At 41.7% G+C, this 92975-nt stretch carries 90 protein-coding genes; 13 read left to right on the top strand and 77 right to left on the bottom strand.

The annotated features are described in order from the left end of the window. Positions 1-53 precede the first annotated feature (53 nt). Both NE671_RS10435 and NE671_RS10430 read right to left on the bottom strand, forming a co-directional pair. Positions 54-647: a YdcF family protein gene (locus NE671_RS10435; protein ID WP_021650371.1), complete on the bottom strand. Its 594-nt coding sequence runs from the start codon at positions 645-647 to the stop codon at positions 54-56. Positions 648-791: 144 nt separating this feature from the next. Next, a complete protein-coding gene (locus NE671_RS10430) occupies positions 792-1556 on the bottom strand; it encodes an N-acetylmuramoyl-L-alanine amidase (RefSeq protein WP_110102449.1) in 765 nt (254 codons plus the stop codon). A 226-nt stretch (positions 1557-1782) separates the two neighbouring features. On the opposite strand from NE671_RS10430, the gene NE671_RS10425 reads away from it, so the two are divergent. The 3 genes from NE671_RS10425 to NE671_RS10415 all read left to right on the top strand — a co-directional run bounded on the left by NE671_RS10425 (position 1783) and on the right by NE671_RS10415 (position 4561). Then, a complete protein-coding gene (locus NE671_RS10425) occupies positions 1783-2760 on the top strand; it encodes an ABC transporter substrate-binding protein (protein WP_044960660.1) in 978 nt (325 codons plus the stop codon). Positions 2761-2849: 89 nt separating this feature from the next. Next, positions 2850-3764 carry an ABC transporter permease gene (locus tag NE671_RS10420; protein WP_022427133.1) on the top strand — a complete coding sequence of 305 codons (915 nt, stop codon included), beginning with the start codon at positions 2850-2852 and terminating at the stop codon, positions 3762-3764. A gap of 2 nt (positions 3765-3766) precedes the next feature. Continuing rightward, positions 3767-4561, top strand: coding sequence for an ABC transporter ATP-binding protein (locus NE671_RS10415; RefSeq protein ID WP_021977269.1), 795 nt, complete (start codon positions 3767-3769; stop codon positions 4559-4561). Between the two features lie 163 nt (positions 4562-4724). Here NE671_RS10415 and NE671_RS10410 read toward each other — a convergent pair whose 3' ends face one another. From NE671_RS10410 to NE671_RS10385, 6 genes are all read right to left on the bottom strand, one after another. Then, on the bottom strand, positions 4725-5657 hold the full coding sequence (locus NE671_RS10410; protein WP_129975279.1) for a DUF5688 family protein: 933 nt from the start codon (positions 5655-5657) through the stop codon (positions 4725-4727). Between the two features lie 306 nt (positions 5658-5963). Continuing rightward, positions 5964-6434 (bottom strand): low molecular weight protein-tyrosine-phosphatase, encoded by a 471-nt coding sequence (locus NE671_RS10405; protein ID WP_015524623.1) that lies wholly within the window; start codon positions 6432-6434, stop codon positions 5964-5966. A 215-nt stretch (positions 6435-6649) separates the two neighbouring features. Continuing rightward, positions 6650-7864, bottom strand: coding sequence for a site-specific integrase (locus NE671_RS10400; protein ID WP_173740458.1), 1215 nt, complete (start codon positions 7862-7864; stop codon positions 6650-6652). Positions 7865-7968: 104 nt separating this feature from the next. Further along, positions 7969-8190, bottom strand: a complete 222-nt coding sequence (locus tag NE671_RS10395; protein WP_021650362.1) for an excisionase — start codon at positions 8188-8190, stop codon at positions 7969-7971. 425 nt (positions 8191-8615) lie between these two features. Beyond that, the gene (locus NE671_RS10390; RefSeq protein ID WP_015541278.1) at positions 8616-8888 is read right to left on the bottom strand and encodes a helix-turn-helix domain-containing protein; all 273 of its coding nucleotides are present in this window, start codon (positions 8886-8888) and stop codon (positions 8616-8618) included. Then, positions 8875-9312, bottom strand: coding sequence for an RNA polymerase sigma factor (locus NE671_RS10385; protein WP_005426505.1), 438 nt, complete (start codon positions 9310-9312; stop codon positions 8875-8877). Before NE671_RS10385 ends, NE671_RS10390 begins: the two co-directional genes overlap by 14 nt. A gap of 504 nt (positions 9313-9816) precedes the next feature. Here NE671_RS10385 and NE671_RS10380 point away from each other — a divergent pair. Beyond that, a complete protein-coding gene (locus tag NE671_RS10380; RefSeq protein WP_015524620.1) occupies positions 9817-10176 on the top strand; it encodes a helix-turn-helix domain-containing protein in 360 nt (119 codons plus the stop codon). Positions 10177-10239: 63 nt separating this feature from the next. On the opposite strand, the gene NE671_RS10375 is transcribed toward NE671_RS10380, so the two are convergent. Further along, positions 10240-10575: a hypothetical protein gene (locus NE671_RS10375; protein WP_005426510.1), complete on the bottom strand. Its 336-nt coding sequence runs from the start codon at positions 10573-10575 to the stop codon at positions 10240-10242. Positions 10576-10745: 170 nt separating this feature from the next. On the opposite strand from NE671_RS10375, the gene NE671_RS10370 reads away from it, so the two are divergent. The 3 genes from NE671_RS10370 to NE671_RS10360 all read left to right on the top strand — a co-directional run bounded on the left by NE671_RS10370 (position 10746) and on the right by NE671_RS10360 (position 11602). Continuing rightward, entirely contained in the window at positions 10746-11009 is a 264-nt protein-coding gene (locus tag NE671_RS10370) for a helix-turn-helix domain-containing protein (protein ID WP_015541275.1), read from the top strand. A gap of 94 nt (positions 11010-11103) precedes the next feature. Next, entirely contained in the window at positions 11104-11277 is a 174-nt protein-coding gene (locus NE671_RS10365) for a hypothetical protein (protein ID WP_005426514.1), read from the top strand. Further along, positions 11264-11602: a type II toxin-antitoxin system RelE/ParE family toxin gene (locus NE671_RS10360; RefSeq protein ID WP_015524619.1), complete on the top strand. Its 339-nt coding sequence runs from the start codon at positions 11264-11266 to the stop codon at positions 11600-11602. The genes NE671_RS10365 and NE671_RS10360 overlap by 14 nt, the downstream gene beginning before the upstream one ends. Before the next feature lie 53 nt (positions 11603-11655). On the opposite strand, the gene NE671_RS10355 is transcribed toward NE671_RS10360, so the two are convergent. After that, positions 11656-12015: an MmcQ/YjbR family DNA-binding protein gene (locus NE671_RS10355; protein WP_173683077.1), complete on the bottom strand. Its 360-nt coding sequence runs from the start codon at positions 12013-12015 to the stop codon at positions 11656-11658. A 400-nt stretch (positions 12016-12415) separates the two neighbouring features. On the opposite strand from NE671_RS10355, the gene NE671_RS10350 reads away from it, so the two are divergent. Then, entirely contained in the window at positions 12416-12757 is a 342-nt protein-coding gene (locus tag NE671_RS10350; RefSeq protein WP_118063470.1) for a MobC family plasmid mobilization relaxosome protein, read from the top strand. Beyond that, positions 12706-14085, top strand: coding sequence for a relaxase/mobilization nuclease domain-containing protein (locus NE671_RS10345; RefSeq protein WP_256163959.1), 1380 nt, complete (start codon positions 12706-12708; stop codon positions 14083-14085). The genes NE671_RS10350 and NE671_RS10345 overlap by 52 nt, the downstream gene beginning before the upstream one ends. A gap of 23 nt (positions 14086-14108) precedes the next feature. Here the strand turns inward: NE671_RS10345 and NE671_RS10340 are convergent, their stop codons facing one another. From NE671_RS10340 to NE671_RS10245, 18 genes are all read right to left on the bottom strand, one after another. Further along, positions 14109-14528 (bottom strand): winged helix-turn-helix domain-containing protein, encoded by a 420-nt coding sequence (locus NE671_RS10340; RefSeq protein WP_256163957.1) that lies wholly within the window; start codon positions 14526-14528, stop codon positions 14109-14111. Between the two features lie 102 nt (positions 14529-14630). Beyond that, positions 14631-15092, bottom strand: coding sequence for a hypothetical protein (locus NE671_RS10335; RefSeq protein WP_110102444.1), 462 nt, complete (start codon positions 15090-15092; stop codon positions 14631-14633). Positions 15093-15099: 7 nt separating this feature from the next. Further along, the gene (locus NE671_RS10330) at positions 15100-15879 is read right to left on the bottom strand and encodes an ABC transporter permease (protein ID WP_110102443.1); all 780 of its coding nucleotides are present in this window, start codon (positions 15877-15879) and stop codon (positions 15100-15102) included. Positions 15880-15881: 2 nt separating this feature from the next. Further along, positions 15882-16667: an ABC transporter permease gene (locus NE671_RS10325; protein WP_024738632.1), complete on the bottom strand. Its 786-nt coding sequence runs from the start codon at positions 16665-16667 to the stop codon at positions 15882-15884. Beyond that, positions 16660-17586, bottom strand: a complete 927-nt coding sequence (locus tag NE671_RS10320) for an ABC transporter ATP-binding protein (RefSeq protein ID WP_015524607.1) — start codon at positions 17584-17586, stop codon at positions 16660-16662. The genes NE671_RS10325 and NE671_RS10320 overlap by 8 nt, the downstream gene beginning before the upstream one ends. 135 nt (positions 17587-17721) lie before the next feature. After that, positions 17722-18639 (bottom strand): sensor histidine kinase, encoded by a 918-nt coding sequence (locus tag NE671_RS10315; RefSeq protein WP_110102442.1) that lies wholly within the window; start codon positions 18637-18639, stop codon positions 17722-17724. 5 nt (positions 18640-18644) lie between these two features. Further along, on the bottom strand, positions 18645-19337 hold the full coding sequence (locus NE671_RS10310) for a response regulator transcription factor (protein ID WP_110102441.1): 693 nt from the start codon (positions 19335-19337) through the stop codon (positions 18645-18647). 43 nt (positions 19338-19380) lie between these two features. Further along, complete coding sequence (locus tag NE671_RS10305; protein WP_080633534.1) at positions 19381-19518, bottom strand: DNA-binding protein; 138 nt, start codon at positions 19516-19518, stop codon at positions 19381-19383. A 333-nt stretch (positions 19519-19851) separates the two neighbouring features. After that, entirely contained in the window at positions 19852-20121 is a 270-nt protein-coding gene (locus NE671_RS10300; RefSeq protein ID WP_330410728.1) for a winged helix-turn-helix domain-containing protein, read from the bottom strand. Between the two features lie 202 nt (positions 20122-20323). Further along, positions 20324-25663, bottom strand: a complete 5340-nt coding sequence (locus tag NE671_RS10295; RefSeq protein ID WP_256163956.1) for a DUF3849 domain-containing protein — start codon at positions 25661-25663, stop codon at positions 20324-20326. 54 nt (positions 25664-25717) lie between these two features. Next, positions 25718-33886 (bottom strand): DEAD/DEAH box helicase family protein, encoded by an 8169-nt coding sequence (locus NE671_RS16180; RefSeq protein ID WP_330641820.1) that lies wholly within the window; start codon positions 33884-33886, stop codon positions 25718-25720. A gap of 199 nt (positions 33887-34085) precedes the next feature. Next, positions 34086-34187, bottom strand: a complete 102-nt coding sequence (locus tag NE671_RS10275) for a putative holin-like toxin (RefSeq protein WP_015524590.1) — start codon at positions 34185-34187, stop codon at positions 34086-34088. Positions 34188-34317: 130 nt separating this feature from the next. Beyond that, the gene (locus NE671_RS10270) at positions 34318-34788 is read right to left on the bottom strand and encodes a helix-turn-helix domain-containing protein (protein WP_118511759.1); all 471 of its coding nucleotides are present in this window, start codon (positions 34786-34788) and stop codon (positions 34318-34320) included. 63 nt (positions 34789-34851) lie between these two features. Further along, entirely contained in the window at positions 34852-41583 is a 6732-nt protein-coding gene (locus NE671_RS10265; RefSeq protein WP_256163953.1) for a SpaA isopeptide-forming pilin-related protein, read from the bottom strand. After that, positions 41573-42238 (bottom strand): DNA topoisomerase, encoded by a 666-nt coding sequence (locus NE671_RS10260; RefSeq protein WP_242997065.1) that lies wholly within the window; start codon positions 42236-42238, stop codon positions 41573-41575. The genes NE671_RS10265 and NE671_RS10260 overlap by 11 nt, the downstream gene beginning before the upstream one ends. Before the next feature lie 65 nt (positions 42239-42303). After that, positions 42304-42501 carry a hypothetical protein gene (locus NE671_RS10255; protein ID WP_005335835.1) on the bottom strand — a complete coding sequence of 66 codons (198 nt, stop codon included), beginning with the start codon at positions 42499-42501 and terminating at the stop codon, positions 42304-42306. 247 nt (positions 42502-42748) lie between these two features. Beyond that, positions 42749-44125: a virulence-associated E family protein gene (locus NE671_RS10250; RefSeq protein WP_256163952.1), complete on the bottom strand. Its 1377-nt coding sequence runs from the start codon at positions 44123-44125 to the stop codon at positions 42749-42751. After that, positions 44037-44675 carry a CHC2 zinc finger domain-containing protein gene (locus NE671_RS10245; RefSeq protein WP_117961801.1) on the bottom strand — a complete coding sequence of 213 codons (639 nt, stop codon included), beginning with the start codon at positions 44673-44675 and terminating at the stop codon, positions 44037-44039. The genes NE671_RS10250 and NE671_RS10245 overlap by 89 nt, the downstream gene beginning before the upstream one ends. Before the next feature lie 273 nt (positions 44676-44948). Between NE671_RS10245 and tnpA the strand changes: the two genes are divergently transcribed. The 3 genes from tnpA (at position 44949) to tnpC (ending at position 47658) form a co-directional block, all read left to right on the top strand. Then, complete coding sequence (tnpA, locus tag NE671_RS10240; protein WP_055056074.1) at positions 44949-45332, top strand: IS66 family insertion sequence element accessory protein TnpA; 384 nt, start codon at positions 44949-44951, stop codon at positions 45330-45332. Then, complete coding sequence (tnpB, locus tag NE671_RS10235) at positions 45326-45685, top strand: IS66 family insertion sequence element accessory protein TnpB (RefSeq protein WP_081019426.1); 360 nt, start codon at positions 45326-45328, stop codon at positions 45683-45685. The genes tnpA and tnpB overlap by 7 nt, the downstream gene beginning before the upstream one ends. A 311-nt stretch (positions 45686-45996) precedes the next feature. Beyond that, positions 45997-47658 (top strand): IS66 family transposase, encoded by a 1662-nt coding sequence (gene tnpC, locus NE671_RS10230; protein ID WP_055056075.1) that lies wholly within the window; start codon positions 45997-45999, stop codon positions 47656-47658. 146 nt (positions 47659-47804) lie between these two features. Here the strand turns inward: tnpC and NE671_RS10225 are convergent, their stop codons facing one another. The 48 genes from NE671_RS10225 to NE671_RS09990 all read right to left on the bottom strand — a co-directional run bounded on the left by NE671_RS10225 (position 47805) and on the right by NE671_RS09990 (position 91031). Beyond that, the gene (locus tag NE671_RS10225; RefSeq protein ID WP_256163951.1) at positions 47805-47942 is read right to left on the bottom strand and encodes a hypothetical protein; all 138 of its coding nucleotides are present in this window, start codon (positions 47940-47942) and stop codon (positions 47805-47807) included. A gap of 16 nt (positions 47943-47958) precedes the next feature. Continuing rightward, positions 47959-48357 (bottom strand): hypothetical protein, encoded by a 399-nt coding sequence (locus NE671_RS10220; RefSeq protein WP_256163950.1) that lies wholly within the window; start codon positions 48355-48357, stop codon positions 47959-47961. A gap of 152 nt (positions 48358-48509) precedes the next feature. Further along, complete coding sequence (locus NE671_RS10215; RefSeq protein ID WP_117962072.1) at positions 48510-49499, bottom strand: DUF6560 family protein; 990 nt, start codon at positions 49497-49499, stop codon at positions 48510-48512. A 356-nt stretch (positions 49500-49855) separates the two neighbouring features. Next, the gene (locus NE671_RS10210) at positions 49856-51391 is read right to left on the bottom strand and encodes a plasmid recombination protein (RefSeq protein ID WP_215651041.1); all 1536 of its coding nucleotides are present in this window, start codon (positions 51389-51391) and stop codon (positions 49856-49858) included. Positions 51392-51475: 84 nt separating this feature from the next. Next, positions 51476-52225 (bottom strand): hypothetical protein, encoded by a 750-nt coding sequence (locus tag NE671_RS10205; protein ID WP_050006303.1) that lies wholly within the window; start codon positions 52223-52225, stop codon positions 51476-51478. 216 nt (positions 52226-52441) lie between these two features. Beyond that, the gene (locus tag NE671_RS10200; protein ID WP_007488503.1) at positions 52442-52732 is read right to left on the bottom strand and encodes a hypothetical protein; all 291 of its coding nucleotides are present in this window, start codon (positions 52730-52732) and stop codon (positions 52442-52444) included. Beyond that, positions 52710-52958, bottom strand: coding sequence for a hypothetical protein (locus NE671_RS10195; RefSeq protein ID WP_007488504.1), 249 nt, complete (start codon positions 52956-52958; stop codon positions 52710-52712). The genes NE671_RS10200 and NE671_RS10195 overlap by 23 nt, the downstream gene beginning before the upstream one ends. A 109-nt stretch (positions 52959-53067) precedes the next feature. After that, positions 53068-53451 (bottom strand): TnpV protein, encoded by a 384-nt coding sequence (locus NE671_RS10190; protein ID WP_007488505.1) that lies wholly within the window; start codon positions 53449-53451, stop codon positions 53068-53070. Next, positions 53448-55370 carry a recombinase family protein gene (locus NE671_RS10185; RefSeq protein ID WP_256163949.1) on the bottom strand — a complete coding sequence of 641 codons (1923 nt, stop codon included), beginning with the start codon at positions 55368-55370 and terminating at the stop codon, positions 53448-53450. Before NE671_RS10185 ends, NE671_RS10190 begins: the two co-directional genes overlap by 4 nt. Further along, a complete protein-coding gene (locus NE671_RS10180; protein WP_256163948.1) occupies positions 55367-56842 on the bottom strand; it encodes a DNA topoisomerase in 1476 nt (491 codons plus the stop codon). Before NE671_RS10180 ends, NE671_RS10185 begins: the two co-directional genes overlap by 4 nt. 48 nt (positions 56843-56890) lie before the next feature. After that, positions 56891-58387 carry a CD1107 family mobile element protein gene (locus tag NE671_RS10175; RefSeq protein ID WP_173740454.1) on the bottom strand — a complete coding sequence of 499 codons (1497 nt, stop codon included), beginning with the start codon at positions 58385-58387 and terminating at the stop codon, positions 56891-56893. After that, positions 58371-58619 (bottom strand): DUF4315 family protein, encoded by a 249-nt coding sequence (locus NE671_RS10170; protein ID WP_021652602.1) that lies wholly within the window; start codon positions 58617-58619, stop codon positions 58371-58373. Before NE671_RS10170 ends, NE671_RS10175 begins: the two co-directional genes overlap by 17 nt. 12 nt (positions 58620-58631) lie before the next feature. After that, on the bottom strand, positions 58632-61472 hold the full coding sequence (locus NE671_RS10165; RefSeq protein ID WP_244095953.1) for a CD1108 family mobile element protein: 2841 nt from the start codon (positions 61470-61472) through the stop codon (positions 58632-58634). Positions 61473-61499: 27 nt separating this feature from the next. Then, entirely contained in the window at positions 61500-63881 is a 2382-nt protein-coding gene (locus tag NE671_RS10160) for a VirB4-like conjugal transfer ATPase, CD1110 family (protein WP_117640066.1), read from the bottom strand. Between the two features lie 55 nt (positions 63882-63936). After that, positions 63937-64365 (bottom strand): PrgI family protein, encoded by a 429-nt coding sequence (locus tag NE671_RS10155; RefSeq protein ID WP_005426563.1) that lies wholly within the window; start codon positions 64363-64365, stop codon positions 63937-63939. 14 nt (positions 64366-64379) lie between these two features. Further along, positions 64380-65252, bottom strand: coding sequence for a VirB6/TrbL-like conjugal transfer protein, CD1112 family (locus tag NE671_RS10150; protein WP_005426566.1), 873 nt, complete (start codon positions 65250-65252; stop codon positions 64380-64382). A gap of 4 nt (positions 65253-65256) precedes the next feature. Then, positions 65257-65388 carry a Maff2 family mobile element protein gene (locus NE671_RS10145; protein WP_373153066.1) on the bottom strand — a complete coding sequence of 44 codons (132 nt, stop codon included), beginning with the start codon at positions 65386-65388 and terminating at the stop codon, positions 65257-65259. Between the two features lie 24 nt (positions 65389-65412). Continuing rightward, positions 65413-67110 carry a recombinase family protein gene (locus NE671_RS10140; protein WP_015521926.1) on the bottom strand — a complete coding sequence of 566 codons (1698 nt, stop codon included), beginning with the start codon at positions 67108-67110 and terminating at the stop codon, positions 65413-65415. A 26-nt stretch (positions 67111-67136) separates the two neighbouring features. Continuing rightward, positions 67137-67319 carry a hypothetical protein gene (locus NE671_RS10135; protein ID WP_015521925.1) on the bottom strand — a complete coding sequence of 61 codons (183 nt, stop codon included), beginning with the start codon at positions 67317-67319 and terminating at the stop codon, positions 67137-67139. A 303-nt stretch (positions 67320-67622) separates the two neighbouring features. Next, positions 67623-67739: a putative holin-like toxin gene (locus NE671_RS10130; RefSeq protein WP_015543458.1), complete on the bottom strand. Its 117-nt coding sequence runs from the start codon at positions 67737-67739 to the stop codon at positions 67623-67625. Positions 67740-68003: 264 nt separating this feature from the next. Continuing rightward, positions 68004-69911 (bottom strand): AAA family ATPase, encoded by a 1908-nt coding sequence (locus NE671_RS10125; protein ID WP_023843669.1) that lies wholly within the window; start codon positions 69909-69911, stop codon positions 68004-68006. 38 nt (positions 69912-69949) lie between these two features. After that, on the bottom strand, positions 69950-71677 hold the full coding sequence (mobQ, locus tag NE671_RS10120) for a MobQ family relaxase (protein WP_003864580.1): 1728 nt from the start codon (positions 71675-71677) through the stop codon (positions 69950-69952). Continuing rightward, positions 71677-72042: a DUF3847 domain-containing protein gene (locus NE671_RS10115; RefSeq protein WP_015543456.1), complete on the bottom strand. Its 366-nt coding sequence runs from the start codon at positions 72040-72042 to the stop codon at positions 71677-71679. Before NE671_RS10115 ends, mobQ (NE671_RS10120) begins: the two co-directional genes overlap by 1 nt. A 200-nt stretch (positions 72043-72242) precedes the next feature. Continuing rightward, the gene (locus NE671_RS10110; RefSeq protein WP_003864582.1) at positions 72243-72473 is read right to left on the bottom strand and encodes a hypothetical protein; all 231 of its coding nucleotides are present in this window, start codon (positions 72471-72473) and stop codon (positions 72243-72245) included. Further along, positions 72461-73027: a DUF3990 domain-containing protein gene (locus tag NE671_RS10105; protein WP_173740453.1), complete on the bottom strand. Its 567-nt coding sequence runs from the start codon at positions 73025-73027 to the stop codon at positions 72461-72463. The genes NE671_RS10110 and NE671_RS10105 overlap by 13 nt, the downstream gene beginning before the upstream one ends. Beyond that, entirely contained in the window at positions 73020-73244 is a 225-nt protein-coding gene (locus tag NE671_RS10100; protein ID WP_003864584.1) for a DUF3791 domain-containing protein, read from the bottom strand. Before NE671_RS10100 ends, NE671_RS10105 begins: the two co-directional genes overlap by 8 nt. A gap of 322 nt (positions 73245-73566) precedes the next feature. Next, entirely contained in the window at positions 73567-75078 is a 1512-nt protein-coding gene (locus tag NE671_RS10095; RefSeq protein WP_003864585.1) for a hypothetical protein, read from the bottom strand. A gap of 112 nt (positions 75079-75190) precedes the next feature. Beyond that, on the bottom strand, positions 75191-75373 hold the full coding sequence (locus tag NE671_RS10090; protein ID WP_003864586.1) for a DUF6440 family protein: 183 nt from the start codon (positions 75371-75373) through the stop codon (positions 75191-75193). Positions 75374-75406: 33 nt separating this feature from the next. Beyond that, positions 75407-75721 (bottom strand): L-2-amino-thiazoline-4-carboxylic acid hydrolase, encoded by a 315-nt coding sequence (locus NE671_RS10085; RefSeq protein WP_040466130.1) that lies wholly within the window; start codon positions 75719-75721, stop codon positions 75407-75409. A gap of 94 nt (positions 75722-75815) precedes the next feature. Further along, complete coding sequence (locus tag NE671_RS10080) at positions 75816-76241, bottom strand: N-acetyltransferase (RefSeq protein ID WP_003864588.1); 426 nt, start codon at positions 76239-76241, stop codon at positions 75816-75818. A 57-nt stretch (positions 76242-76298) separates the two neighbouring features. Beyond that, positions 76299-76820: a GNAT family N-acetyltransferase gene (locus NE671_RS10075; protein ID WP_003864592.1), complete on the bottom strand. Its 522-nt coding sequence runs from the start codon at positions 76818-76820 to the stop codon at positions 76299-76301. A gap of 346 nt (positions 76821-77166) precedes the next feature. Next, positions 77167-77373 (bottom strand): helix-turn-helix domain-containing protein, encoded by a 207-nt coding sequence (locus tag NE671_RS10070; protein ID WP_003864593.1) that lies wholly within the window; start codon positions 77371-77373, stop codon positions 77167-77169. 146 nt (positions 77374-77519) lie between these two features. Next, complete coding sequence (locus NE671_RS10065; protein WP_003864594.1) at positions 77520-77930, bottom strand: single-stranded DNA-binding protein; 411 nt, start codon at positions 77928-77930, stop codon at positions 77520-77522. Between the two features lie 23 nt (positions 77931-77953). Continuing rightward, positions 77954-78253, bottom strand: a complete 300-nt coding sequence (locus NE671_RS10060) for a hypothetical protein (RefSeq protein WP_015543455.1) — start codon at positions 78251-78253, stop codon at positions 77954-77956. A gap of 696 nt (positions 78254-78949) precedes the next feature. Further along, positions 78950-79804: a substrate-binding domain-containing protein gene (locus NE671_RS10055; RefSeq protein ID WP_015543454.1), complete on the bottom strand. Its 855-nt coding sequence runs from the start codon at positions 79802-79804 to the stop codon at positions 78950-78952. 1 nt (position 79805) lies between these two features. Next, on the bottom strand, positions 79806-81524 hold the full coding sequence (locus NE671_RS10050; RefSeq protein ID WP_003864599.1) for a Na/Pi cotransporter family protein: 1719 nt from the start codon (positions 81522-81524) through the stop codon (positions 79806-79808). A 172-nt stretch (positions 81525-81696) separates the two neighbouring features. Continuing rightward, the gene (locus NE671_RS10045) at positions 81697-82479 is read right to left on the bottom strand and encodes an EAL domain-containing protein (RefSeq protein WP_003864600.1); all 783 of its coding nucleotides are present in this window, start codon (positions 82477-82479) and stop codon (positions 81697-81699) included. Positions 82480-82737: 258 nt separating this feature from the next. Continuing rightward, on the bottom strand, positions 82738-83019 hold the full coding sequence (locus NE671_RS10040; protein ID WP_003864601.1) for a hypothetical protein: 282 nt from the start codon (positions 83017-83019) through the stop codon (positions 82738-82740). A gap of 14 nt (positions 83020-83033) precedes the next feature. Continuing rightward, entirely contained in the window at positions 83034-83381 is a 348-nt protein-coding gene (locus NE671_RS10035) for a TnpV protein (protein WP_015543451.1), read from the bottom strand. 193 nt (positions 83382-83574) lie between these two features. After that, entirely contained in the window at positions 83575-85245 is a 1671-nt protein-coding gene (locus NE671_RS10030) for a recombinase family protein (RefSeq protein WP_256163946.1), read from the bottom strand. Further along, a complete protein-coding gene (locus NE671_RS10025) occupies positions 85246-85443 on the bottom strand; it encodes a hypothetical protein (RefSeq protein ID WP_054328110.1) in 198 nt (65 codons plus the stop codon). It abuts the gene before it with no gap. Positions 85444-85684: 241 nt separating this feature from the next. Next, positions 85685-87022: a virulence-associated E family protein gene (locus NE671_RS10020; RefSeq protein ID WP_256163961.1), complete on the bottom strand. Its 1338-nt coding sequence runs from the start codon at positions 87020-87022 to the stop codon at positions 85685-85687. Then, positions 86991-87635, bottom strand: coding sequence for a CHC2 zinc finger domain-containing protein (locus tag NE671_RS10015; protein WP_256163945.1), 645 nt, complete (start codon positions 87633-87635; stop codon positions 86991-86993). The genes NE671_RS10020 and NE671_RS10015 overlap by 32 nt, the downstream gene beginning before the upstream one ends. Positions 87636-87700: 65 nt before the next feature. Then, positions 87701-89281 (bottom strand): MobQ family relaxase, encoded by a 1581-nt coding sequence (mobQ, locus tag NE671_RS10010; protein WP_256163944.1) that lies wholly within the window; start codon positions 89279-89281, stop codon positions 87701-87703. 255 nt (positions 89282-89536) lie between these two features. Continuing rightward, entirely contained in the window at positions 89537-89920 is a 384-nt protein-coding gene (locus tag NE671_RS10005) for a VOC family protein (RefSeq protein ID WP_256163943.1), read from the bottom strand. A 295-nt stretch (positions 89921-90215) separates the two neighbouring features. After that, on the bottom strand, positions 90216-90512 hold the full coding sequence (locus NE671_RS10000; protein WP_002594808.1) for a DUF3847 domain-containing protein: 297 nt from the start codon (positions 90510-90512) through the stop codon (positions 90216-90218). Beyond that, entirely contained in the window at positions 90505-90846 is a 342-nt protein-coding gene (locus tag NE671_RS09995; RefSeq protein ID WP_008981871.1) for a DeoR family transcriptional regulator, read from the bottom strand. Before NE671_RS09995 ends, NE671_RS10000 begins: the two co-directional genes overlap by 8 nt. After that, positions 90843-91031, bottom strand: coding sequence for a hypothetical protein (locus NE671_RS09990; RefSeq protein WP_020989947.1), 189 nt, complete (start codon positions 91029-91031; stop codon positions 90843-90845). Before NE671_RS09990 ends, NE671_RS09995 begins: the two co-directional genes overlap by 4 nt. A 483-nt stretch (positions 91032-91514) precedes the next feature. Here NE671_RS09990 and NE671_RS09985 point away from each other — a divergent pair, with 483 nt between their 5' ends. After that, positions 91515-92321, top strand: a complete 807-nt coding sequence (locus tag NE671_RS09985; RefSeq protein WP_256163942.1) for a helix-turn-helix domain-containing protein — start codon at positions 91515-91517, stop codon at positions 92319-92321. Positions 92322-92419: 98 nt separating this feature from the next. On the opposite strand, the gene NE671_RS09980 is transcribed toward NE671_RS09985, so the two are convergent. Further along, on the bottom strand, positions 92420-92896 hold the full coding sequence (locus NE671_RS09980; RefSeq protein WP_256163941.1) for a pyridoxamine 5'-phosphate oxidase family protein: 477 nt from the start codon (positions 92894-92896) through the stop codon (positions 92420-92422). Positions 92897-92975: the final 79 nt, after the last annotated feature.

Below are 92975 nucleotides of genomic sequence, written 5' to 3'. Positions count from 1 at the left end.
GAAAATCGCTATGCCATAGCCTTGGTAGGCCATCGCGCAGCGATTTTGTTCAATTAATTTTTTTTGAGCATCAATGAAAATTGTTTAATTATTCTAGTTATTTCCCCCATTACCTCATCAATTCCATCATTTGTCATAATCCACGTATTTTTATCTATAGAATCCACACAACACGAACTCACAAAGAATTCCGTATCCGGATAAAGCAACTTGTAATACATCAACGCACGTCTTGCATGACAGGTTTTACAGCAGAGAATCGCCTTTTTGATATCCAGGTATTCTCTGTCTGTTACCTGCCGGGAATAAATTGCGTTCTCATAAGTGTAGGTTGCCTGATCTTCTTTCAGAATCGCTTCTTCCGGTACACCATTCTGCATCAGAACATCTTTCAAAAAATCCCATTCCGTTTTGTATGTCCCACAATAACATTCTTTCTTGTCAAGAACTCCTGTAAATCTCCCTGCTGTGATACTGTATCTTCCACTGGGCAGGATCTTTGGTGCAAACCCATTCCTGTAAAGCTCCGCTGCTTTTTCCGCCATTTGAGGATATCCGTTTCCCGGAACAAAGATCACATCCGCTTTTTCCGGCTTATCTTCTATAAACATGAAATCTTCTATCTGTTTCAGAAACTCTTCGTACATTATTTTCTATGTCCTTTCTTTACCATCTGCAGCTAAATCCCGGATCAAAAGATATTTATCTGACAGGTATCCCTTATCCAGCTTTCTGTATTGCCTAATCATATCACTCTTTCGTGGCAGATGCACTAACAGATCATCTGTTTTCTATTTTGTAACGATCACTGTGCTATATCCACTGTCCCTCAGCCTTTGTTCCATATTGACCGCATTTCCTAGCTGCATATATGCTCCTACCTGAACTTTGTAAAGATCATTCTCTCTCAGGATAAACGCCGGAAATCCCTGATCTGTCAGCTGATACAACATCCTGTCTGCATTTTCCCGATTTCGAAATGCTCCTGTCTGTACCCGATAATACAATGGCTCTTCCACCGTTTCCTCATTCAATGTTCCCAGAATGGCATCTGCGATGCTTCTGGCAATCTCTTCGAATTTTTTTTCAAAAAGCTGATTATCCTTTTCCGAGTTTATAAATCCGGTCTCGATCAAAAGTGCCGGCATTTTTGTGCGCCGGAGCACTACCAGCCCCGGACGTTCTTTTACGCCCAGTTCCCGAAACCCCAGTTCTCCCAATGCTCCCAGGATATTCTGTGCCATCTGATATTTAATGCCTTTCTTATCATAGACCAGTACTTCAACTCCATTGTATTGTTCCGGCTTGGAACTGCTGTTGCGATGAAAAGAAATAAAAAAATCTGCTCCAGCTTCATTTGCAGCTTTCGCTTTTTCAAAAGGAGTCTGATAAACATCTGTAGTCCTGGTATAAACCACATCTACGCCATTCTCTTCCAGGATCTTTCCTACTGCAAGGGTCAGTTTCAAATTGTCATCCTTTTCCTTGCGATCTTTATAAACAGCACCCGGATCTTCTCCACCATGTCCGGCATCCAGAACGATTTTATATGCCATGTTCTTTCTCCTTAAGAATTTCATTCACAATATGATATGACTGTATGTTTTTTCCTGTGCCTGCATTTCATTTCATGCTTTATTTTGTTTTCCGGATCTGTTTACTCAACATATTTTCACGTTAATTCTTCTTGACTTTTAAGCGTTAAAGTGTTATATTAACACAATCAGTGTTGTATTTTTAAATAATCCAAAAATATAGCAACATCGTGAGGAGGAAAACAATATGAAAAAGCGTATTTTAACAGCTGTACTCGCAGCAGCTCTTGTAACAGGAACCTGTGCTGCCACAGTAAGCGCCAAAGAAGAAAAGACTTACACAATAGGTATCTGCCAGCTGGTCCAGCATGACGCACTGGATGCCGCAACCAAGGGTTTTGAGGATGCCATCACTGAAAAGATGGGTGATTCCGTAAAATTTGACGAGCAAAATGCACAGGGTGATTCTAATACCTGTTCTACCATTATCAACAGCTTTGTTTCAGAAGGGGCAGACCTGATCCTTGCAAACGCAACCGCATCTCTTCAGGCTGCAGCTGCCGGAACTTCCGATATCCCAATCCTTGGAACAGCCGTTACCGAATATGGTGTCGCTCTTGGAATCGATGACTTTGACGGAACAGTAGGCGGGAACATTTCCGGTACTTCTGATCTTGCTCCTCTTGATGAGCAGGCCGATATGCTCCATGAGCTTTTCCCGGATGCAAAAAATGTCGGACTTCTCTACTGCTCAGCAGAGCCAAACTCCCAGTATCAGGTAGATACAGTAAAAGATGCTCTTGAGAAGCTTGGTTATACCTGTGAAGATTATGCATTCTCTGATTCCAACGATCTTTCATCCGTTGTTACCACAGCTGCCAATGACAGTGATGTGATCTATGCACCTACAGATAATACTGTAGCATCCAATACTGAGATCATCAACAACATCTGTCTTCCGGCAAAGGTTCCGGTAATCGCTGGTGAAGAAGGTATCTGCCAGGCATGTGGTGTTGCAACACTTTCCATCAGCTACTATGATCTTGGATACAAAACCGGCGAAATGGCAGTCAGCATCCTTCAGGATGGTAAAGATATCTCCAAAATGCCGATTGAATATGCACCAAAATTCACAAAAGAATACAACAAAGACATCTGTGACGAGCTTGGTATTAAAATTCCGGATGGATATGAAGCAATCGAAACAGATAAAACAGCTGAATAATCGGTAAAAAACCTATTATACACTGATACAGCGAGAAGGGAGTTCCCCTTCTCGCTGTTCGTGCATAAAAAAGAGGAGGATAATTTAACATGCAGATTATGAGTTTAATAACCGCACTTCCAGGAGCTGCCGCACAGGGGCTTATCTGGGGAATCATGGCGATCGGTGTGTACATTACATTCCGCATTCTTGATATTGCGGATCTTACCGTTGACGGAACTTTATGTACAGGCGGCGCTGTTTGTATCATGATGATGCTCAGCGGACACAATGTATGGGTGTCCATGCTGGTTGCAACAGGAGCCGGACTTCTGGCCGGTCTTGCCACTGGTATTTTTCATACCTTTATGGGCATCCCGGCTATCCTTGCCGGAATCCTGACACAGCTTTCCCTTTATTCTATCAACCTAAAGATCATGGGAAAAGCAAACCAGGCGATCAATGTTGATAAATTTAATCTTCTGGTATCCCTTCGACGTGTCAAGGGTGTTGCTCTGACACAGAATACGCTTTTTATCGTAGCAATTATGATCATCATTCTGATTGCAGTCCTTTACTGGTTCTTCGGAACTGAACTCGGATGTTCCCTGCGTGCGACCGGATGTAATCCAAGCATGTCCCGTGCACAGGGTATCAACACAGACCGCAATAAGGTTCTGGGACTGATGCTTTCCAACGGACTTGTTGCTCTTTCCGGCGCTCTTCTCACACAGTACCAGGGATTTGCAGATATCAACATGGGACGTGGTTCTATCGTTATCGGTCTTGCTGCAGTAATTATCGGTGAAGCGATCTTCAGCCGTATTTTCCGCAACTTTGCACTGAAGCTGTTAAGCGTTGTATTTGGTTCTATTCTTTATTATCTGGTACTTCAAATTGTTATCTGGATGGGAATTGATACAGACCTTCTGAAAATGCTTTCCGCACTCGTCGTCGCATTGTTCCTTGCTTTCCCATACTGGAAGGGCAAATACTTTACAAAAGCCAAACAGGGAGGTAAATGATCATGCTGAAACTGATCGATATACATAAAACATTTAATCCGGGCACCATCAATGAAAAGGTTGCTTTAAACGGCGTGGATCTTCATCTGAACGAAGGTGATTTTGTTACAGTCATCGGAGGAAACGGCGCCGGAAAATCCACTATGCTGAATGCAGTTGCAGGTGCCTGGCCTGTAGATTCCGGAAAAATCATTATCGGTGGAACCGATGTCACAAAACTTTCCGAATATAAAAGAGCCGCGTATCTTGGCCGTGTATTCCAGGATCCTATGACCGGAACTGCTGCAACTATGGGAATTGAAGAAAATCTCGCTCTTGCCAAACGCCGCGGAAAATCCCGCCTTCTCCGTCCGGGCATTACCCGCCAGGAACGGGAAGAATACCACGAACTCCTGAAGATTCTCGGTCTTGGTCTTGAGGACCGGCTCACTTCCAAAGTCGGACTCCTCTCCGGTGGCCAGCGTCAGGCATTGACACTTCTGATGGCAACTTTAAAGAAGCCTCAGCTTCTTCTTCTGGATGAGCACACTGCTGCTCTTGATCCGAAGACTGCAGCCAAGGTTCTCGAGATCACAGACATGATCGTAAACCGCGATCATCTGACAACCATGATGATCACCCATAACATGCGTGATGCAATCACTCACGGCAATCGTCTGATCATGATGTGGGAGGGAAAGATCATTCTGGATATCCAGGGCGAAGAAAAGAAAAAGCTTACAGTCAAAGATCTCCTGGACAAATTCGAAGAAGCCAGCGGTGAAGAATTTTCCAACGATTCCGCACTTCTCAGCTAAACCACAAAAAAAGAACTCTTATAATAGTTAGACAAACAGCATAACACATGGAAAGAACCTGGCCGGAATTTCATTCTTTATGATGGATTCCGGCCTTAATTTCTGTTCTAATGCCCAAATAACGATAAACTCAAAGCACTTCCATATGTCACCTCTCTTTAGCTCATTTCAATTCCACAGAGAATTCACCACTCCTTCTGCTGTATCGATAAATGGAAGATGTCAGATAGTCCTCTTCCGGAGTTGCTTTCTCGAGCGTATCACTTAAAACTTCTTTCAAATCTTCCGGATAAACCACATCCGCATTATGGACCATTACTTCATGAACACTGGTAAAAACCAGATACAGGTCTGACCCCAGAAGTTCAGAAAGACGTCTGGCTACCCCGGGCAAAAAGATTGCTGCCGCTCCATTAGTACGCTTTTCTGTACTCAGGCAATTCCCGGCAATCCCTTTATTTGGATGGTATGTTCCAAGGATATCCATGAAATTATCTCCTTCATATGTCTTATCAAACAGCATTTTTTCCCAATGATAGATTCTTGGTGGACTGATAAAATATGTATTTATTAGAGCAGCTTCGAAAACAGTATCCGCATCTTTTCCCCATTTCTCCACAAAGCTTTTCTTGATCTTTGCACTCAGAACATATCCCTCTTTTTCTCCTGCAAGATAATAAACCACTAAAGCAATATCTCCGATTTTGTGATGAACCAACTCCTTCAGTATAGTCCTGTTTTTATCTGCATTCAGAAGTCGAATAAAAAGTCTGCTTTTTACCTTCTCATAATCTTTCAGATCGTCCAAATCACATAGCACACAATTTTCACTGACTTTTTTTATCTCCCTAACACAATCATGAACGATATTTTCAAAAGAATGTTCCTGACAGTACCTTTTATAAAGCTCTTCTGTATGCAACCCGCAGACTGTTTTTGCCTTTTCCATATGACCACTCTCTACAAATAGCCTATCTCCCAAACAGCCATATTTTTCTCCATCGTTTGAAAAATAAATTTCTTCTTCCTTCAGGTCCATAGCCGCAAGAAGAAGCTTTCTCAAGTCCGTGACAAAAGTTTCATAACTTTTTTCCATATTTAATTTCCTTTCTGTGAAACAAAGCGGACGAATGTCCCGACAAAATCCTGTGCGTTCTCACAACGACGCACAAAATGATTCTGATCTGATAACATGATTAGATATTTCTGTGGAAAGAACTTCCACTGTAGAATTGCAGAGAGCAGATTTCTCTGCTGAATCTGAGTTGCCTGCTGTATGGACAAGTATAATAGAAGTTTTCAGATTTGTAAAGAAGTTTTCATCGACAGAAAAAGCAGCTTCCGCTGCCTTTTGCTGTCATACCTTTTGTATTGTTTCAGATTTGTGTCTCATTCCGAAATATCAGTAATGGATTTCTCCATGTTTCTCCAGATAATCCAGAAATCCCTCACAACCTTCCTGTATATCTTCATAAGTTTCGTCAAAATTTCCTGTATACCAAGGATCCGCAATATCCCGTCCTGATCCGGCAAAAGTCAGAAACTTATAAAGCTTCTCTTCCGGGTCATTCTTCAGCATCCTGTTAAGATTACGCATATTAGCAGAATCCATACCAATAATATAATCGGATTTTTCATAATCCGCCCACGTAATCTGCTTCGCTCTGTGCGGAACCAGTGGTATTCCCACTTCTCTCAGCTTGTTCACTGTTCCTCTGTGAGGTGGATTCCCAATCTCCTCTGTACTTGTTGCAAAACTGTCGATCAAAAACTGATCTGAAAGGCCGAGCGTTTTTACTTTGTGCGTAAAAACACTCTCGGCCATGGTTGATCTGCAGATATTGCCGTGGCAGACAAATAACACACTTATCATTGCTTAAAACTCCTTGAAATGCTGTATTTACGCTGTTTACAGGCATTTTCCGATAATCTTCAATCCTGTCATTTTCCTGTATATCACAGCATAAATTCGTATATTTTCTTATCCAAATTTAGTAACTTCTTAGTAATAATCAGCCTGGAAAACAGGCTTTCTAAGAACCTTATAATCAGATTATTTTTAATTCTTTTTTCTATTATTTTATCATACTATGCCAGTTTTGCAATCCTATTCATCTCTTCTTTTGCATCAATTAATCCCAGATGCGTATATACATTTAACGTAACCCCTATATCAGAATGTCCCATTAAATATTGGAGTGCTTTCGGATTCATTCCAGCTTTCGCCATATTGGAACAATATGTATGCCTACATACATGAGGCGTGATCTTTGGCATTTGTTCCTCATGAGTACGATTATACTTTCCTAACGCCCACTGAAAATGTTTTTCCCAATGAAGTGCTACCTCAGGCATATCTTTTTTATCCAGGAATAAGAATCGACTATATCCATCTATAATCGGCTCAACCCTTACTTTTTTACGGTTTTTCACAATCTGTTCAAAACATTCATAAACTTCATCTGTCATCGGCAACATTCGTGTTCCACTTGAAGTTTTGGTATCTTCAATAACGTATTGCATTCCTCTGGTTCTCTGAAGCTGATGATTTACATTGATTTTTCTCTCCTGAAGATCAATATCTTTCACTGTCAATCCACAAAACTCAGAAATACGAAGTCCAGTCTTAAACAAAATAAACATTCCATTATAGTATTTTGAGTAATGGTCATCATTTCTGATAAACTCCAGAAATAACTCTTCCTGTTCTTTTGTAATTGCCTGTCTTGTAATACTGTCATTTACGACAACTGTACATAATTGAAATTCAAAAGGATTCTTGCGCAGTAAATCATCTTCAACTGCCATCTGAAATGCAGGTCTTACAATTCCACGCACACTGTGAATGGAACTGTATCCTCTTCCATCTGTTTGCAGCTTAATAAACCATGCTTTTGCATCCGACAATTTTATTTTATCTATTCTTCTGGTTCCGAATTCTTCTTTTTTTATTATATTGATCACAAAATCATAGTTCGCCTGAGTGTTATGACGAACCCCCTTTTTTTGTCCAATATATTTTTGAACCAAATCCAAAACTGTTAAATTTCCTCCGTAAGGTACTATACCATCATGTAAATCTCTTTGGATATTTTTTTCTTTTTCCCTTAGAGCTAAGCATGGTCTGCATCCAGTTGGCAGAGAATCTGTTGGCTCTAATTTCCAACTATACAAAAACTTCTGCTTTCCATAACAATCTGTATATACAAACGCATATCTTCCATCTTTTCTCTGACTTTCTCCGTTTCGTAAAATTCGACCTTTTTTATCTCGTCGTTTTTGGTCACGTTTTGTTTTACCCAAACGTCTTCGCCCCTTTCTACGAAGAAGCCCTAGCACGATATAGGTATTATATCATACCAGGGCTAACATTTCCACTTTAAAGTGCTAAATTGTTCGTATATTTTTTACAAAGACGTAGTCTGATCCAGAAAGGCCTCAAATTTCTTACGGTTAATCAATGACTTACACCCCACCTGGACTGTAAAGCAACATTCTGAATTTAGATGTTCCGAAATAAGCATCCTTATTTTCTTTTCACCTATTCCAAAATATTGCACTGCTTCATCCACCGTAAGCATATATTTTTCCCAAATTGGAATCTTACCTTTTTCAATTTTAATCGCCACTCTTCTCTCCTCCTTTTCTCTTTGGACAAAACATTTTTATCTGCCCATGACAATTTACAATTTTATACACTGTCATCGGCAGATAAAATTACAATACAGGTGGCAGTTCAGTACTCTGCCCACATCGGTTTTGCACCGTCATTAAATATGACCAGTTTTTTTTCTGGAAGTATCATTATCACAGATATGCTTCGTCGCCCTGTGCAGCTGCTACACATTTTGTCAAATTCTTCTCGCTCCATACCTTTACTTCAATGTTATATTTCAGCATTTCCTCGTATTTACTCCATTAACAGAGCAGATATATCATGGCGGATTTACCTAGTGGCTCTACATATCTTCACGTCCTGTATGTAAAACAATATACAATTTTCAAGGTACAAAAATTCCTGAAGGGGAAAAGGAATCTATATTAAATACTCCCTTTACTGATTACTTTTCCTTACATATGATTTCGTATCAAATCCCAAGGTCTTAGTAATCAGTTTTGCTTCCAGGCGTTGACGCAGAGTTTCATCTACACAGTAATGCACCTGTCCAAATTCGTCAAACATTTTTCTGGTAGCCAAAACTGTTATGTACCCTTCATAATGCTTCAACACTGCCTGGATTGCCTCAGTATCACCAGTTGATGCTGCCTCAATAACATGGAATGGCAGCAAATCAAATGCGCATTTCTGTTTTTTACTTTTTTTCATTTGCAGATTCCTCCATATTTTTTCTCATCAGTTCCAGTGATCGTCTACGATGCTCATTAATTGTGCTGCGTACAAGATTCATTTCTCTGGCAATGTCTGCATCACTCATATCCATAAAATATGATAATAACACAACATTCCTTTTCTTTTCAGTAAGTGTCTGCAGTGCTTCAGCAATCAATGCATCTTTGACTTCTATGTCGTAACCCAGGACCTGAAAACGATGTGTTTCCATTTCATGCTCATCCATTATAAAAAGTCTGCTCAACTCCTTTTCTGATAATTCTGACAACATCACTTCATACTTCTGGCGATATGCCATATGCTTTTCATAATTAATAACTTCACTTTTCAATGCCAGCTTGCACAGAGAATCAAACTGATGTCTGACTGTCTGCTCATCTTGAAAAGAGGATTGCTCCATAAGAGTTCACCTCCTTCCCCGCCGGTAGGCAATAAGCAAAGTTCTTGCTTCCCCTTCACACATATCCCAAACGGATGAGTGCATTTGTCGGGGCGTGGGAAGAAATTTTTAAAAAATTTCTTAATAAATACGAGAAAATTGTTTTTCCTGTATTTTGAGGTATATAAAAAACGTCCTAATGGGTAGTTTTTAGCCCATCGGACGCTATTTATATCAAAAGATAATATTTTGCCATCATTTTTTGTGGCATATAATTCACTTTTTGAGGTAAAGAAATTTATTTGCTTTTTTGAACTATTTATCTATTTCATCCGTCACGTAATGACGGATATGATACCAGACAATAAAATTCTTAATCTTTCCTATACCTCCGGATCTGTTTTACGGAAATTCAGAATTTTATATGTCTTTTAAAAAGTGAAATATCACCCTCTTTTTTAGTGAAATATTAGTTCATTTTCTTTCAAGAAAGGGAACTATACACTAAACATGGAGGTGTATCATATGCCAAAACAAACAGATAAAGAACTGGGATTGTTTTTTAAGAACGCCCGACACGAGCAAAAATTGACTTATGAAGAATTAGCTGAAAAAGCAGAAATGTCCAGCCGATATTTAAAGGAAATTGAAAATGGGGGCCGAGTTCCCAGTTTTCATAAAATCAGAAAACTGGTACGCGCTTTAAATGTTCCTCCTGAACCATTGTTTTATCCAAACAATCATACAGATAATCTTGATTATCAACGCCTGCTCATGTACCTGTCAAAATGCAACGATGAGCAAATTACCGCTATCCTTGCCATCGTAGAAGCATACCTGCGCACATACAAAATTCCTACAGACCACGATAAACAAGATCCCTGAAATTCATTTGAATTCTATCTGAATTATTCTGAAGAAGCGGTATGGTTTCCCATACCGCCACTCTTAACGTGCATATTTTTCTATCATTCTCTTAACATTCGTGGATTTCTTTATTGCCCCTATATTAATAAGAAACTCAACTACATCCATCATTCCCTGGTAATAAGCCCGCTGCTCCTCTTCATAATGGAAATGTTCTAACTGATCCAGATATTTATTCCAGAAATTCTGCTCACGCTCTGGGATTTTTTCCAGATGTAGTGGCAGCTTCTTTTGTATTTGTTTCAAATTCTTCTCTGCTTCTTTCCATTCTTCCGGCTGTACTGTATATTCTCTTTCTCCGGAGTCACAGCGCAATTCCTCAAATAAATTCGATACTGCTTCATAAAATTCATTCATCTTCTTTCCACCTCTCACTAGAATTATTTCTCATTACAGGCAGCATTATCATTTTCTTATTTCAAAAATCAAATAAACTTTCCGAAACTTCATCTTTAGAAGTATAGTAACAATATTTTTCCTTAAAATCAATAATAATACTTCATCTTTAGAAACTTTTGAGGATCAGAATGATTATTTATTGGGATAAAAAAACGAACAGTAAAAACAGAATAGGACAACGGGTAAAAGAATTACGAAAGGCTCATAATCTTACTCAGAAAACACTCGCTGCCAAATTACAACTTGCAGGATATGATTTTAATGATCTGGCAATCCTGCGAATTGAACAAGGCACACGTTTCGTTCCCGACTACGAAGTTGTCGCACTGGCCGAAGTATTTAATGTTTCCTGCGAATATCTTCTTGGTCTGACGGACGCTCCTGCAAAATAATTCAATTGTATTGCTGCCCATTCTATGCTAAACTATGGATAGATACTTCTGAACAACATACACTATTTATAAACCGTATGATTGGAGTGATTTCATGGAATTAACAAAAAAAGTCCCTACAACCGATAAAAACCAGGAAAACAATCATCTTCTCCGCATGTTAGACCGGGGAATTGATGATATGGAAGCTGGTCGTGAATTGCCACTGGAAGATGCTTTTCGCAAAATCACAGAATTAAGGGATGCACGAAGAAATGCAAGAATATAAAATTATTTTAACCTGGGAAGCAATTTACGATGTCACAGACATTGCAGATTATATTGAAGAAGAATTCGGCCAGCAACGTGCTGACCGTTTTCAATCTGATCTGAAAGAACAAATGCAGAATTTAGGCCAGTTCAGTACTGCCTTTCCCCGAACTCAAATTCTGTACAGAGGATATTCCATACATAAAAGAGCTTTTCCGCCATCTATTATTTTTTATATTATAATGGAAGAAACAAAAGAGATTCATATTCTCCGAGTGTTGCGCCATGAACGAGATTGGGAAAATATCCTGTTGCAAAGATCAACTTATACATATCCAGAATGAATACCTGGGAGCCGATCAGAGATTTTTCTGAAAGGCTTCCTTTTTAATTTTAATTACTTCTCACTGTCAATTAAATCATAACTCATATCCAGAAAATCTAGCGTCTTAGCTTCACTGACAGATTCATCCAAAAGAATCGTAATCCAGTGTCGCTTATTCATATGATACCCCGGTAAAAATCCATACGTTTGAATTAACATCCCAACCAGATCAGGGTCACATTTTACATCCAGGATATTAATTTTTCCATCTTCTTCTAATCCCAGTGTTTTCTTTTCCACTGCCATAATTATAGCATACCATTTTCCATTTTTATGTCGAAGCACCGCAGAATCAGGATCTTTTTTCCATAAATATTCCGGTTCCGTTCCATATTGCTCTTTCACATATTGAAAAATTTCCTCACGTTTCAAATTTATCCCTCACTTACGATTTCTTGCTCTGATTATACGCTATCAGGATTATATTCTCAACCACTTCTCACAGTTCCATTTATGTTTTATAGCTTTTGCATAGCCTGCTTTGCAGGCTACACCCCAAAAGAAGCAAGCACTGCCAGTGTCATGACACCTGGCTCATTTTGTCAAATTCCCTTTCCGGTTCATTCTACCAAAATGTATCAGGGAGTATCCCTGGCCCTCTCATATTTTATAATTTCTTAATTTGACGCTTTCACCCAGTCCTGTTAAAATAACTTACAGATACATCTGTCCAAACCAACAAAAAACCAAGTACCATAACTGTCATAGCCGAACTGGTTAGACAGTTTTTTTGTACTCTTTTTTATAGAAAAAAACGAATTGGAGGATTTCAATGAGCAAACGTACCAGAATTCATCCCGTACAATTTTATTTGAATGATGACGAACAATACATTTTAGAAGAAAAATATCGTCTTTCCAGGATGAAAAGCAAATCTGCCTTTCTACGGAAAATGATCTTATATGGATTTGTATATGAAGTAGACTACTCTCATATCCGAAAAATGAATACCCTGTTGGGCAATATCAGCAGCAATTTGAATCAGATCACCCATCGTATAAACAGCACCAATGCAGTTTACCAAAAGGATCTGGACGATATAAAGGAGTTAATGGAAAAAATATGGCAGTTACAAAAATCCATGGTATCAAAACAACCGTTGATAAAGCAATAGAATACATCTGCAATCCAGATAAAACTGACCAGAATCTATATATTTCTTCCTTTGCCTGCTCTCCCGAAACAGCCGTTCTTGACTTTAAATACACTTTGGATCATACACATGACTGCAGAGATCCGCACAATACAAATAAGGCATTTCATCTGATTCAGGCATTTTCCCCTGGTGAAGTTTCCTATGAAGAAGCCCATCAAATTGGCAAAGAACTTGCAGATCGCTTACTGGAGGGAAAATACTCCTATGTTCTGACAACACACACTGATAAAGTTCATGTACATAACCATTTAATTTTCTGTTCTGCAGATAACATCACTTTTTCTCATTATCATGACTGTAAAAAGAATTACTGGAAAATACGAAATCTCAGCGACACTTTATGCCAGGAACATAACCTGTCCACAATTATGCCAGATGGTAAAAAGGGAATGAAATACAATGAATGGGCTGCAAATAAATCTGAATCCAGTAAGAAAGCGCAGCTGCGAAAAGATATCAACCAGACAATCCGAATCGTTTCCACTTACTCAGAATTTCTTGCATTTATGGACGCTAAAGGATATGAAATAAAAAACGCAGAATTTGGCGAAAACAGCAGAAAATATATTACCTTTCGTTCTCCCGATATGTCCCGTCCAGTGCGTGGAAGTGCTAAATCTTTAGGAAAAAATTTTACTAAGGAACGTATCAAAGAACGCATTAATAATAAGCTTCACAGAACTACCTTTCCTTCTGTTCGTAATAAGTTAATAGGCACTAACTCTCCCAATATAGCAGGAAACATTGGACTTCAGAAATGGGCAAATAAGGAAAATTTAAAAATTGTCTCTGCTGAATATAACAAGATGTTCACACATAATCTACATAATTTTTCAGAACTTGAAGACCGCATAGCCTTGTTACATATGCAGCAAAAAGAGGTAAATACCTCTGTTGTTTCTCTCGAGTCTCAGATACGCCATCTTCGAGAAATGCTAAAATATGCCGAACAATATCAGAAAAATAAAATTTACGACGACCATTATAAAAGCTCCAAAGATCCAGATCGTTATTTCCGTAAATATGAATCTCAAATTATTCTTTTCGCGGGTGCTGAACATATTTTACAGGAAAATGGCATGGATCTGAAACATCTTAATTCCAATAAGTTGCAAGAGCAAATTGCAGATCTTATTTCCAGAAAGGAATCACTAAATACTCAATACGTTTCCTTTAAGCAAGAAATAAAAGAGTTGGAATTGATACATCAAAACCTGTCCAAATATCTCAAACAGGATGCTCCTGAAATACAAAGATCTTCTCATAACCAACTCCCTTCTTTGTAAAACCATAATAATAGGCAGCGATTTCACTCGCTGCCTAAATTCCCATTAAACCGATATCCTACACCTCGTACTGTTTGTATATATAATGGTTGTCCAGGATCATCTTCTATTTTTTCTCTGATATTGCAGATATGTCGCATAACCACATTATAATCACCGGAATAAGGTTCATTCCATATGATATCATATATTTGTTCTTTGCTAAACACTCTTCCGGGACTTCGCATTAATAAATGCAAAATTTCAAACTCTATAAAAGATAAATCTATTTTTTCCTGCTTTCGAAATAATTCTCTTTTATCCAACAAAATAACAATATCTCCATAACTCAAATTTGTTTTTGCATTTTCAATTACTTGAAATGCTCTTGCTCCCGTATTGACACAGGATATTATATGATTCAGGATTTCTTCCTCACTATCTTCAAATGTCAGTATTAACATTTTCCCATGTAATCACCTACTTTATTTTTTATGCATAAACTTTTAACTAAAACAAATCTGCCGTACTGTGACATTTTTCTTTTACCATCACACAGCTAAAGATTATTCAATATTCAATTCAATGTTTCCAGTAAATTCCTCACACTCAATGCCGACATAATTTCCGCCATCAGGAAGTGTAATTGTGTCACTATAAGTTCCGGTTGTTTCAAGCAAAGTGACTACTTCATCAGCTCCAGAAATCCAAAATACTTTTGCAGTTCCCTCCGCAACCTCCAAAGTGCAATCAATAGACAAATCCTTACCAGCTTCTCGCTTTATAGAAGTTCCTCCAAACAAATACTCTGAATCTGAAAAATTCTCATAATCAGCCGTATAAGTTCCCGTATAATCATCAATCCCTTTTTCTTTTGTTCCTTCCAAAGATAACTTTCCTGTAAGCTCTATGACTCCAGCCGACTGAACGATATTATTATAATGATTGAGAATTTCATCTTTTGAACAGCCAGAAATCATAAAACTTCCCAAAAGGACAAATGCCAATGCTAAAACTATTTTCTTAATAAAATCATCACCAGCCTTTCTTTGGTGCTACCTTTTTGGCCTTTTTCTTTGTTTGGGTTGCTTCTCGCTCTTTCATGCACAAAATCAAGATGGCAGAAATAACAACAGCAAGCACAAGACTGCAAGAACAGCTTCCGATATTCCAGTTGACTGCGGTATCATAGCTGCGGTAGCCTACCATTCCAAGACTTGCGGTAATCGGATAAAGGTTTGCTAATGTCATATTTCCTGCGGCAAACATCCCTCCATATCCATAGACAAAAGCAATGATTACACCGACTAAAAAGCTACCTGTCCTCCGACAAGTAAGAGCGATAATCGGCAGAACCGCAAGATATAAAAAGAAATTAACCGCAGTAATCTGCAAGGCTGCTTTTAGAGCTAAGGAAATCTCAAAGCCTGGAAATCCCACAATCATTTCCGCTATGATTGTAAACAAGCTGCATATCAGCCCGAAAATAATAGACAATACGCCGCACACAATCAATTTTCCGGTCAGCAGCTTCTTAAAAGAAATCGGCACAGTCAGAATATTTTTCAGTGTGTCATCCGTCTGCTCACGAGAAATCATATATCCAGCAATTAGGCTGATACACATCGGAAAAATCATGGACATATTGTTTTTGATGACCTGTTCTGTAAGATAGGCGAAATCCCAAACGGAACCATCATTCGCCATAGAGGTAAACAAGGTCAGCAGGACGGATAGGAGCATGAGTGCAACGCCCGCCCAAAGGATATGATACCTTTTCAATTTATAAAATTCCGTTTTTACAATGCGAACCATGTTTATTCCCCCCTCTGCTTATATAATCTGTCAATCAGTAAGAACGAAACGAATGCCATGATTCCAAGAATGAATACAACTTGAAATGTTGAAGGAATTAGCCCTGTCATTTGCTCCAAGTCCATTTTTATTCCATGAGCCGCCATATCTCCCGCACTCCAAAATGTAGTCAGTGGCGTGGGCAGAAGCCATAACATGGTTTTAGGCAGTGTGTCAAACAATGCCGTAGCACTCATGTTCAGAACGCTGTAAAAGACACACAGCAAAATGGAAAAAACATAGGTCTTACTGAAAAAGACAACAAGGACAATCAACGGGAGTGTTCCTGCTGTAATGAAGATCCCCGTTTCAACCGCCAAAAACAGCTTATAACCAATTCCATAAACTTCTAATGTTCCAATTCCGCAAAGAATTGTTGCAATAGTAGAAGCCACGCAAAAAACAATTCCAAAGATAAAAAGGACAATGATCTTTGCAAGTACCATTTGCGTGCTGGTTACTGGAATTGTACGCAAATTTTTGAATGTATCGTTGTCGCGTTCCATAAAAAACAGGATGGCGGCAATCACTCCGATAATGCAGGGCAGTAAAAACTGGATACCATATCCCAACACCATGTTAAATAGTCCATCGAAAGCATCTGCCCGATCCGTATATCGCTCCATCATAGAGGGCGTTGTCATCAGATAAGTCAGCGGGATTGGAAACAGGAACGCAGCCAGAATAATCAGCGGAATAAATTTCTTCCGTTTCAATTTCAAAAATTCGCATTTGATTAGTTTAAGCAATTCCTTCGCCCCCTGTCACACGCTTGAAGTAATCTTCAAGACTTTCTTCACAGGTATGTGCTTCTGATACCTCCAATCCGTTTTCTACAAAAGCAGTTACAATTTTCCCCACAGGCAGCTCCATATTGTGTAGACGCAGATTGTGGTCGTCTTGTATGGAAAAATGGGTTTCATGGAAATTGCGTTCCAAAATTCTTGCCGCCTGTGCAGTATCAGAGATCGTAAACCGGATATGTTTACTGCTTTTTTGCTCCAACTCAGCAAGGCTTTCTTCTTCCAGCAGTGCACCGTGGTCAATAATTCCAATATCGTCAGCCAGCAAGGAAATCTCCGAAAGAATGTGACTGGAGATTAAAATGGTTTTTCCTCTTGCGTCACAAAGCTCACGGATAAAAGAGCGTACTTCTGCAATGCCGATAGGGTCAAGCCCGTTGATAGGCTCGTCCAAAATTAAAAGTTCCGGATCGTGCATGACTGCAAGGGCAATCGCCAACCGCTGCTTCATACCAAGAGAGTATTGCGAAAACAGCTTTTTATCCTTGTAAGGAAGTCCGACTAAATCCAGAGCGTCTTTGATGGCATGGTTGTTTGGTACTCCACGCAGGGTAGCAAAGATACGCAGATTCTCCGTACCGGTCAGATTGGGATAAAAACCAGGGGACTCAATCAAACTTCCAATGCGGGGCAGCAATTTCTTTTCATTTCCCTGCAAAGACTTTCCCCAGATTTTGACCTCACCGGAAGTCGGCTTCGTTAGACCCAACAGCATTTTCATGGTTGTGGTTTTTCCGGCTCCGTTTCTACCCAACAGACCATAAATTCTCCCACGCTTGACATGGATATTTAAGTCCGCCACACTCTTTTGTGAGCCGTATTGCTTTGTCAGATTTTTTGTTTCAATAATATAATTTGAATCCATATTCAAAACCTCCTGTTCTGTAAGGTATTCTATCACGCCAACCTTGCATTAACCTTGCCACAACCTTGCATTAACCTTGCAATTTGAAATCCGATAAAATAAACAAAAGTTCCCGTCACAAGGACGGGAACCCGCTTAAATCTCCAAGGGAAAACGTAAAGAAAATTCAGTTCCTTTTCCCGGTATACTTTCAACAGCTATGCTTCCGCCCATTTTTTCTACAAGTTGATGGACAATGGAAAGACCAAGACCGCTACCTTTCTCAGACCGACCTTTATCGCACTTATAAAGCCGTTCAAAAATGTGTTTCAAATCTTCTTTCTCAATTCCAACTCCATTATCTGCCAGCAGCAGCTCCATGCTGTTTTCCTTCTTCGATAGGGAGATTTTAATTTTGTCCGCATGGCTATGAGCGATGACATTTTGAATGAGATTATTGATGATTCTCATATAGCTGTCTATATCCAATCTTACCCGGACAGGCTGTTCGGAAATATCAATGTCATAATCAACCTGTTTATCCTCAAAAATCGGTATCCAGTCAATCAGGATATTCCTTGTAAACTCTGCGGCCTCAATGCTCTGGATTTCCAAAGCAAACTCGTTGGAATTTAACTTGAACCAGTCAAAAAGCACATCAATATATTCTTTCAGATCGTGGGCTTTCCGGCGAGCAGTTTCAATATAATCATCCCGGTCTTTTCCCGTGACAATACCTTTGTGTGCAGCATCAAGATACCCGATCAGAGTGGTAAGAGGCGTCCGAACATCGTGAGAAAGGCTTGTCATAAGCTGGCGGTTGGTTTCTTCCGTCTGTCGCACAGCAGAAAGCCTGCTTTCATAAGCCACAACGATCTCATTGATTTCATAGGCAAGAGGGGCTGTTAGTTCATTTGTTGCAGACAAAATACGCCGATTGCCATTTCCATTTTTCACATCAACCAATGCATCGGTCATTTCTGCTATTTGTTTTTTTATACGCCGAACGAGAACGATGGAAGTCAATACAGCCACAACAGCAATCACAATGGACAAGAATATGATGATTTCCATGCTGACTACACCTCCTTGTTAAAGCGATAACCGATCCCTTTGACAGTTTGGATGTACTTTGGACTGGAGGGGTTGACTTCTAATTTTTTACGAAGCCGACTGATAATCGCCATAATGTTACTGTCATCATAGAAATATTCTTCACCCCATACTTCTTCATAAATCTGCTGCTTTGTTAAAATCCTTCCTTGATTTTTTACACAATAGAGCAGCAAATCAAATTCCTTTGGTGGAAGTTCAAAAGTGCCGTTTCCCGTAGTAACGGAACGATTTTCAAGGTCAATTTGTAATCCATCAAAATTCAACTTTTGCATCGTTCCGGCTTGCTGATTAAAGCGAGTGTAACGGCGAATGAGGGACACAATACGGGCAATCAGCTCATCCATATCAAACGGCTTTGTCAGATAATCGTCCGCTCCGGCCCGTAACCCCCGCACCTTAGAAATGCTGTCATTTTTGGATGTGAACATTAAAATTGGCAAACTATGCTCTTTGCGGATTTCTTCCAGTGTTTCAAACCCATCCATACCGGGCATCATCACATCCAGTATTACAAGCTGATATTCCTGCTCTTTTAATTTCTGCAAGCCCTCTTTTCCGGTATTACAAAAATCGGCTGCTATATTTTCCGTTTGTACGCTGCGCTTAATTAAGGCACACAGTTCTCTGTCATCATCTATAATCAAAATTCTATTCATGGTACAATTCTCTCCCTTGTTTTGTCCGACCATCCACAGGTTTTTATGCTGATTTTGGTATCAGCCAAACCATTCCCATCTTTACAGGTCCTGGAATACGTCCACCAGAGCAAAAATAATTTATCCAACGAGGTGTTACTCCCCATTTTGCACTAGCTTCTTTTAATATCATATAATCCATATCCATTCCTCCGAATATTATTATAATTCGTTCTTTCGAATAATACAATCATATGCCTTCTACATTGGCACATCCTTCGGGAGTGCATGAAAGGATACCTAGCAAACACTTCCTATGTCATGACACAGACGAAATTTCCCACACTTTCCTAACGTCTGTACGATTAAATTTCCATAGGAAAGTCTTCCTGGCATTCTTCTGATTTTCTTCAATTTTCCGCTAGAATATCTTGACTTTTCACGCCGTCTGTATCATTAGTTAAATTTTTTCATGTATCTTGTGAATATCTCTTGGGTGTTAAAAAGGAAAAATAAGCAGTGATCTGGAATATTTTCACAGACCACTGCTTAAATTTTTATTAAAGCGATACCCAACTCCCCACACTGTCTGTATGTACATTGGTTTACTTGGATTATCTTCTATTTTCTCACGTAGGTTACGGATATGACTCATAACAATATTATAATCGCCAAAATATGGTTCTTTCCAGACACAATCGTAAATCTGCTCTTTACTGAACACTATTCCGGCATTTTGTGCTAATAGCAATAAGATTTCAAATTCTGTATAAGTCAATTCAATTTCAGTTTCACCATGGATCACTACTCGCCTATATTTGTCTATACTTAGTCCCTCAAAGCACAGGTTTTTATTTTCAACAATGTCTTGTTTGAAAATTTTTGTTTTTTCATCTACGCATGATAATATCTAATGTGTTCCTCTTCCATCGTATCATTTCGGTTGCCTTTATCAAACATTGCGGTCACTAAACATTCGTCTGTATCAAAGTTCATTGCCAGATCCATCATAATTCTACATCCCCCTTCTTATGTGCTTTGGATTTTTCAGTTGCCATTTCTTTCTGCTCCTGTGCTTTTACTCTTGCCTGGAACTCTTTTAACGACTGCAGCACAGATTTTTTCAGTTCTCCTTTTTCGCCCTTTACAGGCTCTTTCTTTTGCGTCTGGTTCGGTTCTACTGATACGGATTCTTTCTTGACTGGTATTTCTGAAACTTCCTGTTTCACTTCCACGGTCTGTTCTGCTTCCTGCACTTTTCCATGTTTCTCATTCAGATATTTTTCCATATCGTTGATTGCTTTCTGTACCAATGGACTCTCCTTATAATGTGGAATCATATCAATCAGATCCCTGTCTATCCTGTCTCCACTCATGAGTCCATATTCCCCAGAATAATCTTCATCGCCATCTTGCAGATCAAATCCGATTCCTTTGATTCCATGCAACCGTTCTGACGGGATGCTCTCATATATTTTAATGGCTTCTTCTAAAGTAAGGTTGTTATGGTACTCTCCCATGACCGGAAACTCCATGCACTCTGCGACATAAAAACTGATCGTGGCTTCTGGCTGTTCCTGCTCTGGCTGTTTGTCAAAGATAGAAAATCTCTCTGCGTCCTCCAGACGGGAAAGTAAAGAATGGGCAGTTATAGCATCGCTGTCTATATCGGATTCTTCAGATACTTCAACCAACCAGTCCTTTAAACACTCTGTTTTCTTATTCAGAATGTCCTCTGTGATTTTCTCCACCTGTTCTTCCCTGTTCTCAACGGTATCTTTATATTCATAAGCGTCATATTCATAGCTGAAATTATCTAAATCCACCGCCAGCTTTTTAATCTCCTGCTGATCAAGGTAAGCATCTGCTTCCTTCATATATTCTGCCAGAGTGATTCTTTCTTCTGCGATAGGATTGATGTCCACCTTAATACCTGCCATTGCTATACCATGAGCATTTAATTCATTGAAGAAACTGTCTTCACGGATATTGCCACGATAAGAAATCACTACATCAAGGTCAGAATCTTCCCGGTAAAGGTCTTGTCTGCTTCTGGAACCATACACCCTTGCAGCAAGCAGCTCTACCTCTTGTTCCATTCCCATATCTTCTAATACTGCCTGTGCATGGTATAAAACACCTCTTTCTACTTCTGCCCTGCTCAGACTGTTTAATGCCAGTTCATTTCTTCCAATCTCAGAAGTCGCACGAAGTTCCCCCTCCTGCAATAAATCCTTAGAGTGCTGGATCGTCATTTCTTCAAATTCTTTATAATCCACTTTGACACATTCCATGTCATCCATTCTTTCACTTTTAAGGATTTCATAAGCAGCTTCCTGAATGGATGCGTCTGGATTATCGTAATCACCACTCTGGATTTCATGCAGGTCAGAGTCATAAAAAATAAAAGAATATCCTTCTTCTGTTGCCTGAATAGTCAGATACCCTTTACTCCTGGTAAACTGCATTGCGATTCCCTCATAGGTTTGCAGTGCTTCTTCTCTGCGAAATCCTTCAAAAATACTTGCCGGGCAGTTCTTTTCTAATTGTATCCGCTGCATCTGTTCTTCCTGAACTTCTTCCACATCTGCCATCAGTTCTTCATAATCCACTACTTTTGCATCTTCCAGTGAGTACCCTTTATCTTCTAAAATATCACTGGCAGCTTCATCTACATAGATTGTCGGATTGTCATAGATTCCTCCATCATCCTCCTGATAATCTTCATTGTAAAATGTATAGTCATAGCCACCTTCTGCGGTCTGGATTGTAAAGTATTGTTTTCCAATCTGATATGCAATCTGTACCTCATTCCAGTCCAGCATGTTTTCCATTTTATTTACCGCTTCATATATTTCTGGATTCAGCCACCCTCCAATCTGTTCATACACATGGGTCAGCCGATCTATCCCGTTTTCACATCGGATAAAATCCATGCTTTCCTGCATCGTTTCCGTATTCTGGATACCAAGCACTTTTTTCCGATGATTTGGCAGGCGTAAATATTCCTGCATCGCTTCATCCAGTGATTCATACCGGTTTACTTTTACTACACCCTCTGCATTTACATCTTCCATCACATAAAAATTATCAATGTAATGGATCTCTGGCATTTTTAACTTTATGCCTTCCGGCAGCTGCACCTCACTGACTGCATGGAAATTAAACCGGATATCCGTTCCCGATTCATTTTTTCCTGCCATCGTTTCTTCCCATATGTCTTTCTGTACTGCCTGTATTTCTTCGATTGTAAGTGTCTGTCCACTCCGCAGGGTTACAACAGAATCTTTCGGGAATTCCGTCAAGTCATAAAGTGTTGTTCCATTTTCCTGCAGATATTCTGATACAGCTTCTAACGCTCCTTCATCAAATCCATTCCATAAGTCCTCCGCTACAAGCTGTCCATTTTCTGCTACGATAATGTCAGCCACATCGGAGCCAAATTCATCATGTTCCATTAAGAAAAACTTTTCCCCAGCATATTCCTTTTTATCAACCGTATGCCATGTCCCGTTATGTCCTTCTGCTTCATATCCTCTTGTCTCTGCTGTGATCGTCACTTCGTTTTCTCCTATCGCCTGTTCTATCCTCTGCATCCGGATCTCAGCTCTTGCCATGTCGATAAACCCATCTAAAACTGCCGGGTGGCTTTCAATCACATAATCCAGGTTCAGATTTCTGCCCCGGCTGATATTTTCCGGGATTTCGATATGCTCCGCCCAGTCTTTGTTCTGTCTGGAAAATCTTCCATCATGAGAAAGTTCACGGATGGTGTTTGCCATAACAAAATTCATACGTTCTTCCCCGAAGCGTTCCACGACTTCTTTTGCCGCATCCTGCTTTAAGTGCAGTCCGTCAAAATTCTCCCGGATAGCTTCTTCGATTGCCTTCTTGCAGTCCAGGTTTAACTTTCTGGAATCCAGATAGGCATCTACATCCCGTTCTCCCATTGCCTGTTCCAATGTTCCTTTATAAACTGGCGGATATGCCCTGACGGAATTATGTTCCAGCATGTTCATTCTCTGCTGGATAAACTCCGAAAGTTCCTGAAATCCAAGAGAATCTACATAATAGGCTGTAATCTCTGCACCCCTGTTTATCACGATCACATCACTTACCGATAAGGAATGGCCACGGAAATCTTCCGGTCGGTCAATGTTAAAACGTTCAAATATATTGTCTAACGTGATCGTTGGCATCCACGGTGCTGCATAAACCATCCGGTAATCCTTTCCGTCAATGGTATAGCCCAGACTCTTTGCGGATTCTATTCCCATAAACTGATAGGTATGCTCATCTCCACTATCCATCTGATAAATGGCAAACCTTCTGCTTTCTCCATGCAGAAGAAGTGTCTCATCAATCTTTTCTGCACTCTGCCGTTCCAGTGCTTCCTGTTTTGTGGCAGAGACTTCTCTTTCTTTCTGGACTTCCCATTCTGTTTCTGTGATTCCAAAGATACCGTTATATCCAAAAATCTCATTTTCCGTCTCCACAAGCACCTGTTCTGCCCGTTGTGGATTCTCTGGATTTCCATATAAGATGTAAATTTCTGCCCCTCCACGGTATAATTCATATGCCCGGTCTTTCGTAAGCGGTAGCATATGGTCTAACTGGATTCCTGCCTCGTGCATTTCCGTAAAACCGATCATGCCATCTGGGAAATTGTCAATCTGTGCCTGTGTTTCATTCATAAGGTTTCTCGTATATTCACTTTCCGGTCTGCGGATTGCGATCATCATACGGTTCACCAGTCCAAGTACTTCGTCTTTGTCATCCATCTTATATGCAAAATTCACAATAAGATTTCTCTGGGAATCTGTGAAGTTTCCCGTATTGGCAGCTTCTGCCTTTTCAATCAGACGGTGAGCATACTGCATGGCTGTTTCTTCTGCAATCTCTGGTTCCTTGGCTGGGAAGTTTGCCCTTGCTGCCTGAATCACTTCATACACCAGCTTTGAACCGGCTTCATCATAAGATTCCCTCATATCCCATACCAGGTCATTCAGTCTTTCCACCTGTCCGGGGAAGGTTTCTGCATATTCATTTACAAATGTCTTTTCTTCTTCTGAAAAAATATTTCTTGGAAACTCTGCCTTTTGTACCAACATCTCTGCCTGCTCTTTCGGAGAAAGGTCAGAAATATAAGTAACGCCTGTGTCAGCATCATATTCCACATCATAAAAATCAATCGGATAGTTCTCTCCGTGTCCACTGCTGTCATAGAGTGGTGTGACAGCAGCACCTTTTTCTTCCAGAAAACTTTCCAGAGGTTTCTCATTTTCCTCTATCTCGCCACTTTCCAGAAGGCGGACGTATTCTCCCACATTCTGCTCTAACTGTTCCCTGCTCATGTTTTCAATCAGATCATAGGTAAACTCGGAACCCATACTGCCTGAAAGATGCAGAATTAAATCTTCCTTATGAAAAGTATCCCGGATTGGTCTTTCCATTTCCAACTCGTACATCTGTGCCTCGATATTCTCAATGATCTCTGCCGATGTTTTTCGGATGGTATCCATAGATGCTTTCAACGCCTTCCTATCCCTGCTCTCGCACCAGCTGGCGATATAGGTAAACGAATATTCTGAAGTATCCAGACCAAAATGGTTGCAGACTATGTAAGCGATACTTTCTGCTTCCACTTCCTTTGTTGTCTGGTCTTTTAAGAAGCCTTCCGCATCCATTACTTCCCGGTCATGCAGCAATGCGTGGCTCACTTCATGGACTCCGGTTTTCATCGTCTGGACATTACTCATATCTTCCTTTATCGCAATATATTTTTCTGTCTGGTGATAATAGCCTTTTGCTTCCCCTTCCACATTCATCATGCGGATCGGTACAGGAGAAATATTCTGCAATGCCTGCATGAACGTATCATAAAACTGTACACTTCCGGTAAGCTCCGGCACCTCCAGTTCTGCGATCGGTTCTCCCTCTGTCTGGCTGACATCAAACACTGTCGTTATGCGGAATCTCGGTATCACCATCTCCACAATCTCTGTTTCCGGCTGTCCATCATCCCCAATCACAGGCTCTTTTGTTACCGGGTCGATCTTTTCAATCTCCTGTTTCTCCCGGATCGGTGCTGGTGCAATGATCTGGATTCCTTTCTCTCCACGTTTTACATGACGGTTAAACTTCTTCTGCCATGCCTGATACCCTGCCACCAGTGTTGCTTCCGGTTTCTGCATGGTGATCAGCAGCGTGTTATTAAAGCTGTAATTATGGAACTTTGACATGGTATTCAGATATTCGGTATATCGCTCCGATGTAAAGATTTCCTTTACTCCCTGCTCCAGCCGTTCCGATATTTCTTTTAACTGTTTTTCTATATTATTTGCCATAAACAAACCCTCCATTTTATGTCCCCGCCAGAGAAAACTCTGACGGGAAATCTTTTATAACTCCTGTTCGTGTTTTTTCTTTGCAGCTTTCTGTACAGGTGGCTGTTCCGCTGTATTCTGCTGTGCCTTCTCCTGCTTTAAGCGTTCCAGAATAGATGGCTTATGGATTCTGTCTGCTGTTTCCGGAAGTTCTTTTTCTTCTGCAGTATCCCTGCTATCTGTGCTACTTCCTTCTCTGCCAATATCCTCATCTGCCATAATCGTCTCATTACCCTTTTCATCCATGTTCAGCAATGCATTTAACTCGGATAACCGTTCCATCTTTTCATTCAGCTCTGCTTCTTTCGGGAATGGTTTCTTTACCTCTTCCTGTGCAGTAGCAAGCTGCTGTTGTACGGTTTCCAATTTCTGCTCACTTTCCGTCAGCTTCCTGTCAATGGAAGAAAGGGTGTTATGGATACGCTGCATATTTCCTACCGGGTCTTTTCCGATCTCCAGCTTATAAGAGCATTTTCCTTTGACCGTCAGTTCAAACGCATTGGAGAACATATTGTAGGAAGCGGATAACGTAAACCCATGATATTCTCCGACCTTTCCGCCGGTGCTGACGGTTTTTAATCCTGCACAAGCAGCGATCAACGCTTCGCCTGCTTCTTTCTTATCTTCATAAAGGACATTCCCTACCGTCATGACAAACGTGTCATTGTCCTGTAAATCCACGCTTTTTACTACCTGGGAATCTATCTGCATCCCGGCAATCCGCTCTTTCAATGCACTGATCTGTACCGGGAAATTCTTTGCAATATCGGATTCCAGACGATAAATCTGACTGGTGTGGTTTGCCTTTAAGAGTTTCAGCTTACTCACCTGCACATCCAGATCCATTTTTTCCTTAATGTACGGATTACCTGTAGCAAGAGCCTTAATCTCGGCATAGGACAGTGCCGTATCATCCACATCTTCACAAGCTCTGACCGGGGATTTACTGGTCATGATCTGGCTGATGAACTTCTGCTTATTCTCCAAAATCTGCCACATATACGCATCAAAAGTATTTTCCGTCACATACCGGAATATCTTTACTTTGTCATTCTGGTTTCCCTGTCTTAAGATACGTCCTTCCTGCTGCTCCAGATCAGACGGTTTCCATGGACAGTCAAGGTGATGGAGAGCAATCAGTCTGTCCTGTACGTTGGTACCTGCACCGAGTTTTGGAGTGGAACCCATCAGGATTCTCACCTGTCCAGCCCGTACCTTTGCAAACAGTTCCGCTTTCTTTGCCTCCGTGTTGTATTCATGGATAAAAGCAATCTCTTCTTTCGGGATTCCCCTGGCAACCAGTTTGTTTCGGACATCATCATATACATTGAAAGTCCCATCCCCTTTTGGAGTAGACAAGTCACAGAAGATCAGCTGTGTTGTCCGGTCTGCTTTTCCCTCGTCCCATACCTGAAAAGCATTTTCCACACAGGTATTGACCTTGCTTTTTTCTGCATCCGGAAGGAGTTCATTTAATAGCCTCTGATCCAATGCACATTTTCTTCCGTCATTGGTAATCTTGAGCATGTTGTCCACCGTTGGATTCACAAGACCGGCTCGTACTTCTTCCGCACGTTCCGAAAAGGCACTGACCATTTCCTGCTGTTCTTCACTTGGTTTTAAGACTTCATTGATAAACTCTGCTTCCGGTACAGGAAGATTCAGCATATCCGATGTCTGAATATCCGCAGCTTCCTTAAAAATGGAGATCAGCTCTGGAAGATTAAAAAAACGGGCAAACCGTGTTTTCGCACGATAGCCCGTTCCTTCCGGTGATAATTCGATTGCGGTTACTGTCTCCCCAAACGTTGCCGCCCAGGAATCAAAGTGTCCCATACCCATACGCATGAGTGTGTCATACTGAAGATAACGCATGATAGTGTAAAGCTCGGTCATACTATTTGATACAGGAGTACCTGTAGCAAAGGTGATTCCTCTGCCGCCTGTCAGTTCATCCATATACCGGCATTTCATAAACATATCCGAACTTTTCTGTGCATCCGTCTGTGAGATACCCGCCACATTCCGCATTTTTGTATACAAAAAAAGGTTCTTAAAACTATGGCTCTCATCCACAAACAGCCGGTCTACACCCAACTGCTCAAAAGTTACTACATCATCCTTTCTGGTCTGGTCATTGAGTTTCTTCATCCTCGCCTGCAGACTCTTCTTTGTTTTTTCCAACTGCTTGATGGTATAATTCTGCCCTGCCTGATGTGCCGCTTCTTCAATGGAAAACGTAATATCTGCGATCTGATCTTCCAGCATGGCAATCTGCCGTTCTCTTGAAAGAGGGATTTTCTCAAACTGCGTATGGCCGATGATCACGGCATCATAATCCCCTGTCGCAATACGGGAACAGAACCGTTTTCGGTTTGCCGGCTCAAAGTCTTTCTTCGTTGCCACCAGGATATTTGCTCCCGGATAGAGACGTAGGAAATCACTGCCCCACTGCTCGGTCAGATGGTTTGGCACAACATAAAGATTCTTTTGTGAGAGTCCCAGCCGTTTTGATTCCATACCGGCTGCGATCATCTGGAACGTCTTTCCTGCTCCTACGCAATGAGCCAGTAACGTATTATTTCCATACAGCACATGAGCCACTGCGTTTTTCTGATGCGGCATCAAGGTGATCTCCGGGTTCATGCCGACAAACTGAATATGGCTTCCATCATATTCCCGTGGACGGATGCTGTTAAATCGTTCATTATAAATCTTACAGAGATCTTCCCGTCGGTGCAGGTCTTTAAATATCCACTCTTTAAATTCCTCTTTGATCAGCTCCTGCTTCTGCTGTGCCAGCATTGTTTCCTTCCGGTTTAATTCCCGGTGTTCCCCCTCGGCATCCTGTACCGTGTCATAAATCTTGGTATCTCTAAGGTTTAAGGCATCTTCCAAAAGACGGTAGGCATTGGCTCTCTGTGTTCCATAAGTGGAAGTGACAAGGGCATTTCCGTAGCTGTCCACATTCTTTCCCATAACATTCCATTGTCCGGTCACTTCGGCATACTGGACTTTGACCTTGCTCCCTACATAATATCTTGGTGTATGGAATGTCTCTGCCATGAACTGTGTGATATAGTTCTCTGAAATCCAGGTTGCTCCAAGTCTTGCCTCAATCTCTGACGCATCCAGATCTTTTGGCTGTACCTGCTCCAAATACTGCACATTCACCTGATATTCTGGGTGATCTTCTGCAAACTGTTTGGCGATCTGCAGTTTCTCTCTTACATTTCCAGAAAGATATTCGTCCGATGGCTCCCATTTTTCACTAATCGGATTCTTAAAGATTACCCCCGCCAGTTCTTCGGTAAGCTTCTCTTCTGTTTTCCCGGAAAGCTGTGCCATATAGGAAAGGTCAACGCCTGCCCTCTCACCGATAGAAACCGCAAGTGCTTCACTGGCAGTATCTACAGAAGTTACCGTTTCTGCCCTGCGGATTGTCCTTTTGGTAAAAATATCCGCTTTCCGTTTCAGTTCTCCCTTATCATCCAGAAATTCCAGAGAAGTCAAAAGACAATAGCTGCTGTCCTGGCTGAATGCCCGCTTATTGGCATTGCTGCTGATAAGACCATATTTTGCTGTAAAGGCATCATATTCTTCATTGAGTTTTTCCTGCAGCTTTGTGATCTGTTCAGCGCTTCCCTCTTCCATTTGACACTGGATCAGTTCATTCGTAACATCACGGATCTTCACCATCCCTTTGACACGTTCCGCTGTCATTGCCGGAAGCTCCATGCGGTTCATCACAGAATTTTCCCGGTAATAGACTTCATCATTCACTACGGTAAAACTGAAATTCTTTACCTCCGGGTCTGCCGGGATAGAGACAACATCCTCCTCCAGCTCTGTATCCGAAAGTTCCAGTTCCGTGATCGTGCCATGGATATTCTGGACGGCTTCTTTTAACTGTTCTTCTAAGGTAATTCCTTCTTTTGGTTTTACGGTCACTTCCTGCTTTCCATACTGGGTACTTTCTGTAGTAAACTCACCAAGCACCATTTCCGGATGCTCTGCAAAATAAGCATTGACTGAATAGCCTTCCTGTGTTTCCTTTAGATTTAACCATTCCGGTTCCTCAATGGATGCCCTGTCCCTTTTCTGGAAAAACAGAATATCAGAAACAACGCTGGTATTGGCATTTCTCTGGAATGCATTATTCGGTAATCGGATGGCTCCAAGCAGTTCTGCCCGGTTTGCGATATACTGTCTCACTGCCGGATTCTGCTTATCCATCGTTCCACTGGAAGTTACCACTGCAACTACGCCGCCCGGACGCACCAGATCAAGGGATTTTGCAATAAAATAATCATGGATCATAAAATGATGCCGGTCATATCTGCGGTCACTGACCTGATACGCCCCAAATGGAACATTGCCTATCACACAGTCGAAAAAGCTGTCCGGATAACTGGTTTCCTCAAATCCCTGTACTGCAATCTTATTTTTCTGGTAAAGCTGTTTTGCGATCCTGCCCGAAACCGGGTCAAGTTCCACACCATACATATTGGCTTTGCCCATACTCTCCGGGATCAGTCCCATAAAGTTACCGACACCACAGGACGGCTCCAGGATATTTTCCTGTTTCAGTCCCATGTTTTCCAATGCTTCATACATACTTCGGATCACGGTCGGGGATGTATAAAAAGCATTTAAGGTCGATGCCCTTGCTGCACTGTATTCTTCTGGCGATAAAGTATTCTTTAATTCCAGATACTCATTTGCCCAACTGCTGTTACTCTCCTCAAATGCCTGTGGGATACCACCCCAGCCAACATAACGGGATAAGATTTCCTGCTCTTCAGGTGTTGCCAGACGCTCTTCTTTCTCCAAAGTCTGTAACAAATGGATGGCTTCCATATTTGCCTTATACTTTGCTTTAGGTCCGCCTGCACCAAGGTCATTATCCTGGATATGGAAGTTGTGTGGTTTTGTTACAATCTTTTCTACTTCCGGTTTTAAATATGGCTGGAATTCTCCCTCATATCCAAACAGTTCATTTTCTCCGGGAATATAATTGCGTCCGGTTTCCAGACACCGGAACACATCGGCAGTTGGTGCATTGCTGACTGCATAAAAATCATCATAAGAATACTTTGGGAAATCTTCTGTATGATAGGTTGATAAATGCAGTTCTGTATTGGAACGGGTCTGTGCAACCAAATCTTTTCCTTCTATTCCTTCCGGCAATACCCCTACTGCTTCAAAATGATACCCCAGATATTCAAAAACACCTTCATCCCAGGACTCTGCCAGTTCTTCTGCTGTTTTAGCTGTTATCTTTTCTTCTGATTCAGTTGCTTCCCGCTCCCCAGAATCTTTCGTTGTTTCCTGTTTCTGATTTTCCAGAATATCTTCTCTGGCAGTAACCTCTTCCTCTTCTATTTCCTCCACATCTGACATATCTACTACGGTCGGTTCTGCCACTGCCTTCGTATCCAAGAAATCAAACATGGTCATCTGGTGTCCGGATGGTTCCGCAAAAGACGGTTCTGCTTCCGGTGTCGGGAAAATCGTATAGGTTCCTTCTGCATACTGGTGAAGTTCTGAAAGAAGTTCTGTTTTCTGCTGGTAATTTGTCCCATACGCTTCAAAATCCAATGGAAGAGCTGCCAATGCTGCATCCATCTTCTGTAACAGTTCTTCTGTCTGCTCTGGATTCTCTAAAACTGACACCATTTCTTTTCCTGGTTTTTCCCAGAAGAAATCATCCGTAAATGGTCTGTCTATCTCTTCCGGAAGACGGTCATAAAAGCGGAGTACCTTATTCGCCATCTGCTCCCGTTCATATTCCGGCATACGAGCATAATCTTCTGCCTGCAGGAACTGGTCATTCTTTATCAGATAATCTACTCTGTTTGCAACTTTATTCCAGGATAATAAAATTGACGTATATGGATTCCCATAAGCACCTCTTGCAAGAAACAATCCTTTTCCATCATAGTTTGCGTGTGAATCATCGGCACCAGACAGTGCGTGACTGCTTCCACCGATCCCATACTGTTCCTTGATAAAACCTGTCCTCGATCTTTCATCTTCATGCAGCAGATAAAAGGAATACGTCCTAAGCCTGCCCTGCGAATACGCTCCACCTCCTGCAAGATAAGCATCAATCTCATCCTGTGTAATGAACATCGGATGTTCTTTCCAGGCAAAGCCCTCCCTAGCCTGATAAGGAATCACCTCATCCGCAAACTTCTGAAACTGCTTTGAGATATTTATAGGATTATAATGATGGAAACGCATAATAAAATGATTTTCTTCATAGGCTTCTGCCAGTGCATCCAGTCTTTCATTCAGTTCCGAAAGCCACTGAAGATCCTCCAGCTTTTCTTCCAGATAATCCGTGATCTCCGGATAGATACTGCGAAGATGTGGTAAATCCTCCTCATCGAAAACAATCTCCGCTACTCCTTCTGCCATATCCCCTTTCATATAAGCAAGAGCCTGGGCGTGTTCTTTTACTGCATTACTTCTTGCCGCATCCAATACAGACTGCGGTGCATATTCACCCTGGTCTAAAAGCTGATGGATACGTCCGCTGACATCTTCCCATGATAAAAATGCCTTATCTAAGATATGGTCTGTAACTGTATGCCCTACTGCGATCTGCATCCCGGTTTCATCAAACCAGACCGAATATTCATTTCCATCAATCTGAAAACCTTTTCCCCCTTTGCGGTATTCACGCTTCACAAACTCCGTATATTCCTCCGGTGTCTGTTCACTCATGAAATTATAGATGATCCGGAGCTGGCTGGCTTTCCGGTTTCCTCCTGTCCGTAAAATCTCATCGACAACTTCCTCTGGAATCTGGATTTCTCCGGCATAAAGGGCAGCTGCTCTTTCCTCGATCTGCCGCCTTTGTTCATCTGCGGTGGGATATTCGGGCAAAGATAAAGCAGAGGCGATCTCTTCCTCTGCTTTACTCAATCCATCTTCTCTTGTATCTTCGACTAACTGTATACCAATTCCGTCAAGATGCTCTCTTCCGCTGTTGCCATCAGTGCGTTCATGTGTGCTGTCCATGCCATCGGATCTGCTTCCTTGTCCGGTGCCGGATTCTTCTCCAGCAGTTTCTCCATCTGGCTGTCCATTCTCTTCTGTGCTGCTTTCTCGATCTGTTCCAGATGGCTGTTCAGCTTCCCGGTCAGGAACAGGCTCTGATAAAGGCTGTTCTTGTGTTCTTTCAGAAATGTCCTCCGCAGCATCCCATATTTCCCGATCGTCACTTCTTCCTCTTCGACGGTCAGATTCGGAAACAGGTAATCTCCCTTGCGATGATATGTCAGTTCCATAATCGGTTCCTCCTTCATTTTCAATATTTTCTTCTTTTTTCGTTTCTGCATCCCGGCTTTTAGTTTTACGTATTAACGCGGTAAAGTTATTATAATTCCTTTCATTGGAATTTTCAACCTCTTTTCTTGCTTCTTCCAGAGAAATTTTATGTACGGTCTTTCCAATATCAATCAGAATACTCTCACTGAGCTGGCTTGCCGCATTTCCAAGGAAGGTGAGAACAGACAGACGGTTATAATCTGTGATATGCATAAAGTCCTCTTCTTCCAGAAGTTCCATCGGGTCAAGCCCGCATCGCCTGGAAAGCAGATAGTAAACACTGTCTGTTGCCAGCTGACGGAAATCACTGCGGATCGTCACCTCATCCAGATCTTCCAGATAAGTACCTTCTACAGCATATTCCAATCCATCCAGGTATTCCTCCAGATTGTCATTGACCATTTCCCTTGCGACCGCCATCAATGCGTCCTGCAAAGTTGCCGCATCCTTTTCTTCCAGAGCATAGACCTCTGCCAGATGGGTGAGGATCTCTTCTCTCTGGTGTTCCTGCATCTTCCAAAGATACGGGCTTCTGCCTCCGGCTACCATGTGGGTATCCGAAATATCAAACACATAACGAAGTTTGGTATTCTGCCAAGTTTCATCAAACAGGGCAATTCCTCTTGCACCACGATTTACCCAGCGTAACATCTTTTCATTCCATAGTTCCAGTGATGCACAGGCTGTTGCGTCTGGACGCTGTGCATGGATCAGAAGCTGGTCTGAAAAAGAATACCGATATAACCTTGATGCTGTGTCCATATAATCCATCCAATCCCCTGGCGAACTGCTCACTGATACGGCATGTTCCTGTACCAAGTTTCGGATGTCCTGTAGTTTAGACATTTAACTTCCCTCCTGTCAATAAAAAAACAGCCCACTCTTTTTAGAATTGGCTGCATAAAATGTACTTTACTTTTCGGAGAGAAAATGCTATATTCTAATTGGAAAGAGTAACCGCCCACAAGGTGGATGCTCCTGGATTAGGTTTTAATTTATTTTGCTCTCAAAGAGAGCTGCCTATCCTGTTGGCAGACAGGGTAGGCTATTTTTTTCGCTTGTTGTCCCTATTATCCAAATAGGCAAGCAAAGCAATCAGAAACGTACCGCCTAAGAACAATAAGCTCAAGACTTCGTATGTATCCATTCGCTCCACCTCCCTTCTTCTGTATCCCTTAACGGAATCTGAAAATCCAGGAGGTTTTTACCAACCCTGTACACGGTTGCTCCAGTAATATTCTAACAGGTAACTCTCCGCAAAGCAATTCCTTTTTACTTCATACGGTTTTATATTCTGTTTTTCTCTTATCCTCTGGCCAATGCAGTTTCCATTCCAGATATTCCTCTTCTGTAATTCTTCCATCGCCCAGTTTCTGCTTTTTCCCCATCCATTCCTGCAGATAAGACATTGTTTTTTTATCCCTCATTGTGATTCCAACTATTTCACTTTCTGAATCATTTAGCAGGAACAGATGAAAAAGCCCTCTATTTTCTTCATCCATCCAGAATAAAGTTTCCATTAATTCGTCCATTGTCGCAATTCCAGGACTTAAAAAATTTCGGACATCAACTTCCAATATTTCTGCTATCCGGATAAGCGTTTCCTGCTTCGGTGTACGCTGTCCACTTTCATATTGGGCGATTCTCACATCCGCACTACTTTCCCCATATCCTAACCTGCGTCCCAATTCCTTTTGAGTTATGTTGCGAAACATACGGATTTTTCTTATTCTTGCTCCTAATTTCAATTTCTTCTCCTTTTCAAAATGGGGCTGTGCAGTAACCACAGCCCCAGAACACTATTTATATTATCATTTGCGTTTTCTCTTAACTGTCACTACAGTTCCCAGACATCCTGCTGATACTGCAAGCGCCAGCACAAAAATAGCAATATTTGTATTATCTCCTGTTTTTGGTGAATTGGATACAGAAGTCGCATCAGAACCATGGGAAACAGGAGTGCTGACTCCCTGGTTTTCTGATGTTTCCGGAGTGTCTTTTTCCGGAGCTTTCTTATTTGTCAGATCCAGAGTATATTCAATCACAGGAGTACGGTCATTGACATATTCAAACTGAATCTTATGCTCGGTTTCATCAAGCTGATAGCCATCCAGTGTTTTTGTTTCTTTCAGGATATATGTGATTGCTTTTTTATACTGCCCATTCTTAAAAGTCGCAATCGGATAATTCTTTGATTCTGCATGGCCGGCACTGTCTGTTACCAGAGTTTCCAGAACTTTACCTTTACTGTCACAAAGGGCAAATTCTACACCTTTCATTGGCTTCTTGGTATCTTTATCTGTTTTATTTAAGATCACCTTGCCCATTGCCTGTTCATCTTCCATTTTGGCTCCCTGAATATCTCCGGTGTCCTTAATCTCAAATGTCACTTTATTTGCCACAATGTAACCCTTCGGTGCTGTTTCCTCCAATAATGTATAAGTAGCGATTGGAAGTTTCTCCACATAATGGGGCTGATCACCAGACGTCCAGCTTTCCATAACTTCCTGGTTTTCATTAAGGATATACAGCTTCGCACCTTTGACCTCGCTGCTTCCATCTGTCATATCCACCTTACTGATCAGAATTTTTGTTGTATCGTCCTGCATTTCTACTTTCTGTATATCTGCAGTATTTTCTACTACAAACGTAATGGATTCTGCAGTTGCATAGCCATCAGCAGGAATTGTCTCTGTTAATGTATATTTCTTTCCAACTTCCAGTTCCTTAATGATGTGTGGTGTGCTTCCGGATGTCCACTCATCCACAACGTTTCCCTCTGAATCGGATACTTTCAGTTTTGCACCTGGTAATTCTTCCCCGGTTGTAATATCTGATTTTGTGATTTCAAAAGTAGTTGGCTCATCTTCATAAGTGAACTCAAAGGATACTTCTGCAACCTCTTCTCCCGCATAAGCAAAATCAAATTCCTTGATTTCTTCTGTTGTCACAAATCCAGCAGGAGCCTGCACTTCTTTTACATAGTAGCTGCCATTGATTGGAAGATCTGCCGTAAATACAATCCTTCCATCCTGATCCGTAGCTTTCTGCTCGATCATGGTATCTGCTTTCAGGATTACTTCGCCTTCTGCATTTAAAATATCATTCTTTGTATAAAGTGCAAATACTCCGCCTTCCAGAACACGGTCTGTATTTTTTTCTTTCTTAACTACAGTTACTTTTGCTTTCTGGCGGTTATTCTGCCAGTCCTCATCATAAGTCACAACCGGAGTATTCTGATCACGATAAGTCAGATCAACCTCTCTGATTTCTCCATCCAGAACATATCCATCCGCCGTCTCTTTTTCCTTTACATAATATTTGCCTAAAGGAAGATCTTCTGATCTTGCATATCCAAGAGCATCTGTCGTAATTGTTGCTACCAATTCGTCCTTTTTATAATAATCACTGCTTTCCCCATCTGCAGCCTTGATATCCTCCGCTGCATAAATTTCAAAAGTAACATCTTTCAAAGAACCTGTAACATAGCCAAATGCTGCGTCCATGCCGCCTGCCAGCATATCTTTCCAGGTAACTTCTTTGACAAATTCACCTTTTTTATTGATGATGATTCGTCCAACCGGAACAGCATCCTTCATTTCTACTTTTTGAACATCTGCAGTATCAGAAACTGTAAATTTCACTTCCTCCGCCTGCAGATAACCATATGGTGCAAACTCTTCCCGAAGTGTGTAGGTTTTTCCCACATGGAGTCTTTTTATTACATGAGCTTTTCCTTTTACAGAAGTCCATTTTTCTACTTCTTTTCCGTCTGAATCCAAAACCGTCAGTGTTGCTCCGTCAAGTTCCACACCTGTTGTAATATCTGATTTCGTAAATTCAGTTGTTGTCGGCTCATTCTTAAAAACGGTTTCCAGTTTTACTGTTTTTACTTCCTGTCCCTGATATTTCGCAGTCACCTCAATCTGCTCATCTGAAGATACAAAACCATCTGGTGCTGCCAGTTCTTTTATATAATAAGTTCCAAATGGCAGATCCTGCTCAAAAACAGTTTTTCCATCTTCACCTGTTACCGCTTTTGTAAGCAGTTCGTCTGCTTTTACCAGTACCTTATCCCCTGCTTTTATATCCTCTTTTGCGTAAAGACCAAACTCTGCTCCAGAAAGCCCTTTCTCATTTTCAGCATCTTTTTTCACAACTGACACTTCTACTTTCTGGCGGTCATTTATAAACTCTGCACTCTGTGAGATCACTGGTGTATCCTGGTCTGCATAGACGAAAGAAATCTTCTGTTCTTCTTCATTTAATACAAATCCCTCCGGTGCAGTCTTTTCTACAACTTTGTATTCTCCTAGAGGCAGATTATCAAGCTCTGCTTTTCCGGATTCATCCGTTGTCAGTTCTGCAACTTTTTCACCCTTTGCATATTTCAGGATTCTTTTTCCTGTATCATCTTTCTGGAAATCTGCTGTATAGATATCCTCTGCAGCATATACTTCATATACTGCACCGGAAAGGTTTTGAACTTCATATCTAAAATCATTCTTATAGGTCGAAAGAACCTCTCCTTTTTTCTGTACAGTGAGTTTTCCTTTCACCGAATGGTCCTCATATACCACTTCAATGACCGCATCACCTGAAACCGGATCCGTCTGATACAGGGTATTGGTATCCACCTGTATTTCGACATAATTTTTGTTAATGGTATAACCGTCCGGTGCTGTTACCTCTTCGATTCTATAATGACCAATTTTTAAATTCTGAGGCAGTATCAGATATCCATCTATATCTGTGAAATATGAGGTATGTGTAACAGTTGTCGGGTATGTAGTTACCTGCTCTACATATTTTTCATGATCCAGATCATAAATTTTAAACTCTGTTCCCGGAATTAAAACTGATTTTTTAGTCTCGTCATCCTGTTTAATGATTTTCAGTTTTGCAGAAAATTCTTTATCCAAAAGAACTCTCCATGTCTGCGGCTCTGTTGGTTTATTCTCTGTAATCCGGACAATAAAATCATCTACAGGTTTGTAATTATGGGGTGTTGTAGTTTCTCTCACCAGATATGTTCCATATGGAATTGCAATGGATTTTACATAGCCTTTCTCATTTGTAAAAATTTCCGTTGCTCCATTTTCACCGATCACAACCGGCTCTGCAGAGGAAAAAACATAATTTCCATCCTCTTTTACCACCAAAGAAGATACCAGATATGCACTAAATCCAGCTCCGGATAGTAATGCAGCATCTGTGTCTCCATTATTGGCAGCTTTAATAAGTTCAAACGGCTGTTTCTTCACCGTTTCCAGTGAGGTACACTCTTTTTCTACAACCGCTGTCAGATCACCTTCATCACTGCATACAAGATCATATTCATGCTCGTCTGCCAGATATCCTACGGATGGGGTAATTTCCTTGATGTAATACTCTCCAAGATAAAGATTCTCTATCCTTGCTTTTCCTTCTTTATCGGTAGTTAGCGTACCAATCTGGCTTCCGGCTTTATAAATAACGCCTGTCTTTCCATCTGGATGGGTAATGTCGTTTCTTGCATAAAGTCCATACACCGCATTTTCCAGGGAAGCATCTCCCTGTGCCTTATTTTCTTTTGTCTCGGCATCTTTTTTATTCAAAGAGATTGCAGCACTGACCCTGTCATTCACAAAAGTATGACTGAAAGAAATTTTTGCCTGTTCATCATTGGTATAACTGAACTGGAAAGAATAAGTATCTTTCTCATTTCTGACATAACCAGCCGGAGCCTGGACTTCTTTTACATAATAAGAAAATCCCACTGGAAGATCTGCTTTAAATGCTGCTTTTCCATCAGTACCAGTAATTGCAGTCTCAATCAGAGCATCTTTTTTTACTGCTACTTTTCCATCCACAGTTTTCATATCCTGCGCTGCAAACAGAGCAAAATGCCCTCCGGATAGTGTATTTTCAGTATCTTTGTCTTTCTTTATCACCTGCACCACTGCTTTCTGACGGTCATTTGTAAAGGTAGTCTCTGAGAAAGCCGCTTCTGCAGTCTGCCCTGCATAAGAAATGGTTACTTTTTTTGTTTCTTTTGCATTATAAAAATTTTCCGGAGCCTGTGCTTCTGTTACATTATAGCTTCCAAGCGGAAGATTCTTTACCGTTACAGAACCGTTCTCACCTGTGATCAGATTTTTCGCTACTTCTGCGCCTTTTTTGTAAACTGTTTTTCCACCTGCTGTTACAATATCCTCGGCAGCATATACGTTATAAACGGCTCCTTTCTGACGGCGTTTCTCATACTGGAATGAAGTTCCATTTTCATCAGATACAGCTCCTACAAAAACTTCTCCCTCTTTATAAACGGTCAGATTTCCTTTCTGCTCTTTGTCCGTTACAGTCTGTTTGGTTGTACTGCCAACTACTAATTTCACTCCATACGAAGAAGCCTGGACAACATAACCTTCCGGTGCTGTGATTTCTTTTAAGTAAACAGTATCCTGTGTCTTGGTAAGAGTTACACGTGAAGAACCATTGCTGTCTGTTGGCGGCATCTTAACAATCAGCTTTGTGCAGGCGTTATCACTATATACTCCATACACGGCTCCGGCCAGATTTTTTCCAGTATCGCCATCTTTCTTTGTAATTTCAATAACTGCTTCTTCCGGCCAGTCAACTGTAATCTGCAGGTCAGAGGAATCTGTATAGTAGCCAAAACCAATGTCCTGTGAACTCTCCAGTTTTAAAAGCATTGCATGGAAATCCAGGGGAAAATTGGAAGTGATCGCATACTTTCCTTTCAGACTGCCCATATTGGCTGTTGTAGCTACAAGATGGAATTTCTCTCCACCCTTTACAGTGACATTTCCAGATGCCGTTTTTCCTGTGGTTTCATTAACAAGGCTTACTCCGTTCTCCAGATGAATGGTAATGGTAAATGCTTCATTTGCCTTCCAGGTAAAACTTTCAGTTTCCTTTCCCGTTGCATTAACGGAAAGTCCTGGAAGAAGTTTCATTGCTGTCGGATCAGGCATTTTAGCAAGAGCTGCTTTAATCTCTTTCAGCATATTTTTAGCGGTTGTAGAAAGCGCACCTCCAAATCCGGATTCGCCATCATATAAATAGTCAACCAGGTAATGCTGCATGGCTCTTGTCTCAGAACTGCATCCATATTTTTCCATAATGGATTTTACATTATATCCATTGAATGTATGTCCCCATCCTGGACCGCCATATCCATAGAATAAGGCTTTTCTCAAATATTTATCATCTCCGCCCTCATCCAGTTCAACCATATTTTTATATGTTGTCCCACTTGGAGGTGACTGCATGGAGTGCTGCATACAATACGCATTTACTGTATAAGTCTTTCCGCCTGCTTTGTAACGAACATATTTGTAGCTGTCATTTCCACCCTGTCCCATAACTGTATCAAACGGATGAAGCTGGCCATCTGAATAATAGTAATATTTATTTGCTTCAATATTTGTTGCATCATCCCATGGAGTATCGGTTGCAGGTAACATGATACCATTTTCTGCCTGATCCATGGAAACACTTAGGTCAATGTCATCTGCTGGCATTTCAAAACTAAATTTATCCGATTCTTCGTGATAAGTCACCTCTGAATACAATAAATCTTCTGTATTCTCTGTCTGGTTTGCCTGTACTTTTGTTGTTCCTACTGCAATTAAGCTGCCTTGCGGCATATCTCCGGAAAATACAACGGTTTCTCCTGGCTGATACTGTCCATCTTCATGGTTCAGCTCAATATGAAATTCCTCTCCACGAACAATATTTACCTGATAATTTCCATCTGCATCTTCTGTTTTCTCTGTTCCATCTGTAAAAGAGTCGTCTGTCGCCTCTGGCATTTCTTCCGGATCTGTATCTGTAATTTCTTCAAATGTGCTGTCTGTATCCGGATTATCATCTATGGCAGGTTCTTCTGTTGAAACTTCCTCAGACGGATTTTCCGGGATTGGTGTATCTATTGGCTCTTCCTCAACCGGAATTTCTGTCGGAGTTACTTCTTCATAGATTTTATCCTCTGACGGAATTTCTACATTTACCTCATCCTGCACAGGTTCTTCACTCTCTGCAGTGCCTATGGCTGGTTCCTCGCCTTCTGCTTCATTCTCATCTTCCTGGTTGCTTACAGATTCCTGATTCTCAGATTCAGCAACCTGCACCACCGCTTCCTTTACAATCAGCTTACGATTGATCTGATAAATTGGGTGGCCACTTACTGGCTCTACATAATAAACAGCTTTGTATGTATCTTCGTAATCTGTTGTAAAGTCCTGCTTTTCCTCATTTTTTGCCTCATGGAAAGTGATCTTCACCTTTTTTTCATCTGGTATTTCCAGTCCGGTAAAATCTTTCTCCACTTCAAAAATACTGCCTGTTTCCAGTTCCAGATCTTTTGCTTTTACCACCTCATCTGCATCAAGTTCATTTTTTACCTTTTCGTATAACGGTGGCTCTTCTGGCACTACATCTGCCGCATAGGACAGTATTGGAGATAGAATTGTAGATAACACTGTAAGCATTGCCAAGAATCCCGACAAAAATCTTCTCATATTTTTTTTATTCTTCATTCTTTTTTCCTTTCTTCCGTTCCGGGAAAATCAACTGAAACTTTGGATTTCCGGTTTCTGAAACCTCCATCTTTATAGTTGCTTCATACTTCCTTTTTGTTTTCTCTGATACCAGATCTTTGAAATGCACCTGCTTCTCACTCAGCAGCTTCCTGACAGTTGCTTCATCAAGTATTTTTCCCTGACTCTCAAAAAATCGGTTATTTTTCCATAAAGTAAAACTGCAATCACTTCCTGAACAATAATAATTTCTCTTTCCCACATAAACCTTATTGCCACATCTTGGGCATTTTCCAATTTCTTTCCGACCATCTGAAAATAGTTTCTGGTATTCTTCCACTGGCTGTCCATTATCACTTACCAATTTGGTAACCATTTTTTCAATTTCGAAGAGAAATTCTTCTACATTTTTCTGGCCTCTGGAAATCAGTGTCAGATCATTTTCCCATTCTGCTGTAAGTTTTGGTGATTTGATCATTTCCGGAAGAATCCTGATCAGATTTCTTCCATCTGCTGTAGGTAATATCTGCTTCTTTTTACGCTCAATAAAGCCTTTCTCAATCAGTTTTTCAATAATCGCTGCCCTGGTAGCCGGAGTTCCAAGCCCTTTTCTCTCTGCGTCTTCTATCGTATCCGAGCTTCCAGCGTGTTCCATGGCACTAAGGAGCGTATCCTCTGAAAGCTTTTGTCAAGGGGGTGCGTGGATATTTTTCATATTACTTACGCAGATTCTCTCTCTGCTTCTGCCTGAATAATGCGTTTCAACCTGTCCTCCGCAGTCAAACCGCTACTATGGTCAAAAAACACTTTGACTTTATAATTTGTTTTGCCTTGCTTAATCACAAAAACTCCATCCGGTTTGTTTTTCTCCGAATGGTTATTTGGGGTGGGTAGTGTACTGTTCACAATATTTGTCATACGATATTCCTCCTTGAATGAAAAAGCCCGACAAGGAAAGGTCTGACAACGAAGTTCCGACAACGGACATCAGAAAACCTTTTTTCTTTATCGGGCGATACTATCTTTTTACTATTTCCTTTTTCTTTATAATATTGGTTGTCATGGTTGTCAGAGAGGGAAAAGTGCCGCAATATCAAGGCTTTCGGGATTTTTGCCCGACAACCAGACCGACAACCGGCTCGACAACCGAAGCGACAACTGGCTTTTATTTTTGCTTCAACCATTCTTCCGGAAGCCCTAACTGTTCCATTTCCTCTGTCTGGATTTCTTGAAAACCATCCATGCTGTTGTCAGGCTCGTTGTCGTTCCTGATACGCTCCCAGCCTTTTTGTCTGCGGTAAGGCTCTGGAAAATACCTCGGATTGCTAAACGCCCTCCAGCCTGTGACAGCGTTATTCATAATGTCGTTGATCTCTCGCAGCTCCCATTGTTTCGGTTCGTCATAATCATGCCCCAGTGCTTCCTTGTAAAGCTGCTTAGAGCAGACTATGCTGCCGGAATAGCGTTCCAAATAGTCTAAAATCTGTCCTGCCTTTGTGTCCTCCGGCATAAAGTCCTTTTGGTGGGCTTTCAGATAAGCGTTCATAGCCGGACTAAATCTCAGACGAAAATTGCCACTTCTGTAAATCTCCATAGCTTCTGCCCACATCTGATTGATATACGCTCTGGAAGCCTGTTCATCTGCCAAAATATGAACCTCAGCCCTTTCAGGATAGACCATAACCGGAACGAAGCGGCGGTTGCCTGTTCGGTCAAGGGGAAGAAAGTCAAGGGTATTAGAAGAACCTCCAAACACACATTGTCTTTTTCTGTCTGCCGGATGTGTTTCATAGGGTATCTTATAGGTTTCCTTTTGGCGGCTCAGAAAGGACTTGATTTCTTCAATGCTCTTAGCGTTGGCGGTTGCAATCATTTCCGACATTTCAATAATCCAATGCCCCTGCATTTTGCGGTACACATTTTCATCATCCAGCTTTTTCAAGTCATCAGAGAACCAGTCATCATTGACCGCAAGCAAACGGAAGAAAGAGGACTTTCCGGCTCCCTGACCGCCCACAAGACAGAGCATAACCTCAAATTTGCACCCCGGCTTAAAAGCTCGTGAGATAGCACCCAGCAGAAACAACTTCAATGCTTCATAGGTGTAATCATCTGTATCAGAACCGAGAAAGCGGTGCAGACAGAAGCGTATGCGTTCTGTTCCGTCCCATTGCAAGGCATTGAGAAAATCACAGACAGGGTGGTAACGATTTTCATTGGCAATAACCGCAACTGCGTCTATGATTTTCTTCTCTACGGTCAATCCATAGTTTTCTTCAAAATATAGGAGCAGATATTTCACATCCACATCCGTCAATGTCGGGCTGTCACGATACCAACCGAGGGGCTTCACAATGTCGATTCTTTCAGTCAGAAGATTTTTTCGGATAGCCCCTTTCAAAAGTGGGTCATATTGCAGAACACGCTTATAATTTGCGGCAGTATTATAAACCTTACCTTTCTCGCTCTGCTCTAAGCTGTTTCGGATTTCTTCTACTGTGCATGGTTCTGTCTGCTGACAGTTCTGCAATTCGCTGTTCAAGTTTTAACACCTCCTTTCTCTGTTCTGCCACAAGTGCTTTTCGTTCCTCCAATGAACCATACAGAAGAATATCAAGTAGATATTCGATATAGTTCTTCTTATACAGTGCTTCTGCAAACAGGGGATTCCATTCCTCATCCGGCTGTTTAGGAGCGTATTTCTTTTCCCATTCTCTAAGAAGATGAAAATAATCCGTCAGCACCTTGTAGCAATGATTTTCTTCTTTTTGATACTTCTGTTCCGGTGTCGGCTCACGAATACGAGGGCGAATACTGGGCTTTTGTCGGCTGTCATAGTTAAGACCAAAATCTTCAGCAAGTTTGACAGCAGCTTCCCTCAGCCCGATACCGAATAGCTTCGCTGTCAGATCAACAGTGTCTCCAGTTGCTCCGCAGCCAAAACAGTAATAGCGTTCATCCAGCTTCATACTGGGGGACTTATCCGAGTGAAACGGACAGCACGCCATACCAGTGCGACCCACTTTCAAGCCATAGGCTTCTGCGGCTTGTCGGGCAGTAACATTTTCTTTTACAACTTCAAATACATTCATGTGACTCCTTTCCAGAAACGAAAAAAGCACCTGTCATTTTCAAAACGAAAACAGCAAGTGCCTTAAAGTTCCATATTTAATTTTAGGTGCAAAAAAGCAGTAAGCGATGAATAATCCACCGGTTTTTCAGTATCCAAAATTTATGAGATAATCCCTCTAAGGAGTGGTATCTCTATAACTTTTCCAGTTTTTTGCACTTAGGACCATTTCACTTCAGTTCTTCTGGTACCTGTGCTAATCTCACTCCAAATAAAAAACAGGAGTTGAATTTTTATGCCTAAAAAAAATCCAAGACGTACAGATAAAGAATGGTTGGATCTGATCCAGGAATGCCGGTCCAGTGGTCTTTCTGATAAATGCTGGTGTCAGGAACATCATATCCATACAAGCAACTTTTATTACCAGATACGAAGACTTCGACAAAAAGCCTGTGAGATACCGGAACCAGTCCATTCTTCTTTTTCAGGAAAACAGGAAGTTGTACCGCTTTCTTTTGAGGAACCGGCAGTCTGCCCATCCTCAGTGCAGCTCAAAACGGATACCATTCCAGACTCTGTTATAAAGATCACTTATCACAGTTTCCAGATTGAGATCACCAACGCAGCAGACCGTGAGACCATATTTCATACGTTATCAGCGCTGCAGGATTTATGTTAGGTGATCTGTCCGGTGTGTCTAAGATCTTCGTTATCACCGGACGTACAGATATGCGAAAAAGTTTCGACGGGCTTATGGCTATCATACGCGATACTTATGAACTCGATCCGTATGCAAATGCAGTTTATCTTTTCTGTGGAAGGGATAGCCGTAAACTTAAGGCACTCCATTTTGATAAGGATGGTTTTGTGCTGCTCCAGAAAAGGCTTGACGGAAACGGCAGGTTCCAGTGGCCGCGGAATGCTTCGGAAGCCCGTCTTTTGACGCGTCAGGAATTCCGGTGGCTTATGGAAGGTCTTTCCATCGATCAGCCCAAAGCAATCAAAGGCACAGGCAGAAAAAAAGATTTCTGATCCTTTGTGCAAAACAGAGAATTTTAAATTTTCTATATCCGTGACAGCAGGCAGCCGCCAGACACTTATCCACTGCTTTCTTTTTTCCTTTCGAATGCGATGTGGATGAGACTCAAAAAAACATCTGTTTTAAAACAGCAGGTGGATATCTTTCCTAAAAGAATGAGCATACAGGCATATCTTTCATTTTTTTAGGAAAGATATCCACAACTGAGGTACCGTCAGATTGACAGTACCATCTGTCCCGTCTGTTTGCCATATCCCCGTACTTCTTTTATAATAGGGATAAGAAAACAAAGGACGGAAATGCCATGCCTCATGATACAGAAGATATGATCCAGCTTTTATTAAACACGAATAAAGAACAGGAACAGACCATTGTGGATCTCAGAGCTACCATAAAAGAGCTCCGCAGCACTATTGCGAACCTGAACGAGACGATAGATGAACTGAAAAGGAAGATCTTTGGAACATCCAGCGAAAAGACCAGGCGTCCTGATCAGGAGGAAGGAATCCAGGAGGAAGAAACGGTGACCGTTGTAAAAGAACATACACGGACCAGAAGAAAAAAGTCTGTTCGTGCAGATCTGTATGAGGCCCTTCCCATAAAAGAGATCTCCTGCGATGTTCCCCCGGAAGAAAGGATCTGTCCGGACTGTGGTTCCCCGATGGAACACCTGGGGTATAAGTTTGTCCGGGAAGAACTGCGTATCACTCCGGCAAAAGTGGTAAGGGTCCATTACATGCAGGAAACCCTTATGTGTCCTGTATGTCGGCAGGAGGATGAAACAATGATCGTAGAGGCAAAAACACCGACACCGCTTCTTGCCCATAGTCCCGCATCGCCGGATATGGTGGCAATGGTCATGTACCAGAAAAGCTTTCTGCACCTTCCCTTTTACCGTCAGTCAAAAGACTGGATGGAAAAAGGGGTGCCTGTCCCAAGAGAAACTGCAGCGCACTGGTACAATTACTGTTCATTGGAATATCTCTCTCCAGTCTATGAAGTAATGCATCAGGAACTGCTGGCAAGAGAGATCCTCCATGCAGACGAGGTACCCTGTCAGGTGCTTCATGAAGAGGGAAAAACTGCCACTTCAAAATCCTATATGTGGATCTACCTGAGCGGGACTGATGGAAAACCACCGATCATCCTGTATGATTACAGACCCGGACGGAGCGGGGATTATCCGATAGAATTTCTCCATGGTTTCACTGGGATGCTCCAGTGTGATGGGTATAGTGCATACGGCAGGATCGAAGATGTTGTCCTGGTCTGCTGTCTTGCCCACTGCAGGCGTAAGTTCTTTGAAGCAGTCCCAAAAGCACGTCAGAAAAAGCTGAAACTTCTGGACATTAATTCTGAACAGGAACTTGCAGAACCTCCGCAGGGAACTGCAGAAGACAGTTCCCTGCTCCCTGCCGAAAAAGGAGTTGCATTCTGTAACCGTCTTTTCTATATGGAACGTCTCTACAAAGAACTTCCACAGGAAGAACGAAAACAGAAACGCCAGGAAACAGAACCTGCCATCTGGAATGAATTCTGGACATGGTTGGAAACCCTGGAGCCTGCTGGCGGGAGTAAGCTTGAAAAAGCGGTAAACTATGCCTTTAATCATAAAGAGACCCTTATGAATTATCTACTGGATGGAAGATGCGAGATCTCTAATAATGCAGCGGAACGTCGGGCAAAAACCTATGTGACGGGGCGTAAAAACTTTCTGTTTCATGATACTGCTGATGGAGCAACGGCAAGTGCCATTGTATTGAGTCTCATAGAAACAGCGAAAGCCAATAACCTGAACATCTATCATTATCTCTACACCTTGCTGCTGTATATGCCGGACTATAAAAATGAGCCCGCAGGCATAAAACAGCTGCTGCCATGGAGTGACTTTATAAAAGAAAGATGTACCGGGATCATAGATATCGAAAAAGTAAGACCTGAAGAACGTGGGAACCTGAATATTTAAGGTTCCCAGGAAGTCGTGACCGGGTGATTATTCATCGCTTACAAAAAGCAGGAGACCTTTTCAGATTTCCTGCTTAGTAAAGCTTTGAAGATTTAATTGTGGTTAGGCTACCAGTTATGCAAACTGGAATCTGCTTATCTATAAACCTATCTCTTTTCTTTTGTTTCTGGAAGAATAATCTCTTTTCCCTCTTTTTCCATTCGCTTTATAAAGTTATCAAAGTGGTCTGTCATACCATCAACAAAAAAAGCTTTTTTCTTTCTTCCATTGACATACACATTCATACCACCACGTTTCCTTTTACAATAGGATATCTCTTATCGATTCAACTAATTGTGCAATATATCCTTTTAATAATGTTTTAAGATGCATTGCACCTGTCCCATTAACAAGCCTTGTTATTCCTCCTGCAAAAATTGCTTGATAGTTATTTCTTCCTGCATTTAATCCTTTTATTTTTATTTTTGATCCTATACCGCCTAAGATACCTCCTAAAATCAAATCTTCAAGTACATCCAAGCCGATTTGTTCTATTCCCCTTTTATTTGTTCCTGTCATCGTTTCAAGACTTTCCCCAACTAATGTTGATGTTCCACTTGAAATCCCTCCAATAATAAAGGGCTTTGATAAAAAATTTAGTATCTTTTCAGAAGCGCCTATAGTTGTACCTACTTTTCCTATAGCTGAAGGTGCTCCCAAAATTCCACCTAATGCACCACCAAATGCTGAACCAATATACGTTTCAATACTGGAAAATTGTACCAGTAAGAGATCTGGTGTTCTCCGCTTTCCTTTTTTATCCGAATAAGTACTGCTTCTTCTTTATCCTAATCTTCCACATTATTTATCAATCACATTACAGATATTTTTTCATCCTTTAATCTCATTAGCAAAACTTCTACATTTTCATTATATCTGTCTATTTTTATTGGTTTTTCTCCTTTTACATAAATAATTATGTACTCCTTTTCTATTATACTTTTGTGTTGCTCAACCTTTGTAATCTCTTTAAATTCAACTGTCCGCATTTTCTTTAGAAAATCTTTCTTATAAAGTTTGTCTTGTACTTCCAGTTGATCATACCAATAGACACCGCTGTAATAAAGCAACAGTAAATCTATCACTCCCAGCAACAGATACATCCAAATTTTCCCATCTCGAGTCAAAAATAATACAATTGTAAAAAAAGTATAAATGCAGAAACCTATGATAGGCAATATTTTCCGGATAATCATTGGCTCTACGATGCAGTGCTCTTTCGTAGATGGAATCAATTCTTCTTCATCTATCCCCCTTTTTTTCAAAATAATTAGTAAATCATAAACATCTCCTTCTGCATCCATTTCATACTGGAATATCTTTTTCTCCCCTTGATAAAAGCGATATTGATTTCTTCTCTTTCCTACGCATCTTGTAATATCTTCAATTCTATATTTCCTTGTAATTCCTAATGCAGAACGGTAGATAATCTCTTGTGTGTCATATTCTATCTTCCATATGTATCCATATAATGTCAGAACAATTCCTAATACTGTAAATCCTATAGATACCAACAAACAAATCAACATAAAATAACAATTTTCTATCTGTTGTACAAATTCCCATTTGAAGATCTGACTTAAAATAAAAGCAATAGTTGTACAACCAAAAAATATTCCGCATGGTAATCCTACTTTCAAGATGCTGGGTGCTGTAATTATATATTTTTTTGTCTGCTTTCTGGATTTCTGCTTTTTTGTTACCTCAACGTCTTTCTGTTCCTTATATTTTTTCATAGCGTATTCAGCTATTCTTATGGATAAAAGAATGCTGATTACTAGTACAAGTTCTTTAATATTCATAGCTGGTCTCCTATCCCATTACTCCACAAATTTCTAACGTTTCTTCACCATCTTTATCGACCTTAATATTGTTGCTTAATATCGACATTATCCAATCATCACTGTTTTCTATTGGCAAAAAATCTTTTAACATATCTTTAATATATCCGATACATTGTTCCCTAATGCACAACCGCTTAAGCACAGTGAAACAAGTAACATCAATGTTAATAGTTTTTTCATGATAGCTGTTACCTCTTTAAGATTTTCAAATAGTGTATCTCCATTATACTTCATCAACCTAAAGAATGGAAGATAATTTCTTGCTCCCTAAAGCAAAAGCACCTGTCATTTTCAAAGTGAAAACAGCAAGTGCCTTAAAGTTCCATATCCTGTTTTTTGCTTTTCGCCGGAATTGTCCGGCTGACTTCACGCTCTGCCATTTCCTTCTTCTTGCGGCTCAACTGCTCTATAATGGAACTTTTGGCTTTCTTCTTGATTTGCTCCGTTCCGGCTTTTTTGACCTCCGGTTTCATCAGCGTAGTTTGGATTTTCTGAATAGTTGATTTCATAGCATTTGTGATTCTGGCAATCACGCCATCCAATCGTTTCACTGCATACTCAACTTCTTTCTTTGAAGCCTTACGCTCAGGGGAGAGAACCCACGCCTTAGACTGCTCCACCAGCTTAATATCCTCCTTGTGCGTTTCCAGTTTTACAGTATCAGCAACGACCTCAACCGCCTTGTCATAGGCAATATCGGCAACCTCATCCACCAGAGCTTCCACATCCTCAATCTTCATCGTGAGTTCTTCCAGCTTTTGCTCCTGTGCTGACAGTTGCTCCTTTTGCTTGAAAAGGATATAATCCTGTTTTTCCAGATAAGCACGACCACCATATTCCGGTTCTTCTTCCAGTTGTAAGCCATGCTTTTTCGCCACATCAAACAGCAGCACTCGGCAAGCTGAATCGAAAGTCATCTTGCGGTTATTTTTTCTTCCGACAGGCTTCTCCGGTTCCGGCAGTTCAAACCCCAGTGCTTCCAAAGCCTTTTCCTGCTGTGGGGCAATCTCCCCATATTGATTTTCACAGTCGAACACATGACGCTCGTGAATATGAGGGGTGCTTTCATCCAAGTGCAGCGCCCAATTCAGGATATGGACATGAGAGCCGAAACGCTCATTTACGATTTCCATAAATTCTGTGACGATCTCAATGAGCAATTCCGGCGGAACATGATTATCAAGCGTTCCAATCTGATAGACCGTTTCCTCTGGACAGGTCTTTTTGCTTTTGAGCAAATCTCCGGTTTCCTTATTCCTTTCAGGGTGTCTGTTCTTCACATTTCTTTCGTTCTGTCCTGTCACAAAATCACGATACCGCTGATGATAAAAAAGCTGTTCCACATCTTCAAAAGTGGCAGACAGCTCATTTTCCTTTTCGGGATTTTTGAAATTGCGGAAGCCATTGTAACAGTCCCAATAGAGATTTTGTTTGGCTCGTTCTTCATCAATGTGTTCGCTGTTGGCAATGTCAAAACTGCGGTCATTGTGCTTCGGATTATAAACGCCATTCTTTCCGGCTCGTCCATTGTGTCTTGTTAATTTCACATGAGTTCCTCCTTTTCTTTTTGATTTCCCCGACAGGGGAGAAGGGCAGCGAAGCTGATTCCTTGCGGCTTTCTGCGTCAAGTAATACCCAGTACTAAGTGGCGAAACGCCACTTAACTGGGCAAGGCTGCCGCCCTTGACCTGCACAGGGGTATTGCATTCCCTGTACCCATGCACAAAGGGTTGCACCCTCTGTACTCCCGCCCGAACAAACTGACTTCGCCCCGTCCCAAGCTCTGTCAGTTCCTTCGGTTTTACAAAACAGTCCACCGGACTATTTTGCAAAAAGAAAAACCGACGCATGATCGCTTTACGCTCAATACATCGGTTTCTTCATCTGACCTTAACGGTCATATTCAGTTGTGGCAGATTAGACAATTTGAAAAATTACTCTGGCATATCTACTGAATAACTTAGATTGTTTCCTCTCTTGTCGCTCTTTAAATCATCATAATACCATAGATACATCGTTCTGTCATATACATTGATTTCAATAACACCATCTGGCTTTTGACCTTCTACTTCTAATGAGTAAATTTCCTTATCATGTGCATAGCCAAAAACAAATCTGGTATCTGGATAATTTGGATTCAAGTCCTGTTGAAAATCACTTAATTTTAAAGATGAATGAATTAGTTCTGTAATATCAGATATAAGAATGCTATCCGCTTTAGTTGTAACCGGTGTAGCATTCATAAACGCATATTGTACAGTTGCTTCCTCCACCTGTTTTTTGCAGCGTGCCATCACAAAACCTTGAACGGGATCATTATCGCTTCCTGCCCGATAGAAAATCGTATCATACTGTTTGCCATTCCATATATGCAATATTTCATCAACATGATTAAGAAAATCTTCTGGAACAGAAAATTCTTCATTTTCAGTATTCAAAGGAGAATTCAAAATAGCTTCTTCGACAGAACTATAATATATGAGTTCAGAATCCTTTTTATCGTAATCGCTCAAATTGAATTCGACATATGCATTGTCTTTATTGTCATCTTCCGGAACATAAGTATAGCGACCATTTTCAATATGGTCATCATAATCAACAAACAGTCCAATACATATCAGTGCTGCAAAAATCAAAAAGACTATTCCTATAATGATTAGCAATATTTTCAAAAATTTTTTCATACAAAAGTCCACCTTCTTGCTTCATTTCAGTAAATTATATCATACCGATATGAACAATTCAATTTACACTCTATCAAGTAGTTTTTTTACTTACCTGTAACGCACATTTCTGCAAAATCCATAGTCCCCGATACTTTCCTCACAGGCGATAGGCAACGGTCAAAACATCAGGTCTGCACCTGACATTTTAACCGCATATCAGCCCTGATTATCACATTATCCCTGCTGGCTGTTCAGCCCATGCTTTTTCGCATATTCGCTGGCTTTCTGTCTGCGTTCCTCACTGTAAGGCGGCAAGAAACGGATAGACAGACGGGACTTTGCCAGCTCATAAGAAACACCGCCTTGAACATTGGATTTTTCCAGTCGGCAAAGGTCAGGGTACTTCTTAGCAAAAGCAGCCAACCTCTTTTTCAATCCGGCGTTGTGGGTGTAGATATTTGCCTTGTCCTCGCCCTCATTAAAGAGAACGATTGTTTCTTTCTCAATCTTCGTCAGTCTCGCCATAGCAGCCCTCCCTATGGTTTTTCAACACACGCAGCTTGCAGTAAAAGCAGCGATACCACCTTTCAACACCCTCAGCACTCAGCTTGACGGAAAGCATATAAAACAGCTTCTTCGCCACTGGATCGGGTGCAAGGGCAGCCACCATACGCAAACGCTCAACAGTTGCTTTCAGGTTCGGACAGCCAAAGGCATAAAGGGCTTCCATTTCATTCCGGTTCATCTTCATTGTGTTTTCCTCCTTAAAGTTTGATAAATGAAAAGCGACAGACACTTCATAAGGAAATACCTGTCGCTTCGTTTACGATATAAATTTGTTGGTTTTGGACTTGATAAAATCAGCAGTAAATCATTTCCTGTCTGATGATTTCTTCGGCTCGGTTACGGATAGAGTTCATGGACTGTACCCACAATATCTGATTGTCTGCTTTCATGGTTTCGGTCACACCCTCGGCTTGTTTCATCTGCTCAATGATAAGGCTGCACCTTTCCGTTGCCTGTTCGTTCAGGTCAGCAAGGTAAGTATGCAGTTCGCCGGATAAACAGAGGGCAGAGAACCTTGCAGGGTGGTACTGCTCTAAATATGTCCTGTGCAGTCTGCCCCACATACCGATAGGGCGGTGTTCCTCCGGCAGCTTCAAGTCCGGCACATAGTAATCGCCCACAAGAACATAGTCCAGACCGTTGCTTTCGTCATGGATTCGTGGTTTCAATTCTGTCATGCTATTTTTTCTCCTTTCACTTTTTGCCGATTTGATTTGTTTGTGGCGTTCTGTTCAGCACACAGCTTGCTATCAGAATTATTTTCTTCTGCTATACGCTCATGCTCCGCAAATTTTTTTGATTTCTCACGAATCTTTTTCATATACTTACGATTGGATTCTCGTTTTCTGCGAAGTCGATCTGCTTCTTTTTCAGCAGCAATCCTTTCTTCCTCTGTTGGTTCATGCTGCTCCACAGGTACTTGAAATTGCCCGACATAGTTAAGATATATCTCCACCTCTGTGGTGCGGTCTGCACCTTTTCCCTGTGGCTCGTGAACCAGTATTTTATCTATAAATTCATTTATCATGGCAGGAGTAAGCTCTGTAATGTTCTCATACTTTTTAACCAGCTTTAGAAAACGCTCCACATTATTTTGACCGCCTATAATTCGTTGCATATCAGCGGTGTCAGTCTCAATAATCTTGTTTAGCTCGTTCTGCTCATTTTCATAATCAGTAAGCATACTCTGAAAAAGCCTGTCCGGCAATCTTCCAATTACGTTATCTTCATAGATTTTCCTGATAAGCATATCCAGTTCGTGAACTCGCTTCTGATTTCTTTCAATGCGTTTTTTTACAGTTTCAGAAACAGCAATATCTTTCATCGCCGATTCTTCTTGCAGAGAATAGACAAACTCCTGCTCATTCAAAGAAACATAATGGCAAGTCTCTTGTATGGTTTTCAGAATGATGCTTTTAAGTGCTTTTGTTGAAATATGGTGGCAAGTACAATGCCGGTCATACTTCTGATAAGCAAGATTATAAGTGGAACATTCATAACAATCTGCCGGATTTGAATGGCTTATCCGCTTTTCGCCTTTGGTAGTATAGTATATTCTTTCACGCCCTTTTCGTTGCCTGTGATTATACATCGGCGCACCACAGTCAGCACAGTAAATCTTTCCGGTTAGAACATTAGGCTCACCCATAGGGTCTGCTTTTCTTACATTCTGTCTTAACTTTTGAGCAAGCATCCATGTTTCTTCATCGACAATAGGCTCTTGTGTATCATCAAAAACCACCCAATCTTCCTTATCTGCCCTTTTCGTCTTTTTGTCCTTATAGGAATTTTTGAATGTCCTGAAGTTGACAGTCTTTCCGATATACTCTGGTCGGGCAATCAGAGTAGTAACCTGATTTCCTCGCCACATATACGGATTTTCTTTGTCATAGTTGCTTGCATGATTTCCAAGTCCCTTTTTGCCAAGATAATAAGATGGTCTTTCAATTTTTTCTTCTGAAAGTTCTCTTGCTATCTGATAAGGTCCTTTTCCCTCAATAGTCATACGATAAATTCTGCGGACTACTTCAGCAGCTTCTTCATCAATAATCCAATGGTCGGGGTTTTCTGGGTCTTTCAAATAGCCGTATGGTGGGATATTACTTGTATGAGCGTTGCCGGAAGAACCTCTGGATTTCAGTACAGCTTTAATTTTCTTACTTGTATCCCTGACAAACCACTCATTCATGATATTCAGAAAAGGGGCAAACTCACTGGTTTCTTGACGGTCACTGTCAATACCATTATTGATTGCTATAAATCGAACTTCCTTTTCTCTAAACAGAATGTCAGTGAAAAAACCTACTTGCAGATGATCTCTGCCAATTCTGGACATATCCTTGCAGATACAGGCAGTGATTTCTCCGTTTTTAACACCTTCAACAAGTCTGTTCCATGAAGGTCTGTCAAAAGTTGCTCCACTCCAACCATCATCGGTAAAATGAACAAGATTCGTAAAGCCATGTTTTATAGCATAATCTTCAAGCATTTGCTTTTGATGAACGATACTATTACTCTCGCCAGCATTATCGTCATCACGAGACAGTCTTTCATACAAAGCAGTAATGCCATTGCTTCTATCTTTTTTTCTTCTCATGCTGAACTCCTTTCTTCAATTCCTATCCACTCCTTACGCTCACAAAATATCACATCCGTATAATGTTTCGGCGGTGCTGTAAAATGTTCACTAAATTTTACAACAACACATTCAAATACCTGTCCTATTTTTATATCTGGAAAATCACTTTCCTCCTCTTCTGGCTTTTCTGCATTTTTCCCATATGATTTAAAGAACCGTTCTTCCACTTCTTTCCATCCATATTGGAGAACATTCTTTCCAGATGCAGTAAACAGTTCTCCATGACAGGAAATTTCAGTCTTAATACTCTCATATATGTATTCCTGTTCCGATGCACATAATAACTTTGATGCAATCAGCATGAGAATTTCCTTTTCTCCACCCGGAAGTGCTTTTAAATCCATGTTTGTAATTTCTACCGTTGGTATAATTGCATGATGATCTGATACCTTTTTACTGTTCAAAAGTCTCTTTATATCTGGTTCTGAACCCTTTATTGACATTTCAGGAAACATACTATTTACTGCCCCGACAACCAGAAGAGCATTTTCATCCATATCATCTGTAAGATATTGGCTATCCGTCCTTGGATACGTCACCAGTTTCTTCTCATAAAGGCTTTGGGTATAGTCCAAGGTTTGCTGTGCCGTAAATCCAAGAAGACGATTTGCTTCCCTCTGTAATGTGGTCAGATCATATAATTTCGGCGGCTGTACCTTTTTCTTCTCTTTCTTTACTGAAAGAATCTGTGCAGTTTCATCCTTCATATCCTCCATCATCTGAACGGCAGCACTTTTCTCTTTTATCCGGCTGCTTACAGCATCCAATCCATCCATCAGAAGATGAACCAGATAATACTTCTCTTTCTGGAAGTTCTCGATGCTCTTTTCCCGTTCCACCAGCATTGCAAGTGTAGGTGTCTGCACCCGACCTACAATCAACCGATGGTGATACAGTACCGTAAACAGTCTGGTGGCATTAATTCCTACCAGCCAGTCTGCTTCACTTCGCGCCACTGCAGAATAATAAAGATCATCATATTCATGTCCATCTTTCAGCTGCTGAAATCCTTCCAGAATTGCTTTTTCCTCCATGGAAGAAATCCACAGTCTTTTAAAGGGAAGTTTACATTCTGCCTGGTTATATACCAGACGGAAAATCAACTCCCCTTCTCTTCCTGCATCTGTTGCACATATAACTTCTGTGATATCTGCTCTGTGAAGCAGTTCCTTTAAAACCCGAAACTGCCCTTTGGTACTTTCTTTAATCTGATATTTCCAATTCTCCGGAATCATGGGAAGTGTTTCATATTTCCATGCTTTCCAGTCATCCCGGTACTGATCCGCACTAGCCAGTTCAATCAAATGCCCAATACACCAGGAAACCAGATATTCTTTTCCTTCCAGGTAGCCATCTTTTACGTTTGTGGCATGAAGCACCTTCGCAATGTTTCTGGCTACGCTGGGTTTTTCCGCAATTACAAGCTGCAATTTTCAATCTCCTTTCTGCACCTGTCGCTGTAATTAAGTGAAACAAAGTTATTCCTCTGATTCTTCGTCTTCTACTTCACCTTCCATTTCATATTCTTCTAATTCTTCATTATCCTCACGAATTGTATCTTCCTCCTCATCGTCGTCCTCGTCCTCTTCATAATCAAAAGAAGTATTTCTTCCTTTCATAAATTTCCAATAATAGTAAGCACCACAAACTCCTGCCAGAACCAGCAGCATTAATAAAATCGTGCCGGAATTATTGCTTTTCTTCTCAGGTTCTTCCTTTTCTTCCGGTATGATCGTAACTTCTGGTTCCGGTGTCTCTGTGATCTTCTCTGTTTCAAGTGGCAGTGCGGATTCTGCAATAGCCTGGTTCTGTGGAAGTGTGACCATGTTGGTATCCGTAAAGTTCAACAGATCATTTTCGCCTACCTCTGTAAGAAGATAAACATTTTCATCCGTTTTATCCTTATCTACGATCAGATAAAAAACCTTATCACTTTTTGTCTTGATCGTATAAAATTCCTTTCCCCCTTTGTCCTGAACTGTTCCTGTTGACATGCCGGAAGCAGAACTTTCTCCCTGCACCCGTCCGGTATCTGCTTCTGTATCCGTTTCATTTCCTGTGTTTTCTGGTTCTGTTGGTGCAGTAGCAGTCTCATTCGTTGTCTGATGTTCCGTTACGGTTGCCGTAGCACTGGTGGGCTTACTTGCAGTTCCATCGGCTGGCAAAGAAGCTGCATTTTGCTCCGTTCCGGAAACCTCTGTATTCTCTTTTACTGCATCTGGATTTTCATAATAAGGGTTTCCTACTTTATAGATCTCTGACATATTTCCTGCTTTGTCTTTTGCCTGCAGGGTAAAGTATTCATAGGAAGTATCCGCTTTTTGCAAACGGACATTTAATGTATTATTCGTCAGTTCTGTGAATTCATTTCCATTGACATACAAAGCAGCAATTCCCGATTCCGCATCAACTCCCTGCACGATCAGTATCCCATTCTTCGCAGCCGCAATAATAGTTGGTTTGGTTTTATCAAAACACTCTATGTAACGATTCTGCTCATAAGTATTTCCATTCTGATCGGTAACTCTCACATAAATACTACAATTAGAAGAGATGGATACTTCCATATTTCCGGTTATGTCTGACCATCCTCCATTTTCTGAAAGTCTTGCTTCTACTTTTGCAATAGAAAAAGCACCTGTATTCTTTGTATCTTCCACTTGAATTTTTACGGTTGCCGTATCTGTCTGCCAGCCTTCGGGTTCTGTAAAGGTAATCCCTACTTCCGGTGTTTCCGTCACATCATTTCCTGCATCTTCCTGTGCCTGTTCCACTGGATCTGCAAGAATTTCAGCTTCTGATTCATCTGAAAAATCAACATCTTCCGGGCTGCTTTCTTCTGATGATTCCACTTCTACATTATCTGCCCATACAGTCAGACTTCCGGGCGAACTATAAAAGAAAGCTCCTGCCGGAAGTCCTGCTAACGTAGCTGCGGTTAAAAATACAGCTGCTCTTTTATGAAATTTCTTCATTTTCTGTCTGCTCCTTTTCTCTGGTTTCCAATATCTTTTTTTGTTCCTCCTTACTGATATCAATCATCAACTGAAGTTCCTCTGCGGAAACTCCATTGCTTCGGATAATTTTCAGATACTCCATATCCTCTGCCTGTTTCTTCTGTTCTTCCAGATCCCTTGCTTTTTTCTGTAGCTTTTCAATCTTAACGTAGGTTCTTGCAAGTTCTTCTTTTATTCGTTCAATGTTCAAATACGCCCCTCCTTATGGCCTGCCAAAAGCATAAAAATGAGACTGCCAGTATGCAGAATTAATGGACGTATACTGAATTGGATTTCCACAATGGATCATCTGTCCATCTCCGGCATAAATTCCTACGTGGGTAACCGGCTCTCCCGCATCATACGTCCCAGTGAAAAAGATAATATCTCCTGGCCTTGCTTCTTCTGGTGATACAGGCATACAAATGTCATAAATTCCCTGTGCAGTAAGTCTTCCCATATTGCAGACACCCGAATTGGTAAACACATAGCTTACAAAACCAGAACAGTCAAAAGAAGTCTCCGGGCTGGAACCGCCCCATACATACGGCATACCAAGATATTTGTCTGCTTCCGCAAATAATCTCCGCACAGTCTCATCATCATAACTGCCGCCTCCAACATACAGCCCGCTATCTCCGGTACTGATATAAAAAACAGGATTATAATATTCCCCATCTTTGACCAGTTCCAAATATAACTGGCTTCCGGTTGCACTTCCTGTACTTCCCGTTGTACCAATTACAGTATCTGTTGTTACTTCCTGACCATTTGCTACCGAAATGCTCTGCAGATAAGCGTATTTAATCTGCACACCTTTTTTATCCTGCGTAACTACATAATTTCCAAAAGTTCCGCTATATCCTACATCTACAACAAAACCATTCATCGCTGACTTCACTTCTGTTCCCTGTCGTACATTAATCGTCACACCTCTGTGAAGTTGTGTCTGCCCGGTTCCATTGTTTACAGAATACCCATAATAGGTACTGATATAGGCATACCAGTTTAACTCAACCGGAGTTTTATATGTCTGTAAATTTCCTCTGTTGGAATAGACCTCTTCATAAATTTCCTGCTCATCCTCTTCCATTCTGGACAGAATAACACTTCTAAGCGGTTTTGCCTGAACAGAAACATTCAGTACATCTGCAGTTACTGTACGGGTAACTTCCACAGAGTTCTGATTGCCCTCTGCCAGAAAACATTCCCAGGTCTGATGACCATGTGCCTCAGCTACTGCGTGATTATCATAATAAACATCAAACTGGACACCATACTGGGCAAAGTTTCCAGTATCTTCTACGGTGTACTCAATCCCATTCATCACTACTTTCGTCCCCATTGGAAGAAATGGGTTTGCAGCATCAACCGCAAGCGTATGATTAGCCTGTGGCATTGCCCCTGAAGCAGTAGGTCCTCCACTCCACACGCCACAGCAGATGGGACAATTACAGTATCCACTGGTCACAACATTTCCCAATGACTGCCCTACCTGTATTGTAGATGTTTCCTGCCGGGTTTCACTTTTTTCCTCTACGGTGATTCCGTACTGTAAAGAAAAAATTGTTTCCAGTTCTCCTTTTATCTCATCAAACTTAAAATCCCCATAACTGGCAGTCAGATAACTGATCAATGTATGAGGATCATGGCCGATTTCACCAATGTTATATCTGTATTCATCTTTTCCTGGATACCGGGCTTCCATCTGGTTTATTTTCTGTTGAAGACTGGCTTCCAACTGCGTATAATACAACTCTGCTTTTTCAATTTCGTCCGGATCCACAATGTAACTGGAAGCGATTACCGTAGAAATTCCATTAGAAAACATAGCCGAACAGGAAGCAAATCCTGTCATTACGGAAAGAAGCAAAATCAATAACAACCCCATTGAGATCAGAGTAGTTACATTTCTTACAAATACTTCCTGTGCCTTTCTTGCAATTTTAGTAGCAAGATTTACTGACCGGATTGAGGTGTCTTTTGTTTCTTTTGCAATTTTCCCAGCCCGGTATGCCATCTGATACTCTCGCTTAATCCTCTGCTTCTGTATTAATTTTCTGATCAGCTTTTTCTGCATCTCTGGATGTTCTTCCAGATATTTCTGATATTGATACCTGGATGCACTCTTCCAGGCTCTTTTCTCTAAACGGTTTTCTTTATGTATCTGACTGCGGTTCTTCCGGATATTTCTACTGCTATGTTCCTGTAATATCCACTCACCTGAACGCACCAGCTTATGTGCTGCATCTACAGCACTGTTTTCCTCTTCGTCTTCGCCTGCTTTCTGATATACTGCATTTTTTAATGCTTTCTTGGGAACAGAAGACAAGGTTTTCTTTTTACCATCCGTTTTCCCTGTTTTTTTGTCGAAATATAAATGGTACTTTACCTTTGCTTTCTGTTCCTCATTTGTTTTCTTGGTATAAACAGAATCTTTCGGAATTTTGTTCTGCCTCTCAGCTTCCTGTTTTCTTGCAGCCTTATCCACTTCCTGATAAGTTTTTATTGTTTTTCGGCTATATTTCTGCTTTCCTTTTTTTCGGTTTGTAGAAACATCATTCTTCTCTGCCTGAAAATGTCCTCCATCTGTTTCAGCCGAAGTTTTCTTTTCTTTCTTCAGACTTCCATCTGTCTCCAGTTTTCCAAACTGCAGTCTCTGCTGTTTCTTTTTCTGTCGCTGATACTGGCTCCTGTGTTTTTCTTTGCGCTCACGTATTTCTACCGCTGAATCCACAGATACACCTGCAGGCTTGTCCCGGTATCTGTACCGTCCCTGTGTTTTTCGTTTTCCCGGAGGACTGTTTGCAGCCTCTTCTTTTTTGGCAGGATTTCCCTCCTGAACTTTTTCGGAAAATTGTTTCTTTTCAGCTTTTTTATGAGAGTTTTTCTTCTTTTCAGAAGTAATAAATGCCTGTTCTACATCCTTCTGTTTATAAGGCAACTCCTGATCGCTGTTTGTAACTTTTCTGGTCTCCTTTGTTGCAAGATTTTCCTCAACCAGACCATTTCTGGTCATACGGCTGACTTTCTTCTCTTTCGCCGTATATTTTTGTTTTCCCAATGTACCTCACCTCTGCTTTTTTGTCCGTTAAGTCTGAATCTCATCCGGTTTAGTACTCATCAAAGCATAGGTTCTGGTATCCTGCGGATATCTGTCTGCAAAAGGTATGATTACATTTCCGTAAAAAAGCAGCCCTTCTCCTGCATTACTGTTATTTACAAAAGAAATCTGATGCTTGGAAATATTCAATTTCTCCGCAAGGATCTTCTGATCCCCGCTGTGCTGATTTAACATCAGGATAAAATCACTGTTTCCCACAATACTTTCTACTGCCAGAGAGCCAAGAAAATCTGTTACATTCTGACTGATTCCTGTAATGATTCCACCCCACTTACGAAATCTCTTCCACATTTCAATAGAATAATTAGCAGTCTGTGGCTGGTTCAGCAAAAGGTGAAATTCATCCACATAATAACGGGTTGATTTCCTGCGACTGCGGTTCTGTGATACTCTTGTCCAAACCATATGCTGGACAATCAACATCCCTGCTTTTCGTAGTGTGGTTCCAAGTTCCCGAATATCAAAGCATACCACTCTGTTCTGCGTATCGACATTACTTCGATGGTTAAATACATTCTGCGATCCTGTTACATACAACTGCAGACTGTTGGCAATGTTCTGTGCTGCTGGTTTATCTGGTGCATAAAAGTTCAAACGTTCATAGAAATCCTGCAAAGTCGGCATATTTTCCGGTTTTGGATCATTGTAAAGATATTTTTTATAAATGTCTTTTACACACAGGTCAATCATGGAAACCTCATCACCATTTAATTCTGCATTTTGAGGTTTCTTCATAATGACCTCGCAGAAAGATGTGATAAACTCTGCTTTATCAGCAATAATGGTATCAATATCCTCCACATCGCCATTAATCCTGTATTTCTCCGGATGATAAATAACATCCAGGTTCACTTCCATAGGATTGATGTAATCATTACTTTTTGCACTGATTTTAATAACTTCACCATTTAAGGCATTTACCAGCGGAAAATATTCTCCCTCCGGGTCACAGATAATAATGTCATCGTCTGTAATCAGGAAAACATTGAGAATTTCTCTTTTCGTTGCAAAACTCTTACCGGAACCAGGAGTACCCAAAATCAGGCCGTTAGGTGTTTTCAATCGTTTCCGATCCACCATAATGAGATTGTTTGACAGTGCATTTAAGCCATAGTAAAGAGCTTCACCGCCTTGGAAAAGTTCCTGTGTGGTAAACGGAACAAAGATTGCTGTAGAAGTCGTAGTCATAATTCTCTGTATTCCAGTCTGGTTCATTCCCAGTGGTAGTGATGCCACAAGTCCCTGTTCCTGCTGATATTGAAGTCTCCGTATATTGCAATTATATTTCTGGGCGATTCCTGCAGTCTGATACACAATATTGTCCAGTTTTCTCTTATTGTCCGCTGTATTCATCAGCAAAAAAGTAAGTTCAAAAAGTTTCTCATTCCTGGACTGGATTTCATTGAGCAATCCCTCCACATCCTCTCCGTATGTAGAAATGTCCGTTGGAATAATATCCATATCATATCCGCTTCTGACCGCTTTCTTCTGTTCTTCAATTTTCATTTTCTGAATATTTGACAGCGTACTTTTCAGGCTTTTAATAGCTGCCTTGGGATCAATTGGACGCAGGTGCATATTGATGATAAGATTCTCTTCCAGATCCAGCAGATCTGCCAGCAGTTTATCCGTAAGTTCTGGTGATGTAATCTGTAAATATGACACGCATCCAAAAGTCTGTCCCATCCGAAAATAGCTGTCATTGCGAAAATCAAATCCGGTAGGTGCAATAAAGTCTTTTGTCTGCAGACCTGTTTTTGCAACCATCCCATAATGGAAATGGAAAGATTCTTTTGTGTCCATATTCATCACATCATGCAGAATTTTCAGACGTTCTACCCCATTTAAAGGCTCTGCCATGGCTCCCATCACCTTAAAATTATTCAATACACTGGCTTCAATTCTCTCCAGCCTGGATTTTGCATTTCGCAGATTATCCGCCTTAATGGAAAATGTAATATATTTTGTTTTTACAAGCCCATTATTTCCTTTGGAAAGCTGCATTTTCAACATATCCGAATATTCTTTCCGAATATCATTGAAACAGTCATCCTGCTCTGGAATATCAATATTTTTTGCATACTCATCAAAATTCACCTGTTGATTAAGAAATGTAATTTGTACCTCAACAGAGCTGTCAAATGAATTCAGGAACTCACAATAGTTCTCAAAAATAGCCGCTTTATCATCATTCTGCGCTAACTGGTAATTTATATCGTAGAACTGCACCATCTTTGAATAATAGTTATCATCTGTCCTGCAGATACCATCCTTATATATTTCCTTATATGGAATCGTATCCTGCGCTGTAAAAGGCTTCCTCTTCTTCTGATTCTCCGCTTTTATCATCCGAAGTTCTTTCAGACGCTTTTTTTCTTCTTTCGTAAGTCCGGTTTTCTGTTTCTTATTTTTTTCGGTCTGCTTTTTTAAGGAAATGGAACGGATTTCTCGCTTCCCTGGCTTCTTTTGCCTTTTTCTCAAGCCATGCACCCTCTTTCTCTAATTTATCGTACTCTATAATCCGGTCATATAAGTTTTGGGAACGATAGACCCTGATTCCAGGTCTTAAAAATTTCTGCCGGATAATGTGAAGCAATATTTTCTCTGCTGGAAATCCATCCTTTTCATACATTGCAAAAAAGAAAAATGGCAGCATCACTATGATCATAAGCGTTGCTGCCACATCTGTTCCCAGTCCTGCTTTTGTCAGCAAATAGACCGGAACACCACAAATTCCTGCCAGAGAAAAACATATAATTTGTCTTTTAGTTAAATTCAGTGCTAATTTTGTCTTTATTTTTGAAAAATCTTTCGGCACTGGAACATATGCCATATTCTTGTTTCCTCCTAATGTGCATTGAAGATTGATTTTGCCAGGGAACTGGTCTTAAACAGGCTGAAACATAAAATAACTGTATATGCTGCAACTGACCAGATAGCTGTATGAAGATTATCCGCAACTGTAATAGCATTTACCAGAACTGCATAAATCGCAACACATACCATCATAAAAAATCCCTGGAATCCCAACGCTAATAATGCCTTCACGTAATTATTTCCAATACTTCCCCATTCCCTGTTCGTAAATGTTGAAAACGGAATAGGTGCCACAGAGACATAAAGATATATTTCTATCATTCGTCCATATAAAATGACGGTAATCAGGACTGATATGATTTTTAGACATAAACTGACCAGCATCGTTTCCAGACCAAGCCCCAGTAATTCTCCGATTCCCATATCTTCAATCTGCGTTTCAAGAAGCGTTTTCAATGCTTCTGTAACATCAATAGATGCGGAACCGGTTATCATACCGCCAGCATTGGATACCACATGATTCGCTACATCAAAAATTGCCATCGCAATATCAAAAGTATGAGTAACAAGATATACCGCTACCCACATCTTAAAAATGTATTTGAAAAACATAAACGTATCCGTATCGTGCATATTGTTTTTTTCCATAATCATGGAAATCAGCTCATAACACAGTACAAATGTAATAATCATCCCCGCAATGGGGACAATGACATTATCCGACAGATTTTTTATCATGGAAAAAATGCCACTGTTCCAATTTTGGGGTGTTTTCCCAACCTCTGTAGCAATCGTTTCTACTTTGGTATTTACATCGGTGAACATGGTATCCAGGTTTGATGTGATCCAGCCTGTTAGCAGATCCTTTATGAACTCTGTTATTTTTTCGGTTATTCCACCCATTTATTTATCCAAACAAAGTTGCAAGCTGTGGAATCAGGTTTATTCCAATCAGTACGATGCCACCGCCCGCCATCAACTGTTTTATGTCTTTTATGAGAAAATATTTGCTCGAAATGAGCCTTGAAAAGATTAAAATAGATTAAATTTTGATAGATTTTTCTTATTTATGGGAGCCGGAACCTCTTTCGATGGTTCCAAGCTCCGGTATTGGTTTTAAGTTGAAATGAATTTCCATTGTGACCGTTTCAGGAGTACGGCAGTAATTTTCTGTTCCGTCTTTCTCCTGCGGTTCTGAGATAACGATTTTACTGATCAGCCGGTTCAGAAGATTGGCATCCAGTTCTTTGATGTCCGCATACTCGCTAATATCGTCAATCCACTGCTGGGACTGTGCATCCAGTTTTTCTTCCGTATTCAGCACACTCTCATTCTGGAAAAGTTCCTTTTTGATATCTGTCTGCTCCTTCTGTGTCTTCTCCAGCATCTTATCAAAAACAGATTCTGTAATCTTGTCATTGATAAGGTCATCATACAGTTTTGCAATCAGCCGGTCTAACGTTTCCAGGCGGTCTTTCTGCTTTGATACCAGCTTCTCCAGACTTTCCCTGTGTCCCTGTGTATCTTCCTCGCATAACTCCTTTACCCGGTTTTCCAGTTCTGTTCCGTCTCCGGTAACTGCTTTTGCACATTCCTGGATTCTGGTAAGGACTGCATCATACAGGTCATCAGCATCCACCCGGTGCTGGGTACAATGTGCTTTCCCCTTATGGATATAAGTGGAACAGGTATAAACTTCATGCTGGTCTTTGGTGTGCGTCTTCTTCAACGTCAACGCACCGCCACACTCTGCACAGCGGAGTAATCCGGCAAACATGCTGTATTCTCCCTGTTCTGTCTGGCGTTTCCTGCCTTTCATCTTTGCCTGTACCAGATCAAATACATCCTGCGGAATGATTGCTTCGTGGGTATCCCTGACTGTGATCCAGTCCTCCGGAGCTTTATCTCCCTGATTGCCAATCTTGAAACGGTAGTACCTTTTCTGGGAAGCCATGTCACCACAGTAAACGGGATTCATCAGCAGGGATTTCAGATAGGATTCATCCCATACATATTTCCCATTTTCCGGGTCTTTCTTTTCCCATTTTGTGTAATAGGTGCGGAGTCCCCGTTTCCGGTGCCACCATGACGGGCAGGGAATCTGCTGGCGTTCCAGTTCTCTGGATATAAAGTTAATCCCATGACCGTCCACCGCCCACTGGAAAATTTTCCGGACAATCGGTGCTGTCTCGTCGTCAATCAGGAGATGTCCCTTTTCCTCCGGGTCTTTCTGATATCCCAGTGGTGGAACAACACCTGTAAACTTTCCCTTGGTTGCCTGCAGGTGATAGGACGCATGGACTTTCTTGGAAATATCTCTGGAATACATCTCGTTCAGCACGTTCTTAAATGGGGCAATCTCATTGTCTCCGGCAAAGGTATCCACATTATCATATAATGCGATATACCTTACTCCATGCTTTGGGAAAAACTCCTCCATCAGAAATCCTGTCTGTACATGGTTTCGTCCCAGTCGGCTCTGGTCTTTGGTAATTACAAGATTCACCAGTCCTTTTTCACAGGCTTTGAGAAGTCTCTGCAAATCAGGTCGGTCTGTGTTCAATCCTGTATAACCATCGTCCTGAAACACATCCACCACCTGCCAGCCCTGTGACTGACAGTAATTCACCAGTATGTCTCTCTGGTTGGAGATGCTGGCACTCTCTCCGGTCAATTCGTCATCTTTGGAAAGTCGGCAGTATACACCAACTCTCCAGGTTGCATTTCTTTCTATATTGTTACTCATATATCTGTTGTTCATCTGATACCTCCGTTACTTTGCACATCCTACGCAGATTTCAGATTACTGAACTCATAATCATTATACTGCTTATCTTTCATTATTGCAAGTTTATCTTTTGTTTTCGTGTCACGTATTTTCTGTGCGATCACCTCTGCAAACACTTCTTTTGCGTCCTGATCACCGTCAAAATATACTCTGATGTTGATAATTTTCTTCTTCACTGCCATTGTAAAACCTCCATTTTTTGCAAAAAAAGAGCAGCTAATCCATTTTTACAGATTAACTGCCCAGACTGTTGGTTACATATATTAAAATTTTTGTATTAACATTTCAGAAATTGGGGATATAATAAAGACAGGGATAAATCCCTGTCAGATGAACTGCATATTTTAATTTTCCCATTGAAAACAAGAGGAATGTGTGGTACATTTGTTATAGGAAAAGCACCCACTCCAAAGTGGATGCCGCCTGAGTTGACTAAATGGTCTTACGACCACCGCCTATCCTGTTGGCAGACAGGATAGGCATTTTTATTTCCTCTTGTTCTTCCGATCAAGAAAGGCAATAATCGCAATTAACAGGCTACCAAAAGCGATCAGTAAACTGAGTACGCCTAAGAATATTGAGATAATCTCATAAGCTGTCATATCACGCACCTCCTTTCTTTCATCTCAGAACCCCGAAAGGCTCCGGTCTGTAAATATCAGGAGGCAGCCACACCCTGTCACAGGTGCTTCCCCGTAACATTGCTGTTACCGGATAATCATACCATTATATCCGCCATATTACAATTCATTTTTGTTCCAGATTCACAGCAATCCTTATTCTGTATGGATACCTGCTATTTCCGTTTGATTGCCTTGCACCGGCAGACGGCAGACGGCAGATAGGGTATCTATAAAGCCTGCCGTTCACTCCAAAATTCTGCCGTCACCCATTCTCCCTTGTTTTTTTAATCGAATGGTATTTTCCTGCTTTTCATTCATCCGATAATCCAGTTCTTCTTTCATCCGGCTTCTGGCTTCTCGCATGGTTCTCTGGGAGATTCCCTGTGCTTTTGCCTTTTCATCCAGTTCCCGGATTGTGACTGCATTTCCGTCTGCAAGCAGTTCATAGATCAGTTTCGTTCCCCGTTGCAGTTTTGTTTCTGTCGGCTTTCCTTCCTTTCCGTCCAGAAGATCATCTGCGGAAATCTCATAAGCTCCCACCCAGCGGAATCCTTCTTCATCTCCAAGTTTAAATGCCATCGTCTCACCTGGAGGTGCAAGAGAACTTTTCTCATGGATCAGTACTCTTGTTGTCGGGTCTTTCTTTACTTTCCCGATAAAAAGCAGGCTTCTCACCGCCGCCATGATATCAATAGAACCAAGTCCCCGGTAAGTACTCTGTGTCCCTGAAGATTTATTCAGATGTCCGATCAGCACAATCGCACAACCGGTCTTTTCAGCGATCATTCCCAGTTTCCGGAATACCGGACGGACTTCATTTGCCCGGTTCATATCCACATCGGCACCGATAAAAGCCTGTACCGGATCAATGATTAAAAGTCTGACCTGATTCTGACGGATTGCTTTTTCAATACGGTCATCGGATAACGTCAATGCTTCCTCTGTATCATCAATGACCATCACCCGACTCAGGTCTGCTCCTGCTTCCACCAGCCTCGGCTTAATCGTATCTCCCATACCGTCTTCTGCAGTCTGATAGATCACATTAAAAGGTTCAATCTCTTCCATGTTCGGGAAAGTCTTACGGTTCGTGCAGGCTGCGGTCAGCATCATGGCAAAATAAGTTTTTCCCTCTCCTGGATTGCCCTGAATAATCGTCAGTTTTCCAAATGGCAGATAGGGAAACCACAGCCATTCTACACTGGTCTGTTCAATGTCTTCATAACACAACATCGGCACCAGTTCTTCCTTCTCCGGTACTTTCATTGTAACTGTTTCAATGATTGATTTCTTCCTGTCTGCATTTTTATCACAGAGGATTTCATTCCAGTCCTTTCGGGACGGTTTCAGACGGATGACACTGTATCCGTCCGGGATTTCTATTGCCAATTTCTCACTGGCTTCATTCCCTGCATGGTCATTATCCAGGCACAGGAAAACCGAAGTAATCTGAGGGCGTTCAGAAAGAAAAGCCATCAGTGCCGCACTGGAAATGCCACCCAGACTCAGGTAGCTCCGCTTTTTCCAGTCTTTGGGAAATAATTGGATAAAAGAAAGCAGATCAATGGCTGCTTCAAACACAAACAACTGATTATCCGTCCCTCTGTGACAGAATCCGTAAGATTTATCAGATTCAGCCACATCTCCCCGGTATTTTGTTTCACCAGTTCCCCTGCAATGGGCATATCTTGGAATACCGTCTGCATCTCTGCCAACAAACACCACATTATGGTGCTTCTTTTCTTCATAAATATCCCCACTGCCGATCCATTCCTCCACCATATTCTTTTCAATCCCTCTGTTTTCTGTCAGATATCTGATGATTCTATCATTATTTTCCTCTTTCTCTGGTAATCGGAAGTCAGGGGACGGGGCGGGGCAGGTACTGTTCCTGCCTTCGCCTTCCTCCCCGGTTAGCATCTTGACAGCTTCCGGAAATGTGGCATTGTAAAATTCCATCACAAAATCCACCGGATAGCCACCCCTCCCCTGACTGTGCCTGTACCACCGGTTTCCGGATACCGTTACACTGTCATGCTTTTTCCAACGGTATTCCTTTCCGCTTTTCCCTAGTTGTTCTCCCTGTGCGCTCAGAAAAGAAACAAGATCTGTCTGATTTGCTCTTATAATTTGTTCTTCTGTATACTGCATTTTGCTCATCCTTTCCCGTCTGTCCTGCTGACAGACTGTTATAAACTCATGTCATAGTTTCGCTTTTTCTTCACTGCCTGTTGTTTTGCATCACGCTCTGCACACTCTTTCTTTTTTTCATCCAGTTTTCTCAGAAGAGAGGTCTTCTTTTCTGGATTCTGCTCCGACTGGTTCAACGGCTGTTGCTCTGCTTTCCCGTTTTCTTCAAGAATCTCTTTCGCCTGAACTGTGTAAAATGTCGGGAACTTCACCTGCTTCTCCCTTTTTTCTTCTGAACGCCCGGAAGTATCTGCTTCTGCCATTTCCCGGTCACGTCTGGCAATATCCGCACAGCTCTGTACCTTTTTCACAAAAGTTAGTTCCTCCTGGTACGGCTGATTATCTGCTTTCAGCTCTTCGATCCCCGCCTGAAGTTCTTCTTTCTCCCGTTTCCATCTGGCAGTTGGCACTTTTCCATTTTTATCCAGATGTTGTTTCAGTTCCCGTTCACATTTGCGGTAATAATTGATTTCTTTTTTATGCTGCTGATAATATCTCTCCCGTCTTTTCTGAAAATAGAAATGGTTATACTCATCAATCAATGGCTGATTTGTTTTTATTACCTCTGCCATCTTTTCCAGATTCTCAAGTTCCTTTAACTGTTTCCGCTTTTCAGAAATTTCTTTTTTACTGACAGAAACAACACCGTTCAGTTCCTCAATCCGTTCCTGCAAGTCATCCATCGTTTCTATCTGATGTGTCTGAAGATAACTGATGGATTTTGCAAACTCCTGTAAATTGGAGAGATTCTTACCTCTCTGTTTCATCTCCGCATAAAAATTGGGAAGTGGTGGTCTGCCCTGTGTCTTTTTATCATAATAATCCTGCAGGCTTTCCAGCAGTGTCGGGTTCTGCCTGCGATCCAGCTCTGCTTTCATTTCCTCATAAGCTGTCTTCATCCACTGAATGGATTCTTTCAGAGAAATAAACATCTGGTTAAACTGCCGGATTGCCCGGTTCAATTCTCCGATCACCGTTTTGATTCCCTTTTTCTCCATTGCCCGGACTTCATATCCCTCATGGATGGTCGGGATCAGGTCAATCCCCTGTTCTTTGTAGGAACGGTGGTCGATTCTGGATGCCATGTGGCACTCCCTGAATTTCCCATTTACTTTCTCTGTCCATGCCCGCCGCCATTCTTTTAAAAGCTCCGGATCATTCCATCCGGTAGTAGAAACAGCATTGAACATATCTTTTCCTTTGGCATCCTTCACCCGGTTTCCATCCTCATCAAGAATATATTCCCTTCTCTGCTTATTGCCCCAGATTCCTTCCTCTGTAAAAGGACGGATTGGGACAAGCACATGGAAATGGGGATTATCCGGTTCTTCTTCATTTTCCGCTTTTCCCTCATGGACTGCCAGATCCACGATCATGCCACGTGCCACAAACTGCTCCTGGCAGAACTCTTTTGCCAGTCTGATATTTTCCTCAAGTGTCAATTCATTCTGCAGTGCAATGTCAAACGAATAGGCAAGCTGTGCCTTGTTGTTCCGTTCCACATGCTCCACCTCGTTCCAGAGTGTTTCCCTGTCAGTCAGACGCTCTGGCACATACTCCGGTGTCAGGATTTCTGTAAATATCACACCTGACTTGCTCGTATAATCGTGTATCTTGTTGTAATAACTGTCAAAAATCCTCTGCCCGGAAATATAGGCTGCGGAAGCGACCACCATCTGCCCTTTCCCTCTGGATACATTCCTTACTGAAAAATGATACAGTGCCATTAACTGTCATCTCCCTTCTCTGTCTTTTTTACTGCTTCTGCAATCTGCTGTTGATCTTTGTGTAAGGCGGCTATATGAGCCTGCCGCACAATACTCTTGTTGTAACTGCTGTTCTGCAGTTGATTCATCATGTCCTGGACGTCTTCCTGTTCCAGATCTCTGGACAGCGGAAATACTTTCTCAAACTCTGCCCCTTTGACAATCAGCCGGTGGGAACGTTCCCTGCGTTCTACCAGCTTCTTCCGCTGCTCCAGAATGTTTTTGTGGTGAATTGCTGCCTCCAGTTCCTGTCTGCTCTTTTCCATGTTGGCCTTCAGTTCCTCCAATGACATGGATTCATACTTTGGATTTTTTGCTCTGCTCATTTTCTTGTACTCCTTCTTTTTTCTGTAAACAAAAAGAACCGGCTTATTCATGAATGCCGATTCCTGGGTATAAAAAACTGAGGTCGTTGTCCTGTGATTAGGAAATGCTGACCTCAGCGTTTTTGAAATATTTAATTGTTGCTCCTTGGAATGAAAGTCTTTGTCACCATTGTCGTATAAATTTAAACTCACATCCCATATCAGGATTTCTTTAATTCTTCCATATACAGTTCAGCTATATATGCCGGACCAGTGCACCACAGCTTTGTCTTCTCATCATACAGTGCTTTTCCTGTCTTTGAACACAAAAAATCTGTCAATACCTCGTTTCTGTCCTTGCCTGTCTCTTCTGCGATTTCATCTGTCACCATAGTGATCAGAAGGTCGATTGTATAATTCATTTTTTCCTTTGGAATTGTTACTTCAGCCATATCTTCTCACCTTTCACAAATTTCAGACACTCAATAGCTGCCTCAGTTTTAAAGCAGTATTGATCTTTCAATTTATTCGGCAGCAACTGTCTGATACAGAAATCGTCTGCTACTTTATCACCTGCAGTCCCAAAAGCACCCGCAAGATAAGCGGTAAGAGTAGCGTTTGTTGCATCATCCGCAATCTTTCCTGCAATGATATCATATTTTGCCATTTCACGTTCAACCTCAATAAACATTTTTTTCTTTCGGTGAGCGGCGATACAATGTAACCAGTCCACATCTGCATTTTCAAAAATATGCGTTTCAAGATTTTCTGAAAGTTTGAATTCAAAAGTTGAAATATATCCAAACTTCTGCCCCTCTTCAATTGTTCCGGTTGCGATGGCTTTGGCTATTGAGGTTCTCAGAAAACTTTCTGCCTGTTCCTTTGATGTGGTTAAATAAAATCCCTGTCCAAAATCTTTTCTCTTTGCACATTTGGCAAGATCTGACTCTTTTACTTCACAATAACTTCCATGATAGAGAACAAATCCATCTTTTAACTCAAGCACTAATCTCTATCCCCTTTCTTTGCAAAAATTCAGTAATATCTTCAAGCACAGCTTCATCGCCTTCACAATGAAAAATCCCATAGCATTTTTCTATATATCCAAGAACATCGGCTTCTTTAAACAAGTGGATAATCTGTTCAACAGGTAAATGCCACTCTTCTGAAGCAAGCCGGATTAGTCTTGTTTGCATAAAAGTAATCTCTGTTTTCTCACTCATTATGAATCCTCCTCATTTTCTTAGTCAGTAAAACCGGAATTGTTGATTACCAAGGCATATTTCCAAATCGACTAATAAAAGTTACTGTTAGTCCGGTTTTATCAATCATTGCAAGTTTTACGATTGCGCCTGTACTGTTTGCTTTCCTCCGTCGACATTCAAATCTGTTGCCGTGGCACCTGGATCAGCGCAGTTCACCTCTTATGTCTTGGAGTCCTTTTGCATACTTCCAAAAGAACCCAGTCCGCTTGAAACATTTACGATAATAGTTTTATTTTTTCTCTCATTGTCATACAATGCACCTACTTCCCCAGAATTTATTTTACCACGTATTCTTCTGTTCGTCTGTCACCTGCATCGTATCTGCATTTACCAGATAAAAATCTACCAATTCGGTCTCGTAATTGCCATCCGGATATACTTTTTCTAACACCAGTTCTTCGCAGGAATTACCATCTGCATCTGTCTTGGAACCATTATCGTACAGACAGTATCTCACATTTACCGTATTACCGTTCTTTGTTTCCTGCGTTTCGCTGACGACAGCATAGACTTCTCCCTTTGCATTCGCCGTGTAACTGAACGCCATATTTTGAAGTGTATTCTGCTCCTGAAGGTAATTATAAACTGCCAGCATTGCATTTTGAATTGTCAGACCATCATGCTGCCCTTCTGTCTCGTAATCTTCTATGGTATTTCCACTCTGAATATCCTCTGAATCTGTTGAATTCTCTGTATCCAAATCCGGTAATTCTGTAGTATCCTCTTCTTGATTATCTTCTTCATCTATTGTATCCGAAGACCACCACAGACCATCCATACTCTGCATAACAAATGGATTATTGGTTCTGTATCTCCGTTCACCACCATAATCTTCCTGCACAGTTATATACGTATATTTGCTGTCACAACCAGTCACCGTTTCTGTTCCATCCATTCCGAACACTACACTCAGACCACTCATTCCAATAATCAAAAGTGCAAATATCGCAGCAGCTCCATAGACAATTATCAATGCCACTTTGTTTTTACCGAATTGTATGGATAATGCCTGGCAATTGTGTCTGTATAAACTCACGATCCCCCAGATCAAAAGAACCGCCAGACTGATTGTAATAACAGTAATCGATATTTCTGCGAAACGATATCTCACTTCATATCCCATATCACGTTTTATACCATACCACAATCCATAGAAGAAGGTACTATACGCAAGAACCAAAGTAATGATACTGATCCGTATCGGATGCTCTTTTTTATCCGGCACTGCCTTCTTCAGTGCCTCTGCCATCTGCGCTGCCGCTCTCTGCTCTATCCACATAGCAAGCTCTGCTTTTGACGGATATGTGCATTTAGTATCCGGAATCCCTGCGTAACACATCTGGCTCTCTTGAATCCCTGTCGCATCTCCTGCTGCCATTGCTGTAACCACTTTCAGGTAATAATACAACTTCAACTGTGCTGGATTGAATTTATCTATACGAATATCTGCCAGCTCCTGTGCAGCCCGTTCATAATTGTTAAGGAGTACACTCATCCGTGCCATAACCAAAAGCATCTGATTCGCTACAGCAGGGTAACGGTGATATTGCTTCTCATATAAATACCGTGCATACTCATGTCGTTCTTCCGGTGTTAACCGATAGGACTTCTTTCTATTCTGTGCCAGCATCGCAATTCGCAGACCATAAGCCAATTCCAAAATTGCAATCAGCTGGCAGATAAATGCACCAAATCCCCAGATATCCGTTGTATACCGCACATAGGTCACCAACACAATGCCTAGCATTGCCGGAATCACGATCAACCATTTTGTCCAACCTGATCTTCTCATAAAAATCTCCTGAATTGTTTTTCTGAATATAGTATATTACCGCACACACCAATCGACCATATACATATTGTGACGATGCTGTTACTTACCATAACAGTTGCTGTTTCTAAGGTCATCTATTTATAGCCTGAGAAATAACTGGTTTCCCATCTCTGTCCAACAATGGAGTCAGTCCACCTGAATACCCACATGCATGATATAAATAATTCACACCAGTTTCCTTATCCACCCATATCTCAGTAGTAGTTAATGCTCCCTGAGAATATATTTTTTCAAATCTCTCTTCTTTCGCCATTTTCAATTTCCTCCCATAATCAATTTTTCGGTTTTATAAAAAATGTTTCTCTGTTACTTTCTCGATTGTATCATGACATACAGTTCCATCTTCGGCAATCGTCGATTTTCTGATAAATCTCGAATGATGCTTTAATACTCCATAAGCATACCAGTCATGGTTGCAAAATACTTTGCAGAACTCTGCATAGCCATGTTCCTTACAGGTATCGAAATACAGACACCTGCTGATTTCATAAGTAAATCCACTATCATCATCCTGCAAAATTTCTGTCTCCCAACATACCTTTTTTTCGCCCTCCAGATCATCTACCAGAGACTGTCTCACAATCTTATAGCCATTCGGCAATAAATCGACATGCTTTTTTCTCTTTTTCCGTTACCATATTTTCTCCCAACTTGCACACTAAGTCATAATTTTCCAAACACTAAAACTTGAATTTCTATTTCTGCTGCCATGCCATTACATAGTCTTTTTCTCCAGTAGCTTCATCCAAACCGCTATACTGAATCTCAAATCCTTCTCTTTGATAAAAGGATATTGCCCGTGTATTTTTTTGATATACATTTAAGATTAATTTGTTTCTTTTTCCCTTTACATAGTTTAGCAAAATTTTACCTATACCTTGAGATTGCATTTCGGCAGAAACAAAAATACCTTCAATGTATTCGTTACTTAACCCTATAAAACCCTGTATTTCCTGTTTATCCTCGTAAACATAGACAGTTGCCTGTAATAGAAGTTCTTTTACTAACTCAAAATTACTTTTCCAATATTGAGCAGAGATAAAATAATGTGTCTTTATATTTGTATCTAACCATATTTCTGCAACTTTATTTATATCCACTTTCCGTAATTCTCTAATCATAACGGTGATGCTCCTCAAACTCCGATTTTCTCAATTTTTCAAACTGGAATTTACGAACTACAATATCTTTTCGAGAAAAAGATGGTTTTTGTGTGCAATTACATCTCCAACTTTTTTAGAAGCACTAGCAATTATTTCAAATCCATTTTTTTGATACAAAGATAGCGCAGGAATATTTTGACTTCCTGTATCCAAACGTAGTGCCCTGCAACTATTTTTTTGTGCTAATTCTGTAGCGAATTTTATTAGTGATGATGCAATTCCTTTACCAGACATACTCGGACGTACCATTAAAAGGTGAATTACCATTACCTCATCTTCAGATAATTTTTCTTTCCAAGGAATAGTTGCATATTCTATTGGTTGAACTTTATCAATAATGATACTTCCAACAATTGTTCCGTTTTCTTCATATACAAACAAAGCACCAGCATAAATAGCCCGTTCTGCATCATCTTTCGTTGGATAAACCCCTTTCTTAAATACAGTAAAGGCTGTATGATTCAGTTCATACTGGAAATGCTCATTGTAAGTATCTTCAATCGAATTAACATCTTTTAGTATTGCTTTTCTAATCATAAAATCTCTCCACAAATTTTGATTTCACACTTTCTTTCCCCTTATATGTCTATATCTGAAATATTCAGTCACAAACTTTATCAGGGATAGGCATCTGTGCCGCAAGGGGATCTTCCCCTTGTACGAAATCTCTGATTTCGCTGTATTTCCCGGTTTGAGATTTCTTGAAATCGGGAACAGCACCGCAGGTCGCACGATACAGGCAGATGGAATTGCCTGTATAGAAGTGCGCTCTTAGCGTTGCTAAGAGATTTATGCCGTATCCGGCGTGTTATCTTTTTTCAATTTCTTTTTTCGACTTCTGAAGCATTCTTCCAGTTTTAATAATTTGACATGTCTGCTCTTGTTACTCATCATCTGTAAATTCCAGCATCTCATCAACGGTGCAGTCCAGCTTCTTGCAGATCTTCTCAATCGTCTCCATTGATACATACTGGTTTTTTCCCATCCTGGCAAGAATATTTCCACTGATCCCGGTGAGGTACTGCATCTCTATCCGCTTCATATTTTTATCTATGAGCATTTTCCATAATCTGTTATAACTTACGCCCATAAGCAACCTCCATATTTTTCATCTGAACATATTTTGATTATATCACGATTTCCTTAGGTTGAATACCTGTAATTTTTGATGTCTTCTGTAAAATGGAAAAGAGGATGCCCCGACAAAGGGCAACCTCTCCAACCATTTACTTCGGTTTAGTCGAATGGAACCTCACCTTCCGGTGCTTCCATAAATCCGTCCTTATCTGTTTTCGGTGTTTCCGATGAATCAGCTCCAACACCATTATCCTTGTTCTGGGCAAATTCATGTTCTTCCACGATCACATCTGTAGTATAAATTGTTTTCCCGTCCTTGTCCTTATAATTGCCAGTGCTGATACGACCGCCAATCACAATCCTCATTCCCTTGTGAAGATATTTCTGTGCAAACTCTGCACTCTTTCCGAATGTGACACAGGAAATAAAATCCGCTTCCTGTTCACCGTCACGTTTATATCTTCTGTTTACCGCCAGTGTATATCTTGCTACTGCCATATCATTATCTTTTCCGGCATATTTGATCTCCGGATTCTTTGTCAGTCTTCCCATTAAAACCACTTTATTCATAATCGTTACTGTCCTTTCCGCAGCTACGCTGCCATTGCATATTCTTCATCATCTGTTTCATCGTCCGGCATAAACATTGCACATGCTTCCGGTGGATTGGTATCATCCGGTGAAAATATTTTCCGGATCATTTCATACATGATCGGATACCGATATGCGATTTCTTCTCTTGCAAGGAATCTGCATACCCTGTAAAGATTCTTTTTCATTTCTTCATCTGTTGTAAGCATGGCAACCAGATGGATTCTCTCCCTTGTATAAATCAGATTCGGGCATCCAAACCAGTTAATCAACTGCATTTCTTTCATTTTCAGTTCTGTCATAAACTGCTCCTTTCCGGGCATTTTGCCCTGTAAACATTGTCATCAGTTTCATTCGTCCGGCGGTCTGGCGTGCGTTTCCCTGTCACCTGCAGCCGTCTCAGACTGCCTCTGCCTGCATCAGCAGGTCACTGACCATAAGGCTTCGGTCAGCCGCCCATCATCGGGAGTGTCATTATAATTTCGCTCGCTCTCAGAAAAAGAAAGGTCATGGCATAACTCCTGTTAGGCTTCCAGGGTGCACTTATCGGTTGTCAAGGTTCATCGAAGGAACATTCCAAAACGTCCTCTGATTACTAGAGTCAAATGACTTCGCAAGATGCAAAAGATTCGTGATATTTTTTTGCATTTTTATCATTTTTTCTTTTACTTTTGTTAGTCCCTTCACATACTCTGTACTGAGACAGGCAAAAGCGGACATCTTTGGGGTAAAATTTTTAAAATAATTGTTCCTCTACCTATAAAGCCTGGGAAGCGGTATTTACCAACCCCCTTTTGCAAGTTTTTTTCGCATAAATGAAATATTCCCTCACTAATAGCAAGTTTCAGAGGGCATTTGGACGGTACTTTTGCAGAAAAAATTATTTTTCCACTAATCACACGTGGGAATTTGAAGAATGTCAGATAATTTTGAAAAAATCAAAAAAAGAAGCACCGACCGTTATAGTCAGTGCTTGTAAGATATTATATTCGTTTTTCTCAGGAAAGATCATCCCAGTTTTTATATGTTCCATTGTACAGACCTGTAAGTTGTTTTATTGTAAGATTTTCCAGTGGATTTTCTTCATTTATCACAATAGCTATAGCATCTTTTCCAATGACTTTTGTTTCCAGAAGCTCTGCTTCATAATCCTTTAATTCTCTGGATGACATTGCGAAATCACACTCTCCACTTATCACCGCCGTAATCCCTCTTGAAGAATCTGTTGCTTTTACTTCTATTTCAGCATTTGGATTTTGTTTCTGATAGTCATCTGCCAGTGCTTTTACCATTGGTTCCATTGAAGTGGATCCTTCAATCAGAATCTTTCCTTCTGACTTGTCAGAAAGGAATGTTGTTGTACTGTCAGCCTGAATACAATATTGTTTCACAATATCCTGTCCTTTACTCTTTACATAAGTCAGGAAATCCTGTTCCACATCTGTCAGTTCTCCATTATAAGCCAGATAATAATCCCTGCAAAGAGGATAACTGTTATTGTCTATTGTTTTCTCAGAAGGAAGAACTCCGTTGATTTGAAGTATTTTTCCATTCGTATCTGTTGCGGAACTATATGCGACATAACCAACTGCGTTTTTATCTTCTTCCACCTTTTTCAGAACTTTCTCTGTAGAATCAACAACTATTCCTGTATCACTCTCAGGCAGTTTCAAAAGATTCTCAAATTCTGCTCTGGTTCCTGACCCTTCTTCTCGTGATACAGCTGTGACAGCTCCCATAGCAGACAGATCCGGCAATGGCTCTTCCTCGGTTCCACATGCTGTTATTCCCGTTGCCAGCATTATCATTATCAGCAGAAGTGCAGATTTTCGGATGTTTTTTTTCTTTACCATTTTATACTGCACCTCTTTCCATCATTGATTTTCCCGTCTCTTCATCAAGGTTTATAAAAGCCACATTATCACAGGCTTCTTCTGCAATGCTGACACAATTATCTGCCATACGGTCAAAATTATACATGATCCCAGAAAAATATCTTGTCATAGACGCATCACAAACCTCATTTTTTACACGGTTTAAATGTGCCTTACTGTATTTTTTCTCTGCTTTATGCATTTTTTTCTTATTTTCAAAAACTGTTTCAGCCACTACAGCATCACCCTTACGGATTGCCTCCATTGCTTTCTTTAAAAGCTGCTGGATAATATCAATGCAGTCTTCCATTTCTGAGGAGGCTTCACTGGTCAGTCTTTTTCCATTGTTATTTACTTTTTCACATATCTGGTCAATATCTTCACATCTGTCTGCAATCCTCTGAATACTATTGTTTACATACAGTAACCCTGCCGTCTGCTCAGACTGTTGTTCTGTAAGGTTTCCGCTTGCGAATAATCTGGTAATATATTCTGTCACACTGTCCTGTAACTGATGTACAATCTCCAGATTTTCTATAAACGAACCATGAGTTTTTGAGTCTCCATCTGCTACAATCGCCGTTTTTAAATCACTTAACAGAGATTCTGCCAGTTCTCCAAGTCGGTTCAGTTCCTTAGATACCAGAACCATAGCAGCCGCCGGCTGTTCAATCACTTTCATATCCAGATATTTGGGTTCAAAAGCTGCTTTCTCTGTTTTGTCATTTCCACGGATGATTGTTGTAACAATTTTTACCATCAGCGGAATCAGTGGCAGCCAGACCAGTGTACAGACGATATTAAACGTTGTATGTGCATTTGCAATCTGTCTTGAAATCACATCAATCTCATTTCCCTTTGGTGAAATAAACTGGACAAATTTTGCAAACCACGGAACCAGGAAAATAAAAACGCAGCTTCCACTGATATTAAAAATACTATGCGCAATTGCTGTACGTTTTGCATTTTTAGATTGTCCAATTGATGCAAGAAGTGCTGTGATCGTTGTACCTATATTATCTCCAAGAAGAATCGGAATCGCACCGGTAAGCCCTATTACACTGCTTACTCCGTCCGGTCCTGCCTGTGATGCAAAATTCTGCAGAACTGCAATCGTAGCTGAACTACTCTGCACAACCAATGTCATGACCGCTCCCAGTACAACACCAAGAACCGGAATGGATGAAACTTTTCCCATCAGATCAACAAAGACCGGACTTCCCGCCAAAGGTTTCATGACTTCACCCATGATTTCAATTCCTTCAAATAAAAGTCCGAATGAAAAAATTACCATACCGATATTTTTAACCTTTTCTTTTTTGCTAACAAAGTTCAGAATAAATCCAACAAAGATAATTGGATAAATATAATTGCTGATTTTAAATGCCATCAGCTGTGCCGTCATAGTGGTTCCTATGTTGGCACCAAAGATAACAGAAATTGCCTGCGGAAGACTCATAAGTCCCGCACTGACAAAACCGATAACCATAACTGTCGTCGCTGAACTGCTCTGCAATACAGCTGTTACAAGTGCTCCGGCAAGTGCTCCCATAATTGGATTTCTTGTAAGAAATCCAAGGATTTTTTTCATTCGTTCTCCTGCGGCTTTCTGAAGTGCATCACTCATGCTGTTCATTCCATAAAGGAACAAGGCAAGGCCACCGATCAGACCAAAAACCACTTTCACATTCTCGTTCATTTCTCTGTCCTCTCCTGTTATTATATAAGATCTACATTTTCCTATACAATTATAGAAGACAGAAATCAAATCTATGTGAGTGCTTGTGTAAAATAGGTGTAAAAATCAATGGAAATCTTTATAATGTTATAATTGACTTATTCATTTTTCACCTGCTGACATATAGTTTTCATTACGATTTATTATTCAGTCTACGTAATACCAACATCGCCTCATTCCTTACATTTTTGAACGTTCTGTCCGGTCTTCCAAGAAAATATCCTTGTCCGTAATGAACACCTAATCTACACAGACACTCCAACTCTGCTTCTGTTTCTATCCCTTCTGCAATCAGAATTGCTCCTGTCTCATTACAGTAATGCAACAGAAATTCCATCATAATTTCCTTTTTCTTATGTTTTTGAATATCTCTGACCAGTTCTATATCAACTTTTAAGTAGTTTGGCGATGTATTTACTACACGGTTCAGACCAGAATATCCAGCTCCAACATCATCCAAAGCTATTTCATATCCCTGATCTGCATAATGCTTCATAATCTGTTGCAGAATCTGATAGTTTTCTATATCCGACCGTTCCGTTATTTCAAATACAATGTCACAGGACGGTACTCCGGCTTTCGCAGCCTTACGGTTTGTAAATCCCTGTATGAACGATTTATCCTGAATGATATTACCATCTACATTAAGAAATAATTTTGCATGTTCTGGTTTATTCGCCGCTGCCTTCAATGCTTTATTTCTGCACAATTTTTCCAATTTCCAAACACAGCCTACCTGTTCAGCAATCACAAACAAATCTGAAATCATAAGAGTCGTATCATGCCTGTCGATACGACTAAGAGCTTCATATCCTGCCACATCTCCAGTCTGTAAATTTACAATCGGCTGAAATACCGGATATATAGCCTTTCTTTCTAATATTTTATAAAATTCATCTGCATTTTTTACTTTCATTATTTCTTCTCTGCCTCTGTGAATACATTTTCTGTAACCCTATCAACCCACTATATGATATCATCACTTTTTCATCCTTCAATCAGATTTAAGTAAAATCATAGTAAATTTTCACCATTGTTCAGCCAGACCAATTCTTATATAACACAAAGCAAATACGTACTACCACCTGTTTTTTATTATGAAAACTATATTAAATGAGGCTCTTACTGTCTATACAATAAAAGCCTCGTTATATATAGTCTATGTTCTGATTATTCAGATCTTACTGTCTTTTTCACACACCAGTCTTTCATAATCCAGAAATCCCCGGATATACATTTCTTTTGCCACAATTCCCTCCATTGCATTTTTCGCTGAAATAATCCTGTCCAGTGTCTGCCACATCTCCTGTCCGCCATCTCTGAGGACCGGTTCCAGTATTTCTATGTAATGATGAATTTCTGCTTCCAGAGTGAACATCTCCGGGTCAGATTCAAGAAATCTTTCCAGCTCCCGCTGGTATTCTTCATAATAACTTTCAATCAGTTCTCTTCTCATATCTAGAATCCCCCTTATACATAAATCAGTTCCTGCTTGATGATCTCAGCAGCCCGGTTGCGGATATTGTTACAGTGGCATAGCCATTCCATAGGATTCTGTCTCTTCAGTTCCTCGGAAACTCCCTCCGCACTTCGCATCTGAGTTTCGATCAATTCAAAGCGTTCCTGTGCCTGTTCATTCAGATCTGCCAAATAACTGTCCAGCCTGGCGGTCAGAAGAAGATATGTATAAGTTCCAGATTTATGTTCTTTCAGATATTCCTTCCGAAGCATTCCCCATAAGCCAATCGGTCTGGTTTCCTCCGGGTAGTAAAGATTCGGTAAATAATAGTCTCCCACTTTTGTGTATTCGATTTTCATGGTGTCTCCTTTCGCTTTGCATGAAATTGTCATGTTATCTGCGTAGGATGTGCATTTTCTCTTTAAAATCTTTTCACATAGAAGACATTAAGTGTTTTATCCCCAATTAGGTGTAAAACTCTGCTCGATGGCGGGCGGCGGCGTACAAAAAATCTATATGGTGTTTTTAAGAGAACTGTCCCGGCGGGACAGGTCAGGCAGTGACCTGTTCCACCTCCGGGATGGGTTTGAGATTAAAATGAATTTCGATAGAAATGTGTCTTGTTTTATCTTCGTCAATGCGCTCATGTACGACGATTTCTTTGATTAAGCGGTTAAGGGTGGCTGCGTCCAGCTTTGTGATGTTGGCGTATTCCTGAATGGCTTCCACCCATTGTTTTGCGTCATTGGCAAGCTGGACTTCATCGGACAGCCGCTTTCTGCCCTCGGACACTCTGGCTTTAAGTTCCGTCTGCTCGGTCTGTGTCTTTTCCAGCATGGTGTTGAAATTCTGCTCACTGATACGCCCTGCAATCATATCCTCATAAAGCCGCATTACCATTTTGTCCAGAACCTCAATCCGTTCCTCGTCCCTTGTAAGGGAGCGTTCCATTGCTTCCCGCTGTTCCCGCTGCTCGGCTTCACAGGTATTGGTCAGGCGGTCGGCAACCGCTTCCCCGTCCATCAGGGCAGCTCTGGCACATTCCCGGATTTTCCGCAGCACATGGCTGTAAAGGGTGTCATAGTCAATCCGGTGCTGGGTGCAGTGGTTCTTTCCAAAGGCATTGTAGGTCTTGCAGGAGTAAATCCGCTGGGGATGTTTTGCGTTTGTGTAGCGTATCGTCAGCGACTTCCCACACTCGCCGCATTTTATCAGTCCGGCAAACAGGCTGATTTCATTGGTCTGCCCCGGACGCTGGCGGGATTTCAGCTTGTTCTGCACAATATCAAAGCTCATGCGGTCAATCAGCGGTTCATGCTGTCCCTCCACCACAATCCAGTCCTCCGGCTTCTTTTCCCCAATCGTGCCGATTTTGAAACGGTAGTCTTTTTTCTGGGAAGCAATCGCCCCTGTGTAGACGGGATTCATCAAAAGGTCTTTGATAACGGAGAAGTCCCACATATACCGCCCGTTTTCCGGGTCTTTCTTTTCCCATTTGGTGCGGGTATTGCGAAGCCCCCGTTCCCGGTTCCACCATGTGGGGCAGGGGATTTTTTCTTCCTCCAGCCGTCTGCGGATATAGTTCGGACCATGACCGTTTAGGGCATATCCGAAAATCAGCCGCACAATCGGGGCGGTTTCCTCGTCAATGAGCAGATGGTTTTTGTCCTCCGGGTCTTTCCGATACCCAAACGGGGCAAGACACCCGGTAAACTGTCCTTTCTGCGCTTTCAGAAGATAAGAGGAATGGACTTTCTTGGAAATATCCTTGCTGTACATCTCGTTCAGGATATTCTTGAACGGGGCAATGTCGTTGTTATCCCGCAGGGTGTCGATACCGTCGTTCATGGCGATATAGCGGACACCGTTTCTTGGGAAAAAGTCCTCAATCAAATGCCCGGTTTGCAGATAGTTACGCCCCAGTCGGCTGAGGTCTTTCGTGATGACAAGGTTGATTTGCCTGCGCTCAATGGCTCTCAACATTCTCTGTAAATCAGGACGCTCCATATTAAGACCTGTGAAGCCATCGTCCTGATAGACTGCCACAACCTCCCATCCCTGCTTTTCGCAGTATTTTTCCAGCATATCACGCTGGTTTGCGATACTGGCACTTTCGCCTTGCAGGTCATCGTCCTTTGACAGCCTGCAATAGACCGCTGCACGGTACCCTCCGGCAAGTGCCGAACCGATTGTCCTGTATTCCATTTCGTTCATCATAGCCATTTACCCACACAATCCAGACGGTATCTGGCTCTTTTGAACCTCATCTTCATTATACTTCATATCTTTCTTTTTAGCAAGATATTCTTTCGTATTTGTCTTGCCGTATTTCTGGGAAATCAGGCTGACGAACACATCGGTTGCGTCCAGCTCCCCGTCAAATACAGTGGTCACATGAATCTCTGTTTTGTTTTTTGCCATAGGCAGTTATCCTCCATACATGAAAATAGCCAGACAGAGGGTGTCGGCAACGAAGTCCGGCAACGGGCTTCAAAAGACCTTGCAAACAATCTCAATCTGGCACTAATTACTATTTATACTTTTCTTTTATTTTTCTGTTGTTTTGGTTGTCATAGGGGAAAAAAGCCCGGAAATAAGGGATTTTCCCCGGCAACCAGCTCGGCAACGGGATAGCAACAGGGGGTGCAACGGGCTGTCATTTTCAGAATGGAAGCTCCATCTGTTCTGTGACCTCCACAAAACCGTCCATCGTTTTTTCAGACGGGTTGCCGGAGTCCGTTGCCGGGTTTTCACGCTCCCAGCCCTTTTGTCTGCCATATTCGGAAAACATCCTTGGGTTTGGGAAGTACCGCCAGCGGTCAATGCACTGGTTCATAATCTCGTTGATTTCCCGGATTTCCCATTGCTTCGGTTCGTCAAAGGCATGGTTCAAGGCTTCCTTGTAGAGCTGCTTGGAACAGACCATGCTCCCGGTGTACTTATCAAGATACGCCTGTATCATCCCGGCTTTGGTGTCCTCCGGCATAAAATCCCGCTGGTGTTCTTTGAGATACCGCTGCATGGCGGGGCTGAAAGCCAGCTTGAACCTGCCGCTTCGGTAAATCTCCATCGCTTCCGCCCACATCTGCCCGATATAGGCTCTGGAAGCAGCTTCGTCCTCCAAAATGTGAACCTCGGCTTGCTCCGGGTACACCATGACCGGGATAAAGCGGCGGTTGCCGGAACGGTCAAGGGGCAGGAAGTCAAGGGCATTGGAAGTGCCGCCAAACACGCACTGACGGGGGCGGTCTGCCGGGTGGGTTTCATAGGGTATCTTGTAAACCTCTTTCTGCCGGCTTAAAAACGACTTGATTTCCTCAATGCTCTTGGCATTGGCGGTTGCCATCATTTCCGACATTTCGATTATCCAGTGACCTTGCAGCTTGCGGTACACATTGTCATCGTCCAGCTTCCGCAAATCATCGGAGAACCACTCGTCCCGGACTGCCAGCAGACGGAAGAAGGTGGACTTGCCAGCCCCCTGACCGCCGACCAGACAGAGCATGATTTCAAACTTGCACCCCGGCTGAAAGGCTCGTGAGATTGCACCCAGCAGGAACAGCTTCAACGCTTCATAGGTGTAATCGTCTGCGTCAGCCCCCAGAAAGTGCCGCAGGCAGAAACGGATTCGTTCTGTCCCGTCCCAAACAAGGGCACTTAAATAGTCCCGGATGGGATGGTACTTGTTTTCATTCGCCACAATCCCGATGGCGTTATCAATCTTTTTCTCATTGGTAAGCCCGTAGGTTTCTTCCAGATAAAGAAGCAGATACTTCATGTCCGTATCGTTCAGGGCGGTGCTTTCCCTGTGGAAGCCGATGGGCTTTATGATGTCCTTGCGGTCAGTCAGGATGTTGTATGCGATAGCCCCGGAAAGCAGAGGGTCACGCTGGAATACGGTCAGGCAGTTCCGTATGCTCTGACGGACACCGCCTTTGTCGGTAGTTTCCAGCCCCGCCTTGATTTCCTCAACACTCTGGGGCGGCTGCATGGTGTTCATGGTGTTTTTTAGTTCTTGCTGCGTCTGTGGCTGCAAGCTCTGCCATTCGCTGTTCAAGCTGTATCACATCCTTTCCATAGTCCGTAATCAAAGCCGCTTTTTCCTCCGTTTCCCCAAACAGCAGCACATCCAGCAGATATTCCACTTGGGCTTGCTTCTGCAAGGCTTCCACGAACCGGGGATGAAAGGCTTCCTCCGGGGAGTGCGGGGCATATTCCTTTCTCCATGCCCGGAGCAGGTGGAGATAGTCGGCAAGAATACGGAAGCAGCGGTTCTTTGCTTCCTGAAACTGTTCCTCCGGGGATTTCTGCCGGGGCTTGGGCTTTTTTGCCTTTCCCGGCGGTTTCCAGTCCTCATAGGAAAGCCCGAAGTCCTGTGCCAGCTGTACGGCGGCTTCTTTCTTTCCCAGCCCATACAGGGCGGCGGCAAAATCAATCACATCCCCATCAGCACCGCAGCCGAAGCAGTGGTAACGCCGATCCAGCTTCATGCTTGGGGTTTTATCGTTATGGAACGGGCAGCAAGCCATCCCGTTCCGACCTACATGGATTCCATAATGCTCCGCAGCCTGTCTTGTTGTGACGGACTGCTTCACAGCTTCAAATACGTTCAAATTGATTCCTCCTTGAAAATAAGAAAGGCACCTGACATTCTCAATCTGAAAATGGCAAGTGCCTGTTAAAGTTCCATATTCTGTTTTTGGTGTTTCGTCTGCGCCGGGGCGATTCTTTGAGCCTTTTTCTCGTCAGCCTTATCCTGCAAGACTTCTTTGATAGGCTGTTTCTTTGGCAGCTCTTTGCTTTCCTCTGTGCCGGGGGTGGCTTTTCGTACCCAGTAGCGGATGTCCCGCAGCTTCTTCAAATCAGCCTGTACCTCGGTCAAAGGTTCTTTCAGCTCTGCGATTTCGCTGAGAAGCGTTTCCTGCTCCTCTTGCAGCTCCTTTTGGGTGCTGTCTTTATCGTCCGGGTGCTTGGCAAGGTAGGCAGCGGCTTTCTCATACCGGACAACCTCCGGGTGTTCCTGTTTGAATTTCTCCTTTGTTTTCTTAAAAAATATCTTCTGGTACTTCTCATAGACAGGCTTACATTCCTTGCAGTCTGTCCGGCTGGCAAGAATCCCGTCAATCACTTTGCTGCGGGCTTCCTTTGGCTTCATCTGATTGCGGTAATCTGCGGCTGATTTCCCGGACGCTTCCAGAAATGCTTCTAAGTCCTCCACAGTGGAAAGCCCCTTTTGCCGGAGATAGGACAGGGCTTCGCTGACTGCCTTTAAGTCCTGTGAAGTCCCCCGGTTCTGTCCAGCCCTTGTCCAGTCCTTCCGTTCTTCCTTTCGTATCTCCATATACTTCATCAGCAGATTGGGAAGAAGTGTCGCTTCCTCCGCCGCCTTTTGTGCAAGCAGCTCTTTCCGTTTTTCTCCCAGCTCGGTAATCCAGCCTTTGAGGTTTTGGATAAGCTGCCGGATGGACTTCATCAGGCGGTTGGCGGCTCTGATTTCCCGGTTCAGGTTGCCGATATTCGTCTGGATACCACGCTTTTCCATCTGCCGGACAGCAGCCCCCTCATGGACAGTAGGGATAATATCAAGCCCCTGTCTGGCATAGGAACGCAAGTCCACACGCTCCGGGCGGTCATTGGCTTCCAGATAGCGGTTCTGGATGACTTCCCATTCATGCCGCCAGATTTCACAATACTTCTGGTCGTTCCAGTCCACCGTATCCTCCTTGTGGCTTTTCCACCTGCCGGACGGAAGTTTTATCCGTTCTCCGTTTTCATCAAGGTCATAAACCTTGCGGCTCTTGGGAAGCCATTTCCCATGTTCGTCCATTGCCCTCATAGTGAGCAGGACATGGGCGTGGGGATTGTGTCCCGGCGGATGGGGGTCATGGATGGCAAAGTCAACAATCATTCCTTTGGAAACAAACTGCTGCTGGCAAAACTCCCTGACAAGGACAGCGTACTGGTCGGGCGGTATTTCTCTGGGGATGGTAAGCACCCACCGCCTTGCAAGCTGGGAGTTCCATTGTTTTTCCACCGCTTCGGCGGCATTCCATAAGGTATTGCGGTCTGCATATTCCGGCGGGGCATTTGCTGGGAGCAGGATTTCATTGTGGACGATACCACGCTTTTCCGGGTAGTGCTTCACTTGCTGGTCGTATTCACAGAACAGCTTTTCGCCGCTTTGGTAAGCAGCGGCGGCAACAGCAGACTGCCGTTGGCTGCGCTGAACAATCGTGATTTCGTTGTGTGGACAGGGCATTTCGTGTCCCTCCTTTCTGTAATTGACGGATGGGGTGGTGCTTTACCACCTCATTTTGGGCAGAAAAAAAGCAGGAGACCTTTTTTCAGATTTCCTGCTCGTTGTGCCGCTGTGTGGGCGGCGAGTATTTAGTTGTAAAAGTCCGGGGCAAGTTGACCCGATGTGTGGATGACAAACTGGGAGTTGTGTGGCTCAATTTTCTTACAATTCTTCAACAAAATGATTGTCGTACATATCCCAGTATCTCCACAAATATCACACTGTTATCTCAATTTGATTTTCTTCAATACCTACTACACAGCTTTCATAATATCCATCTCCAGTTATTCTTGGTCCGCTTATAACATCATAACCATCGCTTTTAATTTTTTGAGTAAGTTCATCAACAGCTTCCTTACTTCCCACACTAAATGCAAGATGAATATAACCTGTGCGTGACAAATTTTTTATTTCATCTTCCATTTTGGGTTTCTTCATTATTTCCAGACGAGCACCATCGTCAAAACTTAAAAAATAAGAACGAAAATCTGTAGTTGTATTATGATACCCTGCATTAGATGTGGCATTAAAATATTTGATAAAAAACTCTCTTGTTGCTTCTAAATCATTTACATACATTGCAATGTGTTCTATCTTCATACAAATCCTCCTAAAGTGCATTGTTACTACTGACTTTATTATACTGTATTGCCTATCGAAAAGATAGCATATTTTATGAAACTTGTCGGCTGGGAACAGCTTGCAACGCAAGATGTCCCCAGATGGCAAGTCCACAAAAGGGTAGCTGGCGGCAGCCAGCGCAGGGGAAGCGTAGCGTCCCCTGTATGATTTGGAGTAGACCATGACTGCGAAAAATCACAGCCCTCCGGCAAGGAGCCTTCGGAGAACGCAATGCACTAACCTTTGGGTGGTGTATAATTGCGCCCTTAGTAAACTAAGGGGTTTCCGGCTTCTCCCGTTCCAGCAGTTTTTTCAATAGTTCCTGCGTGTCCTGTCTGTGAAAAATGAGTTTCAACAACAGCATGACATCATCATCTGTCAGACGTTCCGGTTCTTGCAGAAAACTTTCCAGCATACCGCCACGGGTACAGAGCCGGTGCGTCCGTTCCTTTCGGGTAAGCTGTTTCAACTGGTGCTGCAATGCCTTTTCATCATTGATGGCTTTCCGCAGTTTCTTTTCGCTTTTTTCCAACTCCCGATTGAGTTTTTCCAGCTTTGAGGTATCAGGCAAGGGCAGCGTCCTCCTTTCCCGGTATCAGCACATAAATCCTATTCGGTTCTCCAATGCCCTGACGCACCCGCATGATAAGTCCGGCGGTTTCCAGTTCATTCAAAGAACGCTTGACCGTCATGGGGCTGCGGGACAGGACTGTGGCAATGGCTGTGACAGGGAAGCAGACAAACAGGATTCCGTTCTCGTCCTCCTGTCCTTTGGACAGCATAGCATCTAACATCCGGCAGTACATGACCTTTGCGGTGCTGCTAACTGGAAATCCTGTCAACGCTCTGGGAAATGGCATACAGGGCGGCAATGGTGTGTCTATCGTCATAAATTCAAAATTCATTCTGTGTGTTCCTCCTTTTTCTTTGCTCGTTTGGATAAATAACGGGGGCAGTCAATCACAACCGCCCGGAAGCTCTGCTTGCACCCATGCTGGCATTTCCGGCATAATTCGTTGTAAGTGACACGCCCCCGGTCATTGAGGTAAAAGGAAAGCTCATACTTCCTCTTTTTGCTCATTCTTGGCATATTGCGCTTCCTCCCGTTTTAGTGTATGGTTTCGGGGCGATTTTCGGCAAAATTACGGTCATAAAGCCGCTTAAAATCTCCCGAAGTATCAGCAATAGGGTAGACTATCCCCCTATCAGATTGTCGTGTTTCGGTATCATTTCGGTGTCAGTTCGCCAGTTCTCCCCGGTGTCGTTCCTCCCCTGAATCTCACAGCGGCGTATCGCTCCCTTTGGTATGCTCGTTTCGGTCAGGGTTCCTCCACATCCCTGCCAAAAGTCATGGCACTACATCGCCGGGGAAGCATATCCCACACAGGCTGGTCATTCGATTGGAATAATCCATCGATGAACTACCTGTATCATAGAACATTTTTGTGCCCTGTGCCGTATGTCCACAAAGTAGGAATTAGGGGTAAAAATCAGAAATTTCCACGATTGCGGAAAGTGTGATATAATCCAGTTAAACGACAGCAATGAAACCGCCGGAAAGGAGCGTGCGCCCATGAAAGGAGCAACAAGCATACAGGAACGCCTTTGGGAACTCCGCAAGGACAAAGGCTTAAATCTGGAAGAACTATCAAAGCTGACGGGTATTTCTAAATCAGCCCTTGGCAGTTATGAAAAAGAAGATTTTAAGGAAATCAATCATGGAAACCTCATCACGCTGGCAGAATTCTATGGGGTTTCCGTTGATTATCTGCTGTGCCGGACAGAGAACAAGGAGCAGATCAATACGCCATTGACGGAGCTGCATTTGAACGATGAGATGGTTGCACTTCTGAAAAGCGGTCGGATTAACAACCGTCTGCTCTGCGAACTTGCCACCCATAAGGATTTTATTAAGTTTCTTGCGGACATTGAGATTTATGTGGATGGAATTGCCACCATGCAGATTCAAAACCTCAACGCCCTTGTCGATACTGTCCGGCATGAAATCATTGAACGGTATCGCCCCGGAGAAGATGACCCGCATTTGAAAGTGCTGCAAGCCGCCCATATCAGTGATGATGAATATTTCAGCCACATGGTTCTGGATGACCTCAATCTCATTATCCGGGATATTCGGGAAGCCCATAAAAAAGACAGTGAGAGTGCGCCCCAGACCACCGTTGCCGATGAACTGAGAGAAAATCTAGAAGCAGTCGAAAATTTCAAGGGCAGCCGTTTGGAAAAACTGGCAGTGCTTTACTGCAAGCAGCTTGGTATCAACTACAAAAATTTATCAGAAGAAGAATTTCGCTGGCTGATTCGGATTCTCCAAAAATCAAAGAAAATGGGAACGCCTATCAGCCAGAGAAAAAAACGGTAAAGAAAAACCGCTGTTGCATGGTTTGTTGGCTTCATTCCATGTAGCAGCGGTTCGTGCTGTGATTATTCAGTTAGAATTTCTGAAAGACAAGCTGGAATTTATCGTTCCTGTATTTCCTTGCCGCTAAGGTACTCCACTTCTATTTCAAAAATTTGCACAGCCTTTCCTGCGTGGACAATTTTCTCATCAACTAACTGTTCACTGGGATAGTATTTCATTGCAAATTGTTTTAACAGAGTTGTTGCTCTTGCACCAGATTCTACGAGGTGACATCTGCCGAATACCACAACGCTCTGCACAAACGGTGCCCAATCTTCTTCTTTGATGGTTTCATTTCCATATACCGTGAAGCATACTTTGTCACAGGCACGCAGTGCATCTACTTTATAGCCTGCACGTGCTCCATGAAAATAAAGTTTCTGCGCATCGTCATCGTAGAAATAGTTGATAGGAATTGCATAGGGATATCCGTCATCTCCATTTACGGCAAGAACACCACGTCGGCTGGACTGCAAAAGAGCCTTTGCTGTGTCGATGCTGATTTCATTTTTCTTTTTACGAATTGTTCTGAACATGATATTGTTCTCCTTCTTACGTTGATACAAATTCTTTAGGTTAGAATCGATGATGGAGTAAACGAAAAAGCAGTTTTGA

The organism is Blautia sp. DFI.9.10 (assembly GCF_024461705.1).
Classification (GTDB): Bacteria; Bacillota; Clostridia; order Lachnospirales; family Lachnospiraceae; genus Blautia_A; species Blautia_A fusiformis.
The sequence above is the reverse complement of the archived record's forward strand: the minus strand, read 5'-3'. Positions and strand labels throughout refer to the sequence as shown.

Bases quoted from the DNA above. Each gene is read 5' to 3' on its own strand.
- NE671_RS10380 (WP_015524620.1), top strand. From the start codon at position 9,817: ATGCCAAAACAAACAGATAAAGAACTGGGATTGTTTTTTAAGAACGCC.
- NE671_RS10075 (WP_003864592.1), bottom strand. From the start codon at position 76,820: ATGATTAGAAAAGCAATACTAAAAGATGTTAATTCGATTGAAGATACT.
- NE671_RS10385 (WP_005426505.1), bottom strand. From the start codon at position 9,312: ATGGAGCAATCCTCTTTTCAAGATGAGCAGACAGTCAGACATCAGTTT.
- mobQ (WP_256163944.1), bottom strand. From the start codon at position 89,281: ATGCCCTGTCCACACAACGAAATCACGATTGTTCAGCGCAGCCAACGG.
- NE671_RS10210 (WP_215651041.1), bottom strand. From the start codon at position 51,391: ATGCGTCGGTTTTTCTTTTTGCAAAATAGTCCGGTGGACTGTTTTGTA.
- NE671_RS10050 (WP_003864599.1), bottom strand. From the start codon at position 81,524: ATGAACGAGAATGTGAAAGTGGTTTTTGGTCTGATCGGTGGCCTTGCC.
- NE671_RS10020 (WP_256163961.1), bottom strand. From the start codon at position 87,022: ATGAACACCATGCAGCCGCCCCAGAGTGTTGAGGAAATCAAGGCGGGG.
- NE671_RS10030 (WP_256163946.1), bottom strand. From the start codon at position 85,245: ATGGCTATGATGAACGAAATGGAATACAGGACAATCGGTTCGGCACTT.
- NE671_RS10065 (WP_003864594.1), bottom strand. From the start codon at position 77,930: ATGAATAAAGTGGTTTTAATGGGAAGACTGACAAAGAATCCGGAGATC.
- NE671_RS10390 (WP_015541278.1), bottom strand. From the start codon at position 8,888: ATGAAAAAAAGTAAAAAACAGAAATGCGCATTTGATTTGCTGCCATTC.
- NE671_RS10155 (WP_005426563.1), bottom strand. From the start codon at position 64,365: ATGGCATATGTTCCAGTGCCGAAAGATTTTTCAAAAATAAAGACAAAA.
- NE671_RS10420 (WP_022427133.1), top strand. From the start codon at position 2,850: ATGCAGATTATGAGTTTAATAACCGCACTTCCAGGAGCTGCCGCACAG.
- NE671_RS10130 (WP_015543458.1), bottom strand. From the start codon at position 67,739: ATGACAGCTTATGAGATTATCTCAATATTCTTAGGCGTACTCAGTTTA.
- NE671_RS10275 (WP_015524590.1), bottom strand. From the start codon at position 34,187: ATGGATACATACGAAGTCTTGAGCTTATTGTTCTTAGGCGGTACGTTT.
- NE671_RS10205 (WP_050006303.1), bottom strand. From the start codon at position 52,225: ATGAAAAAATTTTTGAAAATATTGCTAATCATTATAGGAATAGTCTTT.
- NE671_RS10305 (WP_080633534.1), bottom strand. From the start codon at position 19,518: ATGGATTATATGATATTAAAAGAAGCTAGTGCAAAATGGGGAGTAACA.
- NE671_RS10040 (WP_003864601.1), bottom strand. From the start codon at position 83,019: ATGAGAAGAGAACTGATTGAAAGTTATTATGAAGAATACCAGCGGGAG.
- NE671_RS10360 (WP_015524619.1), top strand. From the start codon at position 11,264: ATGCAAGAATATAAAATTATTTTAACCTGGGAAGCAATTTACGATGTC.
- NE671_RS10125 (WP_023843669.1), bottom strand. From the start codon at position 69,911: ATGCAGTATACAGAAGAACAAATTATAAGAGCAAATCAGACAGATCTT.
- NE671_RS10435 (WP_021650371.1), bottom strand. From the start codon at position 647: ATGTACGAAGAGTTTCTGAAACAGATAGAAGATTTCATGTTTATAGAA.
- NE671_RS10160 (WP_117640066.1), bottom strand. From the start codon at position 63,881: ATGATAAAAGCGGAGAATCAGAAGAAGAGGAAGCCTTTTACAGCGCAG.
- mobQ (WP_003864580.1), bottom strand. From the start codon at position 71,677: ATGGCACTGTATCATTTTTCAGTAAGGAATGTATCCAGAGGGAAAGGG.
- NE671_RS10150 (WP_005426566.1), bottom strand. From the start codon at position 65,252: ATGGGTGGAATAACCGAAAAAATAACAGAGTTCATAAAGGATCTGCTA.
- NE671_RS10410 (WP_129975279.1), bottom strand. From the start codon at position 5,657: ATGGAAAAAAGTTATGAAACTTTTGTCACGGACTTGAGAAAGCTTCTT.
- NE671_RS10005 (WP_256163943.1), bottom strand. From the start codon at position 89,920: ATGAAGATAGAACACATTGCAATGTATGTAAATGATTTAGAAGCAACA.
- NE671_RS10080 (WP_003864588.1), bottom strand. From the start codon at position 76,241: ATGATTAGAGAATTACGGAAAGTGGATATAAATAAAGTTGCAGAAATA.
- NE671_RS10375 (WP_005426510.1), bottom strand. From the start codon at position 10,575: ATGAATGAATTTTATGAAGCAGTATCGAATTTATTTGAGGAATTGCGC.
- NE671_RS10310 (WP_110102441.1), bottom strand. From the start codon at position 19,337: ATGAATAGAATTTTGATTATAGATGATGACAGAGAACTGTGTGCCTTA.
- NE671_RS10320 (WP_015524607.1), bottom strand. From the start codon at position 17,586: ATGGATTCAAATTATATTATTGAAACAAAAAATCTGACAAAGCAATAC.
- NE671_RS10110 (WP_003864582.1), bottom strand. From the start codon at position 72,473: ATGGCTGAAGTAACAATTCCAAAGGAAAAAATGAATTATACAATCGAC.
- NE671_RS09990 (WP_020989947.1), bottom strand. From the start codon at position 91,031: ATGCCAAGAATGAGCAAAAAGAGGAAGTATGAGCTTTCCTTTTACCTC.
- NE671_RS10035 (WP_015543451.1), bottom strand. From the start codon at position 83,381: ATGAAAATCGAATACACAAAAGTGGGAGACTATTATTTACCGAATCTT.
- NE671_RS10345 (WP_256163959.1), top strand. From the start codon at position 12,706: ATGGCAGTTACAAAAATCCATGGTATCAAAACAACCGTTGATAAAGCA.
- NE671_RS10245 (WP_117961801.1), bottom strand. From the start codon at position 44,675: ATGAATGTATTTGAAGTTGTAAAAGAAAATGTTACTGCCCGACAAGCC.
- NE671_RS10370 (WP_015541275.1), top strand. From the start codon at position 10,746: ATGATTATTTATTGGGATAAAAAAACGAACAGTAAAAACAGAATAGGA.
- NE671_RS10060 (WP_015543455.1), bottom strand. From the start codon at position 78,253: ATGACAGAACTGAAAATGAAAGAAATGCAGTTGATTAACTGGTTTGGA.
- NE671_RS09980 (WP_256163941.1), bottom strand. From the start codon at position 92,896: ATGTTCAGAACAATTCGTAAAAAGAAAAATGAAATCAGCATCGACACA.
- NE671_RS10190 (WP_007488505.1), bottom strand. From the start codon at position 53,451: ATGACAGAATTGAAACCACGAATCCATGACGAAAGCAACGGTCTGGAC.
- NE671_RS10045 (WP_003864600.1), bottom strand. From the start codon at position 82,479: ATGAAAGTAAAAAATGCAGATGAATTTTATAAAATATTAGAAAGAAAG.
- tnpA (WP_055056074.1), top strand. From the start codon at position 44,949: ATGCCTAAAAAAAATCCAAGACGTACAGATAAAGAATGGTTGGATCTG.
- NE671_RS10100 (WP_003864584.1), bottom strand. From the start codon at position 73,244: ATGAGTGAGAAAACAGAGATTACTTTTATGCAAACAAGACTAATCCGG.
- NE671_RS10070 (WP_003864593.1), bottom strand. From the start codon at position 77,373: ATGGGCGTAAGTTATAACAGATTATGGAAAATGCTCATAGATAAAAAT.
- NE671_RS10365 (WP_005426514.1), top strand. From the start codon at position 11,104: ATGGAATTAACAAAAAAAGTCCCTACAACCGATAAAAACCAGGAAAAC.
- NE671_RS10140 (WP_015521926.1), bottom strand. From the start codon at position 67,110: ATGAACAACAGATATATGAGTAACAATATAGAAAGAAATGCAACCTGG.
- NE671_RS10330 (WP_110102443.1), bottom strand. From the start codon at position 15,879: ATGGTTCGCATTGTAAAAACGGAATTTTATAAATTGAAAAGGTATCAT.
- NE671_RS10340 (WP_256163957.1), bottom strand. From the start codon at position 14,528: ATGTTAATACTGACATTTGAAGATAGTGAGGAAGAAATCCTGAATCAT.
- tnpB (WP_081019426.1), top strand. From the start codon at position 45,326: ATGTTAGGTGATCTGTCCGGTGTGTCTAAGATCTTCGTTATCACCGGA.
- NE671_RS09995 (WP_008981871.1), bottom strand. From the start codon at position 90,846: ATGAATTTTGAATTTATGACGATAGACACACCATTGCCGCCCTGTATG.
- tnpC (WP_055056075.1), top strand. From the start codon at position 45,997: ATGCCTCATGATACAGAAGATATGATCCAGCTTTTATTAAACACGAAT.
- NE671_RS10295 (WP_256163956.1), bottom strand. From the start codon at position 25,663: ATGGCAAATAATATAGAAAAACAGTTAAAAGAAATATCGGAACGGCTG.
- NE671_RS10185 (WP_256163949.1), bottom strand. From the start codon at position 55,370: ATGAGAAGAAAAAAAGATAGAAGCAATGGCATTACTGCTTTGTATGAA.
- NE671_RS09985 (WP_256163942.1), top strand. From the start codon at position 91,515: ATGAAAGGAGCAACAAGCATACAGGAACGCCTTTGGGAACTCCGCAAG.
- NE671_RS16180 (WP_330641820.1), bottom strand. From the start codon at position 33,886: ATGTCTAAACTACAGGACATCCGAAACTTGGTACAGGAACATGCCGTA.
- NE671_RS10425 (WP_044960660.1), top strand. From the start codon at position 1,783: ATGAAAAAGCGTATTTTAACAGCTGTACTCGCAGCAGCTCTTGTAACA.
- NE671_RS10055 (WP_015543454.1), bottom strand. From the start codon at position 79,804: ATGGTAAAGAAAAAAAACATCCGAAAATCTGCACTTCTGCTGATAATG.
- NE671_RS10200 (WP_007488503.1), bottom strand. From the start codon at position 52,732: ATGGCGAGACTGACGAAGATTGAGAAAGAAACAATCGTTCTCTTTAAT.
- NE671_RS10405 (WP_015524623.1), bottom strand. From the start codon at position 6,434: ATGATAAGTGTGTTATTTGTCTGCCACGGCAATATCTGCAGATCAACC.
- NE671_RS10265 (WP_256163953.1), bottom strand. From the start codon at position 41,583: ATGAAGAATAAAAAAAATATGAGAAGATTTTTGTCGGGATTCTTGGCA.
- NE671_RS10215 (WP_117962072.1), bottom strand. From the start codon at position 49,499: ATGAATATTAAAGAACTTGTACTAGTAATCAGCATTCTTTTATCCATA.
- NE671_RS10315 (WP_110102442.1), bottom strand. From the start codon at position 18,639: ATGGAAATCATCATATTCTTGTCCATTGTGATTGCTGTTGTGGCTGTA.
- NE671_RS10255 (WP_005335835.1), bottom strand. From the start codon at position 42,501: ATGACAAATATTGTGAACAGTACACTACCCACCCCAAATAACCATTCG.
- NE671_RS10350 (WP_118063470.1), top strand. From the start codon at position 12,416: ATGAGCAAACGTACCAGAATTCATCCCGTACAATTTTATTTGAATGAT.
- NE671_RS10090 (WP_003864586.1), bottom strand. From the start codon at position 75,373: ATGGCGAAAGAAGAGAGATTTGAAAAAATATATTCTCAGGGAGCATTA.
- NE671_RS10415 (WP_021977269.1), top strand. From the start codon at position 3,767: ATGCTGAAACTGATCGATATACATAAAACATTTAATCCGGGCACCATC.
- NE671_RS10115 (WP_015543456.1), bottom strand. From the start codon at position 72,042: ATGAGCAGAGCAAAAAATCCAAAGTATGAATCCATGTCATTGGAGGAA.
- NE671_RS10430 (WP_110102449.1), bottom strand. From the start codon at position 1,556: ATGGCATATAAAATCGTTCTGGATGCCGGACATGGTGGAGAAGATCCG.
- NE671_RS10260 (WP_242997065.1), bottom strand. From the start codon at position 42,238: ATGGAACACGCTGGAAGCTCGGATACGATAGAAGACGCAGAGAGAAAA.
- NE671_RS10025 (WP_054328110.1), bottom strand. From the start codon at position 85,443: ATGGCAAAAAACAAAACAGAGATTCATGTGACCACTGTATTTGACGGG.
- NE671_RS10195 (WP_007488504.1), bottom strand. From the start codon at position 52,958: ATGAAGATGAACCGGAATGAAATGGAAGCCCTTTATGCCTTTGGCTGT.
- NE671_RS10225 (WP_256163951.1), bottom strand. From the start codon at position 47,942: ATGAATGTGTATGTCAATGGAAGAAAGAAAAAAGCTTTTTTTGTTGAT.
- NE671_RS10175 (WP_173740454.1), bottom strand. From the start codon at position 58,387: ATGAAGAAATTTCATAAAAGAGCAGCTGTATTTTTAACCGCAGCTACG.
- NE671_RS10095 (WP_003864585.1), bottom strand. From the start codon at position 75,078: ATGAGAAGATCAGGTTGGACAAAATGGTTGATCGTGATTCCGGCAATG.
- NE671_RS10135 (WP_015521925.1), bottom strand. From the start codon at position 67,319: ATGGCAGTGAAGAAGAAAATTATCAACATCAGAGTATATTTTGACGGT.